71 protein-coding genes (1 of these 71 running past the window's edge) are annotated in these 115343 nt (G+C 74.0%); 31 read left to right on the top strand and 40 right to left on the bottom strand.

The features are described 5' to 3' along the window. The 4 genes from ABZX11_RS32170 to ABZX11_RS32155 all read left to right on the top strand — a co-directional run. Positions 1-14052 carry the 3' portion of an SDR family NAD(P)-dependent oxidoreductase gene (locus ABZX11_RS32170; RefSeq protein ID WP_354920029.1) on the top strand. It extends 8934 nt beyond the left edge of the window, so only the last 14052 of its 22986 coding nucleotides appear in the window; its start codon lies beyond the left edge, outside the window; it ends in the stop codon at positions 14050-14052. 31 nt (positions 14053-14083) lie between these two features. Beyond that, positions 14084-29863: a type I polyketide synthase gene (locus ABZX11_RS32165; protein WP_354920026.1), complete on the top strand. Its 15780-nt coding sequence runs from the start codon at positions 14084-14086 to the stop codon at positions 29861-29863. Between the two features lie 20 nt (positions 29864-29883). Then, positions 29884-35352, top strand: coding sequence for an SDR family NAD(P)-dependent oxidoreductase (locus tag ABZX11_RS32160; RefSeq protein WP_354920023.1), 5469 nt, complete (start codon positions 29884-29886; stop codon positions 35350-35352). 117 nt (positions 35353-35469) lie between these two features. Continuing rightward, the gene (locus tag ABZX11_RS32155) at positions 35470-51210 is read left to right on the top strand and encodes a type I polyketide synthase (RefSeq protein ID WP_354920020.1); all 15741 of its coding nucleotides are present in this window, start codon (positions 35470-35472) and stop codon (positions 51208-51210) included. 240 nt (positions 51211-51450) lie between these two features. Here the strand turns inward: ABZX11_RS32155 and ABZX11_RS32150 are convergent, their stop codons facing one another. Further along, complete coding sequence (locus ABZX11_RS32150) at positions 51451-53334, bottom strand: ABC transporter ATP-binding protein (RefSeq protein WP_354920017.1); 1884 nt, start codon at positions 53332-53334, stop codon at positions 51451-51453. Beyond that, the gene (locus tag ABZX11_RS32145; protein WP_354920014.1) at positions 53331-55160 is read right to left on the bottom strand and encodes an ABC transporter ATP-binding protein; all 1830 of its coding nucleotides are present in this window, start codon (positions 55158-55160) and stop codon (positions 53331-53333) included. Before ABZX11_RS32145 ends, ABZX11_RS32150 begins: the two co-directional genes overlap by 4 nt. Before the next feature lie 145 nt (positions 55161-55305). On the opposite strand from ABZX11_RS32145, the gene ABZX11_RS32140 reads away from it, so the two are divergent. Both ABZX11_RS32140 and ABZX11_RS32135 read left to right on the top strand, forming a co-directional pair. Next, positions 55306-56502 (top strand): cytochrome P450, encoded by a 1197-nt coding sequence (locus ABZX11_RS32140; protein ID WP_176169613.1) that lies wholly within the window; start codon positions 55306-55308, stop codon positions 56500-56502. 3 nt (positions 56503-56505) lie between these two features. Continuing rightward, positions 56506-57306 carry a PIG-L family deacetylase gene (locus ABZX11_RS32135; RefSeq protein ID WP_176169614.1) on the top strand — a complete coding sequence of 267 codons (801 nt, stop codon included), beginning with the start codon at positions 56506-56508 and terminating at the stop codon, positions 57304-57306. Positions 57307-57379: 73 nt separating this feature from the next. Here ABZX11_RS32135 and ABZX11_RS32130 read toward each other — a convergent pair whose 3' ends face one another. Beyond that, positions 57380-58570 carry a macrolide family glycosyltransferase gene (locus ABZX11_RS32130; protein WP_354920010.1) on the bottom strand — a complete coding sequence of 397 codons (1191 nt, stop codon included), beginning with the start codon at positions 58568-58570 and terminating at the stop codon, positions 57380-57382. A gap of 206 nt (positions 58571-58776) precedes the next feature. On the opposite strand from ABZX11_RS32130, the gene ABZX11_RS32125 reads away from it, so the two are divergent. Next, positions 58777-59556, top strand: a complete 780-nt coding sequence (locus ABZX11_RS32125; protein WP_176169616.1) for a DeoR/GlpR family DNA-binding transcription regulator — start codon at positions 58777-58779, stop codon at positions 59554-59556. Between the two features lie 118 nt (positions 59557-59674). On the opposite strand, the gene ABZX11_RS32120 is transcribed toward ABZX11_RS32125, so the two are convergent. After that, on the bottom strand, positions 59675-60436 hold the full coding sequence (locus ABZX11_RS32120) for a DeoR/GlpR family DNA-binding transcription regulator (protein ID WP_176169617.1): 762 nt from the start codon (positions 60434-60436) through the stop codon (positions 59675-59677). 490 nt (positions 60437-60926) lie between these two features. After that, a complete protein-coding gene (locus tag ABZX11_RS32115) occupies positions 60927-62315 on the bottom strand; it encodes a lysine 2,3-aminomutase (RefSeq protein ID WP_354920007.1) in 1389 nt (462 codons plus the stop codon). A 120-nt stretch (positions 62316-62435) separates the two neighbouring features. On the opposite strand from ABZX11_RS32115, the gene ABZX11_RS32110 reads away from it, so the two are divergent. The 4 genes from ABZX11_RS32110 to ABZX11_RS32095 are packed head-to-tail and all read left to right on the top strand — an operon-like array spanning position 62436 to position 67280. Beyond that, positions 62436-64031 carry an amidohydrolase gene (locus ABZX11_RS32110; RefSeq protein WP_354920004.1) on the top strand — a complete coding sequence of 532 codons (1596 nt, stop codon included), beginning with the start codon at positions 62436-62438 and terminating at the stop codon, positions 64029-64031. Positions 64032-64042: 11 nt separating this feature from the next. Then, a complete protein-coding gene (lnt, locus tag ABZX11_RS32105; RefSeq protein ID WP_354920001.1) occupies positions 64043-65656 on the top strand; it encodes an apolipoprotein N-acyltransferase in 1614 nt (537 codons plus the stop codon). Between the two features lie 26 nt (positions 65657-65682). Further along, positions 65683-66450, top strand: coding sequence for a polyprenol monophosphomannose synthase (locus ABZX11_RS32100; protein WP_176169620.1), 768 nt, complete (start codon positions 65683-65685; stop codon positions 66448-66450). A gap of 26 nt (positions 66451-66476) precedes the next feature. After that, positions 66477-67280: a PIG-L family deacetylase gene (locus ABZX11_RS32095; protein WP_354920047.1), complete on the top strand. Its 804-nt coding sequence runs from the start codon at positions 66477-66479 to the stop codon at positions 67278-67280. Here ABZX11_RS32095 and ABZX11_RS32090 read toward each other — a convergent pair. After that, complete coding sequence (locus ABZX11_RS32090; RefSeq protein WP_176169621.1) at positions 67213-67962, bottom strand: DeoR/GlpR family DNA-binding transcription regulator; 750 nt, start codon at positions 67960-67962, stop codon at positions 67213-67215. The two genes, ABZX11_RS32095 and ABZX11_RS32090, sit on opposite strands and share 68 nt — an antisense overlap. A gap of 48 nt (positions 67963-68010) precedes the next feature. Here ABZX11_RS32090 and ABZX11_RS32085 point away from each other — a divergent pair, with 48 nt between their 5' ends. Next, complete coding sequence (locus tag ABZX11_RS32085) at positions 68011-68619, top strand: NUDIX domain-containing protein (protein ID WP_354919997.1); 609 nt, start codon at positions 68011-68013, stop codon at positions 68617-68619. A 294-nt stretch (positions 68620-68913) separates the two neighbouring features. On the opposite strand, the gene ABZX11_RS32080 is transcribed toward ABZX11_RS32085, so the two are convergent. The 3 genes from ABZX11_RS32080 to ABZX11_RS32070 form a co-directional block, all read right to left on the bottom strand. Next, positions 68914-69261, bottom strand: coding sequence for an RNA polymerase-binding protein RbpA (locus ABZX11_RS32080; protein ID WP_003081521.1), 348 nt, complete (start codon positions 69259-69261; stop codon positions 68914-68916). 227 nt (positions 69262-69488) lie between these two features. After that, the gene (locus tag ABZX11_RS32075) at positions 69489-70247 is read right to left on the bottom strand and encodes a thymidine kinase (protein ID WP_354919994.1); all 759 of its coding nucleotides are present in this window, start codon (positions 70245-70247) and stop codon (positions 69489-69491) included. Between the two features lie 22 nt (positions 70248-70269). After that, positions 70270-71670, bottom strand: a complete 1401-nt coding sequence (locus ABZX11_RS32070; RefSeq protein WP_354919991.1) for an MFS transporter — start codon at positions 71668-71670, stop codon at positions 70270-70272. A gap of 244 nt (positions 71671-71914) precedes the next feature. Here ABZX11_RS32070 and ABZX11_RS32065 point away from each other — a divergent pair, with 244 nt between their 5' ends. Beyond that, positions 71915-72583, top strand: coding sequence for a transglycosylase family protein (locus ABZX11_RS32065; protein ID WP_354919988.1), 669 nt, complete (start codon positions 71915-71917; stop codon positions 72581-72583). 6 nt (positions 72584-72589) lie between these two features. Here ABZX11_RS32065 and ABZX11_RS32060 read toward each other — a convergent pair whose 3' ends face one another. Continuing rightward, complete coding sequence (locus ABZX11_RS32060) at positions 72590-73381, bottom strand: glycerophosphodiester phosphodiesterase (RefSeq protein WP_354919985.1); 792 nt, start codon at positions 73379-73381, stop codon at positions 72590-72592. A 66-nt stretch (positions 73382-73447) separates the two neighbouring features. Here ABZX11_RS32060 and ABZX11_RS32055 point away from each other — a divergent pair, with 66 nt between their 5' ends. Beyond that, positions 73448-73819, top strand: coding sequence for a hypothetical protein (locus ABZX11_RS32055; protein WP_176169627.1), 372 nt, complete (start codon positions 73448-73450; stop codon positions 73817-73819). Positions 73820-73827: 8 nt separating this feature from the next. On the opposite strand, the gene ABZX11_RS32050 is transcribed toward ABZX11_RS32055, so the two are convergent. The 5 genes from ABZX11_RS32050 to ABZX11_RS32030 all read right to left on the bottom strand — a co-directional run bounded on the left by ABZX11_RS32050 (position 73828) and on the right by ABZX11_RS32030 (position 77129). Beyond that, entirely contained in the window at positions 73828-74808 is a 981-nt protein-coding gene (locus ABZX11_RS32050) for a tyrosine-type recombinase/integrase (protein WP_176169628.1), read from the bottom strand. 547 nt (positions 74809-75355) lie between these two features. Beyond that, entirely contained in the window at positions 75356-75796 is a 441-nt protein-coding gene (locus tag ABZX11_RS32045) for an SRPBCC domain-containing protein (protein ID WP_354919980.1), read from the bottom strand. Positions 75797-75799: 3 nt separating this feature from the next. Beyond that, entirely contained in the window at positions 75800-76138 is a 339-nt protein-coding gene (locus ABZX11_RS32040; RefSeq protein WP_176169630.1) for a metalloregulator ArsR/SmtB family transcription factor, read from the bottom strand. Continuing rightward, positions 76135-76581 carry an SRPBCC domain-containing protein gene (locus tag ABZX11_RS32035; RefSeq protein WP_354919977.1) on the bottom strand — a complete coding sequence of 149 codons (447 nt, stop codon included), beginning with the start codon at positions 76579-76581 and terminating at the stop codon, positions 76135-76137. Before ABZX11_RS32035 ends, ABZX11_RS32040 begins: the two co-directional genes overlap by 4 nt. Positions 76582-76613: 32 nt before the next feature. Then, positions 76614-77129: an N-acetyltransferase family protein gene (locus ABZX11_RS32030; RefSeq protein WP_354919974.1), complete on the bottom strand. Its 516-nt coding sequence runs from the start codon at positions 77127-77129 to the stop codon at positions 76614-76616. Positions 77130-77171: 42 nt separating this feature from the next. Between ABZX11_RS32030 and ABZX11_RS32025 the strand changes: the two genes are divergently transcribed. Next, positions 77172-77735 (top strand): XRE family transcriptional regulator, encoded by a 564-nt coding sequence (locus ABZX11_RS32025; protein ID WP_176169633.1) that lies wholly within the window; start codon positions 77172-77174, stop codon positions 77733-77735. Between the two features lie 74 nt (positions 77736-77809). Here ABZX11_RS32025 and ABZX11_RS32020 read toward each other — a convergent pair whose 3' ends face one another. Next, on the bottom strand, positions 77810-78148 hold the full coding sequence (locus ABZX11_RS32020; RefSeq protein WP_354919970.1) for a helix-turn-helix domain-containing protein: 339 nt from the start codon (positions 78146-78148) through the stop codon (positions 77810-77812). A 93-nt stretch (positions 78149-78241) separates the two neighbouring features. Here ABZX11_RS32020 and ABZX11_RS32015 point away from each other — a divergent pair, with 93 nt between their 5' ends. The 3 genes from ABZX11_RS32015 to ABZX11_RS32005 are packed head-to-tail and all read left to right on the top strand — an operon-like array spanning position 78242 to position 81131. Continuing rightward, on the top strand, positions 78242-78889 hold the full coding sequence (locus ABZX11_RS32015) for an NAD(P)-binding domain-containing protein (RefSeq protein WP_354919967.1): 648 nt from the start codon (positions 78242-78244) through the stop codon (positions 78887-78889). A 21-nt stretch (positions 78890-78910) separates the two neighbouring features. Continuing rightward, positions 78911-79516, top strand: coding sequence for a TetR/AcrR family transcriptional regulator (locus ABZX11_RS32010; protein WP_354919964.1), 606 nt, complete (start codon positions 78911-78913; stop codon positions 79514-79516). Then, entirely contained in the window at positions 79500-81131 is a 1632-nt protein-coding gene (locus ABZX11_RS32005) for an acyl-CoA dehydrogenase family protein (protein ID WP_354919961.1), read from the top strand. Before ABZX11_RS32010 ends, ABZX11_RS32005 begins: the two co-directional genes overlap by 17 nt. Here ABZX11_RS32005 and ABZX11_RS32000 read toward each other — a convergent pair. Both ABZX11_RS32000 and ABZX11_RS31995 read right to left on the bottom strand, forming a co-directional pair. Then, complete coding sequence (locus ABZX11_RS32000) at positions 81128-81622, bottom strand: pyridoxamine 5'-phosphate oxidase family protein (protein WP_354919958.1); 495 nt, start codon at positions 81620-81622, stop codon at positions 81128-81130. The genes ABZX11_RS32005 and ABZX11_RS32000 overlap by 4 nt on opposite strands. 83 nt (positions 81623-81705) lie before the next feature. Further along, positions 81706-82239, bottom strand: a complete 534-nt coding sequence (locus ABZX11_RS31995) for a helix-turn-helix domain-containing protein (protein ID WP_354919955.1) — start codon at positions 82237-82239, stop codon at positions 81706-81708. Between the two features lie 77 nt (positions 82240-82316). Here ABZX11_RS31995 and ABZX11_RS31990 point away from each other — a divergent pair, with 77 nt between their 5' ends. Next, the gene (locus ABZX11_RS31990; RefSeq protein WP_176169640.1) at positions 82317-83528 is read left to right on the top strand and encodes an FAD-dependent monooxygenase; all 1212 of its coding nucleotides are present in this window, start codon (positions 82317-82319) and stop codon (positions 83526-83528) included. 283 nt (positions 83529-83811) lie between these two features. On the opposite strand, the gene ABZX11_RS31985 is transcribed toward ABZX11_RS31990, so the two are convergent. Genes ABZX11_RS31985 through ABZX11_RS31970 form a run of 4 tightly spaced genes read right to left on the bottom strand, consistent with a single transcriptional unit; the run spans position 83812 to position 89139 of the window. Further along, positions 83812-84891, bottom strand: a complete 1080-nt coding sequence (locus ABZX11_RS31985) for an SWIM zinc finger family protein (protein ID WP_354919951.1) — start codon at positions 84889-84891, stop codon at positions 83812-83814. Next, the gene (locus ABZX11_RS31980; RefSeq protein ID WP_354919948.1) at positions 84888-87389 is read right to left on the bottom strand and encodes a DEAD/DEAH box helicase; all 2502 of its coding nucleotides are present in this window, start codon (positions 87387-87389) and stop codon (positions 84888-84890) included. The genes ABZX11_RS31985 and ABZX11_RS31980 overlap by 4 nt, the downstream gene beginning before the upstream one ends. A gap of 44 nt (positions 87390-87433) precedes the next feature. Beyond that, positions 87434-88216, bottom strand: a complete 783-nt coding sequence (locus ABZX11_RS31975) for an ABC transporter permease (RefSeq protein WP_176169642.1) — start codon at positions 88214-88216, stop codon at positions 87434-87436. Next, a complete protein-coding gene (locus tag ABZX11_RS31970) occupies positions 88213-89139 on the bottom strand; it encodes an ATP-binding cassette domain-containing protein (RefSeq protein ID WP_354919945.1) in 927 nt (308 codons plus the stop codon). Before ABZX11_RS31970 ends, ABZX11_RS31975 begins: the two co-directional genes overlap by 4 nt. Before the next feature lie 80 nt (positions 89140-89219). Between ABZX11_RS31970 and ABZX11_RS31965 the strand changes: the two genes are divergently transcribed. Then, positions 89220-89996 carry a TetR/AcrR family transcriptional regulator gene (locus ABZX11_RS31965; protein WP_354919942.1) on the top strand — a complete coding sequence of 259 codons (777 nt, stop codon included), beginning with the start codon at positions 89220-89222 and terminating at the stop codon, positions 89994-89996. On the opposite strand, the gene ABZX11_RS31960 is transcribed toward ABZX11_RS31965, so the two are convergent. Beyond that, positions 89979-91154, bottom strand: coding sequence for a cytochrome P450 (locus ABZX11_RS31960; protein ID WP_354919939.1), 1176 nt, complete (start codon positions 91152-91154; stop codon positions 89979-89981). The two genes, ABZX11_RS31965 and ABZX11_RS31960, sit on opposite strands and share 18 nt — an antisense overlap. An 86-nt stretch (positions 91155-91240) precedes the next feature. Between ABZX11_RS31960 and ABZX11_RS31955 the strand changes: the two genes are divergently transcribed. Genes ABZX11_RS31955 through ABZX11_RS31940 form a run of 4 tightly spaced genes read left to right on the top strand, consistent with a single transcriptional unit; the run spans position 91241 to position 94694 of the window. Beyond that, positions 91241-92311, top strand: coding sequence for a TetR/AcrR family transcriptional regulator (locus ABZX11_RS31955; RefSeq protein ID WP_176169646.1), 1071 nt, complete (start codon positions 91241-91243; stop codon positions 92309-92311). 22 nt (positions 92312-92333) lie between these two features. Continuing rightward, the gene (locus ABZX11_RS31950) at positions 92334-93608 is read left to right on the top strand and encodes an RNA polymerase sigma factor (RefSeq protein ID WP_354919936.1); all 1275 of its coding nucleotides are present in this window, start codon (positions 92334-92336) and stop codon (positions 93606-93608) included. Then, positions 93605-94357: an alpha/beta fold hydrolase gene (locus tag ABZX11_RS31945; RefSeq protein ID WP_354919933.1), complete on the top strand. Its 753-nt coding sequence runs from the start codon at positions 93605-93607 to the stop codon at positions 94355-94357. The genes ABZX11_RS31950 and ABZX11_RS31945 overlap by 4 nt, the downstream gene beginning before the upstream one ends. Position 94358: 1 nt before the next feature. After that, positions 94359-94694 carry a YciI family protein gene (locus ABZX11_RS31940; protein ID WP_176169649.1) on the top strand — a complete coding sequence of 112 codons (336 nt, stop codon included), beginning with the start codon at positions 94359-94361 and terminating at the stop codon, positions 94692-94694. A gap of 15 nt (positions 94695-94709) precedes the next feature. Here ABZX11_RS31940 and ABZX11_RS31935 read toward each other — a convergent pair whose 3' ends face one another. Both ABZX11_RS31935 and ABZX11_RS31930 read right to left on the bottom strand, forming a co-directional pair. Next, positions 94710-95162, bottom strand: coding sequence for an anthrone oxygenase family protein (locus ABZX11_RS31935; RefSeq protein ID WP_354919930.1), 453 nt, complete (start codon positions 95160-95162; stop codon positions 94710-94712). Between the two features lie 5 nt (positions 95163-95167). Beyond that, the gene (locus ABZX11_RS31930; RefSeq protein WP_354919927.1) at positions 95168-95989 is read right to left on the bottom strand and encodes an NAD(P)H-binding protein; all 822 of its coding nucleotides are present in this window, start codon (positions 95987-95989) and stop codon (positions 95168-95170) included. Positions 95990-96069: 80 nt separating this feature from the next. On the opposite strand from ABZX11_RS31930, the gene ABZX11_RS31925 reads away from it, so the two are divergent. Next, on the top strand, positions 96070-97002 hold the full coding sequence (locus tag ABZX11_RS31925) for an AraC family transcriptional regulator (RefSeq protein WP_354919924.1): 933 nt from the start codon (positions 96070-96072) through the stop codon (positions 97000-97002). Positions 97003-97011: 9 nt separating this feature from the next. Here the strand turns inward: ABZX11_RS31925 and ABZX11_RS31920 are convergent, their stop codons facing one another. The 3 genes from ABZX11_RS31920 to ABZX11_RS31910 are packed head-to-tail and all read right to left on the bottom strand — an operon-like array spanning position 97012 to position 98882. Next, the gene (locus ABZX11_RS31920; RefSeq protein WP_176169653.1) at positions 97012-97443 is read right to left on the bottom strand and encodes an SRPBCC family protein; all 432 of its coding nucleotides are present in this window, start codon (positions 97441-97443) and stop codon (positions 97012-97014) included. Beyond that, positions 97440-97790, bottom strand: a complete 351-nt coding sequence (locus ABZX11_RS31915; RefSeq protein ID WP_254896624.1) for a metalloregulator ArsR/SmtB family transcription factor — start codon at positions 97788-97790, stop codon at positions 97440-97442. Before ABZX11_RS31915 ends, ABZX11_RS31920 begins: the two co-directional genes overlap by 4 nt. 9 nt (positions 97791-97799) lie before the next feature. After that, positions 97800-98882: a hypothetical protein gene (locus tag ABZX11_RS31910; RefSeq protein ID WP_354919920.1), complete on the bottom strand. Its 1083-nt coding sequence runs from the start codon at positions 98880-98882 to the stop codon at positions 97800-97802. Positions 98883-99047: 165 nt separating this feature from the next. Between ABZX11_RS31910 and ABZX11_RS31905 the strand changes: the two genes are divergently transcribed. Beyond that, positions 99048-101756 carry a P-loop NTPase fold protein gene (locus ABZX11_RS31905; protein WP_354919917.1) on the top strand — a complete coding sequence of 903 codons (2709 nt, stop codon included), beginning with the start codon at positions 99048-99050 and terminating at the stop codon, positions 101754-101756. Here the strand turns inward: ABZX11_RS31905 and ABZX11_RS31900 are convergent. Further along, positions 101729-102955 carry an RNA polymerase sigma factor gene (locus ABZX11_RS31900; protein ID WP_354919914.1) on the bottom strand — a complete coding sequence of 409 codons (1227 nt, stop codon included), beginning with the start codon at positions 102953-102955 and terminating at the stop codon, positions 101729-101731. The two genes, ABZX11_RS31905 and ABZX11_RS31900, sit on opposite strands and share 28 nt — an antisense overlap. After that, positions 102952-103296 carry a YciI family protein gene (locus ABZX11_RS31895; RefSeq protein ID WP_354919911.1) on the bottom strand — a complete coding sequence of 115 codons (345 nt, stop codon included), beginning with the start codon at positions 103294-103296 and terminating at the stop codon, positions 102952-102954. Before ABZX11_RS31895 ends, ABZX11_RS31900 begins: the two co-directional genes overlap by 4 nt. A gap of 97 nt (positions 103297-103393) precedes the next feature. On the opposite strand from ABZX11_RS31895, the gene ABZX11_RS31890 reads away from it, so the two are divergent. Next, positions 103394-104428 (top strand): site-specific integrase, encoded by a 1035-nt coding sequence (locus tag ABZX11_RS31890; protein ID WP_354919908.1) that lies wholly within the window; start codon positions 103394-103396, stop codon positions 104426-104428. 33 nt (positions 104429-104461) lie between these two features. On the opposite strand, the gene ABZX11_RS31885 is transcribed toward ABZX11_RS31890, so the two are convergent. Then, positions 104462-104626, bottom strand: a complete 165-nt coding sequence (locus tag ABZX11_RS31885; protein ID WP_206794992.1) for a hypothetical protein — start codon at positions 104624-104626, stop codon at positions 104462-104464. Positions 104627-104651: 25 nt separating this feature from the next. Here ABZX11_RS31885 and ABZX11_RS31880 point away from each other — a divergent pair, with 25 nt between their 5' ends. Next, complete coding sequence (locus ABZX11_RS31880; protein ID WP_354919905.1) at positions 104652-105161, top strand: CGNR zinc finger domain-containing protein; 510 nt, start codon at positions 104652-104654, stop codon at positions 105159-105161. Here ABZX11_RS31880 and ABZX11_RS31875 read toward each other — a convergent pair. Next, a complete protein-coding gene (locus tag ABZX11_RS31875) occupies positions 105158-107131 on the bottom strand; it encodes a DUF1707 domain-containing protein (protein ID WP_354919902.1) in 1974 nt (657 codons plus the stop codon). The two genes, ABZX11_RS31880 and ABZX11_RS31875, sit on opposite strands and share 4 nt — an antisense overlap. After that, positions 107106-107813, bottom strand: a complete 708-nt coding sequence (locus ABZX11_RS31870; protein ID WP_176169661.1) for a class I SAM-dependent methyltransferase — start codon at positions 107811-107813, stop codon at positions 107106-107108. Before ABZX11_RS31870 ends, ABZX11_RS31875 begins: the two co-directional genes overlap by 26 nt. A 118-nt stretch (positions 107814-107931) precedes the next feature. Here ABZX11_RS31870 and ABZX11_RS31865 point away from each other — a divergent pair, with 118 nt between their 5' ends. Further along, positions 107932-108708, top strand: a complete 777-nt coding sequence (locus ABZX11_RS31865) for an SGNH/GDSL hydrolase family protein (protein WP_354919899.1) — start codon at positions 107932-107934, stop codon at positions 108706-108708. Here the strand turns inward: ABZX11_RS31865 and ABZX11_RS31860 are convergent. From ABZX11_RS31860 to ABZX11_RS31830, 7 genes are all read right to left on the bottom strand, one after another. Next, the gene (locus ABZX11_RS31860) at positions 108688-109293 is read right to left on the bottom strand and encodes a TetR/AcrR family transcriptional regulator (RefSeq protein WP_176169663.1); all 606 of its coding nucleotides are present in this window, start codon (positions 109291-109293) and stop codon (positions 108688-108690) included. The two genes, ABZX11_RS31865 and ABZX11_RS31860, sit on opposite strands and share 21 nt — an antisense overlap. Further along, the gene (locus ABZX11_RS31855; RefSeq protein ID WP_176169664.1) at positions 109277-109750 is read right to left on the bottom strand and encodes an SRPBCC domain-containing protein; all 474 of its coding nucleotides are present in this window, start codon (positions 109748-109750) and stop codon (positions 109277-109279) included. The genes ABZX11_RS31860 and ABZX11_RS31855 overlap by 17 nt, the downstream gene beginning before the upstream one ends. Then, the gene (locus tag ABZX11_RS31850) at positions 109747-110067 is read right to left on the bottom strand and encodes a metalloregulator ArsR/SmtB family transcription factor (protein ID WP_176169665.1); all 321 of its coding nucleotides are present in this window, start codon (positions 110065-110067) and stop codon (positions 109747-109749) included. Before ABZX11_RS31850 ends, ABZX11_RS31855 begins: the two co-directional genes overlap by 4 nt. Beyond that, positions 110067-110453, bottom strand: coding sequence for a VOC family protein (locus tag ABZX11_RS31845; protein WP_354919894.1), 387 nt, complete (start codon positions 110451-110453; stop codon positions 110067-110069). The genes ABZX11_RS31850 and ABZX11_RS31845 overlap by 1 nt, the downstream gene beginning before the upstream one ends. 26 nt (positions 110454-110479) lie before the next feature. Further along, positions 110480-112012: an FAD-dependent monooxygenase gene (locus ABZX11_RS31840; RefSeq protein WP_354919891.1), complete on the bottom strand. Its 1533-nt coding sequence runs from the start codon at positions 112010-112012 to the stop codon at positions 110480-110482. Positions 112013-112075: 63 nt separating this feature from the next. Continuing rightward, complete coding sequence (locus ABZX11_RS31835) at positions 112076-112699, bottom strand: TetR family transcriptional regulator (RefSeq protein WP_176169668.1); 624 nt, start codon at positions 112697-112699, stop codon at positions 112076-112078. Positions 112700-112739: 40 nt separating this feature from the next. Next, a complete protein-coding gene (locus ABZX11_RS31830; protein WP_354919887.1) occupies positions 112740-113684 on the bottom strand; it encodes a LysR family transcriptional regulator in 945 nt (314 codons plus the stop codon). Positions 113685-113798: 114 nt separating this feature from the next. Here ABZX11_RS31830 and ABZX11_RS31825 point away from each other — a divergent pair, with 114 nt between their 5' ends. Beyond that, positions 113799-114710 carry an NAD(P)H-binding protein gene (locus ABZX11_RS31825; protein WP_354919884.1) on the top strand — a complete coding sequence of 304 codons (912 nt, stop codon included), beginning with the start codon at positions 113799-113801 and terminating at the stop codon, positions 114708-114710. After that, the gene (locus ABZX11_RS31820; protein WP_354919881.1) at positions 114700-115056 is read left to right on the top strand and encodes a darcynin family protein; all 357 of its coding nucleotides are present in this window, start codon (positions 114700-114702) and stop codon (positions 115054-115056) included. Before ABZX11_RS31825 ends, ABZX11_RS31820 begins: the two co-directional genes overlap by 11 nt. Positions 115057-115343 lie beyond the last annotated feature (287 nt).

The raw sequence follows: 115343 nt of genomic DNA, 5'->3' as shown, positions 1-115343 counted from the left end.
GCCCTGCGCAAGGACAAGTCCGAGGACGAGTGCCTGCTCCGCGCCCTGGGCGCGGTGCACGTCCACGGCGTCCCCGTCGACTGGGACGCCTTCTTCACCCCGCTCGAACCGCGGCGGGCCGACCTGCCCACCTACGCCTTCCAGCACGAGCAGTACTGGCCCACGCCGCGCGCCACGGGCGACGCCGCCGGGCACGGCCTGGAGACCACCGGCCACCCCCTGATCAGCGCCATGGTGCCGATGGCCGACGACACCGGCGTGGTCCTCACCGGACGGCTGTCGCTGCGCACCCACCCTTGGCTGGCCGACCACGCCGTCGGCGGGCAGGTGCTGTTCCCCGGCACCGGGTTCGTCGAACTGGCCACCCGCGCCGGGATCGAGGCGGGCCTGGGCCGGATCGAAGAGCTTACCCTGCTGGTGCCGCTGGTGATCCCCGCGCGGGAAGCCGTGCAGCTGCAGGTCAGGGTGGACGCCGACGGCACGCTGGCCGTCCACGCCCGGCCCGAGGGCGGCGGCTGGACCCGGCACGCCACCGGCGAGCTCACCGCCGCGGCCCCCGCCGAGCCGGTCACCGGGTTCGACGCCTGGCCGCCGCCGGGCGCGGAGCCGATCGACGTGACCGGCTGCTACCACGACTTCGCCGCCTCCGGCTACGGCTACGGCCCGGTGTTCCAGGGCCTGACCGCGGTGTGGCGCCGCGGTGGCGAGTACTTCACCGAGGTGGAACTGCCGGAGCAGGCGGTGGCCGCCGCGGCCCGGTTCGACCTGCACCCGGCCCTGCTGGACGCGGTGCTGCACACACTCCTGGTGGCCCGCCCGGTCGGGGACGAGCAGCGGCTGCCGTTCGCCTGGCAGGGCGTGACCGTGCACGCGGCCGGCGCCACCCGGCTGCGGGTCCGGCTGACCGACCTCGGCGGCGACGCCATGGCCATCACCGCCGTGGACGGCACGGGCCGCCCGGTCATCACCATCGACTCCCTGCGCGACCGCGTGGTCTCCGGCGTTTCGCCGTCCCGCCGCCGCGGCGCGCTGCACACGATCCGCTGGACCCCGGCCGACGCCCCCCGGCCCGGCGCCATCCTGCCCGACGTCGCCCTGGTCGGCCCGGACTCCTTCGGCATGCGGGCCGCCTTCGACCGCGTCGACGTGCCGGTCCGGCAGGCCGGCGAGCTGCCGGACCTGATCACCCGCGACGGTGCCGCCGTCCCGGGCCTGGTGCTGGCCCCGCTCAGCGTGCCGGACGACGTCGTCGGCGTGCCCGCCGCGACCCACGCGGTCACCACCGTCGTGCTCGGGCTGGTCCAGCAGTGGCTGGCCGAGGCCGCGTTCGCCCGGTCCCGGCTGGTCTTCGTGACCCGCGGCGCCCAGTCGCCGTCGGAGGTGAACGGGGTGGTCGCCGCCCCGGTGTGGGGTCTCGTGCGGGCCGCGCTCACCGAGAACCCGGACCGCTTCGCGCTGCTGGACCTGGACCCGGCCGCCGAGGCCGACGGGGCCCTGCTGGCCGGGGCGCTGGGCGGCGGCGAGCCCGAGGTGCTCGTCCGCGACGGCCGCGTGCTGACCGGCAGCCTCGTCGCCGCCGACACCGGTCTCGCCGTGCCGGACGGCGCCGCCACCTGGCGGCTCGGCATGGTCGAGCAGGGCAGCCTGGACGGGCTGGGCCTGGTGCCGTGCGAGCTGCCGGAACCGCACGGGCGCGAGGTGCGGATCGAGGTCCGCGCGGCCGGCCTGAACTTCCGCGACGTGCTCAACACGCTGGGCATGTACCCGGGCGAGGTGCCGCTGCTGGGTGCCGAGGCGATGGGCGTGGTCACCGCGACCGGCCCCGAGACCGCCGGCCTGCGCGTCGGTGACCGGGTGATGGGCCGGGTCACCGGCGGCTTCGGCCCGGCCGCCGTCGTGGACGAGCGCTACCTGACCGCCGTGCCGTCACGGTGGTCGGACGAGGAGGCCGCCGGCGCGCCGGTCGCGTTCCTCACCGCGTTGTACGGCCTGATCGACGTGGCGGCCGTCCGGCCCGGCGACCGGGTGCTGATCCACGCCGGTGCCGGCGGCGTCGGCATGGCCGCGATCCAGGTCGCGCAGTGGCTGGGCGCGGAGGTCTTCGCCACGGCCAGCGAGCCGAAGTGGCCGGTGCTGCGCGAGCTCGGCGTGGCCGCGGACCACATCGCCTCCTCCCGCGCCCTGGACTTCGGGGACGACTTCCGCGCGGTGTCGGGCGGCCACGGCATGGACGTGGTGCTGAACTCCCTGGCGGGCGAGTTCCTGGACGCCTCGGTGCGGCTGCTGGCCGAAGGCGGCCGGTTCGCCGAGATGGGCAAGACCGATCTCCGCACCGACATCCCGGGCTACCGCGCCTTCGACATCGCCGAAGCCGGTCCGGACCGGACGAGCGAGCTCCTGCGCCGGCTCACCGAGCTGGTCGCCGACGGCACCCTCCGCCCCCTGCCGACCCGAGCGTTCGACGTGCGCCGGGCCGCCGACGCGATGCGGGTGATGAGCCAGGCCAAGCACGTCGGCAAGCTCGTGCTGACCATGCCGCGGGCCTGGGACCGCGAGCTGCCGGTGCTGATCACCGGCGGCACCGGCGGTCTCGGCCGGCTCCTGGCCCGGCACCTGGCCGGGCAGGGCTTCCGGCACCTGGTGCTCAGCTCGCGCCGAGGCGCCCGCGCCGAGGGCGCCGCCGAGCTGGCGGCCGACCTGGCCGCCGCGGGCACCCGGGTGGACCTGCGGACCTGCGACCTGACCGATCCGGTCGCGACCACCAGCCTGGTCACGTCGTACCCGGCGCTGGCCGGCATCGTGCACGCCGCCGGGGTACTGGACGACGGGCTGGTCGAATCGCTCACCGCCGACCGGCTCGGCCGGGTGCTGGCGGCCAAGGCCGACAGCGCCTGGTACCTGCACGAGGCCACCCGCCACCGGCCGGTCGGCGGGTTCGTGGCGTTCTCGTCCGTCGCCGGGATCTTCGGGTCCGCCGGGCAGGGCAACTACGCGGCCGGCAACACCTTCCTGGACGGCCTGCTGGCCTACCGCCGCTCGCTGGGGCTGCCCGGCGTGTCGATCGCCTGGGGCGCCTGGGAACCGGCGGGCGGGATGACCGCGACGCTGTCCGAACAGGACATGAGCCGGATGCGCCGCAAGGGCCTGCCGCCGCTGCGGGCCGACGACGGCCTCGCCCTGTTCGACCGGGCCGTCCGGGCGGTCGAACCGCTCGTGGTCGCCGTCGACGTCGATCCCCGGCAGCTGGCCGCCCGCGACGCCCTGCCGCACCTGCTGCGCGGGCTGGCCGGCCCGAAGCGGGTGGCGCTGCGCCGCGCCGGGCCGGGCGAGGTCGCCGCGGCCGAGCCGGGCAGCTGGGCCGCCGGGCTGTCCGGCCGGAGTGACACCCAGCGCCGGCAGGACGCCTTGGCCTTGGTCCAGGCCCAGGCCGCGCTGGTGCTCGGGCACGCGGACGCCGCGAGCATCCGGCCGGACCGGGAGTTCCGCGAGCTGGGCTTCGACTCGCTGACCGCGGTCGAGCTGCGCAACCGGCTCGGCCAGGCCACCGGCCTGCGGCTGTCGGCCACCCTCGTGTTCGACCACCCCACGCCGCAGCAGCTGGCCGGGCACCTGCTCGACCAGGTCGCCCCGGCCACGGCGCCCGTCTCCGCCCCGGCGGCGGTGTCCGCCGCGCCGGACGACGACCCGATCGCGATCGTCGGCATGGCCTGCCGCTTCCCGGACGGGATCGACACGCCGGAGCGGCTGTGGGAGGTCGTGGCAGGCGGCCGGGACACCATCACGCCGTTCCCCGAGGACCGCGGCTGGGACCTCGACGCCCTGCGCGCCGACGACCCGGACGCCCCCGGCCGCAGCGCCACCCGGTTCGGCAGCTTCCTGCGCGACGCGGGCGGGTTCGACGCCGAGTTCTTCGGCATCGCCCCGCGCGAAGCGCTGGCGATGGATCCGAAGCAGCGGCTGGTGCTGGAAACCTCCTGGGAGGCGCTGGAGCGCTCCGGGATCGACCCGGCCGGCCTGCGCGGCGGCCGCGCCGGGGTCTTCCTCGGCGCGTCCAGCAGCGACTACCCGGGCATGCTGGCCGGTCACCCGGACACCCGGGGGCTGCGGATGACCGGCACGATCCCCAGCGTCCTGTCCGGCCGCGTGGCCTACACGCTCGGCGTGGAGGGCCCGGCGCTCACGGTGGACACGGCCTGTTCGTCGTCGCTGGTGGCCCTGCACCTGGCGGCGCAGGCGCTGCGCTCCGGCGAGTGTTCCCTCGCACTGGCCGGTGGCGCGACGATCATGGCCGGTCCCACGCTGTTCGTGGAGTTCTCCAAGCAGGGTGGCCTGGCCGAGGACGGCCGGTGCAAGGCCTACGCCGACGGCGCGGACGGCACCGGCTGGGCCGAAGGCGTCGGCGTGCTGGTCGTGGAGCGGCTGTCGGACGCCCGCCGCCACGGGCACCGGGTCCTGGCCCTGCTGCGCGGCAGTGCGGTCAACTCCGACGGCGCGTCCAACGGCCTGACCGCGCCGAGCGGCCCCGCGCAGCAGCGGGTGATCCGGCAGGCACTGGCCGCCGCGCGGCTCGCTCCGTCCGATGTGGACGCCGTGGAAGGGCACGGCACCGGCACGAAGCTGGGGGACCCGATCGAGGCGCACGCCCTGCTGGCCACCTACGGCCAGGACCGGGAAACCCCGCTCCTGCTCGGTTCCGTCAAGTCCAACATCGGGCACACGCAGGCCGCGGCGGGCGTCGCCGGGGTGATGAAGATGGTGCTGGCCATGCACCACGGCGTCCTGCCGAAGACGCTGCACGTCGAGCGGCCCTCCGGCCACGTCGACTGGACCGCGGGCGCGGTCAGCGTGCTGACCGAGAACGTCGGCTGGCCCGAACGCGGCCGCCCGCGCCGGGCCGGTGTCTCCTCCTTCGGGATCAGCGGCACCAACGCCCACGTCATCCTCGAGCAGGCGGAACCCGTCGCCGTGCCGCCGATGTCCCGGCCGGACGCCGTGGTGCCCTGGGTGCTGTCGGCCAAGTCGCCCGAGGCGCTGCGGGCCCAGGCCGCGGCCTTGGCCGGGTTCGCGGCCGAGGCCGACCCGGTGGACGTGACCTGGTCCCTGCTGACCGCCCGCAGCGGCTTCGACCACCGGGCCGCCTACGCCGACCACCGTTCGCTGCTGGCGGGCCGCCCGCTGGCCGAGGGCGAGCGGCACGACGGCCGGCTGGCCGTGGTGTTCTCCGGCCAGGGCGCGCAACACGCCGGGATGGGCCGGGAACTGCACGGCCGCTTCCCGGTGTTCGCGCGTGCCCTCGACGAGGTGCTGGCCGAACTGGCCGAGCAGGGCTTGGCGGACCTGCGCGAGGTGATGTGGTCCGGCACGGGCCTGGACCAGACCCGCTACACCCAGCCGGCCCTGTTCGCCGTCGAGGTCGCGTTGTTCCGGCTGGTCGAGTCGTGGGGCGTCCGGCCCGATTTCGTGGCCGGGCACAGCATCGGCGAGCTCACCGCCGCCTTCGTGGCCGGGCTGTTCTCCCTGGCGGACGCCTGCGCCCTGGTCGCCGCGCGCGGCCGCCTCATGCAGACGCTGCCGCCCGGCGGCGCGATGCTCGCCGTCCAGGCCACCGAAGAGCAGGCCCGCCGGTGGCTCGCCGGCCACGAGGACCGGGCTTCGCTGGCCGCGGTCAACGGCCCCGCCGCGGTCGTGCTGGCCGGTGCCGAGGACGTCATCGCCGCGATCGAACGGCAGGCCGAAGGCCACCGCCGGACCCGGCTGACCGTCTCGCACGCCTTCCACTCGCCGTTGATGGACCCCATGCTCGCCCAGTTCGCGCACGCCCTGGACGGCATCGGCTTCCACCCGCTGCGCATCCCGGTCGTCGCCGGCCTCGCCGGCCGCCCGGCCGGGGAGGAGCTGGCCGACATCGGCTACTGGGTGCGGCACGTCCGCGAGACCGTGCGGTTCGCCGACACCGTGGCGGCGTTGCACGAAGCCGGTGTCGGCACGGTCCTCGAGCTCGGGCCGGACGCCACGCTCACCACGCACGTGGCCGCCCGCGACGGCGTGGCCGCGATCCCGGCCCTGCGCCGCGACCGCGGCGAAGAGGAGTGCCTGGTGCACGCGCTGGCCGCGCTGCACGTGCGAGGCGTGCCGGTCGACTGGACCGCGTTCTACGCGCCGCTGAAGCCGAAGGTCGTCGACCTGCCCACCTACCCGTTCCGGCACCGGCGGTTCTGGCCGGACCCGGTCACCGGCACCGGTGACGCGTCCGGGCTGGGCCAGCAGCCGACCGGGCACCCGCTGGCCGCGGCCGCGGTGGTGCTCCCGGCGGGGGCGGGCGTGCTGCTCACCGGCCGGTGGTCGGCGCGCACCCACCCGTGGCCACCGGACGGCGTGGTACCCGGCGCGGCCCTGCTCGACCTGGTGATCCGGGCGGGCGACGAGGTCGGCTGCGGCCGGCTGGCCGAGCTGAACCTGGGAGCGCCGCCGGCGCTGCCCGGCCGTGCCGCGCTCGCGGTACAGGTCCGGGTCGGCGCGGACGACGGCGGCCGCCGCCCCGTCACCGTGCACTCGCGCCCGGCCGACGTACCGGACGTGCCGTGGACCGAGCACGCCACGGGGTTCCTCGAGGCGGGTGGGCCTGCCCCGGCCGCCGCGATGGCGTGGCCGCCGGCAGACGCCGAAGCGCCGTGGATCGAGGATGCCACTGGCTTTCTCGAAACGGATGGCCCCACTGCCGCCACCCAGGTGGCCGGGCCGCCGGAAGCCACGGGATTCCTCGATGCGGGTGGGCCCGCCCCGGCCGCCGCGATGGCGTGGCCGCCGGCAGACGCCGAAGCGCTGGAGCTGCCCGGCCTGACCGGAGCCTGGCGGCGGGGCGCGGAGCTGTTCCTCGCGGCCGAAGTCGCCGAGCCCGGTGGCTACGGTCTGCACCCGGCCCTGCTGGAGGCCGTGTTGTCGCCGGGGGTGCTGGCCGAGGCCGGGGTGACCGGGGTGCCGCGCTCGTGGGCCGGGGTGACGCTGCGGGCGGCCGGGGCCGCCGCGCTGCGCGTCCGGCTGGCCGTGGCCGGCGACACCGCGTCCCTCACCGCGGTCGACCCGGCCGGCGAGCCCGTGCTGACCGCCGAGCGGATCCGCTTCGGCGAGCCGGCCGGGAGGGACGCGGCCGCCGAGACCCTGTACCGGGTGGAGTGGCTGCCCGCCGCAGCCTCCGCGGGCCCCGCCGGCCGGACCGTGCTGCTGGGTACCGACCCGTTCGGCCTGGCCGAGGGCCTCGGCTCGATCGAAACCCCGGCCGCCCTGGCCGGGGACGAACAGCGGGTGCTGGCCGCGCTGGACGGCGAGGGCTCCGCCCACCAGGCCGCGGTCCGCGCGCTGGCGCTGGTCCAGCAGTGGCTGGCCGAACCCCGCTGCGGCGGGGTGGAGCTGGTCGTGCTCACCCGGGGCGTCTGGTCCGGCACGGACCCGGCCGCGGCCGCGGTCTGGGGCCTGCTGCGCTCGGCGCAGTCGGAGAACCCCGGCCGCTTCCGCCTGATCGACCTGGATCCCACCGCCGGCCCGGCCGATCTGGCCGCCGCGCTGGCGGCCACCGAACCGCAGCTGCGGGTCGGTGCGGGTGACGTGCGCGCCGCCCGGCTGCGGCCGGTTCGCCTGCCGCGGACGGAGTCCGGCTGGGACCGCACCGGCACGGTGCTGATCACCGGCGGTACCGGCGGCGTCGGCCGGGTCCTCGCCCGGCACCTGGCCGGGCAGGGCTTCGAACACCTCGCGCTGGTCAGCCGGTCCGGTCCGGCCGCGGACGGCGTCGACGAGCTGGTCGTGGAGCTCGCCGGGCTGGGCTGCCGGGTCGAGGTCCAGGCGTGCGACGTGGCCGACCCCGAAGCCGTGCGAGAGCTGGTCGCCAGCATCCGGCCGCCGTTGACCGCGGTGGTGAACGCAGCCGGCGTGCTGGACGACGGCGTGATCGATTCGCTTACGCCGCAACGAGTTCACGACGTGCTGCGCGCGAAGGCCGACGCCGCCTGGAACCTGCACCAAGCCACTGTGGACCTCGACCTGGCCGGGTTCGTGCTGTTCTCCTCGATCGCCGGCACCCTGGGGTCCGCCGGGCAGGGCAACTACGCGGCCGCCAACACGTTCCTCGACGGCCTGGCCCTGCACCGCCACGGCCAGGGGCTGCCCGCGGTGTCCGTCGCCTGGGGCGCCTGGTCACCCGAGGTCGGCATGGCCTCCCGGCTGCGCCCCGCCGACCTCACCCGGATGCGCCGCGACGGTCTGCCGCCGCTCAGCCTGGCCGACGGCCTGGCCCTCTTCGACGCGGCGGTGTCCGCGCCGGACGCCCTGCTGCTGGCGCTGCGTCCGGACCACACCGCGCTGCGGGCCCGCACCGGCCTGGCCCCGCTGTGGCACGAACTGGTCCCGGCCCGTCGCGCCGCTGCCCCCGCGCTCCGGCCGGCCGCCGGGGGCTTCGCCGCCGAGCTCGCCGAGCTGACCCGGGCCCAGGCCCGGAACCGGGTGCTGGCCGACGTCCGCGCGGTCGCTGCCGAGGTGCTCGGCCATTCGTCGGCCGCGGAAGTGCCGGCCGGGCGGGAGTTCCGCGAGCTCGGCTTCGACTCGCTGATGTCGGTGGAGCTGCGCAACCGGCTGGGCACGATCACCGGGCTGTCGCTGCCGGTGTCGCTCGTCTACGACTACCCGACCCCCGCCGTGCTGACCGGGTTCCTGCTGACCACGCTGCTGGGCGAGAGCCGCCCGGAGGCACCCGTCGTGGAGACCCGGGACGTGTCCGGCGACCCGATCGCCATCGTCGGGATGGCCTGCCGCTTCCCGGCCGGGGTGGCCTCTCCGGAGGACCTGTGGCGGCTGGTGGTCGGCGGCGAGGACGCCGTCCGGCCCTTCCCGGCGGACCGTGGCTGGGACCTGGCCGCGCTGGCCGGCGACGGCCCCGGCCGCAGCGACACGCAGCACGGCGGGTTCCTGGCCGACGCGGCCGGTTTCGACAACGCCTTCTTCGGGGTTTCACCCCGCGAAGCGCTGGCCATGGACCCGCAGCAGCGTCAGCTGCTGGAGGTGTCGTGGGAAGCATTGGAACGGGCCGGGATCGACCCGGCCGGGTTGCGCGGCAGCGCCACCGGCGTATTCGTGGGCACCAACGGCCAGAGCTACGGCTCGGTGGTCGACGGGGCCGAGGAAGACCTGGCCGGGCACTCCCTGACCGGGGTTTCGGCCAGTGTGCTGTCCGGGCGGGTCTCGTACCTGCTGGGGCTGGAAGGTCCGGCGGTGAGCGTCGACACGGCGTGTTCGTCGTCGCTGGTGGCGCTGCACTGGGCCGGCCAGGCGTTGCGGGCGGGGGAGTGCTCGCTGGCGTTGGCCGGTGGCGTGACGGTGATGGCCTCGGCCAACGGGTTCGTGAAGTTCACGCGCCAAGGCGGGCTCGCTCCGGACGGCCGGTGCAAGGCGTACGCGGACGGTGCTGACGGCACGGGCTGGGCCGAGGGGGTCGGCGTGCTGGTGCTGGAGCGGCTTTCCGACGCCCGGCGCCACGGCCACGACGTGCTGGCAGTCGTCCGGGGTTCGGCGGTGAACCAGGACGGCGCATCCAACGGCCTGACGGCGCCGAACGGTCCTTCGCAGCAGCGGGTGATCCGGCAGGCGCTGGCGTCGGCTGATTTGTCCACTTCGGACGTAGACGCGGTCGAAGGTCACGGTACCGGCACGAAGCTGGGTGATCCGATCGAGGCGCACGCGCTGCTGGCGACTTACGGCCAGGAGCGGGAAACGCCGTTGTGGCTGGGTTCGGTGAAGTCGAACATCGGCCACACCCAGGCCGCGGCCGGGGTGGCCGGGATCATCAAGATGGTGCAGGCGATGCAGCACGGGATCTTGCCGCCGAGCCTGCACGTGGATGAGCCGTCGACGCAGGTCGACTGGTCGGCCGGGGCCGTCAAGGTGCTCACCGAACCGACGCCGTGGCCGGAAACCGGCCGGCCGCGCCGGTTCGGGGTGTCGTCCTTCGGGATCAGCGGCACCAACGCCCACACCATCATCGAGGCACCGGAACCGGCCGTACCGGCCGAGCGGGAACCGTGGGACGCGCTGGTGCCGTGGGTGCTCTCGGCCAAGACCGCCGACGCGCTCCCGGCGCAGGCCGCGCGACTGGCCGATCGCCTCCCCGAGGGCAGCACCGTGGACATCGGGTGGTCGCTGGCCACCACCCGGGCCGCACTCGACCACCGGGCCGTGGTGCTGGCCGCGGACCGCGAGTCCGGCCTCGCCGCCCTGCGCGAACTGAGCGAGAGCGGCACCGGCGACGGCCGCTTGGCCATCCTGTTCTCCGGCCAGGGCGCGCAGCGGGCGGGGATGGGCCGCGAGCTGTCCGCCCGGTACCCCGTGTTCGCCGCCGCGCTGGACGAGGTGCTGAACCAGCTGGGGATCGAAGGTTTGCGGGAGGTGATGTGGTCCGGGAACGGGCTGGACGAAACCCGATACACGCAGCCGGCGTTGTTCGCGGTCGAAACGGCGTTGTTCCGGCTCGTCGAGTCCTGGGGCATCAAGCCGGACTACGTGGCCGGGCACAGCGTCGGTGAGATCACCGCGGCGCACGTCTCGGGTGTGCTGTCGCTGGCGGATGCGTGTGTGCTCGTCGAGGCGCGGGGCCGGTTGATGCAGGCCCTGCCGCCAGGTGGGGCGATGCTGGCGGTCCAGGCCACCGAGGAGGAGGCGCGGCAGTGGACCGACGTGTCGATCGCGGCGGTCAACGGCCCGAACGCGGTCGTGCTGTCGGGCACCGAAGAGGCGATCGACCGGATCGAGGCGGACCGGGCCAAGCGGCTGCCGGTGTCCCACGCGTTCCACTCCGGCCTGATGGAGCCGATGCTGGACGAGTTCGCCCGTGCGTTGGACGGGATCACGTTCCACGCGCCCGAAATCCCGGTGGTCTCGAACCTGACCGGTGACCTGGTGACCGAGTTCGGCACCGGCTACTGGGTCCGGCACGTCCGTGACACCGTGCGGTTCGCCGACACGCTGCAAACCCTGTACGCCGCCGGAATCCGCACGTTCCTGGAACTGGGGCCGGACGCGACGCTGACCACCCACGTGGCCGCACTGGCCGACGTGACCGGGATCGCCGCCCTGCGCAAGGACAAGCCCGAGGACGAGTGCCTGCTCCGCGCGTTGGGCGAGGTGCACGTGCGAGGGGTCGCCGTCGACTGGGACGCCTTCTTCGCCCCGCTCGAACCGCGGCGGGTCGACCTGCCCACCTACGCCTTCCGGCACCGGCGTTTCTGGCCCACCCCGGGCGTGGCCGGCGCGGACGGCACCGGGCACTCGTTGCTCACCGCCGTGACCGTCCGCGCCGGCGGAGCGGACGTGGTGCTGACCGGACGGCTGTCCGTGCGGACCCACCCCTGGCTGGCCGACCACGTCGTCGGCGAGCGGATCCTGTTCCCCGGCACCGGGTTCGTCGAACTGGCGGTCCGCGCCGGCGACGAGGCCGGCTGTGGCCGGCTCGAAGACCTGACCCTGCTGGCCCCGCTGGTCGTCCCCGAGCAGGGCGCCGTGCAGGTCCAGGTCTGGGTGGCCGAGCCGGACGCGGCGGGCCTGCGCGCCCTGGACGTCCACGCCCGTCCGGACGGCGGCGAGTGGACCCGGCACGCCACCGGAACGCTGGCACCGGCGGCAGCGCCGCCGCCCGACGGCGTCACCGCTTGGCCGCCTCCGGGCGCCGTCCCGGTGGACACCACCGGGTTCTACGCGGACTTGGCCGCCCTCGGCCTGCACTACGGCCCGGTGTTCCAGGGTGTGCGCGCGGTCTGGCGGGGCGACGACGGCGACTGGTTCGCCGAGGTCGAGCTGCCCGAGGACGCCCACCAGGGCGGCCTGGGCCTGCACCCGGCGCTGCTGGACGCCGCCCTGCACGCCATCCGCTTCGTGCGTTCGGAAGACCGTGACCGGGACGAAGGCCCGGCCCTGCCGTTCGCTTGGCGCGACGTCGACCTGCACGCGCAGGGCGCCGGCACGCTGCGGGTCCGGCTGCACCGCGCCGAAGACGAGTCCGTCCGCCTGACCGCGGCCGACGCCACCGGAGCACCGGTGATCACGGTCGGTGCGCTGGCGCTGCGGGCCATTCCGGCGGAGACCGCGCCGAGCACCCGCGACGGCCTGTTCGGCATCGACTGGACACCGGCCACAGCCACGGCCGAAGCCACGGAGGTGGCCGTGGCCGGAGCCGACCCCTGGCAGGTCGCGGACGCCCTGCGCGGCCACGGCGTCGACGTGCGCACCGCACCCGGCCTGACCGCGCTGGGCACCCCGCCCGGGGTGGTGCTGGTGAGCGTGGAGGCCACGGGAGAGCTGCCGCAGGCCGCCCACGCGGCCGCCGGCCGCGCGCTCGAACTCGTCCGGGAGTGGCTGGCGGTGACCGACTCCGGATCCGCCTCCCGCCTGGTGGTGCTGGCCCGCGGCGCCCACGCGGACTGCCCGGCTGCGGCCGCGGTGTGGGGCTTGGTGCGCAGCGCCCGGTCGGAGAACCCGGGCCGCTTCGCCTTGGTGGACCTGGACACCGGCGACCTCGACCCGGCCGCACTGGCCCGGGCCGTGGCCGGCGAGGACACCGAAGCCCTGATCCGGGACGGCGAGGTATTGGCGGGCCGCCTGGTTCGCGCGACCACCGGCGCTCCCGAGGCCGCGCTCGCCGGGGATGCCGGGCGGCCGCTGCCCACCGACCCGGCGCCGACCGCGGCCTGGGACCCGACGCGGCCCGTCCTGATCACCGGCGGCACCGGCGGTCTCGGCCGGCTGCTGGCCCGGCACCTCACCGCACAAGGCTTCCGCCACCTGGTACTCACCTCCCGACGGGGCCCGGCGGCCGAGGGCATCGATGCGCTCGTCGCCGAACTGGGCGCCGCCGGCTCCCGGGTGCAGGTACTCGCCTGTGACCTCACCGATCCCGCGGCCACCGCCGGCCTGGTCGCCCGCTGCGGCGAACTCACCGCCGTGGTGCACGCCGCCGGGGTGCTGGACGACGGCCTGGTCACCTCGCTCACCCCGGACCGCCTGCACCCCGTGCTGGCGGCCAAGGCCGACGGGGCCTGGCACCTGCACGAGGCCACCCGGCACCTGCCGCTGGCCGGGTTCGTCACCTTCTCGTCGCTGGCCGGGGTGCTCGGCGGCCGCGGGCAGGGCAACTACGCGGCCGGCAACGCCTTCCTCGACGCCCTGGCCGCCCACCGCCGCGCCCAGGGCCTGCCGGGGCAGTCCATCGCCTGGGGTTCCTGGGAGCCTGCCGGCGGCATGACGGCCACACTGTCGGCCGCCGACCTGGAGCGGATGCGGCGGTCCGGCTTCCCGCCGCTGCCGGTCGCGACCGGGCTGGCCCTCTTCGATGCCGCCCGCGGCGCCGATCGCGCGCTGGTGGTGGCGACCGGGTTCGACGCGGCCGCGTTGCGGGCCCGGGACGAGCTGCCGGAGGTGCTGCGCGGGCTCGTCCGCGTGCCGCAGCGCCGAGCCGCGGTCCGCGGCACCCAGCCGGTGACCGCGCTCGGCGACCGGCTGGCCGGCCTGTCCCGCGGCGAACAGCAGGACACGGTGCTCGGCGCGGTGCGCACCCAGGTCGCCCGGGTGCTCGGGCACGGCGACGCCGGATCCGTCGGCGCCACGGAAAGCTTCAAGGACCTCGGGTTCGATTCGCTGACCGCCGTCGAGCTGCGCAACGGCCTCACCACGGCCACCGGGCTCAAGCTGCCGGCCACCCTCGTCTTCGACTACCCGACGACGTCGCTGCTCGCCGAGTACCTGCTGGGCAAGCTGGCGCCGGTGAGCCAGGCCCCGGCCGGGTCCCTGGTGGACGAGCTGGACCGGCTGGAAGCCCTGCTCGACCCGAAGACCGCGAAGGGCCGGGACGGCGAGCGGATCCTGCACCGGCTGGAAAGCCTGACCGCACGAGTCCGGCAATTGTCCTACCCCCAACCGGCCAAGAATGAGGGCCGGACCGATGACGACCTCAGCACCGTCTCCGTCGACGAGCTGTTCTCGATCATCGATCAGGGTTTCGGTTCCGGACAGGACTGAACGGTTTCGCCGGCACGGTTGGGGTTGAAGGATGCAGGAGCAGCAGGACAAGGTTGTCGAGTACCTGAGGCGCGTGACTGTCGACCTCCGGCAGGCACAGCAGCGGGTCCGGGAGCTGGAGAACCGCGACCGCGAGCCCATCGCGATCGTCGGCATGGGCTGCCGCTACCCCGGCGGGGTGCGTTCGCCCGAAGACCTGTGGCGGCTGGTCGCCGACGGCGTGGACGCCATCTCCGACTTCCCGGCCAACCGCGGCTGGGACGTCGAGGGCATGTACGACCCGGACCCGGAACAGCCCGGCAAGACCTACACCCGGTCCGGCGGCTTCCTGCACGAGGCGGGCGAGTTCGACGCCGGCTTCTTCGGCATGTCCCCGCGCGAGGCACTGGCCACCGACTCCCAGCAACGTCAGCTGCTGGAGACGTCGTGGGAAGCGCTGGAGCGGGCCGGCATCGACCCGGTCTCCCTGCGCGGCAGCCGCACCGGCGTGTTCGCCGGCGTCATGTACAACGACTACAACCGCCTGATCGGCGGCAGCGAGTACGAGGGCTACCAAGGCACCGGCAGCGCGCCCAGCGTGCTCTCCGGCCGCGTGTCCTACACCCTGGGCCTGGAAGGGCCCTCGGTCAGCGTGGACACGGCCTGCTCGTCTTCGCTGGTCGCCCTGCACATCGCGGCCCAGGCGCTGCGCAACGACGAATGCTCGCTGGCCCTGGCCGGCGGCGTCACCGTGATGTCCACGCCGCGCACCTTCCTCGACTTTTCCCGGCAGCGGGGCCTGTCCGCGGACGGCCGCTGCAAGTCCTACGCGGAGTCCGCCGACGGCGTCGGCTGGGGCGAAGGCGTCGGCGTGCTGGTGCTGGAACGCCTGTCCGACGCCCGCCGCAACGGCCACGAGGTGCTGGCCGTGGTGCGCGGCAGTGCCATCAACCAGGACGGCGCGTCCAACGGCCTGACGGCGCCGAACGGTCCGTCGCAGCAGCGGGTGATCCGCCAGGCGCTGGCGTCCGCCGGTCTGTCCACGCACGACATCGACGTGGTGGAAGGCCACGGCACCGGCACCACGCTGGGCGACCCGATCGAAGCCCAAGCCCTGCTCGCGACCTACGGCCAAGGGCGGGAAACGCCGCTGTGGCTGGGCTCGCTGAAGTCGAACATCGGGCACACCCAGGCCGCGGCCGGGGTGGCCGGCGTGATCAAGATGGTGCTGGCCATGCGGCACGGGGTGCTCCCGCGCACCCTGCACGTCGACGCGCCGTCGTCCCACGTGGACTGGGACGCCGGCGCGGTGCACCTGCTCACCGAGACGCGGGACTGGCCCGCGGTGGACCGCCCCCGCCGGGCCGCCGTTTCGTCGTTCGGGATCAGCGGCACCAACGCGCACACGATCATCGAGCAGGCCGAAGCGGCCGAGGAGCCGGCGCCCGCACCCGCCCGCGAGCCGGTGCGGGTGCCGTGGCTGCTGGCCGGCCGCACCGCCGAGGCGTTGCGCGGCCAGGCCGCCGTCCTCGCCGACCGGCTGGCCACCCTCGACGCCGACGCGGTCGACGTCGGCTGGTCCCTCGTCTCTTCCCGCTCCGCCTTCGAGCACCGCGCCGTGGTCCTGGCCGAGGACCGCGAGAGCGGCGCCGAGGCGTTGCGGACCTGGCTGGCCGAGGGCGCGCACCCCGACGTCAGTGCCGGGGTCCTCAACCGCGGCAAGGTCGCGATGGTGTTCTCGGGGCAGGGTGCCCAGCGGGCCGGGATGGGCCGTGAGCTGGCCGAGCGGTTCGCGGTGTTCGCGGCGGCGCTGGACGAAATCCTGCCCACTCTGGACATCGCGGGGCTGCGTGAGGCGATGTGGTCCGGCGACGGCCTGGACCGGACCGAATTCACCCAGCCGGCGCTGTTCGCCGTCGAGGTGGCGCTGTTCCGGCTGGCCGAGTCGTGGGGCGTGCGGCCGGACTACGTGGCCGGGCACAGCATCGGCGAGATCTCGGCGGCCCACGTGGCCGGGGTGCTGTCGCTGCCCGACGCGTGCCGGCTGGTGGCGGCGCGCGGCCGGTTGATGCAGGCCCTGCCCGCGGGTGGCGCGATGCTGGCCGTGCAGGCCACCGAAGCCGAGGCCGCCGACTGGATCAAGGGCACCCGGGTGGCCATCGCGGCCATCAACGGGCCCGACGCCGTCGTGCTCGCCGGGCCGGAAGCCGACGTGCTGGCCCTGGCCGAAGGCCGCCGGGCCAAGCGGCTGCCGGTTTCGCACGCGTTCCACTCCGGCCTGATGGACCCGATGCTGGCCGAGTTCGCCCGGGTCCTGGAGGGGATGGAGTTCCACCGGCCGGAGATCCCCGTGGTCTCCAACCTCAGCGGCCGGTTCGAGACGCAGTTCGACGCCGGCTACTGGGTGCGGCACGTGCGCGGGACCGTCCGCTTCGCCGACACCCTGCGCTGTCTCTACGACCACGACACCCGCACCTTCCTGGAACTGGGCCCGGACGCCACGCTCACCACGCACACGGCGGTGCTCGACGGCGTCGTGGCGATTCCCGCGCTGCGCAAGGACAAGCCCGAAGCCGACTCCTTCGTCGGGGCCGCGGCCCGGCTGCACCTGCACGGGGTGGGCGTGGACTGGGCGGCGTTGTTCGCCCCGCTCGAGCCGCGCCGGGCGGACCTGCCCACCTACGCCTTCCAGCACCGCACCTACTGGCCGGCGACCCGGGCCGTGGTCGGTGACGCGTCGGGCCTGGGGCAGCAGGTCACCGGGCACCCGTTGCTGGCCGCGGCTGTCCCGATGGCCGACGCCTCCGGTGTCGTGCTGACCGGGCGGCTGTCCCGGCATTCGCACCCGTGGCTGGCCGACCACGTGGTCGGCGACCGGGTCCTGTTCCCGGGTACCGGGTTCGTGGAGCTGGCGGTGCGGGCCGGGGACGAGGTGGGCTGCGGCCGGGTCGAGGAGCTGACCCTGCTGGCCCCGCTGGTCCTGCCCGCCCAGGACGGCGTGCAGGTGCAGGTCCGGGTGGACGCGGCCGCCGACGACGGCCGCCGCACGATCACCGTGTACTCCCGCGTCGAAGGCGGCGAGTGGACGCAGCACGCCGCCGGCACCCTCGCGGCGGACGCGGCCGAGCCGGACCCCGCCCCGTTCGCGGTCTGGCCGCCGACCGGCGCGCGCCCGGCCGAGGTGACGGACTTCTACGCCGGACTGGCCGGCCGCGGCCTGCACTACGGCCCGGTTTTCCACGGCGTGCAGGCGGCCTGGCAGGGGAGTGCGGGCGAGTGGTTCGCCGAGGTCACCCTGCCGGCGGAGACCGGCACGGACGGTTTCGGCGTGCACCCGGCGTTGCTGGACTCGGCGTTGCACGCCATCGGTCTCACCGGGGCCGGCGGCGACGCGCGCGGTCCCGCGCTGCCGTTCGCCTGGCAGGACGTGAGCCTGCACGCCAGTGGCGCCACCGCCCTGCGGGTGCGGCTGGTGCGCACCGCCGACGACAGCGTGACGCTCTCGGCGGTGGACCCGGCGGGTGCGCCGGTCATCAGCGTCGGCGGGTTGACCCTGCGGGCCGCCGACCTGTCGGCGCCCGCGGCCGACGGTCTGTTCGAGGTGCGCTGGAGCCCGCTGACCGGGACCGCCCGCACCGGGGTGTCCCGGGTGGCCGTGCTCGGTGCCGAAGACGTCGCCGCGGCTCTGCGAACCACCGGGGTGGCGGTCACCGCGGCCGACGACCTGGACGCGCTGGCGGGACCGGAGGTGCCGCGGGTCGTGCTGGCCCGGGTGCCGGCGCCGGACGGCGCTGACGTCGTGGCCGGGGCGCACGCGGCGAGCCGGGCGGTGCTGGACCTGGTGCGGCGGTGGCTGGCCGAGGCGGCGTTCGCCGGTTCGCGGCTGGTCGTGCTGACCCGGGGTGCGGACGTGGTGTCGGCACCGGTGCTCGGTCTGGTGCGCAGTGCGCGTGCGGAACACCCGGAGCGATTCGGGTTGCTGGACCTCGATCCGGCGGCCGAGGTGGACGGTGCCCTGCTGGTCGCTGCCCTGGGCAGTAACTCCAGTGAGCTGCGGCTGCGTGATGGCGTCGTGCTCACCGGTGCCCTGCACGGGGTGGACGCCGGCCTGCCGCTGCCGGGCACGCCCGCGTGGCGGCTCACCATGGTGCAGCAGGGTTCCGTCGACGGCCTTGCGCTGGAGCCGTGCGACGCCGACCAGGCTGAGCTGGGCCCGCGCGAGGTCCGGGTCGCGGTGCGCGCGGCCGGGCTGAACTTCCGGGACGTGCTGACCGTCCTGGGCATGTACCCGGGGGACGCCGGCCCGCTGGGCGCCGAGGCGATGGGGGTGGTCGCCGAGGCCGGCGCCGAGGTGACCGGCGTGACCGTGGGCGATCGGGTCATGGGCCGCTTCGCCGGCGGTGTCGGCCCGTTCGCCGTCGTCGACGAGCGTTACCTCGTCCCGGTGCCCGCCGCGTGGTCGGACGCCGAGGGCGCGGGTGCCCCGGTGGTCTACGTGACCGCGCTGTACGGCCTGCTCGACGTGGCCGCCGTCCGGCCCGGCGAGCGCGTGCTGATCCACGCCGGTGCCGGCGGGGTCGGCATGGCGGCGATCCAGGTCGCCCGCTGGCTGGGCGCGGAGGTTTTCGCCACGGCCAGTGAGCCGAAGTGGCCGGTGCTGCGGGAGCTCGGGATCGCTGACGACCACGTCGCGTCGTCGCGGACGCTGGAGTTCGAGGAGCGGTTCCGCGCGGTGTCCGGTGGTCACGGCATGGACGTGGTGCTGAATTCGCTGGCCGGTGAGTTCACCGACGCGTCGCTGCGGTTGCTGGCCGCGGGTGGCCGGTTCGCCGAGATGGGCAAGACCGACATCCGCACCGGCGTGCCGGGTTACCGGGCCTTCGACATCGTGGAGGCCGGGCCGGACCGCACGCAGGAGCTGTTGCGCCAGTTGACGGCCCTGGTGGAGCAGGGCGCCGCCACCGCGCTGCCGGTCCGCACGTTCGACGTGCGGCGGGCGCCGGAGGCGATGCGGTGGATGAGCCAGGCCAAGCACGTCGGCAAGATCGTCTTCACCATCCCCCAGGCGTGGGACCCCGTCAGGCCGGTGGTGATCACGGGTGGCACGGGTGGTCTGGGCCGGCTGGTGGCCCGGCACCTGATCGAGCAGGGCTTCGCCCATCTCGTGCTGACCAGCCGTCGCGGCCCGGCCGCCGAGGGCATCGGCGAGCTGGTGGCCGAGCTGGAGTCGGCCGGCGCACGGGTCGAGGTGCGCGCCTGTGACCTGACCGACGCCGCGGCGACGGCGGCGCTGGTCGACGAGCTGGCCCCGCTGTCGGCGGTGGTGCACTCGGCCGGCGTGCTGGACGACGGTCTCGTGGAGTCGATGACCCCGGAGCGGCTGGACCGGGTGCTGGCGGCCAAGGTCGACGCCGCCTGGAACCTCCACCAGGCCGTGCCGGACGCCCCGCTGGTGGTGTTCTCCTCCATCGCCGGGGTCTTGGGCACGGCAGGGCAGTCCAATTACGCCGCCGGCAACACCTTCCTCGACGCGCTGGTGGAACAGCGCCGGGCCGAAGGCCGGCCCGGGCTGTCGATCGCCTGGGGTGGCTGGGCGCCGACCGGCGGCATGACCGCCTCGCTGTCCGAGCAGGACGTGGCCCGGATGCGGCGCACCGGGTTCCCGCCGCTGAGCCACGCCGACGGCCTGGCCCTGTTCGACGCCGCCATCGCCACGGACGCCGCACACGTCGTGGCCACCGGCTTCGACGCCGCCGCGCTGCGGGCCCGGGCCGAGGTACCGGCCATGCTGCGGGCGTTGGCCGGCCCGGCGCGGCCGGTTCGGCGTCCGGCGGCTGGTGCGGCCGCCGCGGGCGATGGTGGCTTCGCGGCGGAGCTGGCGCCTCTGACGCCGGTGCAGCAGCGGGAACGGGTACTGGCGTTGATCGGTACGCAGGCGGCGTTGGTGCTGGGCCACGCCGACGCGTCGGAAGTGGGCTCGGAGCGGGAGTTCCGGGAGCTGGGCTTCGACTCGCTGACGGCGGTCGAGCTGCGCAACCGGCTCGGCCAGGCGACGGGCCTGCGGTTGTCGTCGACGCTGGTGTTCGACCACCCGACCCCCGAGCAGCTCGCCACGCACCTGCTGGACCAGCTCGACCCGCAGGCCGAGACCACCGTGGCGGTGCCGGGCACGACCGTGCGCGACGACGACCCGATCGTCATCGTCGGCATGGCCTGCCGCTTCCCCCACGGCGTCCGCTCGCCCGAAGACCTCTGGCAGCTGGTCGCCTCCGGCGGCGACGCCATCGCCGAGTTCCCCGAAGACCGCGGCTGGGACCTGGCCGCGCTGACCGGCGACGGACCGGGCCACAGCGACACGCACCGCGGCGGCTTCCTCACCGACGTGGCCGGGTTCGACGCCGAGTTCTTCGGCATCGCCCCGCGCGAGGCGCTGGCCATGGACCCCCAGCAGCGGCAGCTGCTGGAGACGGCGTGGGAGGCCTTGGAGCGGTCCGGGATCGACCCGGCGACGCTGCGCGGTACCCCGGCCGGTGTCTTCATCGGCGCGTCCTCCAGCGGGTACTCCGCGTTGTCGGCCGGCTCGGCCGAGGCCGAAGGGCTGACCCTGACCGGCAACACCCCGAGCGTGATGTCCGGCCGCTTGGCCTACACGCTGGGCCTGGAAGGCCCCGCGGTCACGGTCGACACCGCGTGCTCGTCGTCGCTGGTCGCGCTGCACTGGGCGGTCCAGGCCCTGCGCAGCGGCGAGTGCTCGCTCGCGCTCACCGGCGGCGCCACGATCCTGTCCAGCCCCGCCCTCTTCGTGGAGTTCTCGCGGCAGGGTGGTCTGGCCCTCGACGGGCGGTGCAAGGCCTACGCCGACGGCGCCGACGGCACCGGCTGGGCCGAAGGCGTCGGCATGCTGGTCGTGGAGCGGCTGTCCGACGCGCGCCGCCACGGCCACGAGGTGCTGGCGGTCGTGCGCGGTTCCGCGGTGAACCAGGACGGTGCGTCGAACGGCTTGACCGCGCCGAACGGTCCGTCGCAGCAGCGGGTGATCCGTCAGGCCCTGGCCTCGGCTGGTCTGTCCACAGCGGACATCGACGTGGTGGAAGGGCATGGCACCGGCACCACGCTGGGTGATCCGATCGAGGCCCAGGCACTGCTGGCCACCTACGGTCAGGACCGGGAAACCCCGTTGTGGCTGGGTTCGGTGAAGTCCAACATCGGCCACACTCAAGCCGCGGCCGGGGTCGCCGGGATCATCAAGATGGTCATGGCCATGCGGCACCGTGTGTTGCCGCGGACGTTGCATGTGGACGCGCCGTCGTCGCATGTGGACTGGGACTCGGGTGCGGTGAGCCTGCTGACCGAGGCCCGGGACTGGCCGGAGGTGCAGCGTCCGCGCCGGGCGGCGATCTCGTCGTTCGGGATCAGCGGCACCAACGCCCACACCATCCTCGAGCAGCCGGACGAGCCGGCCCCGGTCGTCGAGGCCAGGCCGGAAGGCGTGCTGGTGCCGTGGGTGCTGTCGGCCAAGTCCCCGGACGCCTTGACGGCTCAGGCCGCCGCCCTGCCGGAGCGGGTCGCCGGCGAGTCGGCGGCGGACGTGGCCTGGTCGCTGGCCCGGACACGCTCCGGCTTCGACCACCGCGCGGTGGTGCTGGCTTCCGACACCGAGACGGCGTTGTCCGCCCTCCGGAACGGAGATGTCCTGTCCGGTACTCGGGTGCGGGGCAAGCTGGCGATCCTGTTCTCGGGTCAAGGTGCCCAGCGCGCCGGGATGGGCCGTGAGCTCTATGCCCGGTATCCGGTGTTCGCCGAGGCCTTGGACGAGGTGCTGGCCGAGCTGGAGATCGAGAACCTGCGTGAGGTGATGTGGTCCGGGGAGGGTTTGGACCGGACCGAGTACACCCAGCCGGCGTTGTTCGCGATCGAAGTCGCGCTGTTCCGGCTCGCCGAGTCCTGGGGCATCAAGCCTGATTACGTGGCGGGGCACAGCATCGGCGAGATCACCGCGGCGCACGTCTCGGGTGTGCTGTCCCTGGCCGACGCGTGCTCCCTGGTGGCTGCGCGTGGCCGGTTGATGCAGGCCCTGCCGGCGGGTGGGGCGATGCTGGCGGTGCGGGCGACCGAGGAAGAAGCACGGCAGTGGACTGAGGTGTCGATTGCGGCCGTCAACGGTCCGAACGCGGTCGTGCTGTCGGGCACCGAGGAGGCGATCGACCGGATCAAGGCGGACCGGGCCAGGCGGCTGCCGGTGTCCCACGCGTTCCATTCCAGCCTGATGGAGCCCATGCTGGCCGAGTTCGCCCGCGCCCTGGACGGCATGACGTTCCACGAACCCGCCATCCCGGTGGTGTCCAATGTGACCGGTGAATTCACCGATCAGGGCAGCGTCGAGTACTGGGTCCGGCACGTCCGCGACACCGTCCGCTTCGCCGACGGCCTGAACACCCTCCACGGCGAAGGCGTCCGGACCTTCCTGGAGCTCGGCCCCGACGCCACCTTGACCACCCATGTGGCCGAGCTGGCCGGTGTCACCGGGATCCCGTTGCTGCGCAAGGACAAGCCCGAAAACGACTCCCTCGTCCGGGCCCTGTCACTGCTGTACATCCAGGGCGCCGCCATCGACTGGGACGCCTTCTTCGCGCCGCTTCAGCCGCGGCGGGTCGACCTGCCCACCTACCCCTTCCAGCACCGGGTGTTCTGGCCGAAGGCGCGGGCCAACGCCGGTGACGCGACCGGGTTCGGCCTGGCCGCGACCGGGCACCCGCTGCTGGGCGCCGCGGTCGCCATGGCCGACGCCTCCGGGGTGGTGCTCACCGGTTCCCTGTCCGTGCGCACCCAGCCGTGGCTGGCCGAGCACGTCGTCAACGGGCAGGTGCTGTTCCCGGGCACCGGGTTCGTGGAGCTGGCCATCCGGGCCGGCGACGAGGCCGGCTGCGGCCGGCTCGACGAGCTCACCCTGCTCGCGCCGCTCGTGCTGCCGGCCCGCGAGCCGGTCCAGGTCCAGGTACGGGTGGCGGCCGAGCAGGCCGACGGCACCCGCGGCCTCGCCGTCCACTCCCGGTCCGGCTCGGACCACGACTGGATCCAGCACGCCACCGGCACCCTCCGGCCCGGCGTCGCCGCGACCGGGGCCACCGGCCTGGAAACCTGGCCCCCGGCGGCGACCCCGGTCGACATCGACACCTTCTACGCCGATCTCGAAGCGCTGGGCCTGGCCTACGGGCCCGGGTTCCGCGGCGTCGAGGCGGTCTGGAAGGGCACCGGGAACGAGTGGTTCGCCGAGGTCGCCCTGGACGCGGAGGCCGACGGCTTCGGCGTGCACCCGGCCCTGCTGGACGCCGCCCTGCACGGCATCCGCTACCTGCGGTCCGGAGAGCCCGGCGGGGCGGTCGTGCCGTTCGCCTGGCGCGACGTCACACTGCACGCGACCGGCGCCACCCGGCTGCGGGTCCGGCTGACCCGTTCGGGCGAGGACACGATCGCCCTCGCCGCCACCGATCACGACGGCGTGCCGGTGGTGACCGTGGGTTCGCTGACCCTGCGCTCGGCCGGCACCGCACCGGTCGCCGCGGGCCGGGACGGCCTGTACGACGTCGGCTGGACGCCGGTCGCCGTCACCTCCCGGACCGGCCTGTCCCGCGTGGCCGTCGTCGGCGCCGAGGACGTCGCCGACGTCCTGCTCGGCGCGGGGCTGCCCGTGCAGACCGCGCCCGATCTGGCCGCGCTGGCCGTCACGGACGTGCCCCGGGTCGTGCTGGCCGAGGTCCCGCCACCGGCGGGTGACGTGCCCGCCGACGTGCACACCCTGACCGCCGAGGTGCTGGACCTGGTGCAGCACTGGCTGGCCGAGGAGGCCTTCGCCGGTTCACGGCTCGTGCTGCTGACCCGGGAAGCCGGCGTGCGGACCGCGGCCGCCTGGGGCTTGGTCCGCAGCGCGCTCGCGGAAAACCCCGGCCGGTTCGCCCTGCTGGACCTGGCCGGTGCCCCGGGGGCGGACCTCCTCATCGAAGCCTTGACCTGCGACGAGTCCGAGCTGCGCGTGACCGGCGACGCCGTGCTGGCGCCCCGGCTGCACCGGGCCACCGCGGCGGGCTCCCGGACCTGTTCCGGGACCGTGCTGATCACCGGCGGCACCGGCGGCGTGGGCCGGGTGCTGACCCGGCACCTGCTGGAGCGGGGCGCCGAGCGGGTGGTGCTGGCCAGCCGCCGGGGCACCGCGGACTGGCTGTCCGAAGCGGACGGTCCGGTCGAGGTGCGCACCTGCGACGTGAGTGACGCGGATTCGGTGTCGGCGCTGGTCGATGCCGTCGCCGTCGAACACGGTCTGGAGCTGGTGATCCACGCGGCCGGTGTGCTGGCCGACGGAGTGGTCGGTTCGCTGACGCCGGACTCGCTCGACACCGTCCTCGCGCCGAAGGTCGACGCCGCCTGGCACCTGCACCGTGCTCTCGAACGGCACCCGGACACGCGGCTGGTGCTGTTCTCCTCGGTGGCCGGCGTGCTCGGCACCGCAGGCCAGGGCAATTACGCCGCGGCGAACTCGTTCCTCGACGCGCTGGCCGAAGTGCGGACGGCCGAGGGCCGTCCGACGTTGTCGGTGGCGTGGGGTCCGTGGGCGCTGGCCGACGGCCTGGTGGGTGAGCTGTCGGAGGCGGACCGCGAGCGGATGGCTCGCGCCGGGGTGCCGCCGCTGCCCGCCGACCGCGCGCTGGCTCTGCTCGACGCGGCCCTGACCGTCGACGGCCGGATCGTGGCGACCGGACTGGACGTGGCCGCGCTGCGCGAGCGGGCGGTGCTGCCCGGCGTCCTGCGGGACGTCGCCGGCGGCGTCCGTCGCCGGGTCTCCCGGGCCGGCGTGCCCGGCGCGGCCGACCTGACCCGGCGCCTGGCCGCGCTGACCCCGGCCGAGCAGGCCGAGGCCGTGGCCGAGGTGATCGGCGGCCGGGTCGCGGCCGTCCTCGGTCACGCGACCGGGACGGTGTTCGACGCGGAGAAGACGTTCCAGGAGCTGGGTTTCGACTCCCTGACGGCGGTCGAACTGCGCAACGGCTTGGACGCGGCCACGGACCTGCAGCTCCCGACGACGTTGGTCTTCGACTACCCGACCATCGGCGCACTGACCGAATACCTGCTTGAGCGGCTGGGTGCCGGTGCCGGCCAGTCCGTCCCGGTCACCGCCGTGACGCGGCCGGTGAGCGACGACCCGATCGTCATCGTCGGCATGGGGTGCCGCTACCCCGGAGGCGTGCGCTCGCCGGAAGACTTGTGGCGGCTGGTGGCCGACGGCGTGGACGCGATCACCGAATTCCCCACCGGCCGTGGCTGGGACCTGGAAGGGCTGTACCACCCGGATCCCGAGCACACCGGCACGTCCTACACCAAGCGCGGTGGTTTCCTGCACGAAGCCGGGGAATTCGACGCCGAGTTCTTCGGGATGTCTCCCCGCGAAGCGATGGCGACGGACTCACAGCAACGCCAGTTGCTGGAAACGTCGTGGGAAGCGCTCGAGCGGGCCGGTATCGACCCGGTCTCCCTGCGCGGCAGCGACACCGGCGTGTTCGCCGGCGTGATGTACAGCGACTACGCCAAACTGCTGCACGGCAGCGAATTCGAGGCCTACCAAGGGATGGGCAGCGCCCCGAGCGTGCTGTCCGGCCGAGTCTCCTACACGCTGGGCCTGGAGGGACCCGCGGTCAGCGTCGACACCGCCTGCTCGTCGTCCCTGGTCGCCCTGCACTGGGCCGTCCAGGCCCTGCGGGCCGGTGAATGCTCGCTGGCCTTGGCCGGTGGGGTGACCGTGATGGCGACGCCGAACACGTTCATCCAGTTCTCCCGGCAGCGAGGGCTGTCCGAGGACGGCCGGTGCAAGTCCTACGGTGACGGCGCCGACGGCGTCGGCTGGTCCGAAGGCGCCGGGATGCTGGTGCTCGAACGCCTGTCCGACGCGCGCCGCAACGGCCACGAAGTCCTGGCCGTGGTGCGGGGCAGTGCCATCAACCAGGACGGCGCGTCCAACGGCCTGACGGCGCCGAACGGTCCGTCGCAGCAGCGGGTGATCCGCCAGGCGCTGGCCTCGGCCGGTCTGTCCACTCAGGACATCGACGTGGTCGAGGGCCACGGCACGGGCACCACACTGGGTGACCCGATCGAGGCCCAAGCACTCCTGGCCACTTACGGCCAGGACCGGGAAACCCCGTTGTGGCTGGGTTCGGTGAAGTCGAACATCGGCCACACCCAGGCCGCGGCCGGGGTCGCGGGCATCATCAAGATGGTCATGGCCATGCGCCACGGCGTGCTCCCGCGGTCGCTGCACTCGGGCGACCCGTCCTCGCACGTCGACTGGGCGTCCGGAGCGGTCTCGCTCCTCAGCGAAAGCCGGAACTGGCCCGAGGTGGACCGCCCCCGCCGGGCCGGGATCTCGTCGTTCGGCATCAGCGGGACCAACGCGCACACGATCATCGAGGCACCCGAGCCCGCGCCGGCCACGCCGGCGGTGGTCCGGGACGACGTGCCGGTGCCGTGGGTGCTGTCCGGCCGCACCCCGGAAGCCGTGCGTGACCAGGCTCGCGCCCTGGCCGAGGGCCTCGGCGACCAGGACACCGTCGACGTCGGCTGGGCCCTGGCCACCACCCGCGCCGCCTTCGACCACCGGGCCGTGGTGCTGGCCGACGCCCACGCCGTGGCGAACCTGCGGTCCTGGGCCGCCGACGGCGTGCACGCGGAGGTCGTCAGCGGTGCGCGGGTGCGGGGCAAGCTGGCCGTCCTGTTCTCCGGCCAAGGCGCCCAGCGCGCCGGGATGGGCCGTGAGCTCGACGGCCGGTATCCGGTATTCGCGCAGGCTCTCGACGAGGTGCTGGCCGAGCTGGAGATCGAGAACCTGCGTGAAATCATGTGGTCCGGGGAGGGTTTGGACCGGACCGAGTACACCCAGCCGGCACTGTTCGCCGTCGAGACGGCCCTATTCAGGCTGGTCGAGTCCTGGGGCATCAAGCCCGATTACGTGGCGGGGCACTCCATCGGTGAGATCACGGCCGCCTACGTGGCCGGGGTGTTCTCCCTGGCGGACGCGTGTGCGCTGGTGGCTGCGCGTGGCCGGTTGATGCAGGCCCTGCCGGCGGGTGGGGCGATGCTGGCGGTGCGGGCGACCGAGGAGGAGGCGCGGCAGTGGACTGAGGTGTCGATCGCGGCCGTCAACGGCCCGAACGCAGTCGTACTGTCCGGCACCGAGGAAGCGATCGACCGGATCAAGGCGGACCGGGCCAAGCGGCTGCCGGTCAGCCACGCGTTCCACTCCACCCTGATGGAACCCATGCTGACCGAGTTCGCCAGGGCACTGGACGGGATCACCTTCCACGAACCCACCATCCCGGTGGTCTCCAATGTGACCGGTGAATTCAGCGATCAAGGCAGCATCGACTACTGGGTCCGGCACGTCCGCGACACCGTGCGCTTCGCCGACGGCCTGAACACCCTCCACGGCGAAGGCGTCCGCACCTTCCTGGAACTCGGCCCCGACGCCACCCTCACCACGCACACAGCCGACCTGGCCGAGGCCACCGGCATTCCGGCGCTGCGCAAGGACAAACCCGAGACCGAAACCCTGCTCCGCGCGCTGGCCGGACTGCACGTCCAAGGCGTCGGCGTCGACTGGGACGCCTTCTTCACCCCGCTCGAGCCGCGCCGGGCCACGTTGCCCACCTACCCGTTCCAGCACCAGACCTACTGGCCGATCCCGAAGGCGGCAGCCACCCAGGCCGACCCGGTGGACGACGAGTTCTGGGCCGCGGTCGAACGCGAGGACAGCCGGACCCTGGCCGGCGAACTGGGCCTCGACGACGCCTCCCTGGACACCGTCCTGCCGGCCCTCGCCTCGTGGCGGACCCGCTCGCGCGAACAGAGCGTGGTCGACCCCTGGCGCTACCGCACCACCTGGACCCCGCTGCCCGAACCGGAGGAGGTGCGACCGGGCACCTGGCTGCTCGTCGAGCCCGGCGACCCGGCCCACCGCGGGTGGGTCGACAGCGTCGAGACCGCCCTGACCGGCCAGGGCCTGACCGTCCTGAGGTCCACAGTGGACCAGCTGGCGGCGGACGAACCGATCGCCGGGGTGCTGTCCCTGCTCGGGGTCGCCGAACAGACCGGTTCCGGCTCGGTGCCCGCCGGGCTGGCCGGCACGGCCGAGCTGCTCCAGGCACTGGCCGGCCGGGGGAGCACCGCTCCCGTGTGGTGCGCCACCTCCGGCGCGGTCGGCGTCGAAGACGGCGAGCCGGTGCCCCACCCGCTCCAGGCGACGCTCTGGGGCCTCGGGCGCGCCGCCGCGCTCGAGTACCCGCGGCAGTGGGGCGGCCTCGTCGATCTGCCGGCCGAGCTGGACGAGCGGACCGCCCGCCGGCTGGCCGCGACCCTGTCCGGGGCCGGCGGCGAAGACCAGGTCGCCGTCCGCGAGTCCGGCAGCTACGCCCGCCGGGTGGTCCGGGCCCGCCGCACCCCGGGCAGCGCCCGGCGCCGGTGGCGGCCGCGCGGCACCGTGCTGATCACCGGCGGCACCGGCGGCCTCGGAGCCACCATCGCCCGCTGGGCCGCGAAGAACGGTGCCGAACACCTCGTCCTGGCCAGCCGCCGGGGCCCGGCCGCCCCGGGCGCGGACGAGCTGCGGGCGGAACTGGCCGCGCACGGCGCCCGGGTCACCCTGGCCGCCTGCGACGTGGCCGAGAAGGAGCAGCTGGCCGCGCTGCTGGCCGACATCGGCGAGCAGTACCCGCTGCGGGCGGTGTTCCACGCCACCGGCGTGGCCGACCACCAGCCCATCGCCGAACTCGGGCCGGACGGCCTCGACACCACCCTGCGGGCCAAGGTCACCGCGGCCCGGCACCTGGCCGACCTGACCCGCGACGCCGAGCTGGACGCCTTCGTGCTGTTCTCCTCGATCGCCGCGGTCTGGGGCAGCCACAGCCAGCCCGGCTACTGCGCCGCCAACACCTACCTGGACGCGCTCGCCCAGTCCCGCCGCGCCGACGGCCTCCCGGCCACGTCGGTGGCCTGGGGCGCCTGGGCCGAGGCGGGGATGCTCGCCGGTTCGGCCGACCTCGACGTCCTCCGGAGCATGGGGATCACCCCGATGCGTCCCGCGTACGCCGTGGCCGCGCTGCAGCAGGCCCTGGACGACGACGAGACCCTGCTGACTGTGGCCGACGTGGACTGGGCCACCTTCGCGCCCCGGTTCACCGTGCAGCGGCCCAGCCCGCTGCTGGGCGACCTGCCCGAGGTCCGGACCGCGCTGACCACGGCGTCCGCCGCGGAACCCGCCGCGGACCGGGTGGCCGAACTGCGTGACCGCCTGGCCGCCGCGCCCGCCGCCGAACGCGAGCGCGAACTGGTCAAGCTGGTCCGCGCCGCGGCGGCCCGCGTCCTCGGCCACGCCGGCCCGGCGGCCATCCCGCCCGACCGGCCGTTCTCCGAACTGGGCGTCGACTCGCTCACCGCGGTCGAGCTGCGCAAGGCACTGGTCGGCGCCACCGGCCTGGCCCTGCCGGCCTCGCTGGTCTTCGACCAGCCCAGCCCGGCGGTGCTGGCCCGGTTCCTGCTGGCCGAACTGTTCCCGGCGGGTGGCCCGGCCGGGGAGGGCGGCGCCGAGGCGGCGCGCTACCAGGAGCTGCTGGCGGCGATCCCGCCGGCCCGGCTCCGCCGGTCCGGTCTGCTGGACATGCTGACCCGGCTGGCCGAGGACGGCGAGGGGAGCGACGAAGACGGCGACGCCCGCCCGGACGGCGGCAGCTCGCTGGACGAGATGGACGGCGAAGACCTGCTGCGGATGGTGCGCGAAAGCGCCCAGATCAACTGACGGCGATCGGGAGCGAGACGATGACCAACTCGGAGAGCCAGTACATCGAGGCGCTGCGATCCTCGTTGAAGGAGAACGAGAGACTGCGCCGGCAGAACGAAGAGCTGCTCGCGGCCTCGGCCGACGAGCCGATCGCGGTGGTCGGCATCGGCTGCCGCTACCCCGGCGGGGTCGGGACCCCCGAGGAGTTCTGGGCCGTGCTGGCCGAGGGCCGGGACGTGATCGCCGGGTTCCCCGCCGACCGCGGCTGGGACCTGGCCGCGCTCGGCGCGGGCGCCAGCGCCACCGACGGCGGCGGGTTCCTCGACGGGCTCGGCGAGTTCGACGCCGGCTTCTTCCGGATCTCGCCGCGCGAGGCGGTCACCATGGACCCGCAGCAGCGAATCCTGCTGGAGACCACCTGGGAGGCGATCGAACGCGCCGGACTGGACCCGGCCACGCTCAAGGGCAGCCGGACCGGCGTGTTCGTCGGCACCACCGGCCAGGACTACGCCAACCTCGTCATCGCCGGCCGCGCCGACCAACGCGTGCTGGCCAGCACCGGCACCGCCGCCAGCGTGCTCTCCGGCCGGCTGTCCTACGCGCTCGGCCTGGCCGGCCCCGCGCTGACCGTGGACACCGCCTGCTCGTCCTCGCTGGTCGCGCTGCACCTGGCCGCCACCGCCCTGCGCAACGACGAGTGCTCGCTGGCCCTGGCCGGCGGCGTGACCGCGCTCTGCACGCCCAACCCGTTCATCGAGTTCACCCAGCAGGGCGGCCTGTCGGCGGACGGCCGCTGCAAGGCCTACGCCGAGACCGCGGACGGCACCGGCTGGTCGGAAGGCGCCGGCGTGCTGGTGCTGGAACGGCTGTCCGACGCCCGCCGCCACGGCCACCCGGTGCTGGCCCTGCTGCGCGGCAGCGCGATCAACTCCGACGGCGCGTCCAACGGGCTCACCGCCCCCAACGGACCGGCCCAGCAACGGGTCATCCGGGCCGCGCTGGCCGCCTCCGGACTGTCCACATCGGACGTCGACGTCGTCGAGGGGCACGGCACCGGAACCACGCTGGGCGACCCGATCGAGGCCCAGGCGGTGCTCGCCACCTACGGCCAGGACCGGGAAACGCCGCTGTGGCTGGGCTCGGTGAAGTCGAACTTCGGCCACACCCAGGCCGCCGCCGGGGTGGCCGGCGTGATCAAGGTCGTGCTCGCGATGCGGGAGAACCTGCTGCCGCGCAGCCTGCACGCCGAGCAGCCGTCGTCCCACGTGGACTGGACGGCGGGTTCGGTCGCGCTGCTCGCCGAAGCCACGCCGTGGCCGCGCACCGGCAGGCCGCGCCGGGCCGGGGTGTCTTCGTTCGGCATGAGCGGCACCAACGCCCACCTGATCGTCGAAGAGGCCCCGCCCGCGCCGGCCGAGCCGGAGCCGGCCGCGGCCGGGGCGCCGGTCGCCGTGCCGTGGGTGCTGTCCGGCCGGACCGAAGCCGCCCTGCGTGATCAGGCCGCCGCGCTCGAGCACGCGCCGGCCACCCGCGAGGCGGATCCGGCCGACGTGGCGTTTTCCCTGGTCACCACCCGCACCACGCTGGACTGCCGGGCGGTCGTCGTCGGCACGGAGACCGACGAGCTGCTGGCCGGCGTGCGTTCGGTGCGCGAGGGCACCCCGGGCGCGGGCGTGGTGCTCGGCCGGCCCGGCAGCGGCGGCGGGCGTGGCGTGGTGTTCGTCTTCCCCGGCCAGGGCTCGCAGTGGGCGGGCATGGGCGCGGAACTGCTGACGCAGTCGCCGGTCTTCGCCCGCCGGATCGCCGAATGCGAGGCGGCCCTGCGTCCGTTCACCGGCTTCTCCGTCACCGACGTGCTGCGGGGCGGTCCGGCCGCCTTGGACCGGGTCGAGGTGGTCCAGCCGGTGCTGTGGGCCGTGCTGGTGTCGCTCGCCGAGGTCTGGCGCGCGCACGGCGTGCAGCCGGCCGCCGTGGTCGGCCACTCGCAGGGCGAGATCGCCGCCGCCTGCGTCGCGGGCGCGCTGTCCCTCGAGGACGGTGCCCGGATCGTCGCGCTGCGCAGCAACGCGATCGCCGAGCACCTGGCCGGCTACGGCGGCATGGTCTCGGTCACCGCGTCCGCGGCCGACGTCGAGGCCCGGCTGGACCGCTGGGCCGGCCGGGTGTCCGTGGCCGCCGTCAACGGCCCCGGCAGCGTCGTGGTCTCCGGCGACGTGGACGCGCTGGAGGAATTCGCGGCCGCCTGCGCCGAAGACGGCCTGCGGGCCAAGACCGTGCCGGTGGACTACGCCTCGCACTCCGTCCAGGTCGAGAAGATCCACCAGGAGCTGCTGTCCGCGCTGGCCGCGGTTTCCCCCGGCACCCCGGAGATCCCGTTCCTGTCCACGCTGACCGGCCGGTGGGTGGAGCCCGGCACGCTGGACGCCGGCTACTGGTACGACAACCTGCGCCACCCGGTCCGGCTGGAACCGGCCGTGCGGGAGCTGCTGGCGCACGGCAACGACGTGTTCATCGAGGTCAGCCCGCACCCCGTGCTGGCCATGAGCATCCAGGACACCATCGAGGCCGCCGGCGCCGACGCCGGTGTGCTCGGCACCCTGCGCCGCGACGACGGCGGCCGCACCCGCCTGCTCACCTCTCTGGCCGAGGCCCACGTCCGCGGCGTCCCGGTGGACTGGACCGCCTGGTGCGCCACCGGCCGCCGCATCGAGCTGCCCACCTACGCCTTCCAGCGGGAGCGCTACTGGACCGAGCCCGGCGACCGCGTCGCCGACGCGGCCGGTCTCGGGCTGACCCCGGCCGGGCACCCGCTGCTGGGGGCCGGCCTCGAACTGGCCGGTTCCGGCGCCACGGTGCTCACCGGGCGGCTGTCTGCGGCCACCCGGCCCTGGCTGGCCGAGCACCGCGTGCTCGGCGCGATCACCGTGCCCGACGCGGTGTTCCTGGAGTGGGCCGCGCAGGCCGGCGACCGGGCCGGCTGCGGCACCGTCACCGACCTCGCCGTCACCCGGCCGCTGGTCCTGGCCGAGGACGACGTGGTCCGGATCCAGGTCACCCTGGGCGTGCCCGGCGAGGACGGGACGCGCCCGGTCACCGTGCACAGCCGCGCCGTCGACGGCGAAGACTGGCGGGAGCACGCCGCCGGCACGCTGGCCGCGCACCGGCCGCTGCCCGAGGCGCCGGCCGAGTGGCCGCCCGCCCACGCCACCGAACTCGACGTCGAAGAGCTCTACCAGGCGCTGGACCGGTCCGGCCTGCACCACGGCCCCGGCTTCGCCGCGCTCACCGCGGCCTGGCGCACCCGCACCGGGCTGTGCGCCGAACTCACCCTGCCCGCCGAGGCCGGAGAGGTCGCGGGCTACGCCCTGCACCCGGTCCTGACCCAGGCCGCCGCCGCGCTGGGCCTGGCCGGGCTCGCCCCGGCCGACGGTCCCGTCCTGCCGGCCCGCTGGCAGGGGGTGTCGGTGTACGCCGAGGGGGCGACCGCGCTGCGGCTGCACGTCACGCCGGCCGGCCCGGACGCCGTCTCGCTGCTCGCCCTGGACGCCACCGGCGCCCCGGTGGCCGGCGTGGATTCCGTGTCGTGGCAGGCCTTCCCGGCCGAGTCGTTCGCCACCGCCGGGCCCGGGCACCGGGACGCGCTGTTCACCGTGGACTGGGTCGAACCGGCGGTGCCCGGCGGTGCGCCGGACGCCGAAGGCTGGGTCGTGCTCGGGGACGAACCGCTCGGCGGCATCCCGGCCCGTCCCGGCGGCGTGGCCGGCCTGGACGCCGGACAGCCGCCCGCGGTGGTGCTGCTGCCGATCGGCTGCGAGACCACCGACGGCGGGCTGGCCGCGTCGGCGCGCCACGCCGTTTCCCGGGCGCTGCACGAAGTCCAGGCCTGGCTCGCCGCCGGGTACCCTGACGGCTCCCGGCTGGTCCTGCTCACCCGCGGGGCCATCGGCACCCGGCCCGGCGAACCGCTCGACGGCCTGGCCGGCGCCGGTGTCTGGGGCCTGCTGCGCTCGGCCCAGACCGAAAACCCCGGCCAGTTCACCCTGATCGACACCGACGGCGAACCCGATCCCGCGGTGCTGGCCGCGGCCCTGCGCCTGGGCGAACCGCAGCTGGCGGTGCGCGCGGGAGTCGTGCGGGTGCCGCGGCTGGCCCGCCCCGAACCGGCCGAGCGGCCGGGCTGGACCTGGAGCGGCACCGGCACCGTGCTGATCACCGGCGGCACCGGCACGCTGGGCGGCGTGCTGGCCCGGCACCTGGTCACCGAGCACGGGGTGCGGCACCTGCTGCTGACCAGCCGCCGCGGCCCGGACGCCCCCGGCGCCGAGGAGATCCGCGCGGAGCTGGCCGGGCTGGGGGCCGACGTCACCGTGGCCGCCTGCGACGCCGCCGACCGGGACCAGCTGGCCACCCTGCTGGCCACCGTCCCGGCGGAGCACCCGCTGCGCGGGGTGGTGCACCTGGCCGGCGTGCTCGACGACGGCGTGCTCACCGGCCTCACCGAGGACCGGCTCGCCGCCGTGCTGCGCCCCAAGGTGGCCGCCGCGGTCAACCTGCACGAACTCACGCGGGACACGGAGCTGGACGCCTTCCTGCTGTTCTCCGGCTTCGCCGGCATCCTCGGCAACGGCGGGCAGGCCGCCTACGCCGCGGCGAACACCTTCCTGGACGCACTGGCCCAGCACCGGCGGGCGCTCGGCCTGCCCGGCACGGCGCTGGCGTGGAGCCTGTGGGAGCAGCGCAGCGGCATGACCGGAGCGCTGGCCGGGGCCGACGTCGCCCGGCTGCGCCGCGAAGGCATCGTGCCGATCGGCACCGCGACCGGGATGGAGCTGCTGGACGCCGCGGCCGGCCTGGCCGGGCCGCTGCTGGTCCCCGCCCCGCTCACCCTGCGCACGATGGCCGGGCGGGCGGTTCCGCCGCTGCTGCGCGACCTGGTCCCGGCCGGCCGCCGGGCCGCCGGCAACGCCGTGGCCGCGGGCGACGGACCGGGCCTGGCCGAACGGCTGGCCGGGCTCAGCGCGGGAGAGCAGGACAACCTGCTGGTGAACCTGGTGTGCCGGGGCGCCGCGGCGGTGCTGGGCCACGGCGCGGACGAGCACATCGACCGCAACCGCGGCTTCCTCGAACTCGGCATGACGTCGCTGACCGGGGTGGAGCTGCGCAACCGGCTCGCCGCCGAAACCGGGCTGCGGCTGCCGACGTCGATGATCTTCGACTTCACCACACCGTCCGTGCTGGCCGCGCACCTGCGCGGGGAACTCGGGCTCGACGGGGACGGGCCGGCCATCCTCGCCGACCTGGACCACCTGGAAGCGACCCTGTTCACCTCGGAGTTCGATCGGGAGACGCGGGCTCGCCTGCTCAAGCGCCTGGCCGCCCTCCAGTGGCGGCTCGAGGACGGTTTCACCGAAACCCCGGAAGCGGACGCCGAGGACACCGGCTCGCTCGACACGGCGACCGACGCCGAGATGTTCGCGCTGATCAACTCCGAGCTCGGCCTGGACTGAGCACCGCGGCCGACCGCCGAAACCGCCCGTGGCCCCCGGCCGCGGGCGGTTTCGCGTTCCCCGGTGCGCCCCGGAGAATTAGCAGCTTCCTGGTTGCCGGCAGGCAACTCTGGACCCATGACGAGCAACGAGGACAAGCTCCGTGACTACCTCAAGCTGGTCACCAACGACCTGCGGCAGGCCCGGCAGCGGCTGAAGGCCGCCGAGGCCCGCGACCACGAGCCCATCGCCGTGGTCGGGATGGCCTGCCGGTACGCGGGTGGCATCGACTCGCCGGAGGACCTGTGGCGGGCCCTCGATGCCGGCGAGGACGCCATCGGGCCGTTCCCCGACGACCGCGGCTGGGACGTCGAAGGCCTGTACCACCCGGACCCCGACCACCCCGGCACCACCTACGTGCGCGAGGGCGGCTTCCTGCGCGAGGCCGCCGGGTTCGACGCGGGCTTCTTCGGCATCTCGCCGCGCGAGGCACTGGCCATGGACCCGCAGCAGCGGCTCCTGCTGGAGGTCGCCTGGGAGGCGGTCGAACGGGCCGGGATCGACCCGGCCGGCCTGCACGGCACCGACACCGGCACGTTCGTCGGCGCCGTGCACCTCAACTACGGCACCGGGATCCCGCTGCCGCCGGAGGCCGAGGGCCACCGGCTGACCGGGACCACGTCGAGCGTGATCTCCGGCCGGGTGGCCTACCTCCTCGGCCTCCAGGGCCCCGCCGTCACGGTCGACACCGCGTGCTCGTCGTCGCTGGTCGCCCTGCACCTGGCCGCCCAGGCCCTGCGCGGTGGCGAGTGCTCGCTCGCGCTGGCCGCCGGCGTCACCGTCATGCCCAACCCGGCCGTGTTCGTCGAGTTCTCCCGGCAGCGCGGCATGTCGCCGGACGCGCGGTGCAAGGCCTTCGCCGACGCCGCCGACGGCATGGTGTGGGGCGAGGGGGTCGGCGTGCTGCTGGTCGAGCGGCTCTCCGACGCCGTCCGCCACGGCCACCAGGTGCTCGGGCTGGTCCGCGGCTCCGCGGTCAACTCCGACGGCGCCTCCAGCGGCCTCACCGCCCCCAACGGCCCTTCCCAGCAACGGGTCATCCAGGCGGCCCTGGAGAACGCCAGGGTCGCCGCGGACACCGTGGACGCGGTCGAGGGCCACGGGACCGGCACCACCCTCGGCGACCCCATCGAAGCCCAGGCCCTGCTGGCCACCTACGGACGGCAGCGACCGGCCGGGCGGCCGCTGCTGCTCGGCTCGGTCAAGTCGAACATCGGGCACACCCAGGCCGCCGCCGGAGTGGCGGGCGTGATCAAGATGCTCCTGGCCATGCGGCACGGCCGGGTGCCGCGCACGCTGCACGTGGACCGGCCCTCGACGCAGGTGGACTGGTCCTCCGGCGCCGTGCAGGTGCTGTCCGAGGCGGTCCCGTGGCCGGAGTCCGACCACCGGCGCCGCGCCGGGGTGTCGTCCTTCGGCATCAGCGGTACGAACGCCCACATCATCCTGGAGCAGGCCCCGGACCCCGACGACGCCCCGGAGCCCGAGCGGATCGCGCCGCCGGTCGTCCCGTGGCTGCTGTCCGCCCGCAGCCCGGAAGCGTTGCGCGCGCAGGCCGCCCGGCTCGCCGAAGACATCCCCGGCACCGACCTGGACCTGGCTTTCTCGCTGGCCACCACCCGGACCGCGTTCGAACACCGGGTCGCGGTGCTCGGCCCGGACCGCGCCGCGGCCCTGCGCGCGCTGGCCGACGGCGAACCCGACCCGGCCGTGCTGAGCGGGACCGCACTGGCCGGCCGGACGGCGTTCCTGTTCTCCGGTCAGGGAGCGCAGCGGCTGGGCATGGGCCGGGAGCTGCACGCGCGGTTCCCGGTGTTCGCCGCGGCCTTCGACGAGGTGGCCGCGGAACTCGACCGGCACGCCGGCCGTCCGCTGCGCGAGATCGTCTGGGGCGAGGACCCGGCCGCGCTGGAGGACACCGGCGGGGCCCAGCCCGCTCTGTTCGCCCTGCAGGTCGCCCTCTACCGGCTGGCCGAGTCCTGGGGCCTGCGGCCGGATTTCCTGGCCGGCCACTCCGTCGGCGAGATCGCCGCCGCCCACGTGACCGGCGTGCTCGACCTGGCCGACGCCGCCACCCTGGTTTCGGCCCGGGCCCGGCTGATGGCCGCGTTGCCTGCCGGGGGAGCGATGCTCGCGGTCCGCGCGACCGAGGAGACGGTCGCCCCGCTGCTGTCCGGCCGGCTGTCGGTGGCCGCGGTCAACGGGCCCGCGTCGGTGGTGCTCTCCGGCGCCGAGGACGCCGTGACCGAGGCTGAGGAAACCCTTTCCGCACGAGGCATCCAGGTCAAACGGCTGCGGGTGAGCCACGCCTTCCACTCGCCGCTGATGGCGCCCATGCTGGACAGCTTCGCCGAAGCCGTGGCGGGGCTGCGGTTCGGCGAGCCCACCACGCCCCTGGTCTCCACCCTGACCGGGGCCCCGGCGGTCGCGGCCGACCTGCGCAGCGGCGACTACTGGGTGCGGCACGTCCGGGAAGCCGTCCGCTTCGCCGACGCGGTCCGCGTCCTGCACGAGGCCGGGGTGACCCGGTTCGTCGAGCTCGGCCCGGCCGGCGTGCTGGCCGCCGCGGTCGCGGACTGCCTGCCGGACGGCGACGGCCACCCGGCGGTTCCGCTGCTGCGCAAGGATCGTCCCGAACCGGAGGCCGCCGGCGCCGCGCTGGCCGCCCTGCACGTGCGAGGCGTGCCGGTGGACTGGCGGGCCTGGTTCGCCGGCTCCGGCGCGCGCCCGGTCCCGCTGCCCGCCTACGCCTTCCAGCACCAGCGCTTCTGGCCGGAGAAACCGGCCGGCGGGGTCGGCGACCTCGGCGCGGCCGGGCTGGACCGGACCGGGCACCCGCTGCTCGGCGCGGCCGTGGTGCTGGCCGACGACTCCGGCGCCGTCTTCACCGGACGGCTGTCCGTGCGCACCCACCCCTGGCTGGCCGACCACGTGGCCGGGGACCGGATCGTGTTCCCCGGCACCGGTTTCGTCGAACTGGCGGTGCGTGCCGCCGACGAGGTGGGCCGGAACCGGGTGGCCGAACTGACCCTGGCCGCGCCGCTGGTGCTGCCCGCGCACGACGCGGTGCAGGTGCAGGTCGTGGTGGCCGCGGCCGAGGACGGCGAGAGCCACACCCTGACCGTGCACTCCCGCCCCGACGGCGACCCGGACGCCCCCTGGACCCCGCACGCCACCGGCGTACTGACCTCCGACGCGTCCGAAGTGGACACCGGCTTCGCGACAGCCTGGCCGCCGCCGGGCGCACAGCCCTGCGAACTCGACGGCTTCTACGACTGGTTCTCCGAGCACGGATTCCACTACGGCCCGGTGTTCCGGGGCGTACGGGCCGCCTGGCGGCACGACGACACGGTGTACGCGGAAATCGCGTTGCCCGAAGACCTCGAGCCGTCCGGCTTCGGCCTGCACCCGGCCCTGCTGGACGGCGCCGTGCAGGCCGCCGGCGTGGCGCAGCGCGGCGGCGAGATGGCGGCCAGCATGCCGTTCGCCTGGAGCGGCGTCACCCTGCACGCGGCGGGTGCGGCCGAGCTGCGTGTGCGGGTCACCCGGCCCGACCCGCGCACCATGGCGATCCTGGCCACCGACCCGGCCGGCGCGCCGGTCGTCTCGGTGGATTCGCTCGTGCTGCGGGAAATCCCCGGCGAAACCCCGGGGGGCGACCGCAACTCCCTGTTCGACCTGACCTGGACCCCGGTGGACCTGCCGGCGGCCGGTCCCGCCCCCGCCGTCGTCGAGCTGATCGGCGAGGAAGGCCCCGAAGCGGTGCGGGCCCTGGTCGCGCGGGCGCTGACCGCCGCGCAGGACCGGCTGGCCGCCGAAGCGCCGGAAGGACCACTGGTGTTCCGCACCCGCGGCGCGGTGGACGGCCGTGACCTGGCCGCCGCCGCGGTCTGGGGCCTGATCCGCACCGCCCAGACCGAACACCCCGGCCGGTTCGTCCTGCTCGACCTCGACCCCGACGACGAGAGGGGCGATCCCGCCGAGCTGACCGCCCGGGCCGCCGCCGGCGACGAACCCCAGGTGTCCGTGCGGAACGGCCGGCCGTGCGCGGCCCGCCTCGACCGGCTGCCCCCGCCGCCGCGGACCGTGCCGGTCGAGGGCCCGGTGCTGATCACCGGCGGCACGACCGGGCTCGGCGCGGAACTGGCCCGCCACCTGGTCACCGCGCACGGCGTCCGGCGGCTGGTGCTGGCCGGCCGCCGCGGCCCGGACACCCCCGGCGTGGCCGGGCTGATCGCCGAACTGGAGGCCACCGAATCCCCCGAGCCGGTCACGGTCACCGCGGTGACCTGCGATGTCACCGACCGGGAAGCCGTGCGTGCGGTGCTGGCCGAGCACGCTCCGGCCACCGTCGTGCACGCCGCCGGCGTGCTGGACGACGGCGTGCTGACCACGCTGGGCGCCGAGCAGCTGGACCGGGTGCTGCGGGTCAAGGTGGACGCCGCCTGGCACCTGCACGAGGCCCTGCCCGAGACCACGCCGCTGGTGCTGTTCTCCTCCGTCGCCGGTGTCTTCGGCGGTGCGGGCCAGGCCAACTACGCCGCGGGCAACGCCTACCTCGACGCCCTCGCGCGGTACCGGCACGCCCTCGGCCGGCCCGGCGCCGCGCTGGCCTGGGGCGCCTGGGTGCCCACGGCCGGGATGACGGCCACCCTCACCGCCGCCGACCGGGAACGGCTGGCCCGGCAGGGGCTGCCGCCGATGACCGTGGCGCAAGGCGTGGCCCTGTTCGACGCCGCACTGAGCACCGGGGTACCGGTGGTGCTGCCGGCCCGGCTCGACTTGGCCGCGATCCGGGCGGCCGGAGCCGTGCCGTCGCTGCTGCGCGGCCTGGTGCGTCCCGGACGGCGGACCGCGGGCCGGGCGGCCGCCGGCGGCGAGCTGGCCCGGCGGCTGGCCGGGATGTCCGCCGACGAGCGTTCCGCCCACGTGCTGCGGCTGGTCCGCGGCGCGGTCGCGACCGTGCTCGGCTACGCCGGTGCGGCCGCCGTCGACCCCGCCCGCACCTTCGGCGACCTCGGCTTCGACTCGCTGACCGCGGTCGACCTGCGCAACCGGCTGGGCGCCACGACCGGGGTCCGGCTGCCCGCCACCCTGGTCTTCGACCACCCCACCGCGCACGCCCTGACCGGCTACCTGCTCTCCGAGCTGCTCGACTCGGGTCCGGTCACCGCCGTCCCGGCGCGGACCACGGCCGGCACCGACGAGCCGATCGCCATCGTCGGCATGAGCTGCCGCTACCCCGGCGGGGTGGCCTCCCCGGAAGACCTCTGGCGGCTGGTCAGCGACGGCGTGGACGCGATCTCCGGCTTCCCGGCCGACCGCGGCTGGGACACCGCCGCGCTCTACCACCCGGACCCGGCCCACCCCGGCACCAGCTACACCCGCTCCGGCGGCTTCCTGCGCGACGCCGGAGCGTTCGACGCGGCCCTGTTCCGGATGAGCCCCCGCGAGGCGCTCGCCACCGACGCCCAGCAGCGGCTGCTGCTGGAGGCGTCCTGGGAGGCGTTCGAACGCGCCGGCATCGACCCGACGTCGCTGCACGGCAGCCGCACCGGCGTGTTCGCCGGCGTGATGTACAACGACTACGCCAGCCTGCTGGGCGGCCGCGGCTTCGAGGGCTTCCGCGGCAACGGCAGCTCGCCGAGCATCGCCTCCGGCCGGGTCGCCTACGCCTTCGGCCTCGAGGGCCCGGCCCTGACCGTCGACACGGCGTGCTCATCCTCGCTGGTGGCCCTGCACCTGGCCGTGCAGGCATTGCGCTCCGGCGAATGCTCCCTCGCGCTGGCCGGTGGCGTCACCGTGCTGTCCACCCCGCACGTGTTCGTCGAGTTCTCCCGGCAGCGCGGCATGGCCCCGGACGGCCGCTGCAAGGCCTACGGCGACGGCGCGGACGGCGTCGGCTGGGCCGAGGGGGTCGGCGTGCTCGTGGTGGAGCGGCTGTCGGACGCCCGCCGCCACGGCCACCCGGTGCTCGCGCTCGTCCGCGGCAGCGCGGTCAACTCCGACGGCGCGTCCAACGGCCTCACCGCCCCCAACGGCCCCTCGCAGCAGCGGGTGATCGCCGACGCGCTGGCCTCCGCCGGACTGTCCACAGCGGACATCGACGTGGTCGAGGGGCACGGGACCGGCACGACGCTGGGCGACCCGATCGAGGCGCAGGCCCTGCTGGCCACCTACGGCCAGGACCGCGAAACGCCGCTGCTGCTGGGGTCGGTCAAGTCCAACATCGGCCACACGCAGGCCGCCGCCGGCGTCGCCGGGATCATCAAGGTGGTCCAGGCGATGCAGCACGGCCTGGTCCCGCGGACCCTGCACGCCGGGTCACCGTCGTCCCATGTGGACTGGTCGGCGGGAGCCGTCCGGCTGCTCACCGAACCCGCCCCGTGGCCGGAAACCGGCCGCCCGCGCCGGGCCGGCGTGTCCAGCTTCGGCGTCAGCGGCACCAACGTGCACACCATCATCGAGCAGGCGCCACCCGAGCCCGCCGCTCCGGTCGCCGGGCCCGCCGCGCCCGCGGGCCCGGTGCCGTGGGTGCTCTCGGCCCGTTCCGCGGCGGCCCTGCGCGGCCAGGCCGCCCGGCTGGCCGAGCTGGCCGAAGGCGACCCGCTCGACGTCGGGCACTCCCTGGTCACGTCCCGGGCCGCGCTGGAACACCGGGCCGTCGTGCTGGGCGACGGCGCTGCCGAACTCACCGCCGGGCTGCGCGCCCTCGCCGCGGGGGAACCAGCCGCCCGCACCGTCACCGGCACCGCCGGGGGCGGCAGCACCGTGTTCGCCTTCCCCGGTCAGGGTGCCTACTGGGCCGGGATGGCGGCCGAGCTCCTGGACACCTCGCCGGTGTTCGCCGCGGGCATGCAGCGCTGCGCCGAGGCGCTGGCCCCGCACGTGCACTGGTCGCTGACCGCGGTTCTGCGCGAGGCGGACCGCCTGGACCGGCTCGACGTGGCCCAGCCCGCGCTGTGGGCCGTGATGGTTTCGCTGGCCGAGGTCTGGCGGGCCCACGGCGTCCGCCCGGCCGCGGTCTTCGGCCACTCGCAGGGTGAAGTGGCCGCGGCCTGCGTCGCCGGTGCCCTGTCCCTCGAGGACGGCGCGCGGGTGGTCACCTTGCGCAGCAAGCTGATCGCCGATGAGCTGTACCGCCGCGGCGGCATGGTTTCGGTGCCGCTGCCGCACGAGGACGTGCTCGGCCGGCTGGACCGCTGGGCCGGCCGGCTTTCGGTGGCCGCGGTGAACGCGCCCGACTCGGTCGTCGTCTCCGGTGAGTACGCGGCACTGGACGAGCTCGCCGAAACCCTGGCCGCCGACGGGATCGAGGCCAAGAAGGTGGCCGGCGACTTCCCCTCCCACTCGGCCCAGGTCGAGCGGGTCCGCGACCGGATGCTGGCCGGGCTGGCGGGCCTCGAGCCGCGCGCCGCGGACGTGCCGTTGTTGTCCACCGTGACCGGCGACTGGTGCGACACCACCACGATGGGCCCGCAGTACTGGTACGACAACATGCGCGAGACCGTGCGGATGACCGACGCCGTCCGGGCGCTGGCCGAGGCCGGCCACGACCTGTTCGTCGAGGTCAGCCCGCACCCGGTGCTGGTGGCCGGCATCCGCGAGACGGCGGGCGCGGCGGCCGCGGCGATCGGCACCCTGCGCCGCGGCGAGGGTGGTCCGGACCGGCTGGCCCGCGCGCTGGCGGAGGCCTACGTGCACGGCGCCGCCGTGGACTGGACTCCGTGGTACCCGGGTGGCCGCCGGATCGACCTGCCCACCTACGCCTTCGAACACCGGACCTACTGGCCGACGCCGAACGCCGGTCGCGCCGACAGCGGCCTCACCGAGGTCGGACACCCGCTGCTCACCGGTGCGGTGGAGGTGGCCGGAGGTGGCGGGGAACTGCTGTTCACCGGCCGCATCGGCACCGCGACCCAGCCCTGGCTGGCCGACCACGTGGTGTTCGGCCGGACCCTGTTCCCCGGGACGGGGTTCGTCGAATTGGCCATCCGGGCCGGCGACGAGGCCGGCTGCGGCCGGCTCGAGGAACTCACCCTGGCCGCGCCGCTGGTGCTGGCCGAGGACGAGGCGGTGCGGATCCAGGTCGCGCTGGGCGCCCCGGACACCGGCGGCCGCCGCACGGTCGGCGTGTTCTCCCGCCCGGCCGGGGAGCCGGACGCCCCGTGGGCCCGGCACGCGACCGGCACGCTGGCCCCGGACGCCGGACCCGCCGACGCGGGCTTCGACGCCACCGACTGGCCACCCCGCGACGCGGAGCCGGTCGCCGTCACCGAGCTGTACCAGGTCCTCGCCGAGCAGGGCCTCGCCTACGGACCGCTGTTCCGCGGCCTCCGGGCGGGCTGGCGCCGCGGCGGCGACCTCTACGCCGAGGTGGCCCTGACGGAGACCGCCGAAGGTGACCGGGCGGACGCGGGTTTCGGCCTGCACCCCGCCCTGTTCGACGCCGCCCTGCACGGCCTCGCGCTGACCGGGCCGGGCCGGAGCCGGGTGCCGTATTCGTGGGAGGACGTCCGGCTCTCCGCCACCGGTGCGACAGCATTGCGGGTCCGCCTGCGCCCGGACGGCCCCGACACGGTGGCGCTGGCCCTGGCCGACCCGGCCGGCACCCCGGTCGCGTCGGTGGCCGCGCTGCGGGTCCGCGCCGTCTCCGCCGACCACCTGGCCGAGACCGGGCCGGCGGACAGCCTGTTCGGCGTGGACTGGGCCTCGATCACCCCGGACGGCCCGGCGGCGGACGTCCTCGCCGTGCTGGGCGAGCCATTGGCCGGGTTCGACGCGCCCGCCTGCACCGACCTGGCCGCGGTGCGCGGCGGCGCCGGGGTGGGCCGTGATCCGGACGGGTCGGCGGTGGATGTGCCCGCCCACGCCGACCTGGCCGCCGTGCGCGAACACAGCGGCACCGGGGTGGTACTGGTGCCCCTCGCGCCCGGTCACACCGCAGCGGCGGCGCACGCCCGCGCCGCCGAAACCCTGGCCCTGCTCCAGGATTGGCTGGCCGGACCGCCGTCGGCCCGGCTGGTGTTCCTCGCCGGGGACGACCTGGCGGCGGCCACGGCGAGCGGCCTGATCCGCTCGGCCCAGTCCGAGCACCCCGGTGCCATCGGCCTGGTCGAGGTGACCGGCGACGCCGACCTCCCCGAACTGCTGCCCCAAGCGCTGCGCAGCACCGAGCCCCGGCTGCGGCTGGCCGGCGGACGGGTGCTGGCCGCCCGCCTCGGCCGCCGCACCCCCGGCGCGCCCGCCACCGGCGCCACCGGGGCTGGTGCCGCCGAAGCCTCCGGGGCGGGCGTCACCGGCGCGGTTGATGCCTCCGGGGCGGGCGCCATCGGCGCAGCCACCGCCGGCTGGAACCCGGCGGGCACGGTGCTGATCACCGGCGGCACCGGTGGCCTCGGCTCCGTGCTGGCCCGGCACCTGGCCGAGCGGCACGGCGTCCGGCGCCTGGTGCTGGCCGGCCGGCGGGGCCCGGCCGCCGAAGGTGCCGGCGAGCTGGTCGCCGCACTCGGCGCCCTCGGCGCGGACGCCCGGGTCGTTGCCTGCGACCTGGCCGACGGGCCCGCCGTGCACGCCCTGGTGGGCGAGCTGGCCGCCGACCCCGACCACCCGCTCACCGCCGTCGTGCACGCAGCCGGCGTCCTCGACGACGGCGTCCTCACCGCGCTCACCCCGGACCGGCTGGCCGCGGTGCTACGCCCCAAGGCCGACGCCGCCTGGCACCTGCACGAGGCCACCCGGGACCTGGACCTGGCCGCGTTCGTGCTGTTCTCCTCGGCCGCGGGCGTGTTCGGCTCGGCCGGGCAGGGCGCCTACGCCGCCGGCAACGCCTTCCTGGACGCCCTGGCCGAACACCGCCGGGCGCAAGGGCTGCCCGCCCGCTCGCTGGGCTGGGGCGCCTGGGCGCCGCACAGCGGGATGACCGCCGGTCTCACCGACGCCGACCGGGAGCGCATGGCCCGGCTCGGCCTGCCCCCGCTCACCGTCGAGCAGGGCACCGCCCTCTTCGACGCCGCGCTGGCCGTGGACGCCGCCGCCGTGCTGCCGGTCCGGCTGGACCTGCCGGTGCTCCGGGCCAAGGGGGACATCCCGCCGTTGCTGCGCGGCCTGATCCGCGCCCCGCGGCGCCGCGCCCTGGCCGCCGCGGCCGCCGAGGACGGCCTGGGCCGCCGCCTGGCCGGACTGCCCGCCGAAGACGCGGCCGCGGAAGTCGGCGCGCTGGTCCGGCGAGCCGTCGCCGCCGTGCTGGGCCACGACACCCCGGACGCCGTGGAGCCGGACCGCTCGTTCGGCGACCTCGGCTTCGACTCGCTCACCGCGGTCGAGCTGCGCAACCAGCTCGGCACGGCCACCGGCCTCCGGCTGCCGGCCACGCTGGTCTTCGACTACCCGTCCGCGGCCGCGCTGGCCGGTCACCTACTGGCCGAGCTCGTCGGTGGCGGCCCGGCCGCGGCCGCCGCGGGACCGGCGCGCGGCACCGACGCCGACGACCCGATCGTGATCGTCGGCATGGGCTGCCGCTACCCCGGTGGGGTCGGCTCGCCCGAGGACCTGTGGCGGCTGGTGGCCGAGGAGACCGACGCGATCACCGGCTTCCCGGCCGACCGCGGCTGGGACCTCGACGCGCTCTACCACCCCGACCGCGAGCACGCCGGCACGTCCTACACCCGCTCCGGCGGCTTCCTGCACCAGGCCGCGGAGTTCGACGCGGAGTTCTTCGGCATGAGCCGCCGTGAAGCCCTCGCCACCGACGCCCAGCAGCGGCTGCTGCTGGAGGTGTCCTGGGAGGCGCTGGAACGGGCCGGAGTGGACCCGGCCGGGCTGCGCGGCAGCCGGACCGGCGTGTTCACCGGCATCATGTACAGCGACTACGCCGGCCTGCTGGACGGTACCGAGTTCGAAGGCTTCCGCGGCAACGGCAGCGCGGCCAGCGTCGCCTCCGGCCGCGTGGCCTACGTCTTCGGCCTGGAGGGTCCCGCGGTCACCGTGGACACCGCCTGTTCGTCCTCGCTGGTCGCCCTGCACTGGGCCGCGCAGGCCCTGCGCGCCGGCGAGTGCTCACTGGCGCTGGCCGGCGGGGCCACCGTGATGTCCCGGCCGAGCACCTTCGTCGAGTTCTCCCGCCAGGGCGGGCTCGCCCCGGACGGTCGCTGCAAGTCCTTCGCCGAGGGCGCGGACGGCGTCGGCTGGGCCGAGGGCGTCGGCATGCTGGTGCTGGAGCGCCGCTCCGACGCCGAGCGCAACGGGCACCCGGTGCTGGCCGTGCTGCGCGGCTCCGCGGTCAACTCCGACGGGGCGTCAAACGGCCTCACCGCGCCGAACGGCCCGTCGCAGCAGCGGGTGATCCGCCAGGCACTGGCGTCCGCCGGGCTGTCCACTTCGGACGTCGACGTGGTGGAGGGGCACGGGACCGGCACGACGCTGGGTGACCCGATCGAGGCGCAGGCCCTGCTGGCGACCTACGGCGAGGACCGGGAAATTCCGCTGCTGCTGGGGTCGATCAAGTCCAACATCGGGCACGCCCAGGCGGCCGCGGGGGTCGCCGGGGTGATCAAGGTGGTCCAGGCGATGCAGCACGGCCTGGTCCCGCGCACCCTGCACGTCACCGAGCCCTCCAGCCAGGTCGACTGGGCCGGGGGCGCGGTGGACCTGGTGCGGGAACCGGTGGCCTGGCCCGAAACCGGCCGGCCGCGCCGGGCGGCCGTCTCCGCGTTCGGCATCAGCGGCACCAACGCCCACGCCATCCTGGAAGCGCCCGCTCCCGGCCCCGAACGGCCCGGCCCGGCCGACCCCGGGCTCGTGCCGCTGGTGCTCTCGGCCAAGTCCGAGACCGCCCTGCGCGCGCAGGCCGCCCGCCTGCGCGCCCACCTGCGCACCGCCGAACCCGGGCTGGCCGGCGTCGGCTCGGCGCTGGCCACCACCCGCTCGCTGTTCCGGCACCGCGCCACCGTGCTGGCCGCCGACCGGGCCGAAGCCGTCCGCGCACTGGGCGCGCTGGCCGCGGGCGAACCCGACGCCGCCGTGGTGCGCTCCGGGACGGCCGAGGGCCGCACCGCGTTCCTGTTCTCCGGTCAGGGCCCCCAGCGCCTGGGCATGGGCCGCGAGCTGCACGCCCGCTTCCCGGTGTTCGCCACGGCCTTCGAAGAGGTGGTCGCCGAGCTCGACCGGCACCTCGACGGCCGGCTCGCCGAGGTCGTCTGGGGCGAGGACGCCGGCCTGCTGGACCGGACCGGCTGGACCCAGCCCGCCCTGTTCGCGGTCGAAGTGGCGCTCTACCGGCTGGTGGTGTCCTGGGGCATCACCCCGCACCACCTGGCCGGGCACTCCGTCGGCGAGATCGCCGCCGCGCACGTGGCCGGGATGTTCACCCTGCCCGACGCCTGCCGGCTGGTGGCCGCCCGGGCCCGGCTGATGCAGGCGCTGCCCGCCGGGGGCGCGATGGTGTCGGTCCGGGCCACCGAAGACGAGGTCACCCCGCTGCTGTCCGGGCCGGTCGACATCGCGGCGTACAACGCGCCCGGGACGGTCGTGCTGGCCGGCGCCGAAGAGGCCGTGCTGGCCGTCGCCGGCCGGCTGGCCGAGCGGGGCCACAAGACCAAACGGCTGGCGGTGTCGCACGCGTTCCACTCCGCGCTGATGGAGCCGATGCTGGCCGCCTTCGCCGCCGAGATCGCCGACATCACCATCACCGAGCCGAGCATTCCCCTGGTGTGCAACGAAACCGGGACGCTGACCGACCCGGCGCGGATGCGCGAACCCGGCTACTGGGTCGACCACGTGCGCCGGCCGGTGCGGTTCGCCGGCTCGGTCGCCGCGCTGCGCGCCGCCGGCGCCGGGATTTTCGTGGAGATCGGCCCGGACGCCGTGCTCGCCGCACTGGCCACCGAGTGCCTCGACGGCCAGTCCGCCCTGGTGCTGCCGGTGCAACGCGCCGGTCAGGACGAGGTCACCGCCGCGCTGACCGCGCTGGCCCGCCTGCACCAGGCCGGGGCGGCCGTGGACTGGCCGGCGTTGTTCGGCGGCGCGCGCCCGGCCGAGCTGCCCACCTACGCCTTCCAGCACGAGCACTACTGGCCACCGGTGACCGGCCGGCGCGGCGACGTCACCGCCGCCGGGCTCAGCACCGCCGGGCACCCGCTGCTGGGCGCGGCCGCCCGCTTCGCCGAGGACGACGGGCTGCTGTTCACCGGCAGGCTGTCCGTTCGCACCCACCCGTGGCTCGCCGACCACGCCGTGTTCGGCCGGATTCTGGTGCCCGGCACCGCGTTCGTCGAGCTGGCGCTGCGCGCCGGCCGGGACTGCGGCTGCGCCGAGGTGGCGGAGCTGGTCCTGGGCGCGCCGCTGGTGCTGCCCGAACCGGGGGCGGTCCAGGTGCAGCTGCGGGCCGGCCCGGCCGGCGAAGACGGCCGCCGCACCGTCACCGTGCACGCCCGCCCGGACACCGGCGACGCTGCCTGGACCCAGCACGCGACCGGCACCCTGGTGCCGGTCGAGCCGGGGTCCGGCGCCGGGTCCGCGGCGGCGGAGTGGCCGCCCCCGGGAGCGGTGGAGGTGCCGGTCGCGGACTGCTACCCGGCCTTCGCCGAGGCCGGCTTCGGTTACGGACCGGCGTTCCGGAACCTGCGCCGCGTCTGGCGGCGCGACGGCGAGGTGTTCGCCGAGGTCGCGCCGCACGAGTCCGGCGCCGACCTGCGGCCCGGGGACTACGGCCTGCACCCCGCCCTGCTGGACGCCGCCCTGCACGCCTCGATGCTCACCGGCACCGGCGATGCCGTCCGCCTGCCGTTCTCCTGGGAAGGCGTACGGTTGCACGCCACCGGGGCCGGCGCCCTCCGCGTCCGCCTCACCCGCGACGAGGGCGACGGGACGATGTCCCTCGCGCTGGCCGACCCGGACGGCGGCCCGGTCGCCGACATCCGCGCCCTGCGCGTCCGGGCGCTGTCCGCCGACGCGCTGGCCGGCTCCGGGACCACCCCGCGTGACGCGCTGTTCCGGCTCGAGTGGCCGGCCGTGCCCGCCGGCACCGCCGCGCCCGGCTCGGTCGCCGTGCTCGGCGCCGACCCCCTCGGCCTGGCGGAAACGCTGGCCGCGCAAGGGGTCCCCGTCACCACCCACCCCGACCTGGCCGCGCTGGCCGGCGACGAGACCGCCCTTCCGGACGTGGTCCTGGCCACCGCCGTCACCGACGACCCGGCCGCCGTGCACGAACGGACCGCGGCCACCCTCGCCCTGGTGCGGGACTGGCTGGCGCTGGACCGGCTCGACGGGGCCCGCCTCGTCCTGGTCACCCGGCACGCCGCCACCGGGGGCGACCCGGCCGCGGCCGCGTCCTGGGGGCTGGTCCGCACCGCCCAGTCCGAGCACCCCGGCCGGTTGCGGCTGCTCGACCTCGACGGCCCCGCGCCGGCGACCCTGGCCGACGCCCTCGCGACCGACGAGCCGCAGCTGGCCTTCCGTGACGGCGAGCTGCGGGCCGCCCGGCTGGCCCGCGCGGACGCCCCCGCGGCCGCCGGTTCCCCGTGGGACTCGGACGGGACCGTGCTGATCACCGGCGGAACCGGCGGCCTCGGCGGCATCCTGGCCCGGCACCTGGTCGCCGAACACGGCGTCCGCAAGCTGCTGCTGCTCAGCCGCCGCGGACCGGACGCCGAGGGCGCGGCCGGCCTGGTGGCCGACCTCGTCGAGGCCGGCGCCGAGCCGACCGTGCTGGCCTGCGACGTCGCCGACCGCGCGGCGCTGGCCGCGGTGCTGGCCGAACACCCGGTCACGGCGGTGCTGCACGCCGCCGGGGTGCTCGACGACGGCACGATCGAGACCCTCACCCCCGAACGCCTGGACACCGTGCTGCGGGTCAAGGCGGACGCCGCCCGGCACCTGCACGAGCTCACCCGGGACCGGGAGCTGACGGCGTTCGTGCTGTTCTCCTCGGTCGCCGGGGTCTTCGGCGGCGCCGGGCAGGGCAACTATGCCGCGGCGAACGCCTACGTCGACGCGCTGGCCGCGTACCGGCACGCGGCCGGGCTGCCGGCCACCGCGCTGGCGTGGGGCCCGTGGGAGCCGGCGGGCGGCATGACGGGCACCCTCGACGCGGCCGGCCTGGACCGGATCCGCCGCTCGGGAGCGATCCCGCTGACCGCCGAGCAGGGCGTCGCGTTGTTCGACGCCGCGCTGGCCCGGCCGGAGCCGCTGCTGCTCCCGGTTTCGCTCGACCTGCCCGGGATCCGGGCCAAGGGCGTGATCCCGCCGCTGCTGCGCGGGCTGGCCGGCGCGCCGGTCCGGCACGCCGCCGGACCGGCGCCGGAACCGGCCGCCCGGGTGCGGGAAAGCCTGGCGGGCAAGAGTGCCGGACAACGGTACGAGCTCGTGCTCGAGCTGGTCCGCGACCAGGCCGCGATGGTGCTCAGCCACCCCGACCCGGACGGCATCGAGCCGGACCGGCAGTTCCGCGACCTCGGCTTCGACTCGCTGACCGCGGTCGAGTTCCGGAACCGGCTGGGCGCCGCCGCCGACCTGAAACTGCCGGCCTCGCTGGTGTTCGACCGGCCCACCCCGGCCGAGCTGGCCGACCACCTGCTCGGCCTGCTGGCCCCGGCCGAAGCGGACAGCGCGGAAGCGGTGCTCGCCGAGCTGGACCGGCTGCAGGAGCTGCTGGCCGGCCTGGCCGCCGACGAGGTCCTGCACCAGAAGGTCGCCGGCCGCTTGGACGTGCTCAAGACCCGCTGGTCCGGCCGCCGATCGGCGGAAGCCGAAGCACCGGACTACGACACGGCGTCCGACGACGAGTTGTTTTCCCTGCTGGACCAGCAGCTCGGCCACTGACCACCCGCTTGGCGTCGCGAGGGTTCGTTCGCGGCGCCAAGCGGGCTCCAGCTGTCGCGCCCCGGGGCGGCGGCTGGTGGCTGTGATGGAGCCGGCCTTTCCGCTCGCGGCACCGGTTACCGCGTTTGCGTGCGGCAGGCGGTCGGTCGTGATGGGACCGGCCGTCCGCTCGCGGCAACGGCTACCGCACTTGCCGGCGGCAGGCCGGAAAGGCCCGCCCGGGGCGGGCGACCGAGAGGGTCAGGAAGCCGCGACCGGACCGGCGAACTGGGCGGCGTGAAGGCGGGCGTAGGCGCCCTGGGCGGCCATCAGCTCGAGGTGCGTGCCGCGCTCGACGATGCGGCCCGCGTCCATCACCAGGATCAGGTCGGCGTGGCGGATCGTGGAGAGCCGGTGGGCGATCACGAAACCGGTGCGGTTCTCGCGCAGCGACTGCATCGCCCGCTGGATCAGCACTTCGCTGCGGGTGTCGACCGAACTGGTCGCCTCGTCGAGGATGAGGATCGCCGGGTCGGCCAGGAACGCGCGGGTGATGGCGATCAGCTGGCGTTCGCCCGCGCTGATCCCGCCGGTTTCGCCGAGGACCGTCTCGTAGCCGTCCGGCAGGGTGCTCACCAGGTGGTCGACCCGGGTCGCCTCGGCCGCGCGGCGGACGTCCGCCGGGGTGGCGTCCGGGTTGCCGTACCTGATGTTCTCCGCGACGGTGCCGTCGAAGAGCCACGTGTCCTGCAGCACCAGCGCGGTCTGCCGACGCACGTCCTCGCGGGTCATCGTGGCGATGTCCACGCCGTCGAGCCGGATGCGGCCGCCGTCGGGCTCGTAGAAGCGCATCAGCAGGTTGCCCAGGGTCGTCTTGCCCGCTCCGGTCGGCCCGACGATCGCCACCGTCTGCCCGGGCAGGACGCTGAAGGACAGGTCGTCGATCAGCGGTGAATCCGGTTCGTACCGGAAGCTCAAGTGCTCGAAGTCGATCCGGCCGCGCACCCGGGCCGGTGGCCGCGAAGGACGCTCCACGGCGGCCAGTTCGTCCGCGTCCAGCAGCTCGAACACGCGCTTCGCGGAGGCGACGCCGGACTGCAGGTCGCCGGTGATGCTGCCGATCTGGGCGGCCTGCCCGCCGAAGTACGCCGTGTACTGGATGAACGCCTGCACGTCGCCGAGCGACAGCGCCCCGGCGGCCACGCGCAGCGCGCCGACCACCGCCACCAGGATGTACACCAGGTCGGTGACCAGGTTCGTGCTCGGCTCGATGACGCCGGACAGGGCGTTGGCCTTGCCGGTGGCCCGTCGCACGGCCTCGTTGTGCTCGTCGAAGACCCGCGCGGCCTGCTCCTGCCGGCCGAACACGGTGATCAGGGCGTGCCCGCTGTACATCTCCTCGATGTGCGCGTTCAGCGCACCGGTGGCGGTCCACTGCTCGACGAACTGCGGCTGGGCCTTCTTGCCGATCCGGGCCGCGACCACCCCCGCCATCGGCAGCACCACCAGCAGCACGCAGGCCAGCAGCGGCGAGATGGCGAACATGAGGATGAGCGAGCCGAGCGCGGACATCGTGGCGGTGACCAGCTTGCTCAGGGTGCGCTGCAACGTGTTCTGGATGTTGTCGATGTCGTTGGTGACCCGGCTGAGCAGCTCGCCGCGGGGGTGTTCGTCGAAGTATCGCAGCGGCAGCCGGGACAGCTTGGCCATGACGTCCCCGCGCAGCCGCAGCACCACCTTCTGCACCACGGTGGCGGCCAGCCGCTCCTGCAGCAGGGAAAAGACGGTGCCCGCGAGGTAGAGCGCCGCGACCGCCGCCAGCAGCAGGCCGATCTTCCGGAAGTCGATGCCCTCGCCCGGCACGACGTCGGCCGCGCCGAGCCCGGTGGCCAGGGCGTCCTTGCCTTCGGCGTGCAGCCGGGCCACGGCCTCGTCCCGGCTCGGGCCGGGCTCCAGCCGGGCGCTGATCAGGCCGCCGAAGATCAGGTTGGTCGCCTTGCCCAGCAGCAACGGTCCGAACACGTTCATCAGGATGGACACGGTTCCGGCGCCGAGGACCAGGGCTGCCTGGCCGCGATGCGGCTTGAGCAACCCGAACAACCGGCGGGTCGTTCCCCGGGGGCCGCCTGCCTCGCCGCCGCTCACACCGCCTCCTGCTTCAGCTCCCGCGCCGGCTCGCCGCTTGGCTGCGAGCCGGCGATCTCCCGGTAGACCTCGTTGTCGCGCAACAGATCCCGATGGGTGCCGGAGCCGGCCACCCGGCCCTGGTCCAGCACGACGACGGTGTCCGCGTCCTCGACCAGGCGCACTTCCTGCGCCACGGTGACCACGGCCGATCCCGCCGTCTCGACGGCGAGCGCCGCCCGCAACCGGGCGCGGGTCGCGTAGTCCAGCGCGGAAAAGCAGTCGTCGAACAGGTAGATCGCCGGTCGCCGCAGCAGGGTGCGCGCGATCGCCAGCCGCTGCCGCTGGCCCCCGGAGACCGTGCTGCCGCCCGGCCCGATCGGCGCGGCCAGCCGGCCCGGCATCTTCCGCACGAAGTCGGCGGCCTGCGCGGTCTCCAGCGCGTGCCACAGCTGTGCGTCGGTCGCGTCCGGATCGCCGTAGCGCAGGTTCTCGGCCACCGTGCCGGTGAACAGGTACGGCGTCTGCGGCACCAGGCCGACCGTCGCGGCCAGCCGGTCGGGGGCGAGCTGCCGGACGTCGACGCCGTCGATCGTCACCGAGCCGGCGGTCACGTCGGCCAGCCGCAGCACCAGGTTCAGCAGGGTGGTCTTGCCGCTGCCGGTGCTGCCGACCAGGGCCGTGGTGCGGCCGGGCTCGGCCGAAAGGCTCACGCCGGAGAGGAACGCCTCCTGGGCGCCGGGGTGGCGGTACTCCACCTCGCGCAGCTCCAGGTGGCCGCGGCGGCTCGGGGGAGTGACCGGCCGCGCGGGTGCGGTCAGTTCGGGCTCGGTGGCCAGCACCTCGTGGACGCGCCGCGCCGACACCCGCGCGCGCGGCACGGTCAGCAGTACGTACAACGCGATGACCAGCGCCGTCAGCATCTGCACCTGGTAGCCGAGGAACGCGCTGAGCGCGCCGACCGGCATCCCGCCGCCGGCGATCCGCCTGCCGCCGAACCACACCAGCGCGATCGAGAACACGTTGCTGATCAGCACCACGACCGGGAACAGCGTGGCGCCGAGCCGCCCGGCGCGCACCGAGGCCGTGAACATGCCGCGGTTGGCCTCGCCGAAGCGCTGCTTCTCGTGGTCGTCCCGGACGAACGCGCGGATCACCCGCACCCCGGAGATCTGTTCGCGCAGGATCCGGTTGAGCCGGTCCAGCGAGGCCTGGATCCGTTCGTACAGCGGGCTCAGCCGGGCCAGCATGACCAGCACCACGAGCGCGGTGACCGGGATCGTCAGCACGGTCAGCACCGACAACGGCGGATCCTGCCGCACGGCCATGACGAGGCTGGTGACGCAGATGATGGGCGCGGTCAGCAGCGAGGTCAGGGTGGAGATCACCAGCGTCTGCAGCTGCTGCACGTCGTTGAGCGTGCGGTTGGTCAGCGAGGGCGTGCCGAACCGCGCCACCTGGTACGGGGAAAACGCCTGTACCTTCCGGAAAACGAGGGAGCGCAGGTCGCGGCCGACGTCGGCGGCGGTGTGCGCGGCCATCAGCTCGGCGACGATCGCGGTGGCCAGCTGGGCCAGCGAAACGGCGATCATGATGGCGCCCAGCCGCAGGATCGCCCCGGTGTCGCCGGCGACGATGCCCTGGTTCACGATGGCGGCGTTCAGCGTCGGCAGCAGCAGCATGCCGACGGTTTGCGCGAACTGGAGCCCGGCCTGGACCAGGATGCGGCCGCGGTAGGGACGCAGCCGGTCGCGCAGCAGCGCCCGCAGGACCGGTGGTGCTTTCCGGCGCGGGCGAACGCCGCGCTCGTCTCCGTGCTCGCCGGCCGCCTCCGCGTTCTGCGCCATACCGACGGACCCTACGGAGCGGCCGGTAGGGAAGGTCCTAGAGGAAATCCCCGCGGTGGCCGGGGAATCTAGGGAATTCCGGGCGGGCGGCCGATGACACTCGGCACCGGGTGCGCCCCGCACGAACCTCGGAGAGGAACCGGCCATGACGACATCCGAAGAGCTGCCGACGCTCGCGTCGCTGCGTTCGCCCGTGTTGGGCGACAACCCGTACCTGCGCAAGCTGCAGGCGGAGCGGCCGATCTGGCGGGTGCGCACCGACACGGGTGACGAAGGCTGGCTGGTGGTGGGCTACCCGGAGATCAAGGAGCTGATGCTCGACAAGCGCATCGGCCGCACGCACCCGAAGCCCGCCGAGGCCGCGCAGCTGGCCGACAACCCGATCTTCTCGATGATCGCCGGGGTCGCGGCCGGCCGGGACGAGCACGAGCTGCACGCCGCCTTCCGCGCCCTGCTGATCCCGCACTTCTCCCACAAGAAGATGCAGTCCCTCAAGCCGAGGGTGGAGGGCATCGTCCGCGGCATGGTGGACGAGCTGGCCGCGCTCACCCCGCCCGTCGACCTCCAGACCGCTTTTTCGCTCCCGGTTTCGCTGAAGGTGCTGTGCGAGCTGATGGGCGTGCCGCAGGACGAGCGCGACCGGCTGGGGGAGCTGCTCGACCACGTGCACGGGATCGGCGAACACGCCAACGCCGGCCAGGCCGAGTTCATCGGCTACCTGATGGGGCTGGCCGCCCGCAAGCGGGAGGACCCCGGCGACGACGTGATCTCCGGGATCTGCCAGGCCGGGCTGAAGGACTCCGACGTCACCAACATCGTCTGCATGCTGTTGTTCGCCGGGCACGAGAGCGTGGCAACGCACATCGGCAACGGCGTCGCCCGGCTGCTGACCCGGCCGGACCTGCTGGCCGAGGTGCGCTCGGACCCGTCGGCGATGGCCGGGGCCGTGGAAGAACTGCTGCGCACGGCCAACTTCGGCGGCGGGGCTCAGCCGCACTACGCACACGAGGACATCGAAATCTCCGGCGTCACCATCCGGGCCGGGGACCTGGTGCTGCCGGACTTCGCCATCGCCAACTTCGACGAGCGCTCGTTCGCCGACCCGGAGCGGATCGACTTCGGCCGCAAGCCCAACCAGCACCTCACCTTCGCCCACGGTGCCTGGCACTGCGTCGGGGCCCCGCTGGCCCGGCTGGAGCTCAACGCGGTGTTCACCGCCCTGCTGGCGAAGTTCCCCGACCTGACCCTGACCACCACGCTGGAGAAGCTGAACCGCGTCGACGGAGAAGACGGGACCGACCGGCTCGCGGCGTCCATCAGCGCGCTCCCCGTGGCGTGGTGAGCCATGGGTGAACTCCGGGGTGTCGAGGCGCTGGCCGGGCGCACGCCGACCGTGCTGTCGGCCCACTACGACGACGGCGTCCTCTCGTGCGGCGGGCTGCTCGCGGCCTGCGCCGAGGCGGGCACGCCGGGCACGGTCGTCACGGTGTTCTCCGGGGCGCCCGAACCGCCCCTGTCGGACGCGGCCCGGGCGTTCCACCGGGCGTGCGGCCTCGGTGACGCCGACGCCATCGCGACCCGGGAGGCGGAGGACGACCGCGCGATGACCGCGGTGGGGGCCGCTCCCGTCCGCCTGGGCGTGCCGGACGCGCTGTACCGCAAGGACCACGCGGGCCACCCGAGGTACCCGCAGGAGGAGGGGATGTCCCGGGCCGCGCTGGCGGCGGAGACCGAGCTGATCGGGAGGCTGGCGGCCGTCCTGGCCGCCGAGCCGTCGGTGCGCGACGCCGAGCTGGTCCTGGCCCCGCTGGCCATCGGCAACCACATCGACCACCGGATCACCCGCGCCGCGGCCCGATTGCTCGACCGCGACCCCGACACCGTCTGGTGGTACGAGGACGCGCCCTATGTGATCTTCCCGAAAGACCTGCTCGAGCCGTTCGACGAGTCCCACACCGACCCCCGGACCGTCCGGCTCACGCGGGGGCAGTGGCAGGCCAAGCTGCGGGGGATCGGCTGCTACGCCTCCCAGGCCCCCATCCTCCTCGGTGGCCACGCCGAACTGCCGAAGTGGCTCACGATGTACGCCGAGTCGCTGGCGGACGGCGAGCCGGCCGAACGCTACTGGAGCCTCCCCGCCGCTTGACCCGGCGCGCACCCGGACGAATCAGCCGAAGCGGGCACGGCCGGGCGACCGGCCGTGCCCGCTTCCGCAGAGATCACGCTGTCTGGCTGAGCGCGGCCAGGTGGTGCTCGATCAGGTCAGCCGAACGCGTCGCGGCCGGCTCGGCGGAGCGGAGTTCGTCCCGGAAGGCGGCCACGGCGGCCCGGATCCGGTCGCTGGTGTGCACCGTCTCCACGGCCTCCCGCAGCCCCTGCGCCGTCAGCGTCTCCGGTTCCAGCAGCACGCCGAGGTCCTGGTCGGCGACCGTGCGGGCGGTGCGCAGCTCTTCTTGCTGCTGCGGCACGGTGACCAGCGGTACCCCGGCGGTCAGCGACTCCAGCACGGAGTTCATCCCGGCGTGGGAGACGAAGGCTTCGGCGTGCCGCAGCACGGACAGCTGCGGGAAGTACGGCCGCACCTCGGTGTTGGCCGGTACCGGGCCCAGCTCCGCCGGGTCCACGTGTTCCCCGATGGCCATCGCGACCTGCCAGCCGGTGTCGCCGAAGGCTTCGAAGCACTGCCGGAAGAAACCGGTCGTGTCGGCCAGGAAGCTGCCCATCGAGATGAACAGCAGCGGGCGGTCGCCGGTCTTGCGCCAGGCGCTGTCGTCGGCCCAGCCACCCAGGGCCGGGCCGACGAAGTGGAACCGTTCGTCGAAGGTGTCCGCGGCGGGCTGGAACGAGCGGGGCAGGAACACCAGGTTCAGCGGGGCGCAGCTCTCCCGCTCGTGCGGGGGCGTCAGGCCGAACTCCGCCGCGGTGCTCAGCTGGCTCCGGAAGATTTCGGTGAAGATCTCGATGGCCCGGGGGTCGGACATGTCCGTGCCGGCGGCCAGCAGTTCGTCGAGCGAGAAGTGGGCGTTGCTGGCGTAGGTTGGGTTGAGGGCGACGCAGGGCACGTCGAACCGTTCGGCCACCATGGTCGCCGACACCGCCTGGGCGTCGTAGCACAGCACATCCGGCCGGTCGTTCTCGAACAACTCGTTGAGCAGCCGCCCGCTGACCTTGGTCATCGCCAGCAGCGCCTCCGCGGTCGCCACGGTGTGCCGGGCGCTGGGCGTGGCCGACCGTGGCGGCAGCGCCACCGGGATCGGCAGAAGGGCGGCTCCGGCCGCCTCGACGTCCGCGCGGAACTTGTCGTGGGCGGCGTAGGTGACCCGGTGGCCGCGGTTCCGCAGTTCACGGGCCAGCGGCAGCGTCGGGCGGAGGTGTCCGAGCGCGGGAACGGTGACGAACAGGACATGCATGCGGGTGCTTCCCCTCGCGTTCGTGGTCGCGTCGAGCGGTACCGGGATTGTCCGCCGGGAGGGGGTAGGGGTTCCCCCAGTCCGGAGACAGTGGCCATCGGGCCCACCGGATCGGTACGCGCGTGCAGCCGTGCCGCCGCACGGGTTGTCCCCGCCGGTTTTTGACTTACGATCACGCAGGTCTCAGCAACAACGGGGTGGTGAGAATGGACGGGGAACAACGTCGTCGGACGATCACGCGCTGGGTGAGCGAGTACGGTGGGCTCACCGTCCTGGAGTTCGCCGAGCGCCACGGCGTCAGTACCGAGGCCGTCTGGTCCGACCTGACGGCCCTGGAGCACGAGGGCACCCTGCGCCGGGTGCCCGACGGCGCGATCCCCGTCGTACCGGTGCGGCCGGGCGTGGGCACCCCGGACGCACCCGACGAGTGGGGCGCGCTGTGCGAGATGCACGCGGAGAAGGAACGGATCGCCCGGGCCGCGGTCGGCGAGGTGCCCGCGGGCGGTTCGATCCTGCTGGACGCCGGGAGCACGGTGGCGCAGCTGGTCGGGCTCCTGCCCGCCGACCACGACCTGACCATCGTCACGCAGTCGGTGGCCGTGGCCGTGGCGTTGAGCGAGCGCCCGGACCTGAACCTGATGCTGGTCGGCGGCCGGGTCCGCGGCGGCTCGCTGGCCCTGGTGGACAGCTGGGCGCTGCGCACGCTGGCCGACACCTGCGTCGACGTCGCCTTCCTCAGCGCCGACGGGGTGTCCGTGCGGCACGGGATGACCGTGCGCAACGGGGCGGTGGCGATGGTGAAACGCGCGGCCATGGTGGCCGCGCGGCGGACCGTGCTGCTGGCCGACCACACCAAGCTCGACCAGGACCGGCTGGCCCGCTTCGGTGCGCTGGGCGAGGTCGACGTCCTGATCACCGACGACCACGCCGACCCGGAGTGCGTCGCCGCGATCGCCGCCGCCGGGCCCCGCGTGCTCGTGGTCTGAACGGACCCGAGCCCGGCCGTCGAAAAGCGCGTGGCCGCGGATCGATGATTTCGACGATTTCGAGAACAATGGCAGCGCCGAACGGAGCAATGGCCGGAGCGAATGCGCCGGCGCCGAATCAGACCGCGATGACCCGGGGGCCGGCGGCGGCGATGTCCGAACGCGCTTTCGGGTCGATCCCGTCATCGGTGATGAAGGTGTCGATGTCCGACAGGTCGGCGAACCGCGTCAGGAACACGTTGTCCACCTTGGAGTGGTCGGCGAGCAGGACGCGGCGGCGGGCGCAGTCGATCGAGGCCCGTTTCACCAGCGCCTCGTCGAGGTCCGGGGTGGTCAGCCCGCGCTCGGCGGAAACGCCGTTGGTGGCGATGAACGCGACTTCCACGAACGTGTCCCGCAGGGCCCGCAGGGCCCAGTCGTCCACGGTGGCCAGTGTGGTGCTGCGCAGCCGGCCGCCGACCAGCACCACCTGCAGGTTGGGCCGCGCGTGCAGCGACAGCGCCACGTTCACCGAGTTCGTCACCACGGTCAGTTCCCGGTCCGCCGGGAGTTCCGCGGCCAGGCGTTCGGTCGTGGTGCCGGCGTCGATGAGGATCGTGCCCACTTCGGGCAGTTCACCCAGTGCGGCGCGCGCGATCCGCGTCTTCTCCGCCGTCATCACGGCCCGGCGCGCGCCCACCGCGGGTTCGAAGGACAGCCGGTCCAGGGAGATCGCGCCGCCGTGCACGCGGCGGGCGTGGCCCAGCCGTTCCAGGGCGGTCAGGTCGCGGCGGATGGTTTCGGCGGTCACGGCGAATTCGGCCGCCAGCGGAACGACTTCCACCCGGCCGTGCACGCGCAGCCGTTCCACGATGATCCTTTGCCGCTCTTCCGCGTACAACGCCGTTTCCTCGTTCCCCTCGCGAGCGTGACGATGCCGCAGCTTAGGGGACCGGCGGCGGACGTCCCCGATTTCCCGGATAAACGCGGGAAAACATCGCTCCGGCGGCCGCGGGCCGCGGTTCGGTGGTGCGCCGGGACGCAATTGTCCGGTTGCCGCAGTTCGCCGCGGGCCCGGTGCGGCAATGTCTCGGGAATTCCCGGCTCGCCGCCCCGTAGGTTGCCAGTGCTCGCCGGCCGGATCGCGCGATGGGAGTGTCTTGGCCACCACCGTTACGGCCCGGCGCTCGGGCTGCCCGAACCGCGGCCACATCCTGGTGCCACCGCCGGATTCCGCAAGGGAATTCCTGGGGCAGATCGTGAACGGTCGCAACCGGTCCTCACCGGCGCCGACCAGCCCAAAATGCCCGAGACGGCCGAAGGGTGCTGCGAGGCCTCGACCAGGCCTCGCAGCACCCTTCGGCGCACCTCTTGGTCGGTGATGTGCCGCGTCAGTGGGTGCGGTTCGCCCACCAGGTCTGGCCGGCCTCGGGGAGGGTGGAGATCGGGTCGTAGTACGGGTACCGGCGCTGCAACGCCTCCGGGTCCTCCAGCTCGATCCCGGTCCGGTAGTTCTTGGTCCAGTACGAGATCCCCAGCTCCCGGTCGTACTCGGCCAGCTGGTGCACCCACCGCTTCCCCACATAAGGCACGTCGCACACGATCCGCGGCGTGGCGTACCCCGGCAGGTAGCCCATGATCGCGTGCTGCAGTTCCTGCGCCTCCCACACCGCCACGCGCCAGTGCTCCGCGTTGGGGATCATGTCGCACATGTAGAAGTAGTACGGCAGGATGTTCGCTTCCCCTTGCAGCGCAAAGCAAAGGTCCAGCAGCGCCGCCGGGGTCGCGTTGACGCCGCGCATCAGCACGCCCTGGTTGCGGACGTCGCGGACACCGACGTTCAGCGCCGTCTGCGCGGCTTCCGCCACCAAGGGCGTCACCGACTGGGCGTGGTTGACGTGGGTGTGGATCGCCAGGTTGACCCCGCGCCGCTGGGCGGTGACCGCGACGCGCTCCAGCCCCTCGACCACCTTCGGCTGGAGCCAGTGCTGGGGCAGCGCCGCCAGTGCCTTCGTCGCCAGGCGGATGTCGCGGACGGTGTCGATGTCCATCAGGCGCATCAGGAACGACTCCAGCTGCGGCCACGGGACGTTGGCGACGTCGCCGCCGGAGACCACCACGTCGCGGACGCCCGGGGTCTTCTTCAGGTACGCGATCATCGCGTCCTGGCGGTCGACCGGCTTGAGCGTCAGCTTGTGCTTCTCCACCGTCTCCGTCGAGTTGCCGACCAGGTCCATGCGGGTGCAGTGGCCGCAGTACTGGGGGCAGGTCGAGATCATCTCGGCCAGCACCTTGGTCGGGTAGCGGTGGGTCAGGCCCTCCACCACCCACATCTCGGCCTCGTGCAGCGAGTCGCGCTCGGAGTGGGGGTGGCTCGGCCAGGTGGCGTCACGATCACTGCGAACGGGCAGCATGTAGCGGCGGATCGGGTCGGCGTAGAACGCCTCGGTCACCTTGGCCGGGTCGGTGCCGGCCGTGGGGGCCATCGTGTTGAGCATCTGCGGGGGCAGCAGCATCGACATCGTCGCCAGCTCGCGCTGGTCGGCGAGCAGGTCGTCGTAGAAGCGCTCCTCGAGCAGGTCGCCCATCAGCGCGCGCAGCTGCTTGACGTTGCGGACGCAGTGCACCCGCTGCCACTGCGCGTCACGCCACTCGGCCTCGGTCACGTCGTGCCAGCCAGGAAAGCGGCGCCAGTCGGGTTCCACCAGCTCGGCGCGGGCGTACTCGTAGGGCTGGTCGAAGGCGGCGGCAGGCGTCACAGGTTCCTGGATCGCAGTCACTTGTACTCCTAGTCGTCGGGAACGCGTTAAAATATCCTGTCATAACGCTGCCACAGAGTAAATCTTCCTGCCTGCTGGGGCGCCGTCCCCCACGTGGACGAAGGGGGCAGACTCAAGGGCGTGACGGACGAACAGACGACGCTCCTGCTCGGCGGGCGCATCTACACCCCCGCCGGACCCGACACGACCGCGATGGCGGTCACCGGCGGCACCGTGGTCTGGGTCGGGCAGGACGCCCCGGCCCGCGCCCTGCACCCCGGCGCCCGGGTCGTCGACCTCCACGGCGCCTTCGTCGCCCCCGCCTTCGTCGACGCGCACGTCCACGCCACCGCCACCGGCCTGCACCTGACCGGCCTCGACCTCACCGGCGTCCGCAGCGCCGCCGACCTGCTGGCCCACGTCCGCACCGCCGTCGCGCCGGGCCAGGTCCTGCTCGCCCACGGCTGGGACGAGACCACCTGGACCGACCCCCGCCTGCCCAGCCGCGCGGAACTCGACGACGCCGCCGGGGGCACGCCGGTCTACCTCAGCCGCGTCGACGTCCACTCCGCGCTGGTCTCCACCGCGCTGGTCGAGCTGGCCCCGGCCGCCCGCAACGCCGACGGCTGGTCACCCGAAGGCCCGCTCACCCGCGCCGCCCACCACGCCGTCCGCGCAGCCGTGCGCGCCGCCATCACCCCCGAGCAGCGCGAACGCGCCCAGCGAGCCTTCCTCGCCGAGGCCGCGAAGCAGGGCATCGTCAGCGTCCACGAATGCGCCGGCCCCGACATCTCCGGCCGCGACGACCTCGCCGCCCTCCTCGCCCTCGCCGGCCCCGGCACGCCCGAGGTCGTCGGCTACTGGGGCGAACTCGGCGCCGTCGAAACCGCCCGCGACCTCGGCGCCCGCGGCCTGGCCGGCGACCTGTTCGCCGACGGCGCCCTCGGCTCCCACACCGCTGCCCTCACCGAGCCCTACGCCGACCACCCGGGCACCGGGACGCGCTACCTCGACGCCCACCGCATCGCCGGACACCTGGCCGCCTGCACCGAAGCCGGGCTGCAAGCCGGCTTCCACGTCATCGGCGACGCCGCCGTCGCCGAGGTCGTCGAAGGCTTCCGGCTGGCCGAAAAGGAGGTCGGGCAGCGCGCCCTCGCCGCCCGCCACCACCGGCTCGAGCACCTGGAAATGGTCACCGCCGACCAGGCCGAGCAACTGGCAGGCTGGGGCGTCGTCGCCTCGATGCAGCCGCAGTTCGACGCCCTCTGGGGCGGCCCGGAAGGCATGTACGCCGAACGCCTCGGCGCCGAACGCGCGGCCGGGCTCAACCCCTTCGCCACCCTCGCCGCCGAAGGCGTCCTGCTCGCCTTCGGCTCCGACGCCCCGGTCACACCGCTGGACCCGTGGGCGAGCGTCCGCGCCGCGGCCTACCACCGGACACCGGGCGCCGGCCTGTCGCCGCGGGCGGCGTTCACCGCCCACACCCGCGCCGGGCACCGCGCGGCCGGGGTCAACGACGGCGTCACCGGCAGCCTCGTCCCCGGCGCGCCGGCGCACTACGCGATCTGGGACGCCACCGACCTGGTCGTGGCCACCCCCGACAGCCGCGTGCAGCGCTGGTCCACCGACCCGCGCGCCGGCGTGCCGCCGCTGCCCAGGCTGGAACCGGACGCCGCCCTCCCGCGGTGCCTGCGCACGGTCCGCGCGGGTGCGGTCCTCCACGACACCATCACCTAGAGTTCTCGGCTGTGGCAGTCACCGTGGCGGACCCCGGACCGGGCACCCCGCACCAGCGCGCCCGCACGCGGCGATTCCCCCCGGCCTGGCTGCTGCGCACCGCCGCGGCGTGCGCGTCCGGATTCGCCTTCTACCTCAGCTTCGCGCCGCGTCCGCTGTGGTGGCTGGCGCCACTGGCGTTCGCCGGACTGGCCCTCGTGCTGCGCGGCCGCCGCTTCCGAGCCGGCTTCGGCTACGGCTTCGCGTTCGGGTTCGTCTTCTTCCTGCCGCTGCTGACCTGGCTGCTGGACTTCCTCGGCCCCGACTTCGGCCCGTGGCCGTGGCTGGGCCTGTCCTTCGCACTGGCGCTCTACCACGGCCTGGCGGGCGGGCTGATCACGCTGGTGTCCCGGCTGCCGGCCGCGCCGCTGTGGGCCGCGCTGGTGTTCATCGCCCTGGAGACCCCGCGCGCGTGGTTCCCCTTCGGCGGCTTCCCGTGGGGCCGGGTCGCCTTCAGCCAGCCCGAAGGCGCGTTCCTGCCGCTCGCCTCGATCGGCGGCGCCCCGCTGGTCGGCCTGGCCGTCGTCCTCACCGGCTTCGCGCCGGCCGCCCTCGCCGCGCGGCTGTGGCGGGTGCGCAAGATCACCCGGCCGGCGGCCTTCGCCGCGCTCGGCACCCTGCTGCCCGTCGTCGCCGGTCTCGCGCTCTGGCCGGCGATCGGCACCGACGCCCAGGACGGCGAGCGCACCGTCGCCACCGTCCAGGGCAACGCCCCGGACATCGGGCTCGCCCTGCAGGGGGAGCGGACCGTGCTGCGCGACAACACCATCGCCGAGAGCCAGCGGCTGCTCGCGGACATCCGGGCCGGCAAGGTGCCCAAGCCGGACCTGCTCGTGTGGCCGGAGAGCGCGACCACCGTCACCGGCCCGGACCTGCAGGTCGACCAGCTGGTCGCCACCTTCGGCGTCCCCGCCCTGATCGGGGCGATCTACCGGCTGCCGGACGGGCACCTGCAGAACTCCGTCATCACCTGGGACCCCCGCACCGGGCCCGGCGCGCGCTACGCCAAGCAGCAGCTGGTGCCCTTCGGCGAATACGTCCCGGCCCGCAAGCTCGCCGAGCTGGTCACGCCGTTCCTCGACTCCGAAACCGTGGACATGGTCCCCGGCGACGGCACCAACCAGGCCATGGCCGCCGCGGGCACCAGGATCGGCGTGTTCGTCTGCTACGAAGCCGCGTTCGACTACCCGGCCCGCGACGCCGTGCGCGACGGCGCCGAGCTGCTCGTCGTACCGACCAACAACGCCTGGTACGGCGAGAGCGAGATGAGCGTGCAGCAGCTGGCCATGTCCCGGCTGCGGGCGGTCGAGCACGGCCGGGCCGTCGTGGTGTCGGCGGTCTCCGGGGTGAGCGCCATCGTCGCCCCCGACGGGACCGTGACCAGCTCAACCGGCCTTTTCACGGCGGATTCGCTGGTCGGGCGCGTCCCGTTGCGGACGCAGACTACGCTGTCGGATCAATTGGGTGCGTGGACGGAGTACGGGCTGCTGGCTCTGGCGATCGCCGGGGTGGCCGGCGGGCTCGTACTCCGTTTTCGCACGCGGCGCAGCAGCGCCGGCACGGCAGCAGGGGAAGCGGCGGACTGACCGCCGCGGATATCGGAGGAGCACGGATGTCGCAGGCGCCGCGGGGGGCCCGGGAAATCGAGCCGGTGCTGGTGGTGATCCCGACCTACAACGAGCGGGAGAACCTCGGCCCGATCCTGGACCGCCTGCACAAGGCACTCCCGGACGTGCACGTGCTCGTGGTGGACGACGGCAGCCCCGACGGCACCGGCGAGCTCGCCGACGAGCGCGCGGCGGCCAACGACCACGTCCACGTGCTGCACCGCACCGAGAAGGCCGGCCTCGGCGCCGCCTACATCGCCGGGTTCCGCTGGGGCCTGGCGCGTGAGTACAACACGATCGTCGAGATGGACGCCGACGGCTCGCACGCCCCCGAAGACCTGCCCCGCCTGCTCGACGCGGTCGGCGACGCCGACCTGGCGATCGGCTCGCGGTACGTCCCGGGCGGCAGTGTCGTCAACTGGCCGGTCAAGCGCCAGGTCCTCTCCCGCGGCGCGAACCTCTACTCGCAGGTCGCGCTGGGCATGAAGGTCCGCGACATCACCGCCGGGTTCCGCGCCTACCGCCGCCCGGTGCTGGAGAAGCTGGCCCTGGACGAGGTCAACTCGCACGGCTACTGCTTCCAGATCGACCTGACCATCCGCACCGACGAGGCCGGCTTCGAGATCGTCGAGGTCCCGATCACCTTCACCGAGCGCGAGATCGGCGAGTCGAAGATGAACGGCTCGATCATCCAGGAGGCGTTCCTGCGGGTGGCGAAGTGGGGCCTGGAGCGCCGCTGGCACCAGCTGCGCAAGCTCCTCAAGCGCGCCTGACCCGGTTCCGGCCGTTCTGGGCCATGATGGGGCCGGTGACGACCATCGTGGCCTTCCACGCCCACGCCGACGACCCCGTCCTGCTCAGCGGCGGCACGCTGGCCCGCGCCGCGGCCGACGGGCACCGCGTGGTCGTCGTCGTGGCCACCGACGGCATCGCCGCCGAGCACCCGACGCCACGCTGGGCCGAACTGGAGGCGGCCGCGGCCATCCTCGGCGTGCACCGGGTCGTGCACCTGGGCTACGCCGACAGCGGCCACGGCCCCCAGCTCTTCGCCGACCCGCCGGGACGGCAGCGCTTCGCCCGCGCGGACACCGAGGAAGCCGCGCACCGGCTCGCCGCCGTGCTGCACGAAGAGCGCGCCGACCTGCTGCTGGGCTACGACGGCAACGGCGGTTACGGGCACCGCGACCACGTGAAGGTGCACGAGGTGGCCCGCCGGGCGGCCCGGCTGACCGGAACGCGGCTGCTGGAGGCCACCCTGCCACGCGACTTCGCGCTGCGGTTCGTGCGGGTGCTGCGGACGCTGCGGATCCCGTTCGACTACGACGCCGAAGCGCTCGGCCACGCCTACAGCCCGGCCTCGGCCATCACCCACCGGTTCGACGTGCGGCGCTTCGCCGCACGCAAGCAGGCGGCGCTGGCCGCGCACGTGTCGGACGTCCGCGGCAGCGGACGGCTCTCGGCGGTGCTGCGGGTGCTCGTGTGGCTGCCGGCGCCGCTGTTCGGGCTGGTGGCCGGCCGGGAGTGGTTCACCGAGGTCACGCCGGCAGGATCGGCACACCCAGGTCTGCAAGTTCCTGCACGTTCTGGTCGTCGGCGTCGGTGACGATCCCGGCGACGTCGCCGAAGGGCAGCACGGTGAACCGGGACGCCGCCCCGAGCTTCTCGGCGCTGGCCAGCACGTAGGTGTCGGCCGCGCGCCGGGCCAGGGTGCGTTTCATGGCGGCTTCGTCGGCGTCACCCGTGGTCAGGCCGGCTTCGGGGTGGACGCCGGTGACGCCGAGCAGGAAGACGTCGGCGCTGATCGACCCGGCGGCCTCGGCGGCGGCCGCGCCGCAGGTCACCGCGGAGTGCCGGAACAGGCGCCCGCCGAGCAGGAACACCTCGATGCCGTGGTGGTCGAGCAGCGCGACGGCGACGGTCGGGCTGTGCGTGACGACGGTGGCTTCGAGGTTCTTCGGCAGGGCTTTCGCCACGGCGAGGGTGGTGGTGCCGCCGTCGAGGATGACTGTCGACCCGGGCCGGACCAGCGTGGCCGCGGCCTTGGCGACCCGGTCCTTGCCGTCGACGGCGATGGCCGTGCGGCTGGCGTAGTCGGCGACGGCGGGGGAGACGGGCAGCGCACCGCCGTAGACGCGCTGGCAGAGCCCGGCCGCGGCGAGGTCGCGCAGGTCGCGGCGGATGCTGTCCTCGGAGACGCCGAGTTCGGCCGCGACGTCCTTGGCCAGCACCTTGCCGTCGGCGGCGAGCCGGGCCAGCAGCAGTTCACGGCGTTCCCCGACCAGCATGCACGATCCTCCTTGTTGTTTCCGAGTCGTGCACATTATGGTCGCGGCATGACCTCTTCGACAAGCCTGTCCCGCAACCCGCGCGTCCGGGTCACCGACGTGGAGCTGCTGTCGTCGGCCTGGTACGTGCTCCGCCGCACGACGTTCGACTACCGGCACGCCGACGGCCGCTGGACGACCGAGCAGCGCGAAACCTACGACCGCGGCAACGGCGCCACGGTGCTGCTCTACGACCTCGCGGGCGGCACGGTCCTGCTGACCCGCCAGTTCCGCTACCCGGTCTACGTCAACGACCACCCGGACGGCATGTTCATCGAGACGGCAGCCGGTCTCCTGGACACCGACGACCCGGAGACGGCGATCCTCCGCGAAGCCGAGGAGGAAACCGGCGTCCGCATCGGCGCCCTGGAGCACGTCTTCGACGTCTACACGAGCCCGGGCTCGGTCACCGAGCGCCTGCACTGCTACGCCGCGCCCTACGACCCCGCAGCCCGCGGCACCGGCGGCGGACTGGCGGAGGAGGGGGAGGACATCGAGGTCCTCGAGCTCCCGTTCACCAAGGCACTGGAGATGATCGGAACCGGCGAGATCGCGGACGCCAAGACGATCCTGCTCCTGCAGTGGGCCGCCCTGAACGGCCCCTTCCGCCCAGCCTGAGGTGTACCCGGACGGCCGGACGGCGTACCCAGAGGGTCGCCTTGCGTACCTGGACGGTCGGTTCGCGTACCGGAGGAGTCGGCTCACAGGGGTGACGGACCCCGACCGTCCAGGTACGCCATCCGACCCTCTGGGTACGCGAACCGACCGCCGGGGTACGCGGTCCGACCCTGCGGGTACACCCTCCGGCCGTCCGGGTGCAGGTGCGGGCATGCGAAAGGCCCCCGCGGGGGGAGGTCGCGGGGGCCTTTCCGTTGTGGTGAGAGCTTGGCTACTGGGCCGAGTTCCGCAGGGTCACGCCGACCGGGAGGTGCGGCGGCCCTTCAGCTCGGCGAGACGTTCGTTCAGCAGATCCTCGAGCTCAGGGATCGTGCGCCGCTCGAGCAGCATGTCCCAGTGGGTGCGCGGCGGCTTGACCTTCTTCTGCTCGGGCTGCCCGCCATCGACGATCTCCGATTCGCTGCCGTGCAGGCGGCACTCCCAGACCGTCGGGATCTCGGCGTCGTCGGAGAACGGCACCTCGAACTCGTGGTTCTTCGGGCAGGCGTAGCGCACGGTGCGGCGTGGGGCGAGGTCGTGGTTGCGGTCGGTCTCGTAGCTGACCGCTCCCAGCCGGCTTCCACGAAGAACACGGTCGGCCATGATGGGGGTCCTTTCAGTCAGCTCCGGGGTGGAGCCAGGGTGTTGCTCACCCTATGCAACGACCCACGGCCCCGGAGGATTCCCGGGCCACCATGTCGTTGCTCACGATGAGCTGCATCACCCGCCGGCATCAGCTTCCTCTAGTAGGAGGCATTTCGCGCTCCGGCGTGACGTCAATACGGCCTTCTTAGTGCTGATATCCCCCGGATGGGCTACTAGCGTCTCGGTCAGGTCAACCGTAACTGACCGTGATGAGCGGTAACCGGCCCCAAGTCACCCGATCGAAAGTGGCGGCGACACAATACCTGATAACGCAACGTAGCGAATTCGGCCTCAAAACGTGCTGAAGCTGAAGTTTCAACTACGGATTGTTCGGTATCTGCCACCACGACGGTATCGCCCTCCCGCACCACCTCGCCGTCCACCACCCGCGCGTTGAACCGCCCGGGCAGCCCGCACCAGCACAACACCTCCACCTGAACCGGCTGCAACTCGTCCGCCAGTTCGAACAGACGAGCGGCCCCCGGGAACAACCGGCTCCGGAAGTCCGTCGCGATCCCGAAGCAGTAGACGTCGATCTCCACCTCGTCGGCCAGCTCCGCCAGCTGGTCGACCTGACCGGGGGAGAGGAACTGCGCCTCGTCCACCACCACGTAGTCCACGTGCTGCCCCCGCGCCCACTCCTGCCGCACCAGCTCACGCACGTCGGTGTCCTCACCGACCTCCACCGCCTGCCGGGTCAACCCGATCCGGCTGGAGATCTGCGGCGCACCCGACCGGTCGTGGCGCACCAGCACCAGCCCCCGCCGGCCCTGCCGCGCGTGGTTGTGGTCGATCTGCAACGCCAGGGTCGACTTCCCGCAGTCCATCGGCCCGTAACAGAACTTCAGCTTGCCCACCGGCGGCGTCCCACGGCGCGAACCGGCCGCGGGAACCGAGGAGAGAGCGTCCGTGGGATCAGGGCCGGCGTCGTCGATCAAGGTCACGACGCCCGACCCTATCGGTGCCTCACAGCACCTCCGGCGGACGGTTGCCCGCCGCCTCGATCGCCCGCCGCACCGGCACCAGCCACACCAGCACCAACCCGGCCGCGAAGAACACCACCAACGCCACGATGGCCAGCCGGAACGACCCCGTCGCCTGCCCCACCCCGGCGAACACCAGCGGCCCCAGCCACGACGTCCCGCGCTCACCCACGACGTAGAGCGAGTAGTACTGCGCGTCCTTGCCCGCCGGGATCATCTGGCTGAACAACGACCGCGACAGCGCGTTCGTCCCACCCAGCACCAGCCCGATCCCCACCGCCACCGCCAGGAACTGCCCCAGCTGCTTCGGCTGCACGAAGTACGCACCGGCCAGCACCACGATCCACACCACCAGGCTGCCCAGGATCGTCCGCTTCGCCCCGATCCGCCGCGCCACCAGCCCGTGCAGCGTCCCACCCAGATAAGCCACGAACTGGATCACCAGAATCGTGACGATCAGCACCTCGTTGCCGAACCCCAGCTCGTCCTTGCCGTACTGCGCCGACACCGTCACCACCGTGTTGATCCCGTCGGTGAAGACCAGGTAGCTGCCCAGGAACGCCAGCGTCAGCGGAAACGCCTTCGCCGCCACCAGCGTCCGCCGCAGCTCCGTGAACCCCGCCCGCAACACCGAACGCCCCGGCGCCACGTCCACCGGCACGTGCCGGCGGGGGAGCCGCCGCACCGCCGGGAAGGTGAACGCCGCCCACCACAACCCCGACGTCAGGAAGCAGATCTGCACCGCCAGCCCCTGGCTCACCCCGAACAGGTCGTGCTTCAGGTAGAACCCCAGCTGCAGCGCCAGCGCCAGCCCGCCACCCAGGTACCCGAACGCCCAGCCCTTCGCCGAAATGCCGTCCCGCTCGTCCGGCCCGCCGATGTCGGCCAGGAACGAGTAGTAGACGACCAGCGAACCCCCGTACCCGATGTTCGCCACGATGAACAACGCCGCACCCAGCTGCCAGTCCGACCCGGTCAGGAAGAACATCCCCGCCGCGGCCGCCGCACCCAGGAACGCGAACCCGCTCAGGATCCGCCGCTTGTTGTGGCTGCGGTCGGCCACCGCACCCGCGATCGGCAGCACCAGCACCTGCACCACCGTCGCCACCGACAGCAGGTACCCCCACACCGAACCCGCCGGGAAGTGCAGCCCGAACAACGTCACGTCGCAGTTGTGCAGCGTGTCGGTCTTGCCCGCCGCGTCGACACACGGGCGGTCCCCGTTGAGGGTGATGTTCGACTTCGCGTCCGCCGCCGCGATCGAGCTCATCGACAGCGCCCCGAACACCGTCGTCGTCGACGAATAGAACGGCGAATTCGCCCAGTCGTAGAAATACCAGCCCCAGCGCTCGCGCTGCGTCGAGCGCGTCCCGGCCAGCGTCATCCACGGCTCCTTCAGCTCAAGAACTTCCAGGTCAGCGCGGAGACTACGGGCACACGACCACCCCCGAGACCACGCCACCGAAACCGTGTCCGGTTTGTCGCTTCGTGATCACCCGCGACCCCGCCACCACGCCCCGCTACGCCCCCACGGCGTGTCGCCGGCAAAAGTGAACAGTGTTCCATGTGAGACTGGGGAGCCGATCGTGTCTGTTGTGGTCAGTGAGACACGCTCCTACTGTGCACCCATGATCCAGAACCGCCGACGCACCGTGGCGAGACTCCTGCTCCTCGCCCTCGCCGCCACGGGTCTGCCGCTGATCACCCCCGCCGCCGCCTCCGCGGACCCCGCGTCGAGCGCCTGGGCCAAGCTCCGCATGTGCGAATCCAGCGACCGCTACGCCACCAACACCGGCAACGGCTACTACGGCGCCTACCAGTTCGACCTGCCCACCTGGCGCAGCGTCGGCGGACAGGGCCGCCCCGACCAGGCCGCCCCCGCCGAACAGGACTACCGCGCCCTCTACCTCTACCGCATGCGCGGCTGGCAACCCTGGCAGTGCGCCGGCATGCTCAAACTCACCGCCGACGCCGACGCCCGCAGCAAACGCGTCCCCAGCTACACCGAATCCGCCTACATCGGCGAGGGAGGACTGCCCACCCCACCACCCGGTCCCGGCGGCCCCCGCCCCGCCTGGCCCGGCGTCGTCTACTCCTACGGCGACTGCGCCGACGCCCTCAAGAACTTCCAGCTCCGCATGAACGCCTTCGGCTACGGCTTCACCGGCACCGGCTGCTACCTCGACAAAACCCGCACCGCCGTCCTCGACCTCCAGCGCGCCAACGGCATCAAGGACAGCGGCCTCCTCGGCCCCAAGACCTGGGACGCCGCCTGGACCGGCAAACCACCCCGCTGAGACCGGTCACGGCTCCTGCGACTGCTGCCACTTGCCCCGCTCGACCAAAACCTCACGCAACAGGTCCGGACGGTCCGTCACGATCCCGTGCACCCCCAGGTCCAGCAGCATCCGCATCTCCGCCGGATCGTCGATCGTCCACGTGTGCACCTCGATCCCGGACCGCCCCGCCATCGCCAGGAACGCCTTGTCCACCACCCGCAACGCACCCTGCCGCACCGGCACCTGAGCCATCGCCCCCAGCACCAGCCGCCCCAGCGGCAACAACGGCAGCTTCCCCCGCGCCCACAACGCGAACGCCGACCGCGGCCCCATCGCCGTCACCAGCCGCGGCCCCGCCAGCTTCCGCAACCGCACCAGCCGCGCATCCGAAAACGCCGCCCCCGCCACCCGGTCGAACGCCCCCGTCCGCTCCAGCACCCGCACGAACGGCTCCACCGCCCGATCCGCCTTCACGTCCACGTTGAACCGCGCACCCGGCAGCTCCTCGAGCACGTCCTCCAACCGCGACAGCGGCGCCTTCCCACCCACCTTGACGTTCTTCAGCTGCGCCCACGTCTGCGCCGCGATCGGCCCCGAACCGTCCGTCGTCCGGTCCAGATCCGGATCGTGGTGGACCACCACCACCCCGTCCGCCGTCGCGTGCACATCCGTCTCCAGGTACCGGTACCCCTCCGCACACGCCCGCCGGAACGCCGGCAGCGAATTCTCCAGCCCCGCCAGCTCATCGAGGTGCCACCCCCGGTGAGCGAAGGCACGGGGGAGCGGATCGGCCAAGTACGGGAACGACGCCTGCATCCCCCAAGTGTGCACTTCCGCCATGACCCCGGCATGAGCAAACGGTGGCCAGCTAGGGTCTCCCGGGTGAGGGAAGCCGCCGAACTGACCCAGCTCGAACCCGTCCCCGCCCGCCGCGGCGCCCCGAAGCACTGCGGCTGGTGCGGCCGCCGCCTGCCCGAAGCCGGCAACGTCGGCCGACGCCGCCGGTACTGCGGCCAGTCCTGCCGCCAACGCGCCTACGAGCGCCGCACGGCACTGCAGCGAAGCGGACTGCCCGAAGACGCCGTCGTGCTCTCCGACACCGAGATCGCCGCCCTCCAGGACCGCCTCTTCCAGCTCAGGTGCGCGGCCGAAGACATCGTCACCGCGGCCGACGACGGCGCCGACCCCCGCGAACTCCGCAGCCTCGCCGACGAAATCGCCCGAGCCGCCAAAGACCTCGAACAACTCCGCTGACCACGGGATCAGCCCAAGCCGTCCAACGCCCGGTAAGTCCGGTTGCTCGCCGCCGCCGCACGCTGCTCCCGCCCCGTCGCCTCGATGTAGTTCTGGCTCGTCGCCAAGCTCGCGTGCCCCAGCAACGCCATGATCTCCGACGCCGTCGCCCCGTCCTCCGCCAGCCGCGTCGCGAACGTGTGCCGCAACGCGTGCAGATTCGCCCCCACCGGCACCCGGTCGTGCAACCCCGCACCCCGGTAACACGACTTCACCAGGTACTCCAGCGCACCCCGCCCGATCGGCTCACCCGCCCGGTCCAGCAGCAACGGCGAACCAGGGGAGAACCGCACGTTCGGGAACCGCACCCGGCACGACTCCCGGTACCGCTCGATCAGCTCCGCCAGCACCGGCTGCACCGGGATCGACCGGTCCCGGCTGCCCTTCCCCTTCACGTGCAACCGCAGCTCACCGGCCCGCCCCACCAGCGACCGCGACGTCAGCGCCCGCATCTCCGCCGCCCGCAACCCCGCCACCAGACCCAGCGCGATCACCAGCACGTCCCGCTCCGGCCACGGATCCCGCGCACGCCGCGACCCCGCGGCCGCCGCCGACAGCAGCTGCTCCGGCGTCTCCTCACCCCGCAACGGCTTCGGCGTCAACGCCGGCGTCCGCGGCCGCGCCACCGCACCCATCGGATTGCCCGACAGCAGCCCGTCGGCCACGCAGAACGTCAGGAACTGGTTCCACGTCGACCACGCCCGCAGCACCGAGCTCTTCGCGTGCCCGTCCGCGAACACCCCGAACGCCGCCCGCAGCGCCGGCCCGGTGAGGTCGGCGACCTCCAGCTCCTCGGCCGGGCGGCCCAGCTCCGAAACCAGGAGAGTGGTGATGCCGGCGAGATCCCGGCGGTAGGCGTCGGTGGTGTGCGGGGAGTCCTTGCGCGGACGGCGGGCGGCGAAGAAGGCTTGCTGGGCCTCGGAAACCTTCATGTGGATCTTGTACCGCACACCACCGACAGTTTCCGCGGCCGGTCCCGGACCCGGCATTTCATGCATAATGGCAATTATGCATGAAATGCCGGGATGACCCTGGATCTTCCCCTTGGGGGACACGGTTCTCTCCGGCGGCCCATTCCCGGGCCTTCGGGCGGCTTCACGTCCGCCGCGCGGGGTATCGCACGCATGTTCGACGCGAGTTTCACCCTGGAGGATCCGAGCCGCGAGAGTCGTCGTGATGCGCACCGGCGTCACCAAGCCGCGTTGAGCGGCACCTTCAGCTCGGCCAAATCCCAGTCAATTTCGTCACCGTGACGTTTTGAGGTCGGGTGGCAGGGCATCGGCGCCACGGCCTTCAGGGGATGCTCTCGGGCCCTCCGTGGGGCCGGATCGGGCGATGCTGCCGGGCAGGTGGTCCCCAAACCGTGAGAGGAGCCGTCCTGGCGAAGCGCACGTCTCTCGTGTGCGCAGAGAGGGTCTGATCCCGGATCCGGGCCTCTCCTGGCTGTCCGCCCAGCTGGTCACCAAGTGCCGATAATGTACATTATGTCAAGTAACGTCAGTGCCAGTCGCTGATCATCACGTCCCGCGGTGCCGGGGCGCCCTCCCCGGTCTCCACGAGTTGCTTGAGGCTCATCAGGTAGATCGCCCACTTCGTGCTGCAGTGGTGCATGAACTCGCCCGCCTCGCGCCAGCCTTCGTGGGTGAACAGGACGATCGTGTAGTCGTCGCGCTGTTCGAGTTCCCAGCGGATCGTCGTGCCGAGCCACTCCGGCGGCCCGTCGACGACTTCCCAGCGGACGAGCCGGCCCGGGTCGAGTTCGAGGACCTTCATGTCGAAGCCGCCCGGGATGAAGCGGAACGCGATGACGCCGCCGGGTTCGGTGCTGCCTTCGGTTTTCTCGGTCCACCAGCCGGCGAGGCTGTCGATGGTGGTGAGCGCGTCGTAGACCTTCTCCGGGGTGGCGTGGTGGATGCCGATGCGGTGCAGGATGTCCATTTTCTACGGCTTTCTCTTCTTCTCGATGGTTTCGGCGATGGTCTTGATGCGGCGGAGCCGGGCGTCCCAGGCGTTGCCGACGTCGGTGAGCTGGGCGACGGCGCGGGCGAGCTGGGTTTCGTCGACGTGGAACTGCTTTTCGCGGCCGGCGTTGTGGGCGTGGACGAGGCCGGCGCGGTCGAGGACGGCGAGGTGCTTGGCGACGGCCTGGCGGGTGACGGGCAGGTGTTCGCTGAGGCTGGTCGCGGTGCCGCTCCCCTGGCTGAGCAGCAGGTCGAGCATGCGGCGGCGGGTGGGGTCGCCGACGGCCGACCAGAGGTCGTCGTCCACGGCGGTGGTCACCGGGTGGCTCCGAGCTTGGCGGCGCAGGCGGGCAGGCGGGGCAGGAAGTGGTCCCAGCCGGTGACGTGGTCGGTGTATTCGGCGGCGATCTTGGCTTCGTCCCAGCCGCGTTCGCGGAAGCCGGTTTCGGTCATCTTGAGGCGGGTGCCGGTGGCGGTGGGTTCGAGGTCGAAGACGACGAGGAAGGAGTTGCCGGGGGCGGCGGTCTCCCCTTCGGCGTGGGTCCAGCGGAAGGAGAAGTGCTTGGGTGGGATGGCGTCGACGACGGTGAAGCGGACCCAGGAGCCGCCGAAGCCGATGCGGCCGTCTCCCCCGGGTTCGACGGGGTATTCGGCTTCGTCGGGCCACCATTCGCGGAGGTGCTGGGGGCTGCTGACGACGTCGAAGACGATGTCGGGGCGGGCGTCGATGTGGATTTCGCGGTGGATGGTGCCGTGGTCCATGGCGGGCTCCTTGTGCAACGTTTGGTTGCGTGTCACGTTAGCTCGCCGGGGGCTGATGTGCAACCGTCGGTTGCGCGAAGGTCTTTCTGCACCCAGGCGACGTCGTGCCAGGCGCCGTGTTTCCAGCCGACCCGCCGGTAGACGCCGGCGGGTGTGAAGCCAAGGGCAAGGTGGAGCCCGGCGCTGGCCTCGTTGGGCAGGGTCATGCCGGCGAAGGCGCGGTAGAACCCGCGGTCGCGCAGCCGCTCGAAGAGGGTTTCGTAGAGGGCGCGGCCGGCGCCGGTGCGACGACGGCCGTGTTCGAGGTAGATGCTCGTCTCGCAGGACCAGCGGTAGGCGGCGCGTTCGGCGAAGCGGGTGGCGTAGGCGTAGCCGGCGACGTGGCCGTGGTCTTCGAAGACGAGCCAGGCGTGGGCGCCGGTGATGCGGCGGGCCATTTCGGCGGCGTCGGGCGGGTCGGTTTCGAAGGAGATGGCGGTGTCGGTGACGTAGGGCGCGTAGAGGGCGGCGCAGGCGGGCGCGTCGGCGGGGGTGGCGGCTCGAATCATGGCTCATATGGTAGCCGGGTTGAGTCGTATAGTATCCACGTTATGACCGATCCCCTGTCTGCCCGCCTGGCCGCCGCCGTGCACGCCGCCCGGACGTCGCACGGCCTCTCGACCGCGGCGCTCGCCGACCGGTCGGGGGTGTCGCGGGCGATGATCGGCAAGATCGAGCGGGGTGACGTGCAGCCGACGGCGGCGTTGCTGGCGAAGCTGTCGGCGGCGCTGGGCCTGACGTTGTCGGAGCTGATCGCCCGGGCCGAGGGCGACGAGCGGCGGCTGGCGCGGGCGGCGGAGCAGCCGGTGTGGGTCGACCCGGACACGGGTTACCGGCGGCGGTCGGTCTCCCCCGCGGCCGGTCGTCCGCTGGAGCTGGTCGAGGTGGAGCTGCCGCCGGGTGTGGAGGTGCCGTTGGCGTCGGGGACGTATGCGTTCCTGCACCAGCAGATCTGGGTGCTGGCCGGGCGGCTGAGGTTCCACGAGGGCCCCGAGGTCCACGAGCTGGCCGCCGGCGACTGCCTCCAGCTGGGGCCGGCGGCGGACTGCGTGTTCGCGAACCCGGGGCCGGAGCCGTGCCGGTACCTGGTGGTGCTGGTGAAGCGGGCTACCTGAGGTCGCCCAGGAGGACGACGGGCCGGTGTGCCGCAGGCTCTGCGGCGGAGATCCGGGGCGCGAAGCGGCTGGCGTTACGGGCCGGCGAGCTCCGCCTGGTGGTCGGCGGCCCACCGGGCGAGCTGCGCCAGGGGCCCGTTGGCGAACGAGTCGCCGAGCGGGGTGAGCTGGTAGACCGCTCCCCCCGCCGGGCCGGTGGTTTTGGCCACCAGCCCGCGCGTTCGCAGGCGGCGGAGTGCCTGGGTGAGGACCTTGTCGCTGACGCCGGCGATGCGGGTGAGCAGCTCGCTGCGTCGAATCGGCCCCGCGCGCAGGGCCGAGAGGACGACCGGGTCCCACGCGTGGGTGATGAGCTCGGTCGCCGAGCGTACCTGGCAGTCGGAGACGAACGTCTGGCAGGACCCGTCGATCACCGGCCCAGTTTGGCACATGCGTCTCCTACCGAACGGTAGGAACGGGGTTCCCAGCGTTCTCGGTGACCCCTCTTCCGGTTGAAGGAGATCGTTGTGACCGTGGGCATTTTGGGTACCGGCAACCTGGCTGTGACGCTGGGGCGGGCGTGGGCTTCGGCGGGGCATTCGCTGGTGCTCACCGGGCGCGACGCGGTGCGGGCCGGCGAAGCGGCTGCCCGGATCGGGGCCGCGGCGAGTGCCGTCGACCCGGGCGGCTTCGCGGGCCGGGTCGACGTGGTCGTGGTCGCGATCGCCTGGGACGGGCTCGAGGCTGCCCTCTTCCTCGTCGGCGGTCCCGGCGGGACGTTGGCGGGCAAGACCGTGATCGATTGCACCAATGCGGTGGACTACGCGACCGGTGCGCTGCGGCCTGCGTCGGGCTCGGCGGCCGAGGTGGTGGCTTGCTCGGCCCCCGGGGCGTTCGTGGTGAAGGCGCTTCACCTGTTCGCCGGTGGTTCGTGGCCGTTCGCGGGGCCGGTGGCGGAGGCGCCGGTCGTGGCGATCTGCGGTGACGGGCCGGGTGCGCTCGAGCAGGCCGGGGCGCTGGTCCGGGACCTCGGTGGGCGGGCCGCCGTGGTGGGTGGGCTCTCCGGGGCCCGGCAGCTGGAGGAAGCGGCGGGGTTCGTGATGCGGGTGGTGGCCGCGGGGCACAACCCGCGGTTCGCGGTGCCCGACGTGGATCCGGCCTTGCTGAAGCAATGAATCAGTGCTTCACTTCTTGCCGTGCCCTACCGCCGCACCCCGAAGGTGCAGGAACGCCTCGACGCCCAGCGCGAGACGATCGTCGCCGCGGCGACCCGGCAGCTGGCCGAACACGGTTACGGCGGCTGCTCGGTCGCCGCGGTCGCCGAGCGCGCCGGGGTGGCCGTCGGCAGTGTGTACCAGCACTTCCCCACCAAGGCCGAGCTGGTCGTGCACGTCTTCCGGCAGGTGGTGACCCGGGAGGTCGAGGCGGTCCGCGCGGCCTCGGCGGCGGCGGGCGACCCGGCCGAGCGGGTGCTGGCGGCCGTCGAGACCTTCGCCCAGCGTGCCCTCAAGGCGCCGAAGCAGGCGTACGCGCTGCTCGCGGAGCCGGTCGACGCGCTCATCGACGCCGAGCGGCTGGAGTTCCGGCGGGCTTACACCGAGGTCATCGCCGAGCACGTGGCCGCCGGGGTCCGGGACGGCTCGCTGCCGCCCCAGGACGGCAGGCTGACGGCCGCCGCGCTGGTGGGTGCCGCCGCCGAAGTCCTGATCGGCCCGTTGACCAGCGGGAACGCCGGTGACGTCGCCGAGCTTCGCCTGTTCATCCTTCGTGCTCTTGGAGGTTCCGATGCCCACCACGCATGAGGTCACCAACCAGGTCCCGCCGCTGGTGGGCCACGACGTCGCCGACGACCCGGCGCTGCTGGCCGGGCTGGAGCGGGCCGGTGCGGGCTGGGCGGCCGGCGAACTGCACGAGCTGGGCCGGCTGGCCGGCACCGAGCAGGCGCAGGAGTGGGGCCGGCTGGTCAACGAGAACGAGCCGGTGCTGCGCACGCACGACCGCTACGGCCACCGGATCGACGAGGTCGAGTTCCACCCGTACTGGCACGAGCTGATGAAGGTGGCGACCGCGCACGGCCTGCACGGCACGCCGTGGCGGGATCCGCGCGAAGGGGCGCACGCGGCGCGGGCGGCGAAGTTCTACGTCTGGGGCCAGGTCGAAGCCGGGCACAGCTGCCCGATCTCGATGACCTACGCGGCGATCCCGGCGCTGCGGGCCAACCCGGAGCTGGCGGCGCGGTACGAGCCGCTGCTGGCGGCGACCGAGTACGACTTCGGGCTGCGGGAGCCCTCGGCCAAGCGCGGCCTGCTCGCGGGCATGTCGATGACGGAGAAGCAGGGCGGCTCGGACGTGCGGGCGAACACGACCACCGCGACCCCCTCGGTGTCGTCGGCGGACGGCAGCTACACCCTGGTCGGGCACAAGTGGTTCACCTCGGCGCCGATGTGCGACGTATTCCTGACGCTGGCGCAGGCCCCGGGCGGGCTGTCGTGCTTCCTGCTCCCCCGCGTTCTGCCGGACGGCTCGCGCAACCCGATCCGGCTGCAGCGGCTGAAGGACAAGCTCGGCAACCGGTCGAACGCCTCGTCGGAGATCGAGTACGACCACGCGGTCGGCTGGCTGGTCGGCGAGGAGGGCCGCGGGGTCCGCACGATCATCGAGATGGTCAACAACACCCGGCTGGACTGCACGCTGGGCAGCGCGTCGGGCATGCGGCTGGGAGCGGTCCGGGCGGTGCACCACGCGACGCACCGGCGGGCGTTCGGCAAGGCGCTGGTGGACCAGCCGCTGATGGCGAACGTCCTGGCCGACCTGGTGCTGGAGTCCGAGGCGGCGACGACGGTGGCGATGCGGCTGGCCGCGGCGGGCGACCGGCGCGACGACGAGCAGGAGCAGGCGTTCCGCCGGCTGGGGCTGGCGGTGTCGAAGTACTGGGTGTGCAAGCGTGCCCCGGCGCACGCGGCCGAGGCACTGGAGTGCTTCGGCGGCAACGGGTACGTCGAAGAGTCGGGCATGCCGCGGCTCTACCGGGAGGCGCCGCTGTCGTCGATCTGGGAGGGCTCGGGCAACGTGGCGGCGCTGGACGCGTTGCGCGCGATGGGCCGCCAGCCGGAGTCGATGGCGGCGTTCTTCGCCGAGGTGGACCAGGCGGCCGGCGGCGACACCCGGCTGGACGACGCGGTGGACCGCGTCCGCAAGGAGCTGACCGACCTCGAGGGCATCGAGTACCGCGCGAGGCGGCTGGTCGAGGCGATGGCGCTGGTGCTGCAGGGATCGCTGCTGGTCCGCCACGGCCACCCGGCGGTGGCGGACGCGTTCTGCGCGTCCCGGTTCGGCGGCGACTGGGGCATCGCGTTCGGCACGCTCCCGGCCGGTGTGGACACGGGAGCGATCATCGAGCGCGCCGCGGCCGGTTAACCGGCCCGCTCGGCCCGCCGCCGGGCCAGCTCCTCGACGGCGCTGGGCAGGGTGGTCTCGAAGTCGATCAGCTTCGCCCAGGTCGGGGTGAGGACGATCCGCACCATGCCGTCGTAGAGGGAACGGACCTCGCGTTCCCACTCGACCCGCTGCTCGGGGGTCATCTCGTAGCTGCCGTTCAGCTGCAGGTACTCGTCCGGGATGCCGTCGACGACGTCCAGTTCCACGCGGCCGCGGATGAGGAGGATCTTGGGCGGGTGCGACTCGGTGTCGATGGTCAGGGCGACCGCCGGGTTGGCGCGCAGGGACGGCAGCTTCGGGGAGTTCTTCGCCGTGCACATGACGATCTCCGTGCCGTTCCAGGTGAAGGCGATCGGGATGCTGCGCGGGGTGCCGTCCTTGGCGACGTAGGCCAGCCGGGTCAGGTCGCGGGCCAGCAGCTCCCTGCTGAGCGGGCGGTCGAGCACCTCGGTGATCTCGTGCTGCGGCATGGTTGTCTCCTTCTCCGTGCGGGGCCTCTTCTGCCCCGGGGACGGAGCCGCACGGGCGTTCTCGACACGCCGGCGGAGATTTTTCAGCGGCCGAGGGCGTCGAGCGCGCCGGCGACCGCGGCGGCGCGCAGGTCCTCGACCGGGACGTCCGGGAACTGCATGCAGACGTCCTGCAGGCCGCCGAGGGCCAGGATGGCGCGGGTCTGCTGCGCCAGCGTCGGGTCCGGGCCGCAGATCAGGGCGGTGAGGCGGGTGCGCCAGCCCAGGACACGGTCGATCAGGCCCAGGTCGGCCAGGGTGGGCATCTCGGCCAGCAGCATCACCACGTCGGCGCGGTGGCGGTAGTTGAAGTCGAAGAAGCCTTCGATCAGCTCGCGCACCGGGGCGTCGCCGCGGGCTTCCTGGTCGAGGAGGAACTTCTCGCCGTCGTCGAGCAGGGGCCGGACGATGCTGCGGACCAGGTCGTCGCGCGAGGGGAAGTGGTAGTAGAGCGCGGGCTTGGTGATGCCGAGCCGGTCGGCGATGTCCTGCAGGCTGGTGCGCTGGACGCCTTGGCTGCTGAACAGTTCGCGGGCGACGTCGAGGATGCGCTGCTTGGTGTCGGAAGGCCTCGGCACCGCCCCAGCATAACTGACTTAACGATAGGTAAGGACCTGTGGTACAACTTACCTACCGTTAAGTCAGGGAGGTACTCATGCGGATCCTCGTCTCCGGCGCCAGCATCGCCGGCCCCGTGCTGGCGTACTGGCTCACCCGGCACGGCTTCGACGTCACCGTGGTCGAGCGCGCACCGGCGCTGCGCAAGACCGGCGGCCACGCCGTCGACCTCTTCCGCCCGGCCATGGACATCACCGAAAAGATGGGCGTCCTGCCGCGCGTGACCGCCCTCGCCACCGGCACGACCCGGATGACGGTGCACCGCGAAGGCAGCCGCCGTCCCCTCGGGGTGGACCTGTCGAAGGTCTTCCAGGCCACCTCCGACCGGCACGTCGAGATCATGCGCGACGACCTGTCCGAGATCTACTACGACGCCGGCCGCGACGACGTCGAGTACCTCTTCGGCGACTCGGTCACCGCCATCTCCCCCGACGGCGACGTCACCTTCGAGCACGCACCGGCCCGCCGGTTCGACCTCGTCGTCGGCGCCGACGGCCTGCACTCCACCGTCCGGCGTCTGGTGTTCGGCGAAGAGGCCGGGCTGACCACGTTCATCGGCGCCTACCTCGCCGTGCTGTCCCTGCCCGGCAAGTTCGGCCTCGACGGCGAAGCGGTCACCCACGTCGGGCCCGGGCGCAGCGCCTCGCTCTACAGCGCCCGGCACCTGGACGACGCGCGCGCGGTGTTCCTCTTCCGCCGCGCAGAGCCGCTGGACTACCACCACCGCGACGTCCCCCGGCAGCAGCAGCTGCTCCGGGCAGCGTTCTCCGGGATGCACCCGCAGGTCGACGGCTGGCTGGCCGGGCTCGACGGCCCCGGCCCGTTCTACTTCGACTCGATCACCCAGCTGCGCCTGGACACGTGGTCCCGCGGCCGGGTGACCCTCGTCGGCGACGCCGGCTACTGCCCCGGCCCGGCCGTCGGCGGCAGCACCAGCCTCGCCGTGCTCGGCGCGTACGTCCTCGCCGGCGAGCTCGCCGAAGCCGGCGGCGACCACGAACGCGCCTTCCCCGCCTACGAACGCGAAATGGGCGAGCTGGTGCGGCGCAGCCGGGCCTTCGCCGCCGGAGCCGCACGCAGCCTGATCCCCGCGTCGCGCGCCGGGGTGTGGGCGCTGGCCCGCGGCGGCCAGCTGGTCTCGGCGTTGCCGGCCGGGCTGACGCGGGCGGTCGCGAAGCTCAACACCGGCGGCGTGCGCATGCACGACTCGATGCAGGTCAAGGACTACGCGGCGAAGACCACGGCCTGAGGGCTGGAGGGGACCCGGTGGTGACGGCCCCCTCCAGCTTTCGACGACGGATGTCGGTCACCGGCGGATACCGGGCGGGCGCGCGGGAGTGAACCCGCGCGCCCGCACCCCCAGTGGCCCGGCGGAACCCGCCGTCGGGGACAGGAGACAACGAGTAGCGCGCTGGATACCGCGAAATCCGGCGGATTTCCGCCCGCCGCACCGGGCAGGTCGAGCGGCGAACGACGACCACGAGCTCTGGCGTCCCCTGCCGGCCAGTCGCCGGCCCGGCCCGGGGTCTCGCTCAGCCCGCCAACAGCCCCGGATCCCGCTCCGGCGTCCCCGCGGGCCACCACTCCCCGCCCTCGAGCCGGTACGGGTGCCAGCGGCCCCGGCGGTCCAGCCGCAACTGCACAAGCCCGACCGTGCACCGGTTCCGCTCGAACACCGGCTCCCCCTCGGCCTCCACCAGCGCCGCCCGCGCGGCCGCCAGCACCGGCTTCGGCGGCGTCCACGACGTCTCGAGCACCTCCAGCCCGTCCGGCCCGCCGTACCGCCACGCCGCGACCGCCCGCGCGAACTCGGTGCCCTCGCCCAGCCGCGGCTCCACCGCGGGGAACTCCGCCGCCAGGCGGACCGCGTCGTGCCGCCGTCCCGGCCACCCCCGCCCCGCCAGCAGTGCCTCCGCCTGGCCGGCCGCGTTGGCCGCCAGCAGCGCGAACGCCTCGGCCGGCACGCCCGGGGCCGCCGGGATCGACGGCGCGCCCGACGGGCGGAACGCGTCGAGATCGGGCAGCTCCCCCGGCACCCGGTCGGCGGCGGGCTCCGCGACCGGCACCGGCGCCGTGCGGCTCTCCAGCTCCTCCCGGATCTCCCGCTCGCCCTTGCCCCGCAGCAACAGCACCAGGAACGGATCCGCGTCCAGCAGCCACGACGCCTGGAACGACAACGCCGCCGCGTGCCGGCACGGCAGCTCCCAGCCCGGGCAGTCGCACTCGGGGTCGAGGTCGCCGATCCCCGGCAGCAGGTCGACGCCGGCCAGGTCGGGTGGCAGGTCCCGGTCCAGCAGGGCCGCCAGGTGCCCGGCGCGGGCGGCGACGCGGTCGAGCAACCGCGTCCACTCCGCCTCCGGCAGTTCCGCCAGCCGCAGCTGGGTGCGGTACGGGCCGCCGTCGGCGTCCTCGACCACCGCCGCGATCCGGCCCGGGCTGACCGTGATCGGGCCGACCAGGCCGGCCGCGGCGTACTTGCGCCCCTTCTTCAGCTGACGCAGGTCCAGCGCCGTGTCCTCCATCGCGCGTACCCACGCCCGGCCCCACCAGGAGCGGGTCGGGTGCCCGCCCGGTCCGAACGCGGGAAAGCCGCGCACCCGGTCGTCGCTCATCCGCGGCTCCTCAGCTCGACCAGCTCCGCCAGCTCGGTGTCCGACAGTTCCGTCAACGCGGCATCGCCACCGGCCAGCACCGCCTCGGCCAGCGCCCGCTTCTCCCGCAGCATCGCCGCGATCCGGTCCTCCACCGTGCCCTCGGCGACCAGCCGGTGCACCTGGACCGGCCGGGTCTGCCCGATCCGGTACGCCCGGTCGGTCGCCTGGTCCTCCACCGCCGGGTTCCACCAGCGGTCGAAGTGCACGACGTGGTCGGCGCGGGTGAGGTTCAGGCCCGTCCCGGCCGCCTTCAGCGACAGCAGGAACACCGGCACCTCACCGTTCTGGAACCGCGCCACCAGCTCCTCCCGCCGCGCCACCGGTGTCCCGCCGTGCAGCAGCTGCGTCGCGATCCCGCGCCCGGCCAGGTGCTTCTCCAGCAGCCGCGCCATCGCGACGTACTGGGTGAACACCAGCACCGCGCCGCCCTCGGCGAGGATGGTGTCCAGCAGCTCGTCGAGCAGCTCCACCTTCCCCGACCGGCCACCCGGCTGTTTCAGGTACTGCGCGGGGTGGTTGCAGATCTGCTTGAGCGCGGTCAGCAGCGTCACGATCCGGCCGCGCCGGGCCATCCCGTCACTCGCGGCGATCTCGGCCAGCATCTCCCGCACGACCGCCTCGTAGAGCGCCACCTGCTCCGCGCTCAACGCCACCGGCCGGTCGGTCTCGGTCTTCGACGGCAGCTCGGGCGCGATCCCCGGATCGGACTTGCGCCGCCGCAGCAGGAACGGCCGCAGCAACCGGGCCAGCCGCTCCGCCGCGGCCGGGTCGCCCGCCTCGATCGGCTTCGCCCAGCGTGCCCGGAACTCGCCCGACGACCCCAGCAGGCCCGGCGTGGTCCAGTCGAGGATCGCCCACAGCTCCGAGAGCGTGTTCTCCACCGGCGTCCCGGTCAGCGCCACCCGCGCCGCCGACGGCACCAGCCGCAACGCCTTCGCCGTGCCCGATCGGTGGTTTTTGACGTGCTGGGCCTCATCGGCGACCAGCAGGCCCCAGCGCACCGCGGCCAATGGCGCGGGATCGGCGCGCAGCGTGCCGTAGGTGGTCAGGACGAACCCGTCGGGCTCGTCGAGGGACCGGGCGCTGCCGTGGAAGCGCCGCACCGGCACGCCGGGGGCGAACCGGCGGATCTCCCGTTCCCAGTTGCCCAGCAGCGACGCCGGGCACACCACCAGCGTCGGCCCCGACGCCCGGTGCAGGTGCAGCGCGATCAGCGTGACCGTCTTGCCGAGGCCCATGTCGTCGGCCAGGCACCCGCCCAGCCCGAGGCCGGTGACGGTGGCCAGCCACTGCAGCCCCCGCAGCTGGTAGTCCCGCAGCGTCGCGGCCAGCCCGGACGGCGCCGCCTGCGGTTCCGCCGGCGCGGACAGCCGTTCCCGCAGCCGGGCCAGCCAGCCGCCGGTGACGACCTCGACCACCTCGCCGTCGACCTCGGTGGTCCCCGCCAGCACCGCGCCCAGCGCATCGACCGGCTTCAGCGGCTTGAGCGCCCGCTCCCGCGCCTTCGCCGCCAGCGCCGGGTCGACCAGCACCCAGTGGTCCCGCAGCCGCACCACCGGACGCCGTGCTTCGGCGAGGGCGTCCAGTTCCGCCTCGGTCAGCACCTCCCCGCCCAGCGCGAGCTGCCAGTCGAACGCCAGCGCGCGCCCGCCGCCGAAGAACGAGGGCAGGTCACCCGGGGCGTCGCCGGCCCGCACGACCGCCCGCGCGGTCAGCGAGCCCGCCAGCCCGGCCGGCCAGTGCAGGTCGATCCCGGCCGCCGCCAGCCGCGGCGCCGCGGCCGCGACCAGCTCGGTGACGTCGTCCTCGCCCAGCTCGAGCTCGCCGGGCACCGCCGAGGTCAGCAACGGCCCCAGCGCCGGCCACACCTGCGCGCCGCGGCGCAGCGCCAGCAGCACGTCGATGCGCGCCCGGGGCCCGAACCGCCCCGTCTCCCACAGCTGCGCCGCGTCGGCGACCTGCGCCGGATCGGCCAGGCTGTGCACCTGGACCACGGCCCGGTACCGGCCCGCGGCGAACCCGTCCGGCGCCTCCACCCGCAGGGACACCCGGATGCCCGAATCCAGGCCGGCGGCCAGCTCGTCCGCCCAGTCGCGCAGGGCGTCCGCGCGCTGCGGCGCGACGGCGGCGAACAACCGCGTCCCCGCCGCCTTGGCCGCGGCCGGCGTGCGCGGCAGCGTGTCGGCGACGGCGTCGAGGAACGCCCGCAGCAGCGGCCCCGGCGCGCGCTCGTCCGATGGCATCGCGGCCGCAAGGTCCCGCAGCCACGCCGCTTCCGCCGGTTCCAGCGGCCCGGCGCGCCAGGCGTCGTACCCGGCCGCGGTCACCCCCGGCAGCAGCCGTCCCGCCGCCACCAGCCGCAGCGCGGCCCGCGCCGCGGTCGCCCAGAAGGGATCGGGGCCGGCCAGCAGTTCCGGCAGCGCGCCCGCGACGGACAGCTCGCGGCCGTCGACCACCAGCCGTCCCGCCCGCGGTGGTTCGCCCGGTTCGAAATGGACGTTCAGTTCCCCAGCCTCCCGTACCGGCGCACCGACAACGGCACGAACACCGCCAGCAGCACCAGCGGCCAGGCCACCGCCATCGGCACCGCGTGCGCACTCACCCACGACGTCCCGGCCGCGCCGGGGTTGCCGAACAGCACCCGCGCCGCGGTCACCGTGGCGGACAACGGGTTCCACTCGGCCACGGTTCCCAGCCACGCCGGCATCGTCGAGGTCGCCACGAACGCGCTGGACAGGAAGCCGAACGGGAACTCCAGCGTCTGCGCCAGTGTCACCATCGCCGGGTCCGACGTCAGCAGGCCCAGGTAGATCCCGGCCCACACCAGTGCCGTGCGCAGCAGGAGCAGCAGGCCGAACGCGGCCAGCGTCTCGCCGAGGGTGCCGTGCGGGCGCCAGCCGACGACGAGGCCGCACCCGGCCAGCACGGCCAGGGCCAGCACGGCGTTGACCAGGTCCGCCGCCACCCGGCCGGTGAACACCGCCGAGGGTGCCATCGGCAGCGACCGGAACCGGTCGGTGACGCCCTTGCCGGTGTCGTCCAGCACCGCGATCATCGTGCCCGAGAGCCCGAAGGCCATGGTCATCGCGAACATCCCCGGCAGCAGGAACTCCCGGTAGGAACCGCCGCCGGGCACGCTCATCCCGCCGCCGAGCAGGTAGGCGAAGATCAGCACCATCAGGATCGGGAACGCCACCACCGTGGCCAGCCGGGCCGGGCGCCGCGCCAGCTGCGCCAGGTAACGCCCGGCCATCGTCCAGCCGTCTTCGACCGCCCACCTCATCGCGCCACCCCCGTCAGCTCCAGGAACACTTCGTCCAGCGTCGGGTGCCGCAGCGCCACGTCGGCGAACGGCAGCTCGGCCGCCGCCAGCGCCCGCACGACGTCGGTCAGCATCGACGGCTCGGCCGGCGCGCTGACCCTCAGCTCCTCGGTCACCGGCGCGGCACCGGTGACCCGGGCCAGCAGCGCCGCCGCGGCGCCCAGAGCGTCCGGATCGGAGAGCACCAGCTCGATCCGGGTCGCGCCGAGGGAGCCCTTCAGCTCCGCCGGGGTGCCTTCGGCGACCACACGGCCGTGCTCGACCAGCGAGATCCGGTCGGCCAGCCGGTCGGCCTCCTCCAGGTACTGCGTCGTGAGCAGCACCGTCGTGCCGTCGGCGACCAGCGACCGCACCGCCGTCCAGACTTCGCTGCGGCTGCGCGGGTCCAGCCCGGTCGTCGGCTCGTCCAGGAACAGCACCCGCGGCGCCGCCAGCAGTGACGCGGCCAGGTCCAGGCGCCGCCGCATCCCGCCCGAGTAGGCCGACACCGGCTTCGCCCCGGTCTCGGCCAGGCCGAACCGTTCGAGCAGCTCGTCCGCGCGGTGGGTCGCCTCGCGGCGGCCCAGGTGGTGCAGGCGGCCGAACAGGACCAGGTTCTGCCGCCCGGACAGGATCTCGTCGACCGCGGCCTGCTGCCCGACCAGCCCGATCGCCGAGCGCACCTGCGCCGGTTCGGTGGCGACGTCGAACCCGGCGACCCGGGCGATGCCGCCGTCGTGACGCAGCAGGGTCGAGAGCACGCGGACCGCGGTGGTTTTACCCGCGCCGTTGGGGCCCAGCAGGCCGCACAGGGTGCCGGCCGGGACCGAGAGGTCGAACCCGTCGAGGGCGTAGCTGTCGCCGTAGCGCTTGCGGAGCCCCTCGGCGTGGATCTGTGGAATCAACCCGCCCCCTTAACTATGTACGATGTACAGAGAACAGGTTAGCACAACTCTGTACGTCGTACGGAAATCGGGTGGGCAGAATGACCGGGGTGAGCACGCAGGAGAACGGTGACGGCGACCCGCGGCGGGCGATCGAGCTGCTCTGGGGCATCTCGCCACCCCCGCGCCGCGGCCCGAAACCCAAGCTCGCCACCGCCGACGTCGTCCGCGCCGCGGTCGCGCTCGCCGACGCCGAGGACCTCGACGCGGTCACCATCCGCCGGGTCGCCGAACAGCTCGGCGTCTCCCCCATGTCCCTCTACACCTACGTACCCGGCCGGGCCGAGCTGCTGGACCTGATGACCGACCACGTCCACGGCGAGCTGACCGACCCCGAGGAGGGCCTCGGCTGGCGGGCCGCGCTGACCGCCGTCGCCGAAGACCAGTGGGCGCTGCTGCACCGCCACCCCTGGCTGCTGCAGGTCCCCACCGGCCGCCCGCCGCTCGGCCCGAACAGCTTCGCCAAGTACGAGCGCGAGCTGCGCGCGGTCGAGGGCATCGGCCTCGGCGACGTCGAGATGGACGCCGTGGCCGGCCTCGTCACCGGCCTGGTCCGCACCACCGCGCGCAGCTCGCTCGACAACGCCCGCCTGGCCCGCACCACCGGCCTGACCGACGCCCAGTGGTGGGAGCGCGCCTGGCCGGTGCTGGCCGGCATCCCGGCCGCCGACGCGGCGCACTACCCGATCTCCTCCCGCGTCGGCCAAGCCGCCGGCGCGGCCCACAACGCCGCCGAAAACCCGGCCCACGCCTTCCGCTTCGGCCTCGCCCGCGTCCTCGACGGCATCGAAATGCTCGTTCTACAGCGCCAGCAGTAGCCGGGCGGGGCGCCAGGTGCCGCCGTCGGGTGCCCGCGGCACGTCCTCGGTCAGCGCCAGGTCCGGGAACCGGTCGAACAGCATCGACAACGCCACCTCGGTCTGCACCCGCGAAATCGACGCGCCCAGGCAGAAGTGCGGCCCGTGCGAGAAGCCCAGCTGCGCCGGCCCCGACCGGGTGACGTCGAAGCGGTCCGGCTCGGCGAACACCCGCGGGTCGCGATCGGCGGCCACCAGCGCCGCCGTCACCCGCTCGCCCTTGCCGATCAGCCGGCCGTCGATCTCGACGTCTTCGCGCGCGAACCGCGGAGTGGCCAGCAGCTGCGGGCTGCAGAAGCGCATCAGCTCCTCCACCGCGCCCGGCCACAACCCCGGGTCCGCCCGCAGCAGGTCCAGCTGGTCCGGGTGCCGCAGCAGCGTCTCGACGGCGTTGGCGATGAGGTTCACCGGCGTCTGCCCGCCCAGGACCAAGTGCCAGACCAGGGTGACCAGCTCCGTGTCGGTGAGCCGGTCACCGTCCTCGGCCTGGACGCGCACCAGCTCGCCGATGAGGTCGTCGCCCGGCTGGGCGCGGTTGCGCGCCACGGCTTCCTTCGCGCCTTCGATGATCGCGGGGATCGCCTCGGCGAAGTCCGGGCCCAGCCCGCCGGCCACCGCGGCGCCGTAGCCGCGCCAGCGCGGCCGGTCCGCCTCCGGGATGCCGACCAGCTCGCAGATGACGTCGATCGGCAGCGGCCGCGCGAAGTGCGGCACCAGGTCGGCCACGCCGTCCTCGGCGTGCCCGGGCAGCTCGTCCAGCAGCCGCCCGGTGATCGCCGCCAGCCGCGGCCGCAGCTGCGCCGCCCGCTTGGGCGTGAACGCCGGGGCGACCAGCCGCCGCAGCCGCAGGTGCTCCGGCCCGTCCTTCTCCGCCATCGTCTCCAGGTACGCCAGGCAGTGCTCGGGAAGGCCGGGCGGGCGCAGGAAGCTGCCGGAGTTCACCTCGAACCGCGGGTCGCTCAGCATCGCGCGGGCCTCGCGGTAGCGGGTCAGGGCCCAGAAGGGCCCGAAGCCGGGGATGACCAGCTTGGCCACCGCGGCCGCTTCCCGCGCGTGGTCGTAGGCGGTGAACGGGTCGGTGAGCACCTTCGGGTCGGTCAGGTCGATCTCGGGGATCATCCACCACTCCAGATGTTAAAGTCAGATGTTCTTATCATCTCAGTGGTGACGGTATCTTGGCTCCCGACCCCGCGGCAAGGAGGACGATGGCCAGGCTCAGCCGAGCGGAAACGCAGGAGCGCAACCGCGCCAAGGTGCTCACCGCCGCCCGCGACGAGTTCGCCCGGCGCGGCTTCCGCGAGGCGAAGATCGACGTCATCGCCGAACGCGCCGAGCTCACCCGCGGCGCGGTCTACTCCAACTTCCCCGGCAAACGCGCCCTCTACTTCGCGGTACTGGCCGACCTCGCCGAACACGCGCCCCGGCCCGCCACCCCACCGCCGGACCCCGCCGCGGCCGACGTCCTCGCCGCGTTCGCCCGCGCCTGGATCGCCCGGCTCCCCCTGGCCACCGACAGCGACAGCGAAGACACCCGCCTCGCCCGCGACCTGCTCCCGGAAATCCTCGCCGACGACCACACCCGCCGCCCGTTCGCCCAGCTCATGCAGGTCGAAGCGATCCTGCTCGGGCTCGCCCTCGAACGCGTGCGCCCGGGACGGCGGCTCGTGCGCGTCGCCGAAGCCGCGCTGACCACGCTGCACGGCGCGAGCCAGCTCGCCGCCGCCGCACCCGGCTTCGGCGAACCGTTCCACCTCGTCACCGCCTGCGCCGCCCTGCTCGACCTGGACCTCGCCGACGACCGGCCGGCCGAGCCGCCGATCACCACCCCGGCCGTCCCCGACGGCCGGGCGTGGGACCCGCCGTCCGCCACCGACCTGCTCACCGGCGGCACCTTCCGGCCCGGCGACGGTGTCGTCACCGTCCTGGGCCTGCACCGCGCCGCCGCCTTCGAAGAAGCCGTCCGCGCCGGCGCCGACGTCACGGCCGTGCTCGTCACCAGCGACCCCGGCGAACTCGCCCCGCTGGCCCGGCTCGCCCTCGCCGACCTGCGCAGCTGCCTCGACCAGGCGATCGCCGCCCCGGCCCGGCCCCGGCTGCGGCTGGTCTGCGACGCCCGCGGCGACCTCGCCGCGGCCGCCGGCGTCACCGCCGTCAGCGACGCCACCGAGACCGCCGTCCGCGTCGAAGCCGGCCGGATCGTCGCCCGGGCCGAAGGATTCGGCGCCTGTCACGCCGCCGCTGTCGGTCCGGAGCCGTCGCGTTCGTCGGAGGGGTGAAACCGGCGGGAAGGAGCGGGTGGTGGACATCGAGACCGCGGTCGCCGAGGCGTTCCGGCAGGAGTGGGGCCAGGTCGTGGCCACGCTCATCCGGATCACCGGCGACTGGGACCTCGCCGAGGAATGCGCCCAGGAGGCCTTCGCCCTCGCCTTGCGCACCTGGCCGCGCGACGGCGTCCCCGGCCGGCCCGGCGCCTGGCTGACCACCACCGCCCGCAACCGGGCCACCGACCGGCTCCGCCGCGACGCCCTCGGCGCCGCCAAGCTCCGGGAGGCCGGCCGCATGGACGTCCACGACGAACCCGAACCCGACGACAGCGGCGTCACCGACGACCGGCTGCGGCTCATCTTCACCTGCTGCCACCCCGCACTGGCCACCGAAGCCCAGGTCGCGCTGGCCCTGCGCACGCTGGCCGGGCTGTCCACCGCCGAGATCGCCCGCGCCTTCCTCGTCCCCGAAGCGACCATGTCCCAGCGGCTCGTGCGGGTGAAGCGCAAGATCCGCCACGCCCGCATCCCCTACCGCGTCCCGCCCGCGCACCTGCTGCCCGAACGCACCGCCGCCGTGCTCGGCGTGCTCTACCTGACCTTCAGCGAGGGCTACTCCGCCAGCGCCGGGCCCGACCTGCTCCGCCCCGACCTCGCCGCCGAAGCACTCCGGCTCGCCCGCACCCTCGCCGAGCTGATGCCCGACGAACCCGAAGTCCTCGGCCTGCTCGCCCTGATGCTGCTGCAGCACGCCCGCCGCGCCACCCGCACCGACGACGGCGGCGTCCTCGTCCCCCTCGAAGAGCAGGACCGCACCCGCTGGGACACCGCCGCGATCACCGAAGGCACCGGGATCCTGGAGGCCGCGCTGCGGCGCCGCCGTCCCGGGCCCTACCAGATCCAGGCCGCCATCGCCGCCTGCCACGCCACCGCCGCCCACCCCGCCGACACCGACTGGCCCCAGATCACCGGCCTCTACGACCAGCTGCGCAAGCACGTCCCCAGCGCCGTCGTCGAACTCAACCGCGCCATCGCGGTCGGCATGGCCGACGGCCCGGAAGCCGGCCTCGCCCTCCTCGACGCCCTCCCGCTGCACGGCTACCACCTGCTCGCCGCCACCCGCGCCGACTTCCTGCGCCGCCTCGGCCGCCACGACGAAGCCGCCCACTGGTACCGCGAGGCCCGCAACCTCGCCGGCACCGACGCCGAACGCGCCTACCTCACCCGGAGAATCTCGGAACTGGTGTCGGTCCCCGGCGAGCCCGTTCGTCGGGCTGGTGAAGCCCGACCACCGGAGGAACACCCATGACCACCCTCGCCGTTCCCGGCGCCACGCTCACCTACGACGTCCAGGGCCACGGCCCGATCCTGCTGCTGGTCCCCGGCGGCCCCGCCGACGCCATGGTCTTCACCCACATCCGGCCGCTGCTGGCCGAAGACCACACCGTCGTCACCTACGACCCGCGCGGCCTGTCCCGCAGCCCCCTCACCGGCACGCCCGGCCCGGACGTGCTCCGCGACCACGCCGAGGACGTCCACCGGCTGCTCGCCGAGGTCGGCCCCGCCGACGTCCTGGCCAGCAGCGGCGGCGCGATCACCCTGCTCGAACACCTGCGCCACCACGCCGCCGACGTCCGCACCGTCGTGCTGCACGAACCACCCGTCACCCGTTACCTGCCCGCCGGGCCCGACGTCCCCGCACTGTTCCGCGAACAAGGCCTCGCTGCCGCCTTCGCCGCGTTCATGAAGGTGGTCGGCGTCGACCCCGCGCCGCCGCTCGACCCGCGCGCCGAAGGCAACTTCGCCTACTTCTTCGGGCACCTCATGCCGGCGACGGGCGCCTACGAGCCCGACCTCGACGCACTGCGGGCCACCCCGGCCCGCCTGGTCGTCGCCATCGGCGAGGAGTCCACCGGACTGCCGGTCCACCGGGCCGCCCGCGACCTGGCCACCGCCCTCGGGACCGGCACCGAGGTGTTCCCGGGCGGGCACGGCGGGTTCGACACCCACGCCGACGCGTTCGCCGCCCGCCTGCGCGACGTCCTGGAAGGATGCTGACATGCAGTACCTGCTGATGATCTGCGGCGACGAAACCGCCGAAGAACACGCCAACGACGGCTGCGGCGGCTGGAGCGAGGAAATGCAGCACCGCGGCATCATCCGCGGCGGCGGCGGCCTGCGCCCGCCGACGGAAGCCACCACGATCCGCGTCCGCGACGGCGAAGTGCTGCTCACCGACGGACCGTTCACCGAAGCCAAGGAACAGATCGGCGGCTTCGTCATCCTGGACTGCGCCGACCTCGACGAAGCCCTCGAACTCGCCGCCCGCCACCCGGCCGCGACCTACGGCAGCATCGAGGTCCGCCCGATGCTCGGACCGGAGGACTTCGCCTGAGACCGCCTCGCGCGGCTACCCCCGGCTGGTGAGCACGGCCGCGACCAGACAGCCGAACCCGGCCGTGCTCACCACCGCGCGCACCGCGTTCCAGCGCACCCACACCGTCTCGAACGCCGCCCGCACCGCCGCATAGTCGTCACCGCCGGACTCCAAGGCGTTGTTCAGCGGGATGTTGACCGCCGCGGTGATCACCACCATCGCCGCCAGCAGCACGAACCCCGCGATCACCCACGGGCGCGGTCCCGGGTTCAGGAACACCGCCACCCCGGCCAGCAGCGGCGCGCCCAGGAACGTCAGCAGGAACACCGGGTTCACGATCGCGATGTTGATCCCGCGCATGCCCTCCACGAACGTCCGGTCGTCCCCGCGCCCCAAGCCCGGCATGACCGAACAGGCGTAGGCGTAGAACAGCCCCGCGACCAGCCCCGCCGCGACCAGCGCGGCCACCAGCACCACCGTCGACATCGGTTTCACCGCGCCCAGACCCCGGTCGCCGCCGCGTCACGCGCGAACGCGGCGAAATCCGTCGCCGGACGGCCCAGCACCCGTTCCACGTCCGGCGTCACCGACGCGTTGCGCCCGTCCAGCACCCGCGCGAACAACTCGGTCAGTGCGCCGATCTCCGCCTCCGGCACCCCCTGGCCCGCCGCCGCGGCAGCGAATTCCCCCGGTGAAACCGGCACGTAGCGGACATCCCGGCCCGACGCGGCGGCGATTTCCGCGGCCGCGCCGGCGAAGCTCAGCAACCGCGGCCCGGTCAGCTCGTACCGCACACCGGTGTGGCCGGGCTCGGTCAGCACCCGCACCGCCACGTCGGCGAGGTCGCGGACGTCGACGAACGGCTCGGTCACCGTCCCCGCCGGCAGCACGATCTCCCCGGCCCGGACGGCGTCGAGCAGGAAGTGCTCGCTGAAGTTCTGCGCGAACCAGCTGCAGCACAGGATCGTCCAGCCGGTCCCGGACTCCCGGACGATCCGTTCGCACGCCTCGGCTTCCTCTTCGCCGCGGCCCGACAGCAGCACCAGGTGCCGCACCCCGGACGCCACCGCGAGCTCGGTGAACGCCCGGATGTCGCCGGCGGCCTCCGGCGCCACCAGATCGGGGTAGTAGGTCAGGTAGACCGCGTCGACGCCGTCGAGCACCGCAGCCCAGGTCTCCCGCTTGCTCCAGTCGAACGGCGGCACCCCGTGCCGCGACGTGATCCGCGTCGGCAGGCCGCGCTCGCGCAGCCGGTCCGCCACCCGGCGCCCGGTCTTGCCGGTGCCGCCCACCACCAGGAAGTTCGTTGTCATGCCCCCAGTCAAGCCGCCGCCGGTGAGACTCTCCATAGTTCACAGGCTCGATAACATGCTTCAGCGTCTACATTGGGGACATGGACCCGCTCGCTGCGCTCCTCGACGGCCCCCGCGCCCACGGCGCGTTCCTGCTGCGCTCGGTGCTGACCCCGCCGTGGTCGCTGCGGATCGAGGACCGCGCACCGCTGACGGTGGTGGCCGTGGTCCGCGGCGAAGCGTGGATCGTGCCCGACGGCGGCGAAGGCGTCCTGCTCGGCGAAGGCGACGTCGCGATCACCCGCGGCCCCGACCCGTACCTGGTCGCCGACCACCCGGCGACCCCGCCGCAGGCGCTCATCCTGCCCGGCCAGGAGTGCCGCACCCCCGACGGCGGGCACCTGACCGACCTCGCCGACGTCGGGGTCCGCACCTGGGGCCACGGCAGCGACGGCCCGGTCGTGCTGCTCACCGGCACCTACGGCATGGAAGGGGAGATCAGCCGGAAACTGCTCGCCGCGCTGCCCGCGCTGATCGTCCTGCGCGCCGGCGACTGGCCCACCCCGCTCGTCGGGCTGCTCGCCGCCGAGATCGGCCGGGACGTCCCCGGCCAGGAAGCCGTCCTCGACCGGCTGCTGGACCTGCTGCTGATCGCCGCGTTGCGCGCCTGGTTCGACCGGCCCGACACCCGCGCCCCCGCGTGGTACCGCGCACACGAAGACCCGGTGGCCGGCCAGGCGCTGCGGCTGCTGCAACACCAGCCGGCCGAACCGTGGACGGTCGCCAAGCTCGCCGCCGACGTCGGCGTGTCCCGGGCCGCCCTGGCCCGCCGGTTCACGGCCGCGGTGGGCGAGACCCCGATGGCGTACCTGGCGGGGTGGCGGCTCGCGCTGGCCGCGGACCTGCTGCGCCAGCACCCGGAGACGACGATCGCCTCGATCGCCCGCCAGGTCGGCTACGGCAGCGCGTTCGCGCTCAGCGCGGCGTTCAAACGCGAGTTCGGCGTCAGCCCCCGGGACTACCGGGGCCGGTAGCCCCGGCCGTCACTTCAGCTCGTCGCCGAGCCGGTCGAGCCACTCGCCGGTGCCCTGCTCGCGCCACTCCGGCTTCTCGGCACCGTCGAGGAAGGTGTCCTGCTCGGTCAGCACCAGCCGCGTGCCGCCGCCTTCGGCGAACAGCTCCACCGTCGTGGTCGAGACGGTCGCGAGCGCGCCGTCGCCGGTGAGCGTGCCGGAGAAGACGATCCGCTCCTCGGGCACGATGTCGTGGTAGGTCGCGACAAAACTCAGCACCCCGCCGCTCGGGGTGCGGCCTTCGACAGCTTCGCGGCCCCCGGCGCGGAAGTCCAGTTCGTGCTCACCCGCGGAGACGAACCAGCGCTTCTTCGCCTCCGGGTCCGACCAGGCGGCGAACACCCGCTCCGGCGGCACGGGGTAGGTGCGCTCCAGGGTGAACGTGCTGTGCAAGACGGTCATGACGTGCTCCCTTCCGGCGTTCCGGGCGGCTCGGCGAGGAAGTCGCCGAGCCGGTCGAGCCTGCTCTCCCACGTGGTGCGCTGCCGGCCCAGCCACTGTTCACCCGCGCGCAGCGCCTCCGGCTCGATCCGGCAGGTGCGCACGCGGCCGGCCTTCTCCGACCGCACGATCCCGGCGGCCTCCAGCACCTGCAGGTGCTGCACGACGGCGGCCAGCGACATGGTCAGCGGTTCGGCCAGCTCACTGACCGACGCCGGCCCGCGCACGAGCCGCGCCACCAGCGCCCGCCGGGTCCGGTCACCCAACGCGCGGAACACCAGGTCCAGCGACTCCTCATGGTTAAGCACCTACTTAAGTTAACGCGGCAGGCCAGAACGGTCAAGTAGCTGCTTAAGTTTTTCCGGCAGCTCGGGTACCTCCCGCAGCGTGGCGAGCACGTGCTCGGCCGCGTCGGCCCGGCCGGCCGCGGAACGCAGTTCGGCTCCGAGGTTCGTCGTGGTTTCGTGCATCGACCGGACGGTCTGCTCGTGCGCCGCCTGCAGTTCCGCGAGACGCTGGTCGAAGCCGGCGCGCAGGCGCTCAGCGTCGTCGCGAGCACGCTCCAGGACCGCTTCGTGCGCCGCGGCCGCCTTCACGTTCTCGTCGCGCGCTGCCCTGAGCGCGGCTTCGTGCTCTTCGCGGGCTGCGTCGAGGCGCTGCTGGACGGCCTCTGCTCGGGTTTCGGCCGCCTCCGCCCGGGCGACGGCAGCCTGGCCGCGGCTGCGTTCCTCCTCGGACGCGGTCCGGGCGGCCGTCAGCTCGGCGGTCAGGGTGGCGATCGTCGCGGCGCGCTCACCGGCGAGCGCCGCGGAGGCGTCGGCCCGGTCGGCGACGCGGGCGAGCTCGTCGCGGACGGCGGCCAGCTGCCCTTCGGCCCGCTGCTGCTCCTGCACCGCGGCGCGCCGGGCCGCCCGTTCCTCGTCCCGTTCCCGGAGCGCTTCGGCCTGCTGTCGTTCCGCCGACGCGGCGGCGGCCACCGCGGCCTCGGCCATCTCGCGGGCTTGCGCCGCTTCGGCGTCCGCGCGGCCACGCTGCAGCCGGTGCTCGTCCGCCTCGGCCAGGGCCGCGTCCCGCTCGGCGAGGGCGGTGGCGGTGGTGGCCTCGAGCTGGTGGCGCAGCGTCGTGAGCGTCTCCACCAGCCCGCGGGCCGGCTCGAGCACCCGGTCGACCTGGCCGGCGAGCGCGGTGACGGCGGTGTCGTCCAGTTCGGTGTCGCTCTCCCGCAGCGACTCGGCGTCCGAGAGCACGGCCTCGGCGTCACGGCAGCTGAGGTTGCGGCGCCCCCAGGTCTTCCCGTCCTGGCAGAACCGCGCCCGGCTCCCACGCCCCACCGCCGGCGGCAGCGGCGCGCCACACCTCCGGTACTCGCACACCCGCACCTGACCAGCATCTTCCGTCATGATCAGGACCCTATCAAAGCTTCTAATCAGAATCAGAAGTAGCTGTTCAAAATCAGAACAGACACTCCGACTGGTCTGAGTTGGGATAAGGTCACATATCCCAACTCAGAACCACCAAGGAGCCCCCGGGGTAACAGCGGAGACCGGATGGGCGAGTCTGGGACCGTGAACGATGCCCCGCGCGCCCAGGTGATCACCCAGCTGCGGACTCTCGAAGGCACCAGCTACAGCGTTGCGCTGACCCATCGCCCCTGGGAACTCCCGGTGGATGCGGTGGCGGTCTCCGTCGGCGGCGGGTTCGGGCAGGTCGCCGACGCCGTGCAGCAGGAGTTCCCCGACGCGGACTGGGATTCGATCGTCCTTGACCAGGTCAAACCCGGCTCGCCGGCCGTGCTCCACCTGGGTGACCACAGCTCCCACCCGCAGCCGAACATGGTCGTTCTGGCCACGCCCCACGCTCCGGACGAGGGCAATTCGGCGACCGCCTCGGCGATTCTCACGGCCGCCAAGGCCGCGATCCTCGCCGCCGGCGGTGCCGGGGCGGCATCCGTTGCCCTGCCCCTGTTCGCCACCGGGCAACTGGGCATGGATCCACAGGTCGCGGCCGACGCCCTGATCGAGGGGGCAATCTCCGCCCGGGCCGCGGTGGACAAGGTGTTCTTCTTTTCCCACCGCCAGGATCAGGTGGACATCATCGCCGAGCGTTGGAAGGCGGCCCGCCTCCCGGGGCACGGGTTCTCGGCCGACGAACTCGCGGGCGGGCTGGCCAAGGACCTGGTCGACCCCAACGAATGCATCCCGCTGAGCCGGGACCACCTCGACGTCAAGCCGTACGTTTCCATGCTGGCCACGGTGATCGCCGCGAAGGACACGCCGCTGCCGCTGTCGGTCGGGGTGTTCGGCGAGTGGGGCGCCGGGAAGAGCTTCTTCATGGGCATGCTCCGCGGCCAGGTCAAAGAGCTGGAAGGCACGCCCGGCCAGTGCCGGAAGATCGCGCAGGTCGGGTTCAACGCCTGGCACTACGCGGACGCGAACCTCTGGGCCAGCCTCGGCGACGAGATCTTCCGCCAGCTCGCCGAACCGCTCCGGCAACCGGGCGAGCCGGACGCCGAGCACGCCGCGCGCCTTCGCGAAGGCGCGCGGCTGCGCGAGCGCCTCGCCGGTGAACTCGAACAGCGCAAGCAGCTGACCGCGGTGACCGAGCGCGCCCAGGCGGAAGCCGCGGCGCTGGAGCGCAAGATCAGCGAAGCACGGGGCAGCCGCCGGATCCGCGCCCGCGACTTGGTCCGCGCGCTGGCGAAGTCGCCGGTCGTCCGGGCGGAGTACGCCGGGGTGTGGCGGAAACTCGGTGTCGGCGACGCGGCCGAGCAAGGCCTGCTGCTGGCCGACCAGCTCCGCGGAGCACACTCGGAAACGGAAGTGCTGGTGCGGCTCTCGCGCTACCGCCACGGCCGGACCGCGCTGATCACCGCGGCCGTCGCGCTGTCGGGCGTGGCCGTCCTCGCGGCGTTCGCGCCCGACATCCGGAACTGGCTGATCGGCATCGGTGCCGCCTTCGCCGCCCTCCTGGCCGGCGGGCTCACGATGGTCACGGCGGCCCGCGGCGGCCTGCGAAAACTGCGCGTCCTCGCCGAAGAGCTGCGGACCGGCCTGAACGACGACGCGCACTCTGAAATCGCCGCCCTGCGCAAGGCGGACGCCGAGCAGCAGATCGCCGAACGGCAGCTGGCCGAAGTCGTCGACCGGATCGGGGAACTGGGCAGGCAGCTCACCGAGCTGACGCCGGGACGACGGCTCTACACCTTCCTGGCCGAGCGGTCCCGCGCCGACGACTACCACGGCAACCTGGGCCTCATCTCCACGATCCGGAAGGACTTCGAGAAGCTCGTCGCGCTGATGACCGAGCCCCGCGACGGAGACGAAGCCGGCCCGGTGGACCGCATCGTGCTCTACATCGACGACCTCGACCGCTGCAGCCCGCGCCAGGTCGTCGACGTGCTCCAAGCGGTGCACCTGCTGCTGGCGTTCGACCTGTTCGTGGTGGTCGTCGGCGTGGACCCGCGCTGGCTGCTGCGGTCGCTGAGCGCGCACTACGACCGGCTGATCGAAGCCGGTCCCGTCGCGCGGGCCGACGGCTGGCACGTCACCCCGGAGGACTACCTCGAGAAGATCCTCAACATCCCGCTCGTCCTGCCCCGGATGCCCGCCGGCAGCCTCCGGCGGCTGCTGGACGGGATGGCCGCACCGCAGGCCGCCGCACCGGTGCCGTCGGCTGCGCCGGAGCCGGAGGCGGAACCGCCGGCACCCTCCCGGTGGGACAGCCCCGTCACCGGCCCGTGGGTGGAGCGCGGCTCGCAGGTGGGCGCGCAGCTGGACCCCGCCGGGCCGCCCGCGCCACCGCGTCCGCTGACCGAACCGGAAATCGCCCTGCTCGCGCGCCTGGACCAGCTGGTCGACACACCCCGGGACGCGAAACGGCTCATCAACCTCTACCGGATGCTGCGAGCGACCCGCGACCTTTCGGATGCCTCCGCCTTCCTCGGCGGTGAGTTCGAAGCCGTGGCTGTGCTGCTCGGGACCTGCACCGCACACGGGCGTCTGCTGGGCCGGTTCACCGACGCGTTGCTTCGCCAGGCGCCCCAGACGTCGTGGGCGGATTTCGTGACCGACCTGCAGCCGGTGGAGAACGGCGGTCAGTGGCGCAGCGAGGTCATCGGTGCGATCACCGACGGCGAGGTCGCGCACTGGGCACACTTGCACCGCAGCCTGTCCGACCTCGCGCCGTCGATCACGCTGGCCGACGTGCGCGTGTTCCAGGCCTGGGCCCCGCGCGTCCGCCGCTTCTCCTACGTCCTCTCACCGGCCGCCCGCTGACGGCACGACGCGCGCTTGCGCTCCAGCAGAGCCCGCTCCGCCGTGTTGCGGGTGAGCTCGATGGCCACCGTGTAGGCCTCGGCCGCCTCCTCCGGGCGGCCCACCCGCGCCAGCAGATCCGCGCGGATCGCGTGGAACAGCGGGAACCGCGGCAGCTCCAGGGCTTCGACCAGCGCGAGCGCCACGGCGGGCCCGTCGACCTCGGCGACCGCCACCGCCCGGTTCAGCGCCACCACCGGCGTCGGCGTCCACGCCAGCAGCTGGTCGTACAACGCCTTGACCTGCGCCCAGTCCGTGGGCGCGGCGCTGTGGACGGCCTGGATCGCCGCCTGGATCTGGTACGGGCCCGGCTGGTTGCGGCGCAGGCAGCCGCGGACGATGTCCTGCCCCTCGGCGATCAGGTCCGCGTCCCAGCGCGACCGGTCCTGGTCGGCCAGCAGCACGATCTCGCCCGCCGCGGTCGTGCGCGACGCACGGCGGGCGTCGATCAGCAGCATCAGCGCGAGCAGACCCTGCACCTCCGGCTCGTCCGGCATCAGCTCCGCCAGCACGCGGGTGAGCCGGATCGCCTCGCGGCACAGCTCGGCGCGGATCAGCTCCTCCCCCGCGCTGGCCGCGTACCCCTCGTTGAAGACCAGGTACAGCACGGCGAGCACCGCGGCCAGCCGGTCGGGCAGGTCGGCGTCGCGCGGGACGCGGTACGGGATGCCCGCGTCGCGGATCTTGTTCTTCGCACGGACGATCCGCTGCGCCATGGTGGGCTCGGGGACCAGGAACGCGGCCGCGATCTGGGCGGTGCTCAGCCCGCCGAGCAGCCGCAGGGTCAGCGCGACCTGCGCCGGGCGGGCCAGCGCCGGGTGGCAGCAGGTGAAGATCAGCCGGAGCCGGTCGTCGGGCACGGCGCCCTCCTCCACGGGCTCGGCTGTGACATCCGGAAGTGCGGCGTGCAGCAACGCCGCCTGGGCGTGCTTGTCCGCCCGCGCGGCCTCGCGGCGCAGCCGGTCGACGGCGCGGTTGCGGGCGGTGGTGATGATCCAGCCCGCCGGGCTCGGCGGGAGCCCGGCGGGCGGCCAGCGCCGCACGGCCTCGGCGAAGGCGTCCTGCACGGCCTCCTCGGCGACGTCGATGTCCCCGAAGACCCGCACCAGCACCGACACCGCCCGGCCGTACTCGGCGACGAAGACCTCCTCGACGCTCATCCCCGAAACGGCCGCACCTCCACCGGCAGCGGCGCGACGGCCTCGGCGAGCCGGCCACCCCACGTGAGCGCGGCATCGAGATCGGGCGCGGTGATGATGGTGAACCCGCCGAGGTGCTCCTTGCCTTCGCTGTAGGGGCCGTCGGTGACGAGGGTGTCCCCGTCGGCGGCGCGCAGCACGGTCGCGCTCGACGGCGGGTGCAGCCCGCCGGCGAACACCCACGCCCCGGCCTCCTGGAGGTCGGCGTTGAGCGTGTCGAGCTTGCGGGTGATGCCCGCCAGGACCTCCGGCGGCGGGGTCGGGCCGTCGGGCTGGTAGATGCTGAGCAGGTACTGCTTCACGTCGTCCTCCTCGGTGTCTCACCGCTGATACGAACGGCACCCGCGTGGATCGACACGTCCGACCGGAAAACCTACCGAGATCCACTAACCTCGGCGCGTGCCCGACCTCGAACCGGTGACCCACGCCGCACTGAGCGCCCGCGAACGGCTGGCGCTGCTGGACGAGGCCGCCGCCCGGCACGTCGACCAACAGCGGCCGCCCAACACGCTCAAGGCCTACGCCCAGGACTGGCAGGTCTGGCAGGACTACACCGCCGAGGCCGGCATCCCGCCGCTGTCGGCGACGATCGGCGCGCTGACCGGCTTCGTCGTCTGGCTGGAACGCGGCCGCACGCTGCGACCGGACGAACGGGCCGTGCCGGAGGTGCCCGAACGGGCCGCCCCGGCGGCGCCGTCGACGATCGAGCGGCGGCTCACCGGCGCGCTCGCCGGGCTGCGCCACCACAAGGTGCTCGTCGATCCCGAAGCCAGCCGCGCCGCGTGGCGGGCGCTGAAGGGGTACCGGCAGCGGCTGGCCAGGGAGGGCGTCCAGCGCGGCCGCGGCAAGGCCACCATGGTCACCCTCGCCGATCTGCGGGCGATGTCACGGGCCTGTCCGGACACCCTCGCCGGCGCTCGCGACCGGGCGATGCTGCTGATCGGCTTCCCGATCGCCGCGCGCTGCTCCGACCTGGCGAACCTGCTGGTCACCGACGTGCAGCCGGTCGACGACCGGGGACTGGCGGTGACCGTCCGGCACGGCAAGAGCACCGGCGACATGGTCGTCCCGCGGCGCGAGAGCCCCGACACCGACCCGGTGCGGGCCTGGCACGCCTGGCGGTCGGGCGCGGGCCTCACCGAGGGGCCGGCGTTCCGCCGCGTCGACCGGCACGGCAACGTCGGCGAGCCCGCGCTGAGCACGACCGGGGTCAACCAGATCCTCACCCGGGCCGGGGTCCGCGCGGGCCTGCCGTACCCGGTGACCGGGCACTCGCTGCGATCCGGCTTCGCCACCGAAGCCCGCCGGGCCGGGGCCGACGACCTCGCGATCGCCGACCAGGGCCGCTGGGTGCGCGGCAGCCGGGCGCTGTACGAGTACATCCGCCGCGTCGACCAGTGGAACGACAACGCGGCCGGTGCGCTCGACCTCTGATCACCGTGGCCGGATCGGCACCGAACGACACAGTTACGGCGCTGATCGGGTGGCGCCGACGACTTCCCCGTCCAAGCGGGCGAGCCAGCTGCCGCAGACGCAGCGCACGTAGTCGAGGCGGTGGGTGACGGGCTGCGCCGCGGCCGCCGGGAGTTCGGCGAGCGGCCAGCCGCAGCGGGGGCAACGGTTCCGGTCCATGCCCCGATCGTGCTGTAATGGCTTTGTGCACTTCAACCCTTACGGCGGCCCGGCCGCGCTGGTGGCCGCCGACCTGGTCAACGCCGGGTCCGCGAGCGAGCTCCTGGGGGGAATGGTCCGCAACGGCATGGCCATCGAGGCCCTCACCGACGGCGAGGCGGCGTTGATCGGCGCGTGGGCCGGCCGGCTGCGGCCGGTGTTCGCCGCTGCGGCCGCCGACCGCCCGGACCTGGTCAACGACCTGCTGTCCGAAGCGGCGTGCCGCCCGTACATCACCACCCACGACGGCAAGCCGCCCCACCTCCACTACTCGGCCGAGGACGCGGGCCCGGTCGGCCGGGTCCGCGCCTACACCGCGGGCGGCCTGGCCCACCTGGTGTGCGAGGCCCCGGACCGCCTGGGCATCTGCAGCCGCGAAGGCTGCGAAACGGCGTACGTCGACACCTCGCGCAACGGCCGCCGGCGGTTCTGCTCGACGCGGTGTGCGACGCGGGTGCACGTGGCCGAGCACCGGGCCCGGCAGGTCGGCGTCTAGGACAGCTCCTGGACCGCGGCCGCGCGGGGGTCTTCCGACAGCCCGAGCAGCAGTGTCCGGTCCGGGAGGGCGACCGCGCCCAGGACGTTCCCCCAGAGGGCGGACCGGAACGGCAGCTCGGAGCCGTCCCGCAGCTCCCACACCGTGGTGCTCTCCGGATCCCAGTCGCACGCCACCGCGACCGGGGTGCCGTCCGGCAGCGCCGTGCACACCAGGGCTTCCTTCGGGTCGACCGAGCCGGTGATGGTGCGGCGCAGGGTCCGGCGGTGCAGGTCCCAGATCCGGACCGTCTTGTCCCGGCCCGCGGACACCACGATCGGCGTCCCGTCGGCCAGGACCGCCGTGTCGAGCGCGGTGACCGGCTGGGTGTGGCCGGTGAGCCGGAACCGCGGTTTCCCGTTCGCCAGGTCCACCACCCGGAGGTGGTGGTTTTCCCAGTCGGCGACCACGGCGACCGGCGTGCCGTCGGGGAGGACCGCCGGGACCGCCACGTCGAACATGCCGATTTCGCGGAGGTCGTGGCGCTTCGCGTGGTTGCGCAGGTCCCACGTCTGGATCCTGGTGCAGCCGTTGTGGACGACCGCGATCGGCGAGCCGTCGGCCAGCGACAGGCACCGCACCGCCGCTGCGTCCTCGGCCAGTCCCGGCAGCGTGCCGCGCGGAGATCCGTCCCGCAGGTCCCACACCCGGGCGGTCCGGTCCGGGCTGACCGTCACCGCGACCGGGACGCCGTCCGGCAGGACCATGGCCGCGACACCGGTCACGTCGTGGGTGTGGCCGTCGAGCGTGTGCCGCCACGAGCCGTCGGACAGGTCCCACACCCGGGCCGTGTTGTCCCGGCCGCCGGTGATCGCCACCGGAGCGCCGCCGGGCAGCACCAGTGCCGCGATCGACCGGAGGTCGCCCTTGTGCCTGCCCAGCACCCGCTGCGCGGGCCGCCACTCGGCCGGGTCGACGTCGACCCACGTCGGCTCGGCCGGGAACGGCGGGAACCGGATGTCGGCGTTGGCCGCGCCTTCCGCGGCGATGGCTGCGGTCGTGGTGCGCTTGGCCCACACCACGAGCGCGACGAACACGACCGCCCACACCGCCGCCACCACGACGGCCGGGACGGCCAGTCCCGAGCTCCCCAGCACGATCACCACGCCGATCACCACGAACGTGCCGATGGCCGCTCCCACGGCGGCGGCCATCCCGGCCGCGAAGGACGGCGGCTTCCGCACGGGCAGGTCCACCGGCGGCGTGCCGGTCGGCGGTGCGGGTTCCGGCCGCGGCAGGTCCGCCACCAGTCTCGTCAGTTCGTCGCTCAGCCGGGCTGCGTACACCGCCCGCACCCGCTCGTCGAACTCCGGCAGGTCGAGCACGCCCGCCTCGACGGCCTCGTGCAGTTGCGCCACCGCGGCTTCCCGGTCGGCGTGGGAGGCCCGCGGCGACCGGGACGGCCCCGCCGCGGCGGGCAGGTCGGCCACCAGCGCGGCCAGCTGCGCGTCGGTGGCCGCCCGCCGGACCGCGGCCACGCGGTCGTGCTGCTCGGCCGGGTCCAGCAGCCCGCCGGCGACCGCGGCCTCGATCCGCGCGACGGCCTGGTCGCGTTCGGTGTGACTCGCCTTGGCGTCCAGGTTGCCGACGACGGCGTCGACATCGGCGTAGGTGACGGCCCGGTTCAGCAGGTTCTCGGCGTCGGCGTAGGCGCGGGCGTCGAGGCGGCCGTCGGTCAGGGCGCCGGCCAGCCGGACCAGCGCCCGTTCCCGGTCGGCGGCGGAAATCCGCAGTCCCGGGCCGGTCCGGCCGGAGGCGCCGGGCAGATCGGCGACCGCCGGGGCCAGGTCCTTGCGCACCCGGGCGGCCTGGACGACCACCAGCCGCCGTTCGTACTCGGCCAGGTCGAGCCGGCCTTCGCGCAATGCGGTGTCGAGCGTGCGGGTGGCCGCCGCGCGGGCTTCGTCACCGATTCGGACTTCCCCAGTCATCGCGGGAGAATAGCGACCCGGAAGCGGGCCAGGGCTTTCGCGCCCGCCACGCGAAGACGGTCGGCGTCGGCTCGCCGCCTTCGGCGAACCGCTCGAACACCAGCCCCGCCTCGAGAACCGCGCCCAGCAACGCCGGCAGCGGCCGGTGGGTGGCGCCGACCTTGTCGCGCAGACCCTGGTCGCTCCAGGACTCCATCGTCCAGCCGGGCTCCCGGTAGCCGGGCCGGATGACGACGGCCCGGCCGTCGGTGCGGTCGGCGAACCCGCCGCAGAAACACGGGTGCACGCCGACGTGGACGAACACCCCGCCGGGCGCCAGGACGCGGGCCGCTTCACGCAGCACCGCGGGGTACTCGGGCATGTCGGTGTGCACCATGATCGCGACGACCGCGGGCAGCGCCCCCGTGGCGATCGGCAGCGCGGTGGCGTCGCCACGCACCACCGGCAGCCGGCCGGCGGCGTGGCGCAGCATCCCGGCGGACACATCGACGCCGAGCGGGGTGCGCCCGAGCTGCCGGATCCGCTCCGCGTGGGCGCCGGTGCCGCAGCCGAGCTCCAGGCACGGGCCCGTGCCCGGCCCCAGCAGGTCGCGCACCACCGGCCCGAACTCGAGCGGGTCGTCCCGCCAGCCGGGGACGAGCGTGGTCTCGTACCAGTCGGCGATCGCGTCGTAAGAGGTCACGCTCCCGTGGTACCGGCCGGGCCCGGCCAGGTCCACGGATTCCGCGGCGGGCGGACCACCGCGGAATCCGGCCCAGGTGGCGCGCAGGGCTTCGGCCGGCTCTGCCTACACTGGACACATGAGCAAGCGCTTAGTGGCACTGGGGGACTCGTTCACCGAAGGCGTCGGCGACGACGATCCCGCCGCCCCCAACGGTGTCCGTGGCTGGGCCGATCGCGTCGCCGAGCAGCTCGCCGCGCAGGAACCCGGCTTCCAGTACGCCAACCTCGCCATCCGCGGCAAGCTGCTGCCGCAGATCCTCGGCGAGCAGCTCGAGCCGGCCCTGGCCATGGCGCCCGACCTCGTCACCCTCTACGGCGGCGGCAACGACCTGATGCGGCCCAAGGTCGACATCGACGGTCTCATGGTCGGCTACGAAGCCGCCGTCGCGAGGATCCGGGCGACCGGTGCGCGCCTGGTGCTGTTCACCGGGGTCGACGGGGTCGAGGACCCGCTGTTCCGCACCATCCGCGGCCGGGTGGCCATCTACAACGAGCTCGTGCGCGGCATCGCGGCCCGCCACGACGCGCTGCTGGTGGACCTGTGGTCGATGCGGCAGCTGTGCGACCGCCGGTTCTGGGCGCCGGACCGCCTGCACCTCAACGCGCTCGGGCACACCGAGGTCGCCATCGAGGTGCTGCGGGTCCTCGGGGTGGCGCATCCGCTGAGCAGCCCCGAACTCGCGCCGCGCGAGCTGCTGAGCCCGGCCGCGCGCCGCAGCCAGAACCTGCAGTGGGCGCGGGAACACGCGCTGCCCTGGGTGCGGCGGCGGGTGAAGGGCGAATCGTCTGGGGACACCGTGGCCGCGAAACGCCCGGCGCTGGCGCCGGTGGACTCAGCGCCGCTCCCCCGCTGACGGGCGGAGCCCGTCGAACAGGATCGCCACGGCCCGGTCGCGCAACGTCGCGTCCGGGCCGGCGTATTCGGCGGCCCGCGCCACCCCGATGATCACCGGGATCAGCTCACCGACGACGACGTCGGCCCGGACCGCGCCCGCCGCCTGCGCCCGCGAAAGCAGCACGCCGAGGGCCGACAGCAGCCGCGCGCCGATGCCGGACTTCGCCACCGGCACCGTGACCCCGGCCGCGGTGAGCGCCTCGAAGTAGGCGTTCTTGGCGCTGGACATCGCGACCCAGCTGGTGAGGAACGTGAAGAACGCGCCGCCCGCGTCCGCGGAGTCCGCGGCCACGGCCGTCTCGGCTTCTTCCACGAACCGGCTCAGCCGGGCGTGGAGCACCGCCTCGAGCAGCGCCTCCTTCGTCGGGAAGTGCCGGAACACGGTGCCGATGCCGACGCCGGCGACGCGGGCGACCTCCTCGGTGGGCGCCCCGGTGCCCTTGGCCGCGAACACGCTCTCGGCCGCCTCCAGCACGCGCGCCCGGTTGCGCCGGGCGTCGGCGCGCAGCGGTTTCGGCTCGGCGGTGTCAGCGGCGGGGGTCACCAGCCGATCGTAACGGGGCCTGTCCGGGGAGCGAGTCCAGCAGCCGGGCGAGCGCGCGCGGCACGTGGGACCGCCAGCCGCCGCCCATGATCCGGCGGGACACGCGCTGGAACTCGTCGTCCGGGTCGAACCCTTCGTGGCTGAGGAACAGCCGGGTGCCGGTGCCCTCCGGCACCAGCCGCCATGTCACCGTCCACTGCGGACCCCAGCGGATGCTCAGCTTGCGCTCGGGCTCGACCTCGAGGACCTCGCACGCCACCGGCCCACCGGCGAACCCGGCGGCGGGCACCGGCTCGGCCAGCAGCTCGAATCGGTGGCCCACCACGGGCCGGATGTCGTTGGGCATGGTGAGCCAGCGTTCGAGCAGGTCCGGTTCGGTCAGCGCCCGCCACACCTTGGCGGCCGGGTGGGCGAGGAACTGGTCGACGTGGATCGCCCTCGGGTCGTCGTCGGTCACAGGTCTTCCTCTTCGTCGAGCAGGTCGCGCAGGTTGGCGAGCTTGGTGCGCCAGAAGCGCTCGTACGGGGTGAGCCAGTCCGCGACTTCCTCGAGCGGGGCCGCGTCGAGGCGGTAGACGCGGTTGCGGCCCTGGCGCTGCTCGGTGACCAGGCCCGCCTCCCGCAGCACCCGCAGGTGTTCCGAGAGGCTGGGCCGGGCCATGGCGAACCGTTCGGCGATCGCGCCGGCGGCCATCGGGCCGTCGAGCAGCAGTTTCAGCACTTCGCGCCGCGCCGGGCTGGCGAGTGCGGCGAAGACGTCGTCGTTGACCGGCATCAGCGCGGCACGGCGCCGAAGTCCGACGGCTCCAGCAGGCCGATCGTGTGCCCGTCGGGGTCCCGGAACGACGTCGCCCGCCCCCAGGGCTGCGGCTGCGGCTCGCCGACCGTGACCCCCGTCGCCCGCAGCGCGGCGACCTCGGCGTCGACGTCGGTGGTCTGCAGCTGGAAGTGCCGCGGACCCGGTTCGACCCCGGTGACCTGCTGGTCGGTCAGCACCACGCCGGTCTGCGCTCCCTTCGGCGCCACCATCACGAACCGCCCGCCCTGCGGCGTGCGGTGGTCGACGAGGGCTTCGAAGCCGAGCTTGCCGACGTAGAAGTCGCGCGCGCGGGCGTGGTCGGCGACCGGCAGGGTCAGGAACTGCACGTGGGTGATCGTCATGCCGCCGACATTACGTAGGAGATCTCCTACGCGTCAAGCGAGTGGCCGAACCAGCGTTCGAGGGCCGCGCGCAGCGCCTTGCGGTCCGTGTCGTCCGGCTCGGCCGCGCTGGTGGCCCAGGCGACGTAGCCGTCCGGCCGGACGAGCAGCGCGGTCGCGTCGGCGTCCGCGTGGCCGGTGACGTGGTCGACCCGGTCGCTCCAGCCGCGGAGCTCGTCGCCGAGCGAGCCGGTGAAGTCCAGCAGCAGGGGCCGGGCCGTCGCGGTCAGCTCGGCGAGCCGGGTGCCGCCGTCGAGCACGAGGTCCGGGGCCCAGCGGCCGTCCAGCGGGTGGTCGGTGCCCGGCTCGTACCGGACGTCGGCCCCGGACATCAGGTCGGCGATGTGCTGCACGGTGCCGGGCAGGCGCAGCAGCTCTCCGAACAGCTCGCGCAGCGCGGTGACGTCGCCGCCCGGGCTGATCAGCGCCGACTGGGCCTGGGTGTGCATGACGACCCGCTGGGCGACCGGACGGCGTTCGCTCTCGTAGGTGTCGAGCAGGCCCGCCGGCGCCCGGCCGCCCAGGGTGGCGGCCAGCTTCCAGCCGAGGTTGACCGCATCCTGCAGGCCGAGGTTGAGCCCGGGACCGCCGATGGCGGAGTGGACGTGCGCGGCGTCGCCGACCAGCAGGACGCGGCCGTCGCGGAACTTGTCGGCCAGCCGGGTGTTGCGCCCGCGCAGCCGCCGCAGCAGGTGCGGCCCCTCGCCCTCGGGCGCGCCGAGGGGCAGGTCGAAGCCGAGGACGCGCCGGATGCTCGCGCGCACGTCGTCGAGGGTCACCGGCGGTTCGTCCGCGGGCTCTTCGTCGTCGGTCCACTCCATCGCGGTGACGAGGGTGCCGGTGGGGAACGGCGCGTAGGCGAACAGCCCGGTTTCGGTGCGGTAGTGGAAGAACGGGGGGATGACGCCGCGGCCCGGCACCCGCAGGCCGCCCGATCCCGGGTCGGTGAACTCCGCGGGCACGGTGGCGTTCGCGGTGTGGGACACCGCCCGGTCCTCGGTGACGCCGGGGAAGCCGATGCCGGCGAGCTTGCGGGTGACGCTGCGGCCGCCGTCCGCGCCGACGACGTACCGGGCGCCGAGCCGGTACGGGCCGTCGGGGCCGGTGACGTCGAGGGTGACCGCGTCGGCGTCCTGGGCGAGGCCGGTGAGTTCGTGGCCGCGGCGGACCTCGACGCCGAGTTCGGCCGCGCGTTCGCCGAGCATGGCTTCGATGCGGCGTTGCGGCACGCCAAGGACGTTCAGCGAGTTGCGTTCGACGAGGGTGAGGTCCAGGCGCATCGCCCCGAAGACGAAACCCGGAACGGGTGGGGCGATCGGGCCGGCGAGCCGCTCGTGCAGGCCGCGGCGGTCGAGCACGCGGACGACCTGGCCGACGAGGCCGTTGGCGCGGTTCTCGGTGGTGGGTTCGGGCAGCCGTTCCAGGACCAGCGGGCGGACACCGGCGAGGGCGAGCTGGCAGGCGAGCATCAGGCCGTTGGGGCCGGCCCCGGCGATGACAATGTCTTCCGTGTCTTCCATGACTCCCTGATTTCGGGCAGGGCGAAGCAGCCCGGCGGGCCGGGCGGCTTCGCGGACGGAGGTCTAGCGGGGTTCGGGCAGGCCGGCGGCGAGCCGGCCGAAGACGTCCCGCAGGACGCCTTCCAGTGACTGCGACGGCCCGGCGATGAGCCACTGCTGGGTGACGACGTTGAGCGCGGCCCCGACGACGCCGGCGACGAGCCGCGGGTAGACGTCCCGGGTGACGTCGGTCCCGGTGCGTTCGGCGACGGCGAGCGCGAACTCGGCTTCGGCGGCCGCGCCGGCTTTCTGGAACTCGCCCTGCAGAGCGGGTTCGGCGACCATCAGCCGCAGCCCTTCGACCCAGCTGGGGTCGGCGGACTGCCCGCTGGGCACCGGTTCGCCGAGTGCGAACCCTTCGAGCGTGGCCTGGGTGACGGCGTCCCAGATCGGTTCACCGGCCGGCCGCTCCCGGAGCGCGGCGGCGATGGCCCGCGCCCGGTCGTGGTGCCGGGCGACGATGGCTTCGCCCTTGCTGCCGAAGTAGTTGCTGAAGGTCCGGGTGGACACCCCGGCTTCGGCGGCGATGTCTTCGATCCGGACGTTGTCGAAGCCGCGTTCGACCGTCAGCCGGATCGCCGCCCAGCTCAGCGCGATGCGCGTTTCCCGCTTCTTGCGCTCGCGAAGGCCGGCGCGGTCGGTGTCCATGGCTCCACCGTAGCGGAACTTGCCGACTCTGCAAAGTTGCTCAGTCGGCAAGTTTCTGCGAAGCCTGCAGCACCCGGCGCACGGCGTCGCGCAGCCACCGGTGACCGCCGTCGGCGGCGTGCCGGGGGTGCCAGGCCATGCCGATCTTCAGGGGTGGCAGCGGCAGCGGGATGTCGAGCAGGCGCAGGCCCAGTGCGTGGGCGACGTCGGTGAGGGGCGACGGAGGCCGGCCCGGCAGCGCGACCGGGACCAGGCAGACCACGTCCCCGGCGGCGGCCAGCGCCATCGCCGCCAGGTGCCCGGGCAGGACGGCGCTCACCCGGCGGGTGAGCCCGTGTTCGGCCAGGGCCGCGTCGAGCGGTCCGGCGAAGCGGCCGCGACGGCTGACCGCCACGTGGTCCGCCGCGGCCAGCCCGGCCGGCGTCACGGCGCCTTCGGTCAGCGGGTGCCCGGCGCGGACACCGGCCGCCATGCGCAGCGTGACCAGGTCTTCGACCCGGGTTTCCGGGTCGGCGTGGCCGATGTCGCCGAGCTCCAGGTCGATCCGGCCGTCGCGCAGGGCGGGACCGGCCTCCCACTCCTCGGCCAGCACCCGCAGCGAGACGCCGGGCGCCTCGCGCCGGGCCAGCTCGAGCAGCCCCGGCGCCACCGCGGCGCCGACCACGTCGGCGGCCTGGACGGTGAAGGTGCGCCGCAGGGTGGCGGGGTCGACCCCGCCACCCGGGGTCAGCAGCGCCGCGAGCCCGCGCACCACCGCGGCGGCTTCTTCGCGCAACGCCTCGGCTCGGGGCGTGGGCACCATCGCCTGCCCCGCCCGGACCAGCAGCGCGTCCTGGAGCACCCGGCGCAGCCGGGCCAGGGTGCGGCTCATCGCGGCGGGCGACGTGCGCAGCCGCTCGGCGGCCCGGGTGACGCTCTGCTCGGCCAGCAAGGCGTCGAGCGCCACTGCGAGGTTGGCATCGAGGTTCGGGAATGCGTCGCTCACCAGCACTCTTCCGATTCCGGCAATGATTGCTTGCTGACGTTCCCATTGTGGCAATGCGGCGGGCGCCAGCACGATCGAGGGGTCAATCCGCTTCGATGCAGACCGCGAGGTTCCATGATCGTCATCACCGCACCCACCGGCCAGATCGGCGGGCGCCTGCTGTCCCTGCTGCTCGAAGCCGCGCCCGCCCGCGGCGAAGAGCTCCGGGTCGTGGTCCGCGACCCGGCCCGGCTTCCCGAGGCGGTGCGTGACCGCGTCGAGGTGGTCGCCGGCTCCCACGGTGACGCCGCGACCGCCGAGCGGGCCTTCGCCGACGCCGACGCCGTGTTCTGGCTGGTCCCGCCGGACGGCTCGGTCCCACCCGAACAGGGCTACCGCGGCTTCACCCGCCCCGCCGCCCGGGCGTTCGCCGAGCACGGTGTCGGCCACGTCGTCGGCGTCTCGGCGCTCGGCCGCGGCACCCCGCAGGCCGGCCACGCCGGCCTGGTGACCGCCACCCTGGCCGCCGACGACCTGATCGCCGGGTCCGGGGTCGCCTACCGCGCGCTGGCCTGCCCGTCCTTCTTCGAGAACCTGCTCGAAGAAGCGGACTCGATCCGGGACCACGGCGTCTTCACCGACACCGTCGCCGCGGACCGGCGTGCGCCGCTGGTGGCCGTCGCCGACATCGCCGCGGCGGCCGCCGGGCTGCTGCTGGACCGCTCCTGGACCGGCGTCGGCAGCGTTCCGGTGCTCGGTCCGCAGGACCTGTCGCCGGACGACCTGGCCCGCATCATGACCGAGGAGCTGGGCCGCCCGGTCCGCTACCACCGCCGGCCGCTCGACGACCTGCGCGCCGAACTGCTCGGGTACGGCCTCGACGCGGCGTTCGTCGAGGGCGTGGTCGCCATGAAGCGCGCCAAGGACGAGGGCCTGGACGCCGGTGCCGCCCGCTCGGCGACGACGGGCACCGGCTTCGCGCAGTGGTGCGCCACGACCCTCAAGCCCGCCGTTCTCGCCGCGCCGGAGGCCGCCGATGCCCGCTGAGCCTGCCGTCACCGCGTTCATGCTGGTCAAGACCACGCCCGAGTGGCTGGCGCTGTCCGTCGCCGAACGGGTCCACGCCTTCGAAACCCGGGTCGTCCCGGTGGTCGAAGCCCGCACCCGGGGTGTCCGGTCCCGCTTCTACGACACGGAGTTCTATTCGGCGCGGGTCACCGACGTCTGGGTCTGGGAGGCCGACGACCACGACGCCTACCGGCTGCTCGTCGACGCGCTGCGGGAAACCCCGTTCTGGGACCGCTGGTTCGAGGTCGTGGACCTGCTCGTGGGCGTCGAGAACGGCTACGCACGCACCTACGGCGTGGAGACGGCGGCCACCATCGCCACCTGAGCCCCGCACCACCTCCGGTGGCCGGTGACCGACCGGACGAGAAACCGGTCATCGATCGCCGAAACCGGTCGCGAGCGTCACACTGTTGTGTGACATCGGTCACCGGAGGTGTTGCGAGATGGTTCTGGGCGACAACAGCGTCACTCACCAGGTGACGGCGGACAGCAGGGTGCAGGTCCGGCGGGCGGCGCTGGCCCGCGCCCGCGGGACCCCCCAAGAGTGGTTAGGCATAATACAGTAAAAAAACCCCCCCGCCCCGGTGTTAACCCCCCGGTTATTACCCGCGT

It is taken from the genome of Amycolatopsis sp. NPDC004169 (genome assembly GCF_040610315.1).
In the GTDB taxonomy this organism is placed as follows: Bacteria; Actinomycetota; Actinomycetes; order Mycobacteriales; family Pseudonocardiaceae; genus Amycolatopsis.
This window is presented reverse-complemented; position numbering and strand designations above follow the sequence as displayed.

Coding starts and splice junctions, on each gene's coding strand:
- ABZX11_RS32165 (WP_354920026.1), top strand. CDS start 14,084: ATGCAGGAGCAGCAGGACAAGGTTGTCGAGTACCTGAGGCGCGTGACT.
- ABZX11_RS32160 (WP_354920023.1), top strand. CDS start 29,884: ATGACCAACTCGGAGAGCCAGTACATCGAGGCGCTGCGATCCTCGTTG.
- ABZX11_RS32155 (WP_354920020.1), top strand. CDS start 35,470: ATGACGAGCAACGAGGACAAGCTCCGTGACTACCTCAAGCTGGTCACC.
- ABZX11_RS32145 (WP_354920014.1), bottom strand. CDS start 55,160: ATGGCGCAGAACGCGGAGGCGGCCGGCGAGCACGGAGACGAGCGCGGC.
- ABZX11_RS32140 (WP_176169613.1), top strand. CDS start 55,306: ATGACGACATCCGAAGAGCTGCCGACGCTCGCGTCGCTGCGTTCGCCC.
- ABZX11_RS32135 (WP_176169614.1), top strand. CDS start 56,506: ATGGGTGAACTCCGGGGTGTCGAGGCGCTGGCCGGGCGCACGCCGACC.
- ABZX11_RS32130 (WP_354920010.1), bottom strand. CDS start 58,570: ATGCATGTCCTGTTCGTCACCGTTCCCGCGCTCGGACACCTCCGCCCG.
- ABZX11_RS32125 (WP_176169616.1), top strand. CDS start 58,777: ATGGACGGGGAACAACGTCGTCGGACGATCACGCGCTGGGTGAGCGAG.
- ABZX11_RS32100 (WP_176169620.1), top strand. CDS start 65,683: ATGTCGCAGGCGCCGCGGGGGGCCCGGGAAATCGAGCCGGTGCTGGTG.
- ABZX11_RS32095 (WP_354920047.1), top strand. CDS start 66,477: ATGGGGCCGGTGACGACCATCGTGGCCTTCCACGCCCACGCCGACGAC.
- ABZX11_RS32090 (WP_176169621.1), bottom strand. CDS start 67,962: ATGCTGGTCGGGGAACGCCGTGAACTGCTGCTGGCCCGGCTCGCCGCC.
- ABZX11_RS32085 (WP_354919997.1), top strand. CDS start 68,011: ATGACCTCTTCGACAAGCCTGTCCCGCAACCCGCGCGTCCGGGTCACC.
- ABZX11_RS32080 (WP_003081521.1), bottom strand. CDS start 69,261: ATGGCCGACCGTGTTCTTCGTGGAAGCCGGCTGGGAGCGGTCAGCTAC.
- ABZX11_RS32070 (WP_354919991.1), bottom strand. CDS start 71,670: ATGACGCTGGCCGGGACGCGCTCGACGCAGCGCGAGCGCTGGGGCTGG.
- ABZX11_RS32065 (WP_354919988.1), top strand. CDS start 71,915: ATGATCCAGAACCGCCGACGCACCGTGGCGAGACTCCTGCTCCTCGCC.
- ABZX11_RS32060 (WP_354919985.1), bottom strand. CDS start 73,381: ATGCAGGCGTCGTTCCCGTACTTGGCCGATCCGCTCCCCCGTGCCTTC.
- ABZX11_RS32045 (WP_354919980.1), bottom strand. CDS start 75,796: ATGGACATCCTGCACCGCATCGGCATCCACCACGCCACCCCGGAGAAG.
- ABZX11_RS32035 (WP_354919977.1), bottom strand. CDS start 76,581: ATGGACCACGGCACCATCCACCGCGAAATCCACATCGACGCCCGCCCC.
- ABZX11_RS32030 (WP_354919974.1), bottom strand. CDS start 77,129: ATGATTCGAGCCGCCACCCCCGCCGACGCGCCCGCCTGCGCCGCCCTC.
- ABZX11_RS32025 (WP_176169633.1), top strand. CDS start 77,172: ATGACCGATCCCCTGTCTGCCCGCCTGGCCGCCGCCGTGCACGCCGCC.
- ABZX11_RS32005 (WP_354919961.1), top strand. CDS start 79,500: ATGCCCACCACGCATGAGGTCACCAACCAGGTCCCGCCGCTGGTGGGC.
- ABZX11_RS32000 (WP_354919958.1), bottom strand. CDS start 81,622: ATGCCGCAGCACGAGATCACCGAGGTGCTCGACCGCCCGCTCAGCAGG.
- ABZX11_RS31990 (WP_176169640.1), top strand. CDS start 82,317: ATGCGGATCCTCGTCTCCGGCGCCAGCATCGCCGGCCCCGTGCTGGCG.
- ABZX11_RS31985 (WP_354919951.1), bottom strand. CDS start 84,891: ATGAGCGACGACCGGGTGCGCGGCTTTCCCGCGTTCGGACCGGGCGGG.
- ABZX11_RS31975 (WP_176169642.1), bottom strand. CDS start 88,216: ATGAGGTGGGCGGTCGAAGACGGCTGGACGATGGCCGGGCGTTACCTG.
- ABZX11_RS31965 (WP_354919942.1), top strand. CDS start 89,220: ATGACCGGGGTGAGCACGCAGGAGAACGGTGACGGCGACCCGCGGCGG.
- ABZX11_RS31960 (WP_354919939.1), bottom strand. CDS start 91,154: ATGATCCCCGAGATCGACCTGACCGACCCGAAGGTGCTCACCGACCCG.
- ABZX11_RS31955 (WP_176169646.1), top strand. CDS start 91,241: ATGGCCAGGCTCAGCCGAGCGGAAACGCAGGAGCGCAACCGCGCCAAG.
- ABZX11_RS31945 (WP_354919933.1), top strand. CDS start 93,605: ATGACCACCCTCGCCGTTCCCGGCGCCACGCTCACCTACGACGTCCAG.
- ABZX11_RS31940 (WP_176169649.1), top strand. CDS start 94,359: ATGCAGTACCTGCTGATGATCTGCGGCGACGAAACCGCCGAAGAACAC.
- ABZX11_RS31935 (WP_354919930.1), bottom strand. CDS start 95,162: ATGTCGACGGTGGTGCTGGTGGCCGCGCTGGTCGCGGCGGGGCTGGTC.
- ABZX11_RS31930 (WP_354919927.1), bottom strand. CDS start 95,989: ATGACAACGAACTTCCTGGTGGTGGGCGGCACCGGCAAGACCGGGCGC.
- ABZX11_RS31925 (WP_354919924.1), top strand. CDS start 96,070: ATGGACCCGCTCGCTGCGCTCCTCGACGGCCCCCGCGCCCACGGCGCG.
- ABZX11_RS31920 (WP_176169653.1), bottom strand. CDS start 97,443: ATGACCGTCTTGCACAGCACGTTCACCCTGGAGCGCACCTACCCCGTG.
- ABZX11_RS31910 (WP_354919920.1), bottom strand. CDS start 98,882: ATGACGGAAGATGCTGGTCAGGTGCGGGTGTGCGAGTACCGGAGGTGT.
- ABZX11_RS31900 (WP_354919914.1), bottom strand. CDS start 102,955: ATGAGCGTCGAGGAGGTCTTCGTCGCCGAGTACGGCCGGGCGGTGTCG.
- ABZX11_RS31885 (WP_206794992.1), bottom strand. CDS start 104,626: ATGGACCGGAACCGTTGCCCCCGCTGCGGCTGGCCGCTCGCCGAACTC.
- ABZX11_RS31875 (WP_354919902.1), bottom strand. CDS start 107,131: ATGACTGGGGAAGTCCGAATCGGTGACGAAGCCCGCGCGGCGGCCACC.
- ABZX11_RS31865 (WP_354919899.1), top strand. CDS start 107,932: ATGAGCAAGCGCTTAGTGGCACTGGGGGACTCGTTCACCGAAGGCGTC.
- ABZX11_RS31850 (WP_176169665.1), bottom strand. CDS start 110,067: ATGCCGGTCAACGACGACGTCTTCGCCGCACTCGCCAGCCCGGCGCGG.
- ABZX11_RS31845 (WP_354919894.1), bottom strand. CDS start 110,453: ATGACGATCACCCACGTGCAGTTCCTGACCCTGCCGGTCGCCGACCAC.
- ABZX11_RS31840 (WP_354919891.1), bottom strand. CDS start 112,012: ATGGAAGACACGGAAGACATTGTCATCGCCGGGGCCGGCCCCAACGGC.
- ABZX11_RS31835 (WP_176169668.1), bottom strand. CDS start 112,699: ATGGACACCGACCGCGCCGGCCTTCGCGAGCGCAAGAAGCGGGAAACG.
- ABZX11_RS31825 (WP_354919884.1), top strand. CDS start 113,799: ATGATCGTCATCACCGCACCCACCGGCCAGATCGGCGGGCGCCTGCTG.
- ABZX11_RS31820 (WP_354919881.1), top strand. CDS start 114,700: ATGCCCGCTGAGCCTGCCGTCACCGCGTTCATGCTGGTCAAGACCACG.